99 protein-coding genes and 1 riboswitch (1 of these 100 cut by a window edge) are annotated in these 115,343 nt (G+C 36.3%); of the genes, 41 read left to right on the top strand and 58 right to left on the bottom strand.

Annotated features, from left to right (window positions below; genetic code table 11):
* Positions 1-221: 221 nt before the first annotated feature.
* The gene (gene secD, locus LKL37_RS02765) at positions 222-3,131 is read right to left on the bottom strand and encodes a protein translocase subunit SecD (protein WP_431609076.1); all 2,910 of its coding nucleotides are present in this window, start codon (positions 3,129-3,131) and stop codon (positions 222-224) included.
* A gap of 217 nt (positions 3,132-3,348) precedes the next feature.
* Between secD and LKL37_RS02760 the strand changes: the two genes are divergently transcribed.
* Positions 3,349-4,716: a PQQ-dependent sugar dehydrogenase gene (locus tag LKL37_RS02760; protein ID WP_431609075.1), complete on the top strand. Its 1,368-nt coding sequence runs from the start codon at positions 3,349-3,351 to the stop codon at positions 4,714-4,716.
* A 147-nt stretch (positions 4,717-4,863) separates the two neighbouring features.
* Here the strand turns inward: LKL37_RS02760 and hemN are convergent, their stop codons facing one another.
* From hemN to LKL37_RS02745, 3 genes are all read right to left on the bottom strand, one after another.
* Positions 4,864-6,222, bottom strand: coding sequence for an oxygen-independent coproporphyrinogen III oxidase (hemN, locus tag LKL37_RS02755; RefSeq protein WP_431609074.1), 1,359 nt, complete (start codon positions 6,220-6,222; stop codon positions 4,864-4,866).
* A 178-nt stretch (positions 6,223-6,400) separates the two neighbouring features.
* Positions 6,401-7,414 (bottom strand): WD40/YVTN/BNR-like repeat-containing protein, encoded by a 1,014-nt coding sequence (locus LKL37_RS02750; RefSeq protein ID WP_431609073.1) that lies wholly within the window; start codon positions 7,412-7,414, stop codon positions 6,401-6,403.
* Between the two features lie 48 nt (positions 7,415-7,462).
* Positions 7,463-8,980, bottom strand: coding sequence for an amino acid permease (locus tag LKL37_RS02745; RefSeq protein ID WP_121487369.1), 1,518 nt, complete (start codon positions 8,978-8,980; stop codon positions 7,463-7,465).
* A gap of 163 nt (positions 8,981-9,143) precedes the next feature.
* Between LKL37_RS02745 and pnuC the strand changes: the two genes are divergently transcribed.
* The 5 genes from pnuC to LKL37_RS02720 all read left to right on the top strand — a co-directional run bounded on the left by pnuC (position 9,144) and on the right by LKL37_RS02720 (position 15,151).
* Positions 9,144-9,815, top strand: a complete 672-nt coding sequence (gene pnuC, locus LKL37_RS02740) for a nicotinamide riboside transporter PnuC (protein WP_431609072.1) — start codon at positions 9,144-9,146, stop codon at positions 9,813-9,815.
* Positions 9,816-9,819: 4 nt separating this feature from the next.
* Entirely contained in the window at positions 9,820-10,494 is a 675-nt protein-coding gene (locus LKL37_RS02735) for a hypothetical protein (RefSeq protein WP_431609071.1), read from the top strand.
* An 89-nt stretch (positions 10,495-10,583) separates the two neighbouring features.
* Positions 10,584-11,351: a diaminopimelate epimerase gene (gene dapF, locus LKL37_RS02730; protein ID WP_431609070.1), complete on the top strand. Its 768-nt coding sequence runs from the start codon at positions 10,584-10,586 to the stop codon at positions 11,349-11,351.
* A gap of 32 nt (positions 11,352-11,383) precedes the next feature.
* A complete protein-coding gene (gene mltG, locus LKL37_RS02725; protein WP_431609069.1) occupies positions 11,384-12,409 on the top strand; it encodes an endolytic transglycosylase MltG in 1,026 nt (341 codons plus the stop codon).
* A 132-nt stretch (positions 12,410-12,541) separates the two neighbouring features.
* Positions 12,542-15,151: a TonB-dependent receptor domain-containing protein gene (locus tag LKL37_RS02720; protein WP_431609068.1), complete on the top strand. Its 2,610-nt coding sequence runs from the start codon at positions 12,542-12,544 to the stop codon at positions 15,149-15,151.
* Positions 15,152-15,202: 51 nt separating this feature from the next.
* On the opposite strand, the gene LKL37_RS02715 is transcribed toward LKL37_RS02720, so the two are convergent.
* From LKL37_RS02715 to LKL37_RS02700, 4 genes are all read right to left on the bottom strand, one after another.
* Complete coding sequence (locus tag LKL37_RS02715) at positions 15,203-15,655, bottom strand: adenylyltransferase/cytidyltransferase family protein (RefSeq protein ID WP_431609067.1); 453 nt, start codon at positions 15,653-15,655, stop codon at positions 15,203-15,205.
* Positions 15,656-15,801: 146 nt separating this feature from the next.
* Positions 15,802-16,824 carry a UDP-glucose 4-epimerase GalE gene (gene galE / locus LKL37_RS02710; protein ID WP_431609066.1) on the bottom strand — a complete coding sequence of 341 codons (1,023 nt, stop codon included), beginning with the start codon at positions 16,822-16,824 and terminating at the stop codon, positions 15,802-15,804.
* A gap of 29 nt (positions 16,825-16,853) precedes the next feature.
* Positions 16,854-17,312, bottom strand: coding sequence for a hypothetical protein (locus LKL37_RS02705; RefSeq protein WP_431609065.1), 459 nt, complete (start codon positions 17,310-17,312; stop codon positions 16,854-16,856).
* Between the two features lie 8 nt (positions 17,313-17,320).
* Positions 17,321-18,445: a DegT/DnrJ/EryC1/StrS family aminotransferase gene (locus LKL37_RS02700; protein ID WP_431609064.1), complete on the bottom strand. Its 1,125-nt coding sequence runs from the start codon at positions 18,443-18,445 to the stop codon at positions 17,321-17,323.
* A gap of 88 nt (positions 18,446-18,533) precedes the next feature.
* Between LKL37_RS02700 and LKL37_RS02695 the strand changes: the two genes are divergently transcribed.
* On the top strand, positions 18,534-20,135 hold the full coding sequence (locus LKL37_RS02695; RefSeq protein ID WP_431609063.1) for a S8/S53 family peptidase: 1,602 nt from the start codon (positions 18,534-18,536) through the stop codon (positions 20,133-20,135).
* A gap of 211 nt (positions 20,136-20,346) precedes the next feature.
* Here LKL37_RS02695 and LKL37_RS02690 read toward each other — a convergent pair whose 3' ends face one another.
* The gene (locus LKL37_RS02690; protein ID WP_431609062.1) at positions 20,347-22,881 is read right to left on the bottom strand and encodes a phosphoenolpyruvate carboxylase; all 2,535 of its coding nucleotides are present in this window, start codon (positions 22,879-22,881) and stop codon (positions 20,347-20,349) included.
* A gap of 473 nt (positions 22,882-23,354) precedes the next feature.
* On the opposite strand from LKL37_RS02690, the gene LKL37_RS02685 reads away from it, so the two are divergent.
* From LKL37_RS02685 to LKL37_RS02675, 3 genes are read left to right on the top strand one after another with little or no spacing between them, the layout of a single operon-like run.
* The gene (locus tag LKL37_RS02685) at positions 23,355-24,020 is read left to right on the top strand and encodes a hypothetical protein (RefSeq protein WP_431609061.1); all 666 of its coding nucleotides are present in this window, start codon (positions 23,355-23,357) and stop codon (positions 24,018-24,020) included.
* Between the two features lie 54 nt (positions 24,021-24,074).
* Positions 24,075-24,479 carry a hypothetical protein gene (locus LKL37_RS02680; RefSeq protein WP_431609060.1) on the top strand — a complete coding sequence of 135 codons (405 nt, stop codon included), beginning with the start codon at positions 24,075-24,077 and terminating at the stop codon, positions 24,477-24,479.
* Between the two features lie 37 nt (positions 24,480-24,516).
* Positions 24,517-25,122: a hypothetical protein gene (locus LKL37_RS02675; RefSeq protein WP_431609059.1), complete on the top strand. Its 606-nt coding sequence runs from the start codon at positions 24,517-24,519 to the stop codon at positions 25,120-25,122.
* Positions 25,123-25,318: 196 nt separating this feature from the next.
* Here LKL37_RS02675 and lpdA read toward each other — a convergent pair whose 3' ends face one another.
* Positions 25,319-26,719: a dihydrolipoyl dehydrogenase gene (gene lpdA, locus LKL37_RS02670; RefSeq protein WP_431609058.1), complete on the bottom strand. Its 1,401-nt coding sequence runs from the start codon at positions 26,717-26,719 to the stop codon at positions 25,319-25,321.
* A 99-nt stretch (positions 26,720-26,818) separates the two neighbouring features.
* On the opposite strand from lpdA, the gene LKL37_RS02665 reads away from it, so the two are divergent.
* The 4 genes from LKL37_RS02665 (at position 26,819) to LKL37_RS02650 (ending at position 29,926) form a co-directional block, all read left to right on the top strand.
* Complete coding sequence (locus LKL37_RS02665) at positions 26,819-27,226, top strand: winged helix-turn-helix transcriptional regulator (protein WP_431609056.1); 408 nt, start codon at positions 26,819-26,821, stop codon at positions 27,224-27,226.
* Positions 27,227-27,385: 159 nt separating this feature from the next.
* Positions 27,386-28,549, top strand: a complete 1,164-nt coding sequence (locus tag LKL37_RS02660; RefSeq protein WP_431609055.1) for an iron-containing alcohol dehydrogenase — start codon at positions 27,386-27,388, stop codon at positions 28,547-28,549.
* 192 nt (positions 28,550-28,741) lie between these two features.
* Positions 28,742-29,203, top strand: coding sequence for a lipocalin family protein (locus tag LKL37_RS02655; RefSeq protein ID WP_431609053.1), 462 nt, complete (start codon positions 28,742-28,744; stop codon positions 29,201-29,203).
* Between the two features lie 66 nt (positions 29,204-29,269).
* Complete coding sequence (locus LKL37_RS02650) at positions 29,270-29,926, top strand: GDSL-type esterase/lipase family protein (protein ID WP_431609052.1); 657 nt, start codon at positions 29,270-29,272, stop codon at positions 29,924-29,926.
* 51 nt (positions 29,927-29,977) lie between these two features.
* Here the strand turns inward: LKL37_RS02650 and LKL37_RS02645 are convergent, their stop codons facing one another.
* The 3 genes from LKL37_RS02645 to LKL37_RS02635 form a co-directional block, all read right to left on the bottom strand.
* On the bottom strand, positions 29,978-31,330 hold the full coding sequence (locus LKL37_RS02645; RefSeq protein WP_431609051.1) for a DEAD/DEAH box helicase: 1,353 nt from the start codon (positions 31,328-31,330) through the stop codon (positions 29,978-29,980).
* A gap of 120 nt (positions 31,331-31,450) precedes the next feature.
* Complete coding sequence (locus tag LKL37_RS02640; RefSeq protein ID WP_431609050.1) at positions 31,451-31,960, bottom strand: hypothetical protein; 510 nt, start codon at positions 31,958-31,960, stop codon at positions 31,451-31,453.
* 93 nt (positions 31,961-32,053) lie between these two features.
* Complete coding sequence (locus LKL37_RS02635; protein WP_431609049.1) at positions 32,054-33,700, bottom strand: ABC1 kinase family protein; 1,647 nt, start codon at positions 33,698-33,700, stop codon at positions 32,054-32,056.
* A gap of 211 nt (positions 33,701-33,911) precedes the next feature.
* On the opposite strand from LKL37_RS02635, the gene LKL37_RS02630 reads away from it, so the two are divergent.
* Positions 33,912-34,076 carry a hypothetical protein gene (locus tag LKL37_RS02630; protein WP_165790479.1) on the top strand — a complete coding sequence of 55 codons (165 nt, stop codon included), beginning with the start codon at positions 33,912-33,914 and terminating at the stop codon, positions 34,074-34,076.
* Positions 34,077-34,133: 57 nt separating this feature from the next.
* On the opposite strand, the gene LKL37_RS02625 is transcribed toward LKL37_RS02630, so the two are convergent.
* Positions 34,134-35,642, bottom strand: a complete 1,509-nt coding sequence (locus tag LKL37_RS02625; RefSeq protein WP_105701573.1) for a carbon-nitrogen hydrolase family protein — start codon at positions 35,640-35,642, stop codon at positions 34,134-34,136.
* Positions 35,643-35,726: 84 nt separating this feature from the next.
* Here LKL37_RS02625 and LKL37_RS02620 point away from each other — a divergent pair, with 84 nt between their 5' ends.
* Positions 35,727-35,969 carry a hypothetical protein gene (locus tag LKL37_RS02620; RefSeq protein WP_431609048.1) on the top strand — a complete coding sequence of 81 codons (243 nt, stop codon included), beginning with the start codon at positions 35,727-35,729 and terminating at the stop codon, positions 35,967-35,969.
* A 22-nt stretch (positions 35,970-35,991) separates the two neighbouring features.
* On the opposite strand, the gene guaA is transcribed toward LKL37_RS02620, so the two are convergent.
* The 11 genes from guaA to LKL37_RS02565 form a co-directional block, all read right to left on the bottom strand.
* On the bottom strand, positions 35,992-37,521 hold the full coding sequence (guaA, locus tag LKL37_RS02615; protein ID WP_431609047.1) for a glutamine-hydrolyzing GMP synthase: 1,530 nt from the start codon (positions 37,519-37,521) through the stop codon (positions 35,992-35,994).
* A gap of 167 nt (positions 37,522-37,688) precedes the next feature.
* Positions 37,689-38,927, bottom strand: a complete 1,239-nt coding sequence (gene purD / locus LKL37_RS02610; RefSeq protein WP_431609045.1) for a phosphoribosylamine--glycine ligase — start codon at positions 38,925-38,927, stop codon at positions 37,689-37,691.
* A 90-nt stretch (positions 38,928-39,017) separates the two neighbouring features.
* A complete protein-coding gene (purH, locus tag LKL37_RS02605; RefSeq protein ID WP_431609043.1) occupies positions 39,018-40,535 on the bottom strand; it encodes a bifunctional phosphoribosylaminoimidazolecarboxamide formyltransferase/IMP cyclohydrolase in 1,518 nt (505 codons plus the stop codon).
* Between the two features lie 119 nt (positions 40,536-40,654).
* Positions 40,655-41,221 (bottom strand): phosphoribosylglycinamide formyltransferase, encoded by a 567-nt coding sequence (purN, locus tag LKL37_RS02600; RefSeq protein WP_431609041.1) that lies wholly within the window; start codon positions 41,219-41,221, stop codon positions 40,655-40,657.
* 142 nt (positions 41,222-41,363) lie between these two features.
* Complete coding sequence (purM, locus tag LKL37_RS02595; RefSeq protein ID WP_105701567.1) at positions 41,364-42,356, bottom strand: phosphoribosylformylglycinamidine cyclo-ligase; 993 nt, start codon at positions 42,354-42,356, stop codon at positions 41,364-41,366.
* Positions 42,357-42,638: 282 nt separating this feature from the next.
* Positions 42,639-43,190 carry an NADPH-dependent FMN reductase gene (locus LKL37_RS02590; RefSeq protein ID WP_431609039.1) on the bottom strand — a complete coding sequence of 184 codons (552 nt, stop codon included), beginning with the start codon at positions 43,188-43,190 and terminating at the stop codon, positions 42,639-42,641.
* A gap of 37 nt (positions 43,191-43,227) precedes the next feature.
* Positions 43,228-43,956 carry a pirin family protein gene (locus LKL37_RS02585; RefSeq protein WP_105701565.1) on the bottom strand — a complete coding sequence of 243 codons (729 nt, stop codon included), beginning with the start codon at positions 43,954-43,956 and terminating at the stop codon, positions 43,228-43,230.
* Positions 43,957-44,242: 286 nt separating this feature from the next.
* Positions 44,243-45,778 (bottom strand): GMC oxidoreductase, encoded by a 1,536-nt coding sequence (locus tag LKL37_RS02580; protein ID WP_431609037.1) that lies wholly within the window; start codon positions 45,776-45,778, stop codon positions 44,243-44,245.
* A 303-nt stretch (positions 45,779-46,081) separates the two neighbouring features.
* On the bottom strand, positions 46,082-47,500 hold the full coding sequence (locus LKL37_RS02575; RefSeq protein ID WP_431609035.1) for an MFS transporter: 1,419 nt from the start codon (positions 47,498-47,500) through the stop codon (positions 46,082-46,084).
* Positions 47,491-48,018, bottom strand: coding sequence for a nuclear transport factor 2 family protein (locus LKL37_RS02570; RefSeq protein ID WP_431609034.1), 528 nt, complete (start codon positions 48,016-48,018; stop codon positions 47,491-47,493). Before LKL37_RS02570 ends, LKL37_RS02575 begins: the two co-directional genes overlap by 10 nt.
* A gap of 9 nt (positions 48,019-48,027) precedes the next feature.
* Positions 48,028-49,887, bottom strand: a complete 1,860-nt coding sequence (locus LKL37_RS02565) for a glycoside hydrolase family 13 protein (RefSeq protein ID WP_431609033.1) — start codon at positions 49,885-49,887, stop codon at positions 48,028-48,030.
* Positions 49,888-50,093: 206 nt separating this feature from the next.
* Between LKL37_RS02565 and LKL37_RS02560 the strand changes: the two genes are divergently transcribed.
* Positions 50,094-51,086 carry a sterol desaturase family protein gene (locus tag LKL37_RS02560; RefSeq protein ID WP_431609032.1) on the top strand — a complete coding sequence of 331 codons (993 nt, stop codon included), beginning with the start codon at positions 50,094-50,096 and terminating at the stop codon, positions 51,084-51,086.
* A 68-nt stretch (positions 51,087-51,154) separates the two neighbouring features.
* Here the strand turns inward: LKL37_RS02560 and LKL37_RS02555 are convergent, their stop codons facing one another.
* The 4 genes from LKL37_RS02555 to LKL37_RS02540 all read right to left on the bottom strand — a co-directional run bounded on the left by LKL37_RS02555 (position 51,155) and on the right by LKL37_RS02540 (position 58,897).
* The gene (locus tag LKL37_RS02555; protein WP_431609031.1) at positions 51,155-53,311 is read right to left on the bottom strand and encodes a glycoside hydrolase family 97 protein; all 2,157 of its coding nucleotides are present in this window, start codon (positions 53,309-53,311) and stop codon (positions 51,155-51,157) included.
* Positions 53,312-53,388: 77 nt separating this feature from the next.
* Positions 53,389-54,507, bottom strand: coding sequence for a SusE domain-containing protein (locus tag LKL37_RS02550; protein WP_431609029.1), 1,119 nt, complete (start codon positions 54,505-54,507; stop codon positions 53,389-53,391).
* A 17-nt stretch (positions 54,508-54,524) separates the two neighbouring features.
* Positions 54,525-56,126 carry a RagB/SusD family nutrient uptake outer membrane protein gene (locus tag LKL37_RS02545; protein WP_431609028.1) on the bottom strand — a complete coding sequence of 534 codons (1,602 nt, stop codon included), beginning with the start codon at positions 56,124-56,126 and terminating at the stop codon, positions 54,525-54,527.
* Positions 56,127-56,137: 11 nt separating this feature from the next.
* Positions 56,138-58,897 (bottom strand): SusC/RagA family TonB-linked outer membrane protein, encoded by a 2,760-nt coding sequence (locus tag LKL37_RS02540; protein ID WP_431609027.1) that lies wholly within the window; start codon positions 58,895-58,897, stop codon positions 56,138-56,140.
* 335 nt (positions 58,898-59,232) lie between these two features.
* Between LKL37_RS02540 and metG the strand changes: the two genes are divergently transcribed.
* Both metG and LKL37_RS02530 read left to right on the top strand, forming a co-directional pair.
* A complete protein-coding gene (gene metG, locus LKL37_RS02535; protein WP_431609025.1) occupies positions 59,233-61,272 on the top strand; it encodes a methionine--tRNA ligase in 2,040 nt (679 codons plus the stop codon).
* Positions 61,273-61,335: 63 nt separating this feature from the next.
* Positions 61,336-62,001, top strand: a complete 666-nt coding sequence (locus tag LKL37_RS02530; RefSeq protein ID WP_431609023.1) for a hypothetical protein — start codon at positions 61,336-61,338, stop codon at positions 61,999-62,001.
* Positions 62,002-62,205: 204 nt separating this feature from the next.
* Here the strand turns inward: LKL37_RS02530 and LKL37_RS02525 are convergent, their stop codons facing one another.
* From LKL37_RS02525 to LKL37_RS02495, 7 genes are all read right to left on the bottom strand, one after another.
* Positions 62,206-62,910, bottom strand: coding sequence for a class I SAM-dependent methyltransferase (locus LKL37_RS02525; RefSeq protein ID WP_431609022.1), 705 nt, complete (start codon positions 62,908-62,910; stop codon positions 62,206-62,208).
* A 243-nt stretch (positions 62,911-63,153) separates the two neighbouring features.
* A complete protein-coding gene (locus LKL37_RS02520) occupies positions 63,154-63,885 on the bottom strand; it encodes a siderophore-interacting protein (protein ID WP_431609020.1) in 732 nt (243 codons plus the stop codon).
* Positions 63,886-63,991: 106 nt separating this feature from the next.
* Positions 63,992-66,202: a TonB-dependent receptor gene (locus tag LKL37_RS02515; protein ID WP_431609018.1), complete on the bottom strand. Its 2,211-nt coding sequence runs from the start codon at positions 66,200-66,202 to the stop codon at positions 63,992-63,994.
* Positions 66,203-66,552: 350 nt separating this feature from the next.
* Positions 66,553-68,145, bottom strand: coding sequence for an MFS transporter (locus LKL37_RS02510; protein ID WP_431609016.1), 1,593 nt, complete (start codon positions 68,143-68,145; stop codon positions 66,553-66,555).
* A gap of 108 nt (positions 68,146-68,253) precedes the next feature.
* Entirely contained in the window at positions 68,254-69,369 is a 1,116-nt protein-coding gene (locus LKL37_RS02505; protein WP_431609015.1) for an HlyD family secretion protein, read from the bottom strand.
* Positions 69,370-69,393: 24 nt separating this feature from the next.
* Positions 69,394-70,704: a TolC family protein gene (locus tag LKL37_RS02500; protein WP_431609013.1), complete on the bottom strand. Its 1,311-nt coding sequence runs from the start codon at positions 70,702-70,704 to the stop codon at positions 69,394-69,396.
* 89 nt (positions 70,705-70,793) lie between these two features.
* A complete protein-coding gene (locus LKL37_RS02495) occupies positions 70,794-71,639 on the bottom strand; it encodes a helix-turn-helix domain-containing protein (protein WP_431609011.1) in 846 nt (281 codons plus the stop codon).
* A 74-nt stretch (positions 71,640-71,713) separates the two neighbouring features.
* On the opposite strand from LKL37_RS02495, the gene LKL37_RS02490 reads away from it, so the two are divergent.
* Positions 71,714-72,187 carry a DUF962 domain-containing protein gene (locus tag LKL37_RS02490; protein WP_431609009.1) on the top strand — a complete coding sequence of 158 codons (474 nt, stop codon included), beginning with the start codon at positions 71,714-71,716 and terminating at the stop codon, positions 72,185-72,187.
* Here the strand turns inward: LKL37_RS02490 and LKL37_RS02485 are convergent.
* Positions 72,184-73,251 (bottom strand): DUF2891 domain-containing protein, encoded by a 1,068-nt coding sequence (locus LKL37_RS02485; protein ID WP_431609008.1) that lies wholly within the window; start codon positions 73,249-73,251, stop codon positions 72,184-72,186. The two genes, LKL37_RS02490 and LKL37_RS02485, sit on opposite strands and share 4 nt — an antisense overlap.
* A 167-nt stretch (positions 73,252-73,418) precedes the next feature.
* Here LKL37_RS02485 and LKL37_RS02480 point away from each other — a divergent pair, with 167 nt between their 5' ends.
* On the top strand, positions 73,419-74,312 hold the full coding sequence (locus tag LKL37_RS02480; RefSeq protein WP_431609007.1) for a DUF4349 domain-containing protein: 894 nt from the start codon (positions 73,419-73,421) through the stop codon (positions 74,310-74,312).
* 136 nt (positions 74,313-74,448) lie between these two features.
* On the opposite strand, the gene LKL37_RS02475 is transcribed toward LKL37_RS02480, so the two are convergent.
* From LKL37_RS02475 to dnaA, 4 genes are all read right to left on the bottom strand, one after another.
* A complete protein-coding gene (locus LKL37_RS02475; RefSeq protein ID WP_431609006.1) occupies positions 74,449-76,251 on the bottom strand; it encodes a lytic polysaccharide monooxygenase in 1,803 nt (600 codons plus the stop codon).
* Between the two features lie 485 nt (positions 76,252-76,736).
* Complete coding sequence (locus tag LKL37_RS02470) at positions 76,737-77,435, bottom strand: SAM-dependent methyltransferase (protein WP_431609004.1); 699 nt, start codon at positions 77,433-77,435, stop codon at positions 76,737-76,739.
* Between the two features lie 64 nt (positions 77,436-77,499).
* The gene (locus LKL37_RS02465; RefSeq protein WP_431609002.1) at positions 77,500-77,949 is read right to left on the bottom strand and encodes a low molecular weight protein-tyrosine-phosphatase; all 450 of its coding nucleotides are present in this window, start codon (positions 77,947-77,949) and stop codon (positions 77,500-77,502) included.
* Between the two features lie 102 nt (positions 77,950-78,051).
* Positions 78,052-79,506 (bottom strand): chromosomal replication initiator protein DnaA, encoded by a 1,455-nt coding sequence (dnaA, locus tag LKL37_RS02460; RefSeq protein WP_089695534.1) that lies wholly within the window; start codon positions 79,504-79,506, stop codon positions 78,052-78,054.
* 136 nt (positions 79,507-79,642) lie between these two features.
* Here dnaA and LKL37_RS02455 point away from each other — a divergent pair, with 136 nt between their 5' ends.
* From LKL37_RS02455 to LKL37_RS02435, 5 genes are all read left to right on the top strand, one after another.
* Complete coding sequence (locus LKL37_RS02455) at positions 79,643-80,053, top strand: acyl-CoA thioesterase (RefSeq protein WP_431609001.1); 411 nt, start codon at positions 79,643-79,645, stop codon at positions 80,051-80,053.
* A gap of 274 nt (positions 80,054-80,327) precedes the next feature.
* A complete protein-coding gene (gene pheA / locus LKL37_RS02450) occupies positions 80,328-81,176 on the top strand; it encodes a prephenate dehydratase (RefSeq protein WP_431609000.1) in 849 nt (282 codons plus the stop codon).
* A gap of 363 nt (positions 81,177-81,539) precedes the next feature.
* Positions 81,540-82,250, top strand: a complete 711-nt coding sequence (locus tag LKL37_RS02445; protein WP_431608999.1) for a hypothetical protein — start codon at positions 81,540-81,542, stop codon at positions 82,248-82,250.
* Positions 82,251-82,361: 111 nt separating this feature from the next.
* Positions 82,362-84,593 (top strand): DUF2339 domain-containing protein, encoded by a 2,232-nt coding sequence (locus LKL37_RS02440; protein WP_431608998.1) that lies wholly within the window; start codon positions 82,362-82,364, stop codon positions 84,591-84,593.
* A gap of 116 nt (positions 84,594-84,709) precedes the next feature.
* Positions 84,710-85,147 (top strand): hypothetical protein, encoded by a 438-nt coding sequence (locus tag LKL37_RS02435; protein ID WP_431608997.1) that lies wholly within the window; start codon positions 84,710-84,712, stop codon positions 85,145-85,147.
* Positions 85,148-85,199: 52 nt separating this feature from the next.
* Here the strand turns inward: LKL37_RS02435 and LKL37_RS02430 are convergent, their stop codons facing one another.
* On the bottom strand, positions 85,200-86,477 hold the full coding sequence (locus tag LKL37_RS02430) for a replication-associated recombination protein A (RefSeq protein ID WP_431608995.1): 1,278 nt from the start codon (positions 86,475-86,477) through the stop codon (positions 85,200-85,202).
* Positions 86,478-86,578: 101 nt separating this feature from the next.
* Between LKL37_RS02430 and yidD the strand changes: the two genes are divergently transcribed.
* A complete protein-coding gene (gene yidD, locus LKL37_RS02425) occupies positions 86,579-86,830 on the top strand; it encodes a membrane protein insertion efficiency factor YidD (RefSeq protein WP_047423501.1) in 252 nt (83 codons plus the stop codon).
* A 449-nt stretch (positions 86,831-87,279) separates the two neighbouring features.
* Complete coding sequence (gene lgt, locus LKL37_RS02420) at positions 87,280-88,146, top strand: prolipoprotein diacylglyceryl transferase (RefSeq protein ID WP_431610428.1); 867 nt, start codon at positions 87,280-87,282, stop codon at positions 88,144-88,146.
* A gap of 119 nt (positions 88,147-88,265) precedes the next feature.
* Here the strand turns inward: lgt and LKL37_RS02415 are convergent, their stop codons facing one another.
* Positions 88,266-89,783, bottom strand: a complete 1,518-nt coding sequence (locus LKL37_RS02415) for an NAD(P)H-hydrate dehydratase (RefSeq protein WP_431608993.1) — start codon at positions 89,781-89,783, stop codon at positions 88,266-88,268.
* Positions 89,784-90,029: 246 nt separating this feature from the next.
* Between LKL37_RS02415 and mscL the strand changes: the two genes are divergently transcribed.
* Positions 90,030-90,407, top strand: coding sequence for a large conductance mechanosensitive channel protein MscL (gene mscL / locus LKL37_RS02410; protein ID WP_431608992.1), 378 nt, complete (start codon positions 90,030-90,032; stop codon positions 90,405-90,407).
* Between the two features lie 68 nt (positions 90,408-90,475).
* Here mscL and LKL37_RS02405 read toward each other — a convergent pair whose 3' ends face one another.
* Both LKL37_RS02405 and LKL37_RS02400 read right to left on the bottom strand, forming a co-directional pair.
* Positions 90,476-91,435 (bottom strand): D-2-hydroxyacid dehydrogenase, encoded by a 960-nt coding sequence (locus LKL37_RS02405; RefSeq protein WP_431608991.1) that lies wholly within the window; start codon positions 91,433-91,435, stop codon positions 90,476-90,478.
* Positions 91,436-91,520: 85 nt separating this feature from the next.
* Positions 91,521-91,931, bottom strand: coding sequence for an LNS2 domain-containing protein (locus tag LKL37_RS02400; RefSeq protein WP_089695560.1), 411 nt, complete (start codon positions 91,929-91,931; stop codon positions 91,521-91,523).
* Between the two features lie 328 nt (positions 91,932-92,259).
* On the opposite strand from LKL37_RS02400, the gene idi reads away from it, so the two are divergent.
* From idi to gcvT, 3 genes are read left to right on the top strand one after another with little or no spacing between them, the layout of a single operon-like run.
* A complete protein-coding gene (idi, locus tag LKL37_RS02395; RefSeq protein WP_431608990.1) occupies positions 92,260-92,769 on the top strand; it encodes an isopentenyl-diphosphate Delta-isomerase in 510 nt (169 codons plus the stop codon).
* Positions 92,769-93,242: a hypothetical protein gene (locus tag LKL37_RS02390; protein WP_431608989.1), complete on the top strand. Its 474-nt coding sequence runs from the start codon at positions 92,769-92,771 to the stop codon at positions 93,240-93,242. The genes idi and LKL37_RS02390 overlap by 1 nt, the downstream gene beginning before the upstream one ends.
* 9 nt (positions 93,243-93,251) lie before the next feature.
* Positions 93,252-94,328, top strand: coding sequence for a glycine cleavage system aminomethyltransferase GcvT (gene gcvT, locus LKL37_RS02385; RefSeq protein ID WP_431608988.1), 1,077 nt, complete (start codon positions 93,252-93,254; stop codon positions 94,326-94,328).
* A gap of 56 nt (positions 94,329-94,384) precedes the next feature.
* Here the strand turns inward: gcvT and LKL37_RS02380 are convergent, their stop codons facing one another.
* Positions 94,385-94,573 (bottom strand): hypothetical protein, encoded by a 189-nt coding sequence (locus LKL37_RS02380; RefSeq protein WP_431608987.1) that lies wholly within the window; start codon positions 94,571-94,573, stop codon positions 94,385-94,387.
* Positions 94,574-94,726: 153 nt separating this feature from the next.
* The gene (locus LKL37_RS02375) at positions 94,727-95,080 is read right to left on the bottom strand and encodes an arsenate reductase family protein (RefSeq protein WP_431608986.1); all 354 of its coding nucleotides are present in this window, start codon (positions 95,078-95,080) and stop codon (positions 94,727-94,729) included.
* Between the two features lie 121 nt (positions 95,081-95,201).
* Here LKL37_RS02375 and LKL37_RS02370 point away from each other — a divergent pair, with 121 nt between their 5' ends.
* The 5 genes from LKL37_RS02370 to LKL37_RS02350 all read left to right on the top strand — a co-directional run bounded on the left by LKL37_RS02370 (position 95,202) and on the right by LKL37_RS02350 (position 100,196).
* Entirely contained in the window at positions 95,202-95,669 is a 468-nt protein-coding gene (locus LKL37_RS02370; protein WP_105701524.1) for an acyl-CoA thioesterase, read from the top strand.
* A gap of 78 nt (positions 95,670-95,747) precedes the next feature.
* On the top strand, positions 95,748-96,584 hold the full coding sequence (locus LKL37_RS02365; protein WP_431608985.1) for a GLPGLI family protein: 837 nt from the start codon (positions 95,748-95,750) through the stop codon (positions 96,582-96,584).
* A gap of 113 nt (positions 96,585-96,697) precedes the next feature.
* Positions 96,698-96,765: riboswitch (Fluoride riboswitch) on the top strand.
* A 31-nt stretch (positions 96,766-96,796) separates the two neighbouring features.
* Complete coding sequence (locus LKL37_RS02360; protein WP_431608984.1) at positions 96,797-98,104, top strand: voltage-gated chloride channel family protein; 1,308 nt, start codon at positions 96,797-96,799, stop codon at positions 98,102-98,104.
* Between the two features lie 130 nt (positions 98,105-98,234).
* Complete coding sequence (locus LKL37_RS02355; protein WP_431608983.1) at positions 98,235-99,110, top strand: LysR family transcriptional regulator; 876 nt, start codon at positions 98,235-98,237, stop codon at positions 99,108-99,110.
* A 150-nt stretch (positions 99,111-99,260) separates the two neighbouring features.
* A complete protein-coding gene (locus tag LKL37_RS02350; RefSeq protein WP_431608981.1) occupies positions 99,261-100,196 on the top strand; it encodes a YeiH family protein in 936 nt (311 codons plus the stop codon).
* Positions 100,197-100,275: 79 nt separating this feature from the next.
* Here the strand turns inward: LKL37_RS02350 and LKL37_RS02345 are convergent, their stop codons facing one another.
* The 8 genes from LKL37_RS02345 to LKL37_RS02310 form a co-directional block, all read right to left on the bottom strand.
* Entirely contained in the window at positions 100,276-100,449 is a 174-nt protein-coding gene (locus LKL37_RS02345; RefSeq protein ID WP_431608980.1) for a hypothetical protein, read from the bottom strand.
* 177 nt (positions 100,450-100,626) lie between these two features.
* Positions 100,627-101,868 (bottom strand): MFS transporter, encoded by a 1,242-nt coding sequence (locus LKL37_RS02340; RefSeq protein WP_431608978.1) that lies wholly within the window; start codon positions 101,866-101,868, stop codon positions 100,627-100,629.
* Positions 101,869-101,941: 73 nt separating this feature from the next.
* Entirely contained in the window at positions 101,942-103,507 is a 1,566-nt protein-coding gene (gene rny, locus LKL37_RS02335; RefSeq protein WP_431608977.1) for a ribonuclease Y, read from the bottom strand.
* A gap of 237 nt (positions 103,508-103,744) precedes the next feature.
* Positions 103,745-104,032 (bottom strand): cell division protein ZapA, encoded by a 288-nt coding sequence (locus LKL37_RS02330; RefSeq protein ID WP_034695967.1) that lies wholly within the window; start codon positions 104,030-104,032, stop codon positions 103,745-103,747.
* Entirely contained in the window at positions 104,032-104,334 is a 303-nt protein-coding gene (locus LKL37_RS02325) for a hypothetical protein (RefSeq protein ID WP_047376863.1), read from the bottom strand. Before LKL37_RS02325 ends, LKL37_RS02330 begins: the two co-directional genes overlap by 1 nt.
* Positions 104,335-104,473: 139 nt before the next feature.
* Positions 104,474-105,256, bottom strand: coding sequence for a porin family protein (locus LKL37_RS02320; RefSeq protein WP_089695600.1), 783 nt, complete (start codon positions 105,254-105,256; stop codon positions 104,474-104,476).
* Between the two features lie 3 nt (positions 105,257-105,259).
* Positions 105,260-105,991 carry a bifunctional demethylmenaquinone methyltransferase/2-methoxy-6-polyprenyl-1,4-benzoquinol methylase UbiE gene (ubiE, locus tag LKL37_RS02315; protein WP_431608975.1) on the bottom strand — a complete coding sequence of 244 codons (732 nt, stop codon included), beginning with the start codon at positions 105,989-105,991 and terminating at the stop codon, positions 105,260-105,262.
* Between the two features lie 3 nt (positions 105,992-105,994).
* Positions 105,995-106,564 (bottom strand): hypothetical protein, encoded by a 570-nt coding sequence (locus LKL37_RS02310; RefSeq protein ID WP_105701516.1) that lies wholly within the window; start codon positions 106,562-106,564, stop codon positions 105,995-105,997.
* A gap of 101 nt (positions 106,565-106,665) precedes the next feature.
* Between LKL37_RS02310 and LKL37_RS02305 the strand changes: the two genes are divergently transcribed.
* Together LKL37_RS02305 and LKL37_RS02300 are read left to right on the top strand one after the other, a co-directional pair.
* Positions 106,666-107,733, top strand: a complete 1,068-nt coding sequence (locus LKL37_RS02305; protein WP_431608974.1) for a 3-oxoacyl-ACP synthase III family protein — start codon at positions 106,666-106,668, stop codon at positions 107,731-107,733.
* Positions 107,734-107,801: 68 nt separating this feature from the next.
* Positions 107,802-109,007 carry a metallophosphoesterase gene (locus LKL37_RS02300; RefSeq protein WP_431608973.1) on the top strand — a complete coding sequence of 402 codons (1,206 nt, stop codon included), beginning with the start codon at positions 107,802-107,804 and terminating at the stop codon, positions 109,005-109,007.
* A 185-nt stretch (positions 109,008-109,192) separates the two neighbouring features.
* Here LKL37_RS02300 and LKL37_RS02295 read toward each other — a convergent pair whose 3' ends face one another.
* Positions 109,193-109,945, bottom strand: coding sequence for a polysaccharide deacetylase (locus LKL37_RS02295; protein ID WP_431608972.1), 753 nt, complete (start codon positions 109,943-109,945; stop codon positions 109,193-109,195).
* 84 nt (positions 109,946-110,029) lie between these two features.
* Positions 110,030-110,995, bottom strand: a complete 966-nt coding sequence (locus LKL37_RS02290) for an NAD-dependent epimerase/dehydratase family protein (protein WP_105701664.1) — start codon at positions 110,993-110,995, stop codon at positions 110,030-110,032.
* 202 nt (positions 110,996-111,197) lie between these two features.
* Here LKL37_RS02290 and ggt point away from each other — a divergent pair, with 202 nt between their 5' ends.
* Positions 111,198-112,886, top strand: coding sequence for a gamma-glutamyltransferase (ggt, locus tag LKL37_RS02285; RefSeq protein ID WP_431608971.1), 1,689 nt, complete (start codon positions 111,198-111,200; stop codon positions 112,884-112,886).
* Between the two features lie 188 nt (positions 112,887-113,074).
* Positions 113,075-114,355, top strand: coding sequence for a dicarboxylate/amino acid:cation symporter (locus tag LKL37_RS02280; RefSeq protein WP_431608970.1), 1,281 nt, complete (start codon positions 113,075-113,077; stop codon positions 114,353-114,355).
* Positions 114,356-114,460: 105 nt separating this feature from the next.
* Here the strand turns inward: LKL37_RS02280 and LKL37_RS02275 are convergent, their stop codons facing one another.
* Positions 114,461-115,343 carry the 3' portion of a diacylglycerol/lipid kinase family protein gene (locus tag LKL37_RS02275; protein ID WP_431608969.1) on the bottom strand. Its footprint extends 8 nt past the window's final position, so the window shows 883 of its 891 coding nt (coding positions 9-891); its start codon lies off the right edge, out of view; the stop codon is at positions 114,461-114,463.

The following is a 115,343-nucleotide window of genomic DNA, read 5'->3' as shown; positions in this document are numbered from 1 at the left end:
CATAAACACCTTACTAACAGCGTATTACAAATAAAAAATCAACCAAATCCATCGAAGTTATTAAACATAATTCTATCATCTTACTATTTTCAAAACTAACTTTAACCAAAAACAGAATTATACAAAACATACGAATTAATCAAAATAAGCAAAAGCATATAAGGAGATAAAAAAAGACCGTTTCTTTCGAAACGGTCTTTACTAATTTATTGTAGTATGTATTACTTTGAAGCAAGTTCTTCTTTAGCAGAAGTGGATTTTCCATGTACCTCTTCTTCTTTCCCTGTTTTAAGGAAGTCATAAGCAATTGCAGACGCAATAAAGATGGATGAATAAGTACCGAATCCAATACCGATTAACATCGCAAACATGAATCCTCTTAAGTTATCACCTCCGAAAATGAAGATCGCAAGGATAACCAAAATCGTAGTGAATGAGGTGTTGAATGTTCTACCCAATGTACTTGAAATAGAGTCATCAAACAGGCCTGCTAATGTTAAAGATTTTTTCTCTCTCAGGTATTCTCTAATTCTGTCGAAGATAATTACCGTATCGTTGATTGAGTATCCTAATACTGTAAGGATCGCAGCGATAAAATCCTGGTTGATCTCCATGTTGAACGGCATATACTTGTGAAGCAATGAATATGCTCCTAAAATAATTACCGCATCGTGGAATAGAGCAGCAACCGCTCCAAGAGAGAACTGCCATTTTCTAAATCTTACCAAGATATAAACAAAGATCATTGCTAATGCAGCTAATACCGCATAGATACCGTGAGTCTGGATATCATCAGCTACAGAAGGTCCTACTTTCTCAGAAGAAATGATTCCAGCGTGGTCTTTATCAGCAGATTTGAAATCTTTCAATGTAGTTCCTGCCGGTAAGTTGGTTTTTAAACCTTCAAATAATTTTTGTTCGATAATCTGGTCAGCCTTTAAAGATTCATCTTCGATAAGATAATCTGTAGAAATCTTTAATTGTCTGTTGTTTCCGAAAGTTTTAGCTTCAACAGAAGAGTTTTTACCGTCTTCAGTTTTGAATAATGCTACTAATTTTTCTTCAACATCTTCAGCTTTTACATCTTTATCAAATCTTACCACATAGTTTCTACCACCGGTAAAGTCGATACCGTATTTGAAACCGTGAGTTGCAATTGAAATAACACAAATAACTGTAAGAACAGCAGAAACTATATATGCATATTTTCTCTTTCCAATGAAATCGATCCATGTATTTCTGAATAGGTTCTTCGTAGCCGGAGTCCAAACAGAAAGACCTTTTCCTTTATTCAACCTTGAGAAAATCATTACTCTGGAAAGCAATACTGAGGTAAATAATGTCATTAAAATACCGATCATCAACGTCAATGCAAAACCTTTAATAGGTCCTGTTCCGAAGAAGAACAATACAACTGCCGTTAGGAAAGTCGTAGTGTGACCGTCAATAATCGCATTCAATGCATGTTTGAAACCATCTTTGTAAGCTTCAAGAATACTTTTCCCAGCGAATAATTCTTCTTTAGTTCTTTCATAAATGATAACGTTCGTATCGACCGCCACTGCCATCGTAAGAACGATACCCGCGATACCTGGAAGCGTAAGCGTAAAGTCTCCCGAATCCATGATACCGAAAATATAGAATAAGTTGATCACCATTGCAATTACTGCATATACACCAGCTCCACCATAGTAGAAAATGATATAAACAATAATAATAGCGAATGCAATAATGAACGACATTAAACCAGAGTCAATAGCCTCCTGTCCTAAAGATGGACCTACAACCGTAGCCTGAACTACTTTTGCACCTGCAGGCAATTTACCAGCACCTAACACGTCTACCAATTCTTTAGCTTCCTCCTGAGAGAAGTTACCAGAGATCTGAGTTCTACCGTTAGGGATAGCATTTACAACGTTCGGAGCCGTGTATACTCTGTTATCAAGAGTTACAGCAACTGGTTTTCCAACGTTTTTCTCCGTTAATGTTTTCCATTCTTTAGCTCCCTTAGAGTCCATCTGCATGTCTACCACTACTCTGCTTAGTTCATCATAGCTGATATTTGCAGTTTCTACAGCACCGTCTACCGGAGCTTTTTGGTTGATGTTACCTCTGATGGCGTACAATACTAAACTTTCAGCATCTGTAGCTTCAGGTTTGTAACCCCACATGAACTGTGTATATTTAATGTTGGATGGACGTAAAGACTGACCTACTTTGCTGTTCAAAATCTTGTTTACAACTGCAGTATCAGATAATTTTACGTTGGCAACACCATTCGTTCTTAATTTGTCAAGTTGTAAAAGGTTCATGAAGTTCACATTCTTTGCTACTCCCATAGAATCTCCTTTCGCAGCAACCATAGTTGTCAAAGTTTGGAAATAAGGTGCAATTTCAGGAACCTGCTGTACTTCCCAGAACTGAAGTTTTGCAGAAGTCTGAAGCATTTTCTTCACTTTATCGATGTCCTTCATACCAGGCATTTCCACAGAAATTCTAGCTGTACCAGGTACTCTCTGAACGTTTGGCTGGATAGCTCCAAGCTTGTCAATTCTCGTTCTGATCACCTCGAAAGCTGTTCCTACAGACGCATCAATTTTTCTTTTAACAATGCTTTTTACCTGCTCATCAGGTGTATTGTACTTCACCTCAGTAAGTGTTGTATTTCCGAAAATTTCCGGATCTGCCAACTTAAGGTTTGTTCCTTTGGCTTTGTTAACTACATCGAACTGTTCAAAGAAATTGTCGATGTAAGGTCTTGTAGAATTCTTCTGTGCTTCATCAGTTTTGTTTAAAGCCTCGATAAGAACTGGGTTTGTAGAATAATTGGTTAAATCATTCACAAGATCTCTTTGGTTGATCTCCAAAAGAACGTTGATCCCTCCTTTCAGGTCAAGACCAAGTTTCATTTCCTTGTCTTTGGCTTTAGTGTAATAAAGTTTTGTGAATCCTAAATTCAAAGTATCCTTAGAAAGTCTTGCGATTTCTTTTTGATACTTCTCCGGATTGTCTCCTGCAATAGCAGTCGCCTGCTTTTCAATTTTGCTGGCGTACCATGTTGGTAATAGCTCGTTTAAGCAAATCAACCCTAGTACAATAGCGACAATTGTAATAAGTCCTTTTCCTTGCATTTTGTTATAACTACGTTAAATTAAGTCGGCAAATATAATGATTTTCTTGTATTTTATGAATTTTTAACAACAGAAATGGTTTATTTTCAGATATATTGGTATTCTGATTTCTATTTAAGATTTAACAATTTTTTCATGCTATCATAGTGAAGTCTTCAAAATATGATTGGTATAAAATTTTCATTCAATCATTCAACACACTAACTCTCACAATATTATGAAAAAACTACTTTTTAGCATCAGTATTTTTTCTTCCTTAATTGTTAATTCTCAAAGCATTAATTTGGAAGAATTTGTGACAGGACTTACCAGTCCGGTAGAGATTACGAACGCCAATGACAGCCGGCTTTTTGTTGTTCAGCAGAACGGTATCATTAAAATTATTCAACCCAACGGGACAATTAACGCAACAAATTTTCTAACCATCACTTCAAAAATTATTTTTGGCGGCGAAAGAGGTCTTTTGGGACTTGCATTTCATCCACAATACTCTACTAATGGGTATTTTTTTGTGTATTATAACAATCCTGCAGGAAATATTATCGTTGCCAGATACAGCGTAAGCTCAACAGATCCCAATGTGGCCGATCCTAATTCCGAAAAAATCCTGTTGAACATTCCCAAACCCTTCGACAATCACAACGGAGGAAGTATTCATTTCGCCCCTGACGGAAAACTCTGGATCATCACCGGAGACGGAGGAAGTGGTGGAGACCCCAATAATAATGCACAAAACAAAAATTCTTTGCTTGGAAAAATGCTGAGAATAGATGTTGATGCCACTGGCCCTTACAATATCCCCCCTGATAATCCTTTTGCAGGAGCTGGTGTAGACGGATTAGATGAAATCTGGGCTTATGGCCTCAGAAATGGCTGGAAATTTTCTTTTGACCTGACCACGGGAAATGCTATGATTGCTGATGTAGGACAAGGAGCTATTGAAGAAATCAACAAAATACCTATTACACAAGCTGGTATAAACTACGGCTGGCGCTGTTATGAAGGAAACAACGCTTATAATACCACAGGGTGTGCAGCACAGTCTACGATGACGTTTCCTATTGCCGTATATGATCATTCCGGAGGCAAATGTTCTATCACAGGCGGTTATGTATACAGAGGAACTCAATATCCGTCGCTTCAGGGAAAATACTTCTTCGCAGATTACTGTTCTGCCCAAATTGGAGTTTTGGATAGCAATAATGCTATCACCTGGATGCCTCCCTCTTCCGGAAACAACTTTTCTACTTTTGGAGAAGATTATCAAAAAGGATTGTATGTAGCAGCCGTCACCAGCGGAAAGATTTTTAAAATATCAACAGGTACTTTAGGCACTCAGGAAAATGCTTTAGGCAGTATCAAGGTTTATCCTAATCCTGCTTCAAAAGAGATTTTCATTGATGGTATTAAAGATAAAAAAGCAACTTTGGAAATCATCAGTGCGGAAGGAATAAAAGTATTGGAAACCGATCAGATCATTAATGGCAAAAGCATTAATATTTCAGGAATTCCTGCCGGGGTTTATTTTATCAATCTAAAATCCGGAGTATTGAAATCTTATAGCCAGAAATTAATTATTAAATAAAATTATTCTTTAACACAGCATGCTTCGTGAACTAGGTTCGTAAACTTTCAGTGTATGCTCAGCATAAACGATGACTTCATACAAGCTGTGGGCGTAAACAAAATACTTTAAATAAAAAAAGCGGTTCAGAACTGAACCGCTTTTGTGTTATATTGTCATTGAGAAAATTCTCGTTTCCGGTTTATTTCTCATCATTCTCAGATCGAAAACCATTGCTACGTTTCGTGTAAACGCTCTTCCTTCTTCTGTAATTTTAATTTCGGTTCCATTGATTTTAACTAAGCCGTCATTTTCCATTTCTTTCAGCATTTCCAATGCATTTTCAAGTTCAGGGAAAGAGTTGTTGACATCAAAGGTGGTTTCAAGCTGACACATCAGGTTCAGAATATGTCTTCTTACAATAAGATCTTCTTTATTCAGAACATGTCCTTTTACCACAGGAATTTCTCCTTCTTCAACCATTTTCTGATATTCTTCTACCGTTTTTACATTCTGAGCAAAAGCATACCACGAATCTGAAATCGCAGACATTCCAAGGCCAACCATCAGCTGGGTATTACTTGAAGTATAGCCCATAAAGTTTCTGTGAAGTTTTTTATGAATCAGAGACTGATACAAATCATCATGTTCAAGAGAGAAATGATCCATCCCTACTTCAATATACCCCAAATCCTGAAGCAGTCTTTTACCGTCTTCATACAAACGGCGTTTTTCTTCTCCACTCGGAAGATCATTTTCATCGAAACCTCTCTGCCCAACACCTTTTACCCATGGAACGTGTGCATAAGAGTAGAATGCCAGTCTGTCCGGCTTCAGCTCCATAGTTTTTCTGATCGTGTGCTCCATTGCATCCCAATTCTGGTGAGGCAATCCGAAAACAAGATCATGGCTGATTCCTCTGTAACCAATTTCCTTAGCCCATTCTGTAACGTTTTTTACGTTTTCAAAAGGCTGGATTCTGTTGATGGCTTTCTGAACTTTTGGATCATAATCCTGAACTCCAAAGCTTACTCTTCTGAAACCGAGGTCGTATAAAGTCTGAAGATGCTCTTTCGTAGTATTATTTGGGTGCCCTTCAAAAGAAAATTCCGGGTGTTCTGCAATCTCTACAGTTGAAAAAATACCTTCTAATAATGTTCTTAAGTTCTCAGGAGAGAAAAATGTAGGAGTACCCCCTCCAAGGTGTAATTCTTTTAGTTTAGGTTTTTCGTTGAAAAGATCTAGATAAAGTTTCCACTCTTTTAAAACACTTTCCAGATAAGGTATTTCCACACTGTGCTGTTTGGTAATACGCTTATGGCATGCACAGAATGTACACAGTGCCTCACAGAAAGGTAAATGGATATAAATAGAAATCCCCTCCTCTGCATTGCTCTCATGAAAAGATCTGATCACAGTTTCCTTCCATCTTTCCGGTGAAAATGTTGATTCATCCCAATACGGAACGGTAGGATAAGAAGTGTAACGCGGTCCGGGAATATTGTACTTATCTATTAAAGAGTTCATCTTGAAAATTAAAATTTTATAAGGGTATGAAATTTAACATAACCAAAATTTCACCTTACAAAATTAACCATTAGTTATGAATTTTAACCTATGAATTATATTAGGTTCTATTTTATAATGAGTCTAAATACGTATGATCAGGCTTTTGACAAATAGTGATAAATTCTATATCTTATATTTAAAATTTTAATTTCATGACAGCAATTCTGTTATTTCCTGCAAGAACCACACTGTTACCATCAATCCACTGGCAAACAAAGAAGCCTTTTTCATCGGAAATTTTCTTCCATGTTTTCCCAAAATCTGAAGAATAGCTGATGTGCTTGTCCCCTACCGCAATAATCTCTTTTCCTTTTGATCCCGGTTTGATTTTCACACAGGTTGTATATCCCGTATTCTGTCCGGAAGCCTGAATCTGCCAGGTTTCACCACCATCATTTGTAGTTGCAATATTATTGACATTAGCATCCTGCTTTGTATAATCTCCTCCTACAGCAATCCCGAAGCGGTCTTCAAAAAAATCTATCGAATACATTCCTTGTGAAGATTCGCCCTGTATAATGGGGGTATTGAAAATTTCAATTCTTTCCTCTTTCAGATTCATTCTTAAGATTCTTGAAGCTTTTCCTCCGGTCGCAATCCACAAATACTTTTTTGTTGATGAAATATTGGTATTACTGGCAGCAAAGGCAGCTTCACCATCATTTAATGATACATTATTTTTAAACATGCTCCATTTCCCATTTTTGTAGACAGCCAGCTTCAGAAGATGATCTTTGTCAGAATCACAAAAGGTATAAGCAAGTTTATCATTTACAAAATGTAAAGCATCATAAAAAGCAGTTTTTGCAGTATCTTTAAATACTATCTGTGTTTTCAGATCTTTTTTATCAATCTTGAAAAAACGTGCTGGACTTTCAATATTGATAGCATAAAAAGAAGTTTTGTCCTGAGCTAATGTTCTAAACTGAAGTTTGTCTTCGGATAGCCTGATCTGTTTCTGGTTTTTATAGTCTTTAAGATCTACAAACCCAAATTTGGAATCTGTGCCACTGTACCAGACTCTATAATCATACAGTTCAATGGCTCTGATACTGATCTTATCGTTAAGAATTGTTTCAATGCTTTCTACCTGTTGAGAAAATGCTGTAAGTCCTAGGGACACCAATAAAATGGAGAAAATCTTTTTCATATACATATTGTAAGACAAAAAAAACCGCCGAAGCGGTTTATATTATTATTAATCTTGGTTCTGGTATTTTTCAGGATTATTAAGTTTACTATTTGATTTTCCATAAAGGAAATAGACTAAACCACCTAAGAATAACCATACAGCTGAAAGCTCCAATGCATGAGCACTTAAGTTAAATATCAAATAAATATTGATAAATACCCCCAGTGCTACCACTATTTTGTAAGCAGGAACTTTGAAAGGTCTGATCAAATTAGGTTCTTTTTTTCTCATTACCCAAACGGCAATACAAACCAGTGTAAATGCAAACAGGGTTCCGAAACTTGTCATATCTGCTAATGTTGAAATTGGAGTAAATGCAGCAATTAATGCAACCACAATTCCTAATAAAATGATTCCTTTGTAAGGTGTTTTTGTTTTTGGATGAAGATCACCGAAGAATTTAGGAATCAATCCGTCTTTTGCCATTCCGATGAAGATTCTTGACTGTCCCATCATCATTACCATTACTACGGAAATTAATCCTACAGTAGCAGCAATTGTTACTATATTACTAGCCCAATGTTTTCCTGCAATTTCAAAAGCATACGCTACAGGGGCTTTAATGGCATCAGGATATTTACCTTCCGGATTAAAATCTGTATAATGCATCATCCCTGTTAATACAAGAGATACACAAATATATAAAGCGGTACAAACCAATAATGAAGCAATAATTGCGAAAGGCACATCTTTTTTAGGATTAATAGCTTCTCCAGCCTGTGTAGAAACAGCATCAAAACCAATATAGGCAAAGAAAATAGCTGCTGCTCCGGAAATAATTCCTTTAATACCGTAAGCTGAGACCATATCTCCCTCAGAATTTTTAATCTGAACCTGATCCGGAATAAAAGGTTTCCAGTTTTTAACGCCGTCTACAGCATTATATAGATCAGTATTAGAGAAAATGATATATACTCCTGCAATAATTACAAAGATAACGGCAGAAGTTTTCATCAAAACGATCAGGTTATTAGCTCCTGCTGCTTCTTTCGTTCCTTTTACCAATAGCGCGGTAATCAAAAGAACAAGAATAAATGCAGGCAGGTTCATTGAAAAACCGTCCCCTGTATAACTTGCCGGATCTGATGTAAGATAAGCAGGTAAATGAATATTAAAAATTTTCAAAAATTTGTTAAAATATCCGGACCAGCTCACGGAGACCGCCATACTTGCCATTGCATACTCGAGGATGAGACACCAACCCATGGCCCATGCAAAAATTTCTCCTACTGTTCCGTATGCATAAGCATAAGCAGACCCTTCCACAGGAATAATGGATGCAAACTCAGCATAGCATAGCGCAGCAAAAACACAAGCGATCCCTGCTATGATAAAAGAAATTGCAAGCGCTGGTCCTGCATGATAATAGGCTCCCGTTCCGGTAAGAACGAAGATTCCACCACCAATGATAGCACCTACTCCAATTGCTGTTAAACTCCATTTTCCCAGGACTTTCTTCAGCTCACTTTTCTTCATATCTGCCTCATAGGCACTTAGTGGCTTCTTAACCCAAATTTTCGACATATAATTTTTATTTTAAGAATTTACGAAAGTATAAAAAATTTAGATACTTTCACTTTAATCGTTAAACTTTCATCATTTATTTTACATTAAAACTTTTAAAACCTAGACAACACATTATATAATCCATTTTAAAAAGTCCATATTTTTGCTTATTTTTGATTGCATGAATTTATATGATCTTTTTGTAAAACCCTATGAAAGCTATGATTCTTTACAAATTACGTTGGAAGCATCAGGTGCAATTTTCGGAATACTGAGCGTATTTTTTTCCATAAAGAAAAATATATGGGTCTACCCTACCGGTATTATTTCAACGCTGATCTATGTATATCTTCTTTTCAATGCCGGGCTGCTGGGAGACTGTATGATTAACGTCTATTATACTGTCATGAGTATTTATGGCTGGATTTTATGGGCAAGAAATTCTGAAGATCATGTTCATGTAGAAGTTACATGGGCTACCCGAAAAGAATGGATACATGCAAGTATTCTTTTTGTGCTGAGTTTGGCATTTGTAACTTTTATTTATTATTACAAACCCTATATTGATAATAAGTTCTCTATGGAAGGAACCAGTTTAGGATTATATCATCTGGACTGGGCAAATTGGATGGATGTTTTTACTACTTCAATATTTTTAGCAGGAATGTGGTTTATGGCCAAACAGCGCATTGAGAGCTGGATTTTCTGGATTATTGGTGATCTTATTTGCATACCAATGATGATTTTTAAGGGACTTGGAATCACTTCGGTTCAATATTTGGTATTTACTATAATGGCTATCTTAGGATACGTCAATTGGAAAAAAAGTTTTAAAGAAAAAAAAGTACAATAAAGTCATGAAAAATTTATTTAAAATAGCAGTCAGTATTTTTGCTATTACCAGTTTAACGTCTTGTTTAGCATATACCGATGGATACGGAAGCAATAGCGGAGGTTATGGCTACGGAGATCCTTACTATAATAATGGATATTACTATGCTCCTTCAGGATATTACGGAAGCGGAGGATATTATGGTAATGACGGCTATTATTACAGAAATAACGTTAATTACTACTATGATAGTGGCGTGCCTTATTATTACGACACTTACAACAATTCCAGAAGAAAAGTATATGTAGAAAGGAGATCAACCAGTTCTTCAAGACCTCAGAACGGATTCCAGAATACACGTACCACTACGAATAATGGTTCATACAATAACAATGGAGGATTCAATAACAGAAACTCCAATAGTAACAGTGGATTCAGAAACCAAAACAGCGGTTATCAGAACAACCAGGGGAATCAGAACAGTGGTGGATTCAGAAACCAAAACAATGGTTATCAGAATACTCAGGGAAGCCAGGGTACCCAAAACAACGGCGGATTCAGAAATCAAAGCAGCGGCGGATTCAGGAATACTGAAAGCAGCCGATCAGAATCTTCCGGCGGCGGATTCAGAAACAGTTCAAGTGGCAGCCAAAGCACTAGTTCAAGCAGACAACAGAGCAGCGGAGGCGGCTTTAGATAAAACGATTATAAATAACAAAACGAACAGCTAACACTGTTCGTTTTTCATTTTAAATATATTAATTTTGCTTCTTCATTTAACAAAAAAATATGGAATTTTATAAATATCAGGGAACAGGGAATGATTTTGTAATGGTAGACAATCGCGATCTGCAGTTTAATAAAGATAAAAACAGTATTGAAAAACTATGTGACAGACGTTTTGGGATAGGAGCTGATGGCCTTATTCTATTGGAAAACGATCCGAGCTATGATTTCAAGATGGTTTACTACAATTCTGACGGCGGAGAAAGTACCATGTGCGGAAACGGAGGAAGATGTCTTGTAGCTTTTGCTTTTTTCCTTGACATTTTTGAAGACAGATGCAAATTCATTGCAACAGACGGAGAACATGAAGCTGAAATCCATAATGGAATCATTAAATTAAAAATGATCAATGTGGACACTGTTTCCCATGACGGAAATGACTTTGTTCTGAACACCGGATCTCCTCACTATGTAAAGTACGTAGATAATTTGAAAGATTATCACGTGTATGACGAAGGATACGGAGTCAGAAATTCAGAAACATATAAAGAAAAAGGAATCAATGTGAACTTTGTAGAAAAAATTTCTGATGATGAAATTTTTGTAAGAACCTATGAACGAGGCGTTGAGGACGAAACTTACAGCTGTGGAACAGGAGTTACAGCTTCTGCTTTAACTTTTCTTCAAAAACATAATCTAACCTCTGTAAAAGTTAAAACTTTAGGCGGAAACCTTAAGGTGTATGCTGAAAAAAGCGGTGATGCATTTCAGAATATTTGGCTGGAAGGTCCTGCAAAGCAAGTTTTTAGAGGTAAAACAGATCTTCTTTAAAAACAAAAAACTTTTAATCAACATTTATAAGAATGAAAAAAGCTATTCTCATTATCATTCTGCTGATTTTTGTAGTCGCAGGATTTTTTGGTTTTAGATTTTATAATAAATATTTAGGAAATAACGTAGAAAAGGATGGTTATGTTTTGATTCCTCATAGAGCAGGTTTTAAACAGATCATGGATTCTATTGCTCCTTATATTAAAGACAAAGAATCTTTTGAAGCGGTGGCTAAAGAGAAAGGTCTTGAGACCAATTTTAAGGCAGGACGTTATCACATCGAAAGCGGAACAGGAAACAAAAATCTTGTCAATATGATTAAAGCTGGTAATCAGACAGCAAATTCATACAGAATCGGAGATTTTGGAGATATGTATCAGATGATCGGTAAGGTTGCCAAAAAAACGGAAATTGATTCTTTACATTTTGTAAATGATCTGGATGCAGTTGCACAGGAGAAAGGCTATAAAAATGTTGAAGATTTAAAAAAATATTTTTTCATTGATACTTATAAGTTCTTCTGGACAGTAAGCCCGAGAGAATTTTTCTCAAAGTTTGAAAATCAGTATAATGATTTCTGGACGAGTGAAAGAAAAAGTAAAGAACAGCAGTCCGGTCTTACAAGAGATCAGATTTATGCACTGGCTTCTATTGTTTATAAAGAATCCGGAGGAAAAAAAGATGAAATGAAAACGATTGCAGGATTGTATTTAAACCGTTACAGAAAAGGAATGAAACTTCAGTCTGACCCTACGGTAATCTATGCAATCAATAAACAAACTAATTTTAAAGAATCTATAAAAAGGGTATTATATAAGCATTTGTCTACACCATCACCTTATAACACTTACGCCAATGCAGGTATTCCTCCGGGACCTATTTGTGTAGTGGATAAGAACTCAATAGATGCTGTTTTAAATGCTGAAAACAACAATTTTATATTTATGTGTGCTGATCCCGCAAGGTTTGGATACCATAAGTTTACAGCAAGCGCTGAAGAACATGCAGTGAATGCAAAGGCTTATCAGGACTGGCTCAACTCCAAGAATATAAAATAAGCTTAGAAAGCACCTGAAACTTATACAGTTAGAAAAACAATAAACGACCATAATATTTTGACAATCAGATTGATATGGATATTCAAAATATTAAGGGTTATTCTTTCACGATTTTATACAAAAAAATAACCTATGAAGAATAAGACAGAAATTGTCAATATTTTCACAAGAAAAACTTTAGGACTTACGCTAGTACTTTCAGCGGCGGCACTGGCTTTTGCACAGGAAAAAGCAGGAGTTTCCGGGACTATTGTCAACAAAAAAAACCAACCGGTTCCTTATGCTTCTGTAACCTTCAGCAATAAAACCAACAAAACATTAAGTGATGCTGTATTGACTGATGAAAAGGGACAGTACAAGCTACAGCTGATGCCGGGAAATTATGATATTACAGTAGAAGCAATTGATTACAAAAAAAGCGTAGTCAGTAAAAATATTGCAGCTGCAGGTAATATCGGGGCCTTATCTATTGAAGCAGAGTCTACCTCTACAGTTGGCGGCAAGACAAATGAAATACAAGGAGTTGTCATCACTGCTGCTGCAACCAAACCCTATAAAGTAGAACTTGATAAGAAAACATATGATCCTTCACAGGATATCGTGAGCAAAGGAGGAAGTCTTCAGGATGTTTTAACCAATGTTCCTTCAGTTTCTGTAGATACAGACGGAACGGTTTCTATGAGAGGAAGTACCAATGTAAAGTTTCTGATCAACGGAAAGCCTTCTGCCCTTCTTGGAATAGATGATGGTGCCAATGCATTGCAGAGTATTCCTGCCGATCAGATCGAAAGAATTGAGGTAATTACCAATCCTTCTTCCAAATTTGAAGCAAGCGGAACTTCCGGTATTTTGAATATTATTCTTAAAAAAAGTAAGAAAGTTGGCTTTAATGGTAGTGTGGTAGGATCTCTTGGATACTTCCCAAGAACTTCACTTAACACCAATCTGAGCTGGAGAAAGAACAACTGGACCTGGTTTGTGAATGGCGGTGGCGGCTACACAGAAAACAAAACCAAAAATAATTCGGAAACTACTTATCACAATATTATTTTTCCGGAAATACTTGCTAATAAACAGCCTAATGATGTTCTTGAGCATCAGCTGCAAAACTCCACCAATAAGACGTATAACAAAAACTATAATGTAAGTGCGGGTTTTGTGTATGATCTATCTGATAAAACTTCAATCAATCTAACAGGATTGGTAAGAACTTTTGAAGGAGACGGAGATGAGCTTCTGGAGACTTATGAGAGTTTTCACAGATTCTTCAAAGATCCAGCAAATCCGAGCGGAACAGCCGGAACATGGCAATTATTAAATCCTTATGGACAAAGGGATTCTAAATCTGTATTTAACAACCTTGCATTTCAAGGAGATTTAGGAATAGATCACAAATTTGATGATAATGGTCAGAATTTATCTGTTTCATTAAGTTTGCAGAGAAACAGAAGCAATAACAATGCGAATATTCTTGAAACTAACGATCTTCTTCCGGATGTACAAGATATAACAAGAAGACATTCTGTAAGCAAAACGATTATCGGGAAAGCAGACTATGAATTACCATTAGGAGAAAAATCTAAACTTGAAGCAGGATATAGATTGGATGTTAATGATAATACTTATGATAACTTCGTAAGCAGTACTTCCAATAACCCTTATATCCCGAACTATAATAATAACACGGATTACAGAGAAATATTCAATGCTTTTTATTTACAGTTTAAGAGTAAAATTGGAGAAAAATTTGCCTATCAGGTAGGATTGAGAGATGAGCTTTCAAATGTTAAGATCAATTACATCAATCAAAACCCTAATGATCCGGCACTTAATAAAACTAAAAACTACAATAATTTATTTCCAAGTGTATTCTTAAGCTATGATATATCTAAGAACAACCAGATTTTAGTTAATTATTCCCGTAGAATAGACAGACCGAGATCTTTCTTTATGGTTCCTTTCCCAAATTACAGCAACAGCCAGAATATTTTTGAAGGAAATATAGATTTGAACCCATCCTATGTAGATTCATTTGAAGTAGGATATAATATTACAAGAAAAAAGTTCACGGTTAACCCTACTTTGTACTACAGACATGCAACTGATGATACTAAAATGCTGGTATACAGACCTGATGAAAGTCTTGGAGTATTCTATACGAAGCCTGTTAATTTAGGAAGTGATGACCGTTATGGATTGGATCTGAACTTTACTTATGATCCATTTGCATGGTTAAAAATCATGGGTAGCCTTGATATGTTCGGATATAAAACAACAGGAATTCAGTATTATGATGCAATAGACCGTGATAAGCAGAAGCAGACCCGTTTCATGGATTTTACAGGAAGTGGTTTCTCTACCAGAGCACGTCTTAATACAACATTCAAGCTAGATAAAACGCTAAGCGTACAACTTCAGGGATTCTATAGAGGAGCTCAGAAATCTGCCAATCAAAATACTCAGGATATGTATGCGCTAAACCTTGGTGCATCCAAGACTATCTGGAAAGGAGATGGAACAATTTCTTTCAATATTCAGGATATCTTTAATACAAGAAGTAGAGAAGTATTCAGTTTCAATGAAGATTATACACGAAGAAACTATATGCAGTGGCAGCCAAGACAGTTTTCTATATCGTTGACTTATAGATTCAAGCAAGGAGAAAAAGTAGATCAACCTAAAAAGAAAAAGGATATCAATTCCAATGCAGCAGGTGATGACCAGCAAGGTGGTCCAATGTAATACAATAAAAATCCCGAAAATTACTTTTCGGGATTTTATTTTTTATGATTGTTATTTTACAGGTTCTGGTTTTGAATCTTTTTCTTTTTCAGCTTCGTAGATTCTTCTTCTCAGGTCGCTGGTGGAAAACCTATGATCTCTTTTGTTATAAAAGAGCTCAATTCCTTTTTCTTCACAATATTTTTTACCTGTAAAATCTCTGTCCATATAATCATCCCCGATAATTCTTACATCAATCACAAATGATTTTAAAATGTCCAACAGATCTTCTTCTGTATAATAAGGAACGATCTCATCAACAGCGTTCACTGCTTTCAGTTGAATATATCTTTCAACAATAGTCTGGCTTGGCTTATTTTTGTTGGGACGATCGTGAGACGGGTCGATCTGAAGTCCTACGATTAAATAGTCACATACCGTTTTAGCTTCTTCAAGCATTTTGATGTGCCCTGCATGCAATAAGTCAAATGAGGAAAATGTAATACCTATTCTTTGTGTCTTCATATTAATTGTAATTTAAAGCTTCGCTGACAATACACTTGTTTTTGAGGGTAAAAAGCAAGATGTTCAGTGAAAATGTTTTGTAATTTTTTATAATTATTTAAAAATTTTTCTTTCATAAGGTAAGGAAAATTTCACAATCACTAAAATTATGAATTCCTTGTATTTAGATACTGCTGCCATTCCCAAACGGTTCTTAAAGACTCCTCAAGAGACGTTTCAGATTTCCAATTGAGCTCTTTCTCCGCTTTTTCAGGGTTGGCATAAGCAATCGTAATATCTCCATCTCTTCTGGCAGAGATCTGATACGGCACTTCTACATTATTAGCTTTTTCAAATGCTTTTACCACTTCCAATACCGACGAACCTTTTCCTGTTCCCAAATTGTAAATATCTATCACTGCCTCAGATGAAGAATCTCCTATCAGTTTCTTTAATGCTGCAACATGGGCCTTTGCCAGGTCAACAATATAGATATAATCACGAACAGCTGTTCCGTCCACCGTTGGATAATCGTCTCCCCAAATGTTCAGTTTCTCTCGTATTCCTGCAGCAGTCTGCATTACATAAGGCACCAGATTATCAGGAACCCCGATGGGTAACTCACCCAATTTTGCAGATGGATGGGCACCGATTGGATTAAAATATCTTAATACCGAAATTTTACGGTGATAAGCTTTTGCAAAATCAATCAGAACCTGCTCACCCATTTGTTTTGTCTTTCCATAAACGCTTTCAGGCATTTTCAATGGTGCATTTTCATCTATCGGCATTACATCAGCTTGCCCGTACACGGTACATGATGAGCTGAAAATAAAGTTGGAGATTCCTCTTGCTTTAAACTCCTGAAGAATATTAATCAACGAAAACAAATTATTCTCATAATAATCTACAGGTTTCAGCTGACTCTCTCCTACTGCTTTTGAAGCTGCAAAATTGATACAGCCATCAATCTGATGGGCATCAAAAACCTGAGTAAGAAGTTCTTTTCTCCTCAAATCAAAAGGATAAAAAGCAGGTTTCTTACCCGTAATTTCCTCAATATTCTTTAAGATAAATCTTTCTGAATTGGACAAATCATCTACAATAACAACTTCGAAGCCATTATTGATAAGTTCTACAACAGTATGAGAACCAATATATCCAAGCCCTCCGGTAACAAGTATTGTCATTCTTTCTATTTTAATTCGTTGTGTTTTTCTTAATCTTTGTGTTTTCCTATACTTTCTATTTCATTTATTTCTATGTCTTCTTTTTCATTAATCTTATTAAGATAAAAGATATAAAAAATGATAAAACCAATAACTCCTGTATTAAAAGTAATTACAAAGTTATAATATGAGTTATTAACATAAGTTTTAATCAGGGTATATTCGGCATAACAAACCAAAATAAAGATCATTACAGCAAAAAAATTGAGAATAACCTTTGTATGTTTTATTTTGAAATAAATAATTAATCCTGAAATTAAATTTATAACAATATAAAAAGAGTATTTTGCAATGTTTTCAAAAATACTCTCTTTATAATATGTTGAGTAAGATGAGGAATTGTAAGAATTCAATGTATTTATTATATATATTGAATAGAGTCCTACTATAAAAAGGTGAAATCCTAAAAAGAATTTATATTTTCTCCCTTTTAAAAAAAATTCCTTCATACTTATTTTTACCCCATAAACTCAAGCACTGCATCCGTAATATACTTCAGCTGCTCTTCGTCTAATTCTGTATGCATTGGCAAAGAAATTACCTGATCCAAAAGCTTATCGGTATTTACAAAGTCTGCAGCATTACTTTCCTGAAAGTAAGCTTTTTGCTTTCTCAATGCTACCGGATAATAAATCATTGCAGGGATTTCTTTCTCTGTTAAAAACTTCTGAAGTTCGTTACGTTTTCCATTCAGAATTCTTAAAGTATACTGGTGGAATACATGGGTAGAGTTCTCAGCTCTTTTTGGAGTCAGGATATTCGGGTTTCCTTCAAACGCTTCATCATAAAAGTCTGCTGCTCTTCCTCTTGCTTCGTTGTAAGAATCAAGATGAGGAAGTTTTTTTCTCAAAACGGCAGCCTGGATGCTGTCCAAACGGGAGTTTACCCCAACCTCATCATGGTAATATCTTTCATACATTCCGTGGTTTACAATTCCTCTTAAACGGTGTGCTAATTCATCATTATTGGTAAAGATAGCCCCTCCATCTCCGTAACATCCAAGGTTTTTGGAAGGGAAGAAAGATGTTGTTCCTACCGTAGACATTGTTCCTGCCTGCTTTACTGTTCCGTCAGAAAATGTATACTCTGAACCGATTGCCTGAGCATTATCTTCAATAACATATAAATTGTGCTCTTCAGCAATTTTCAAAATCTCTTCCATATTGGCACACTGTCCGAAAATATGTACCGGAATAATTGCTTTTGTTCTTGGTGTAATTGCCTTTTTAATCTGTTCCGTAGAAATAGTGAATGTATCGTAATCCACATCTACCAATACAGATTTTAGTTTAAGCAGGTGAATTACTTCCACTGTTGCTGCAAAAGTAAAATCAGCTGTAATAATTTCGTCTCCTTCTTTCAGATCTAAAGCCATCAGGGCAATCTGTAATGCATCTGTACCGTTGGCACATGGAATCACATGTTTTACTTCTAAATAAGACTCCAATTCATTCTGGAAAGACTTTACTTCAGGACCGTTAATAAATGCCGCAGAATCCATTACATTCAAAACCGCATTGTCTACATCATTCTTTATTTTGTAATACTGACTTTGCAAGTCAACCATCTGAATTTTTTTCATATAATAAATATTTCTGTAAAAATAAGGAATTTAATATCCGATCAAAAATTTTATTGATTTTGTTTTTATCTTTATACAAAATAATCTTATGAAAAAATTTTTACTCTTTTGTTTCCTAACGGGTTACCTTAATGTATCTGCCCAAACAGAACTGGTTTTTGTTTACTTTACAGATAAGCCTAATAAGGCTTCATTTTATGCAAATCCGCCGTCAGAACTCAGCCAAAAATCGCTCAACAGACGTACCACGCTGGGAATTCCGCTTAATGATCAGGATGCTCCTATTGAACAGGCTTATCTCCAGAATCTTCAAAATTTAGGATTTACCGTTACAGATTATTCAAAATGGTTGAACGGAGCAGCGGTAAATGCCACTCCGGCTCAAAAAACGTTGCTGCAGACACAGCCTTTTGTTTTATCCATAGAAAGTTTTGCAAGAAACAGTTCAACTACTGTAAAAATGACACCCGGAAAATGGAAAGACAACGCTAGTATCAATAAAACATTTACTACCTTTAACTATGGTTCCGGTGCAGGACAGATTGATCAGGTTAACATACGTCCCCTTCATCTTGCGGGTTATACCGGAACAGGAATTTCCATAGCAGTAATTGACGCTGGATTTCCAACAGTGAATACAGGAACTGCTTTTTCAAGATTATGGACGGGCAATCATATCAAAGCGTCCTATGATTTTGTTACCAAAAACGCAGATATTTACAATACGGCTCTGAGTACTCACGGTACTGTTGTCTTAGGAGCTATCGGCGGTTATCTGGAAGATACTTTTGTGGGAGCTGCTCCTGATGCCGATTTCTATCTTTACCGGAGTGAGAATGCAGCTGTAGAAGTTCCTGAAGAAGAACTGTACTGGATTGAAGCGGCCGAGGAAGCAGACAGAAAAGGGGTGGAAATCATTACCTCATCATTGGGGTATAACGTTTTTGATGACAGTCGTTACAATTATACTTACGCTGATATGAACGGAAATACTTCTTTCATTGCCCGCGGAGCAGGTATCGCTGCTGAAAAAGGTATTTTTGTTCTTGCCGCTGCCGGTAACTCAGGACAGCAGCCATGGCATTATCTTATGACTCCATCTGATAATGCTAAAGTATTTTCTATCGGATCCGTAGATTCTTCCGGAAATGCATCCGGATTTTCTTCTTTCGGGCCCAACTCACTTGGGGTGGTAAAGCCAGACGGAAGTACCCAGGGAACCGGCACAACAACTGTTTATGATAATGCAACCGTTATCGTAAACGGAACTTCTATTTCTACTCCTATTGCTGCAGGAGGTGTAGCATGTCTTATTCAGGCATTTCCAACGATGAACAGAGAACAGATGAGAACAAGGCTAAGACAAACCGCTTCACTTTACCCTGCCCATTCGGATCAGATAGGCTATGGAATTCTTAATTTCGGAAGTTTATATAATCTCGTTCTGAATACTTCTGAAATTGTAAAAAAAGAAAAATTTTCTATATTCCCAAATCCTGCTAAAAACATCCTGAATGTAGCATCGGAACAGGAAGTTCAATCCTTAGAAATCTATGATAATCTGGGAAGATTAATCAGAAAAAGCAACAACCAAAAATCTATAAAAGTAGAAGATTTTGCAAAAGGGACCTATTATCTGAAAATTCAGACGAAGGATAAAGTTTTGTATGAAAAATTCTTAAAAGAATAATTTTTTATTTCCCTCAGATTGTGCAGATTGATTACAACATAAACATCTGTGCAATCTGTGGGAGATATATTACTATTTTTGGTTGTATTACAACATAAAAACAAATTTGAGCTAAAGCTCCTTGAACGGTTTATAATAAAAAAAACGAGCTAAAGCCCGTTTCTATTGTTGATTATCATTTCGTTATAGTCATTCTTATTTTAAAAATAGCTTATGCCGAGTTTCTGCTCGCATTGATATTCCCGAATAAAGAACGGGTCACCAGCTTTTCATACGCTTCTTTGTTTCCTTCTCCTTTCTGAATTTTCATCAATGCATACTGTTGTATACTCAACAATGGAAGCACAATTTTCTCACGGATCTTCACAGATTTTCTGGATAGCGGATCTTCTTCCTGAAGCATTTTAAATCCTGTCAGTTCCAGCATAATATCTCTTGAAAGTTCATATTCATCGAAAAGAACATTCCAGAATGCTCCGAACTTCGGATTGCTTTTAATGTAATAGGTCAAAGGGAAATAAGACTTGTTCATACTCATCATCGAGTTCAGAACTAAAGTTTTAAAGAAATCTGAACCTTTATACAGTTCTCTTACTTCTTCAAATCTTCCCTGCTCTTTCATCTTTTGCATAGCATATCCAAAACCAAAGAAACCTGGTACATTCTGCTTCAGCTGTGACCAAGATCCCACAAATGGAATCGCTCTAAGGTCTTCAAATTTCAGTTCATTCCCATTTCCTCTTTTTGAAGGACGGCTTCCGATATTGGTTTTCCCATAATATTCAAGTGTACTCATTTCCTGAAGATAAGGAACAAACATGGGGTGCGCTTTTAAATCTGAATATTTTTGGTAGCTGATATCTGCCAATTCAATAATCAGAGCTCGCTCTTTTTCGGTAAGTTCTTTTTTGGCATTTTTGAATACATCATTTTCAACTCCGGCTGTCAGAAGCTGTTCAAAGTTGTATTTCGCCTGTTCTTTATTTCCAAAAATACTGGTAATTGTCTGTCCCTGGATTGTTAGTTCTATCTTATTATTGGCAATTGTTTTCCCCTGAGAAGCATAGAAGTCATGGGTTTTACCTCCTCCTCTGGCTGGCGGTCCTCCTCTACCGTCGAAGAATACGACTTTAATATTATTCTGCTCGGAAAGTTGAGTGAGTACTTCTTTTGCTTTATAAATTTCCCAGTTGGCTTTTAAATATCCTCCATCTTTAGTTCCATCAGAGAATCCAAGCATAATGGTCTGCTGATTTCCTCTTTTTTCAAGGTGCTTTTTATAGACAGGATTGTGATAAAGCTCATTCATTACATTCTCTGCATTGGCAAGACCTTCCATGGTTTCAAAAAGCGGAACAATATCCATGTTGATATCTTCTTCTTTATAACCGCAGACTTTAAAGAACGCATATACATTCATAACATCTTTTACTGCGTCGGAATTCGAAATAATATATCTGTTCATTCCTCTCAGCCCGTTCAGATTCTGAATATCTGTAATCTGTGAAACCGTTAACAAAGTATCTTTTACAATATCTTCAAAATCATCGGCATTTATTTTCTCTGAAACCTCAATTAGTTTGTTGAATTTCTGATCATAATCAGCATCACCATTTCCATACACCTTTGCATATACCTCATCAATAACTTTCTGATGAATTCTACTGTCCTGACGAATATCCAGGGTTGCAAAATGAGTTCCAAAGATCATCACACGATCTCTGAAATTGACCAAAAGATCCAGAAATAAAGAGTTATGTTCGTTGATTAATATTTTTTCCGCTTCAGCTGCTTTCTTTAAAATATCCTCCGCTTTAATACTTTTCCCATCAAAAATTGCAGCATACAGCTCTTCACTTAATTCCGTTAACACTTCAGAAACACCTCTGAAACTCAATCTTCTTCTGATGAATTTCAAATGACTGTAATAGGATTTCAGAATAGCTGAACGAAGTTCCTCCGCTACTCTTTTTGTTACCTCTGCTGTTACAAAAGGATTTCCATCTCTGTCACCGCCTGGCCAGAAGCCAAGCTGGATAATATCTTCATGAAGGTGAAAATGCCCGTTCCCGAAAGTCTTTTTGATCTTCGTAAACAGTTCACCAATGGTATCATAATAGACATACCTCAGATAAGAAATAATACTCAACGCTTCATCTATAGGAGTAGGTTTTTCTTTATTGACAAAAGGAGTCTTTCCCAACTGCTGCAGAAGCATATCAATCTGCGTTACCGAATCCCCGGTAATAGCCCCTCTCAAATCCTGAATAATTCTCTGTACAGAACTTGGATAAAACTGAGTGGGGTGAGCCGTAAATACAACCTTTACGCTAAAATCTTTTAGCTTTTCGCGGACTTTTTCAATCTTATGATCCTGAAAAGAACGTTCAAAGAGATTCGTTACTGTACCATTATCACTTTCAGAATGGAGGTTGGGAAATGCAGCATCTTCAATACTGTCAAATAAAACTACCTGTCTTTCTATATACTGAATGATCTTGAAAAGCAGTTCCAATTTCTGCTCTTCGTTCTGGAGATAGGTATGGTTTTTAAAAAATTCTTCGACGATATCTTCAGGTGTTTTTCCTGATTCATAACCGGTTCTGCTTTCTTCATAAAGAAACGGAAGCAGCATTCCGATATTCGTCATTTTATCATAAGGCAGGCTCATAAATAATGAATTGTAGATCTGGAACTTATTTTCCACAATCTGCCTGAATTTTTCTGCGCGTTGGTCATGTATCATACTAACAAATGTAAGAGATTTTAAAATGAGTTGGATTGACAAATGACAAAAATTGAGGTAGAAATGCAAAAAAAATAATATTAATTTTATAAATACTTTTGCAGAATAAACACATAAGTTAACGATGAACCATTTTTGGAAAAGATTCAATTTAATGATTCTTTTTTAAATTTTAATTTCTTTATTAGGAACATTTTACAACCACATTTCATTTGGTTGGGGTTTGGGAGATCTAATAGGATATGCTATTTTATACTTAACAACAATAATCCACTTAATCTTCACTTTAATTTTTAGAAAAAAAGTGACTCATTTCATACCATTCTCTCTTTGATATTTTTAATTCAAACTATTATCATTGGTTTGAAAGATACTATTTGGCGAAATTCTGAATATCATTGGAACGGAATTTTTTTTATGAATCTCCTGTAAATTAAGTTTAAAATGTATCTTCGCCAAAAATTTAACAAAAGATGAAATTCGGAATTATTTTTTATGCTATTTTAGGAATCTTAGCTTTATTCATAGGTATTTATTTACTTCAGTATTTTATTCTTCTTTCTATTATTTTTTTCATTGGTGCATTTATCAATGTAGTTTTTATTCATAAAGAATATTCTCTTCATAAAAATGATAAAATTGAATATACTGATAATTCAGTTCCTGATGAAATTATAGTCAAGTATTCGCAATCGGGGAGAATTATCGCTATTGCTACTTATAGCATATTTGTAATTCTGGGGCTATTTTTTCTTTTGGGACTTAAGTTCAAATTCAATGGAACCGCAATATTTGTTTTATTAATACTCCTTGGATCTACTGGTTATTTTATTTTTAAAATAATTTCAGAAGTCAAAAAATTGTCACAAATTATCATCTCCATCAATGGAAAAGGAATTCGAATAAAAAATAATTCGAGGTATTTGTGGAATGAAATTCAACTTGAAAAGATTATTGTAAAACGTTTAGTAAGCCGTGAATCTAAACATGATTACAAACCTGAAGTAAATTATTTATACTTTTTTCACAACAACGAAAAAATAGAAATCAACATTGATGATTTTAATATTACAGATTATCAGCTTGCACAGGTTTTGAAAATATTTAGAGTCCGTTTTAATAATTCAGTTTTACTATAATTTTGATTACAAAACATTAATAACTAATTTTACTCTTCACACCATCCATAATCCATGAAAAAAACATCCCTATTCCTCCTAGCAACGCTTCTGTTCATTTCTTGTGAAAAAGATTGCTACAATGCACCATTACCCATTATTTTTGAGTTTGTAAATTCCAACAATGAAAATCTTATTACCAACGGGACATTAACTACCTATTCAATTCAGGATGAAAATAATGTTGGTGTACAATTATCCAAAACATCCGATAACAGAGTTCTTTTAGAAAACGTAGGTGCCTATAATGGAACAAAAAAGTATAAATTCTTTTCTAATATTAAAGATCTGGATTTTTCCATACAATCATCAGAATTTAAAGGAGCTTGTGATGGCTATCAAATCAATAAATTAACATTTACAGGCATAGGGATTGATGTAACTGATGAAAAAGGGTATTATAAAATTGTATTGCAATAATTCTCTTTCTTAAATTTGCACTGGAAACACATTCTCTATGAAAGTAATCATCGCATTTTCCCTTATTCTTTCCAATCTGCTTTACTGCCAGATCAAAGTTCCTGATGATTATAAAAAAATCCCTGATATCCTCGATACTGTCGATTATCTCTATCCTTTCATTGTGCCTAATAAAGAGTATGCTTACTGGCGTGTTCTCAGTAATGATTCAGATTATGAAAAAGCAGTGATCTACGAAAGTCAGGCTCCTGAATTTATGACGATCAATGAACCTGTTCCTGAAAAGGGGTTTTTCCAGAAATGTATTGGTAACAACTGCTTTTCATACATTCTGGCTTGTAAAAACGAAAGATCTGTCTATTTTTCCAATGAACAGCAATTAAGAGATTTTATTGGAACTGTTGATAATCTTCCAGAGGCTATTCTGCTGGCAAAAACTTATGGATATTCTGTTGACACAAGCAACCGCTTTACGGGAGCGTATAAAATTGAAGACCGTCATATTTCCATGTATTTGATGCAGTCTAAGGGCTGTCCGGCTGTGAAAGGGTCTTTTTTCATTAAAATCAACAGAAAAACCGGAAAACTGGAAGCGAAAAGTAATGGTATTTATTCGAAGGATGAAAACTGTTCATCTTTGTAAATGATCCTTGAAAAATACTACAATTGAAAATCTTATATTTTAAACCATTAAGTTTTTTTAAGGTGAAAAGATTAGTTAAGGGAAATAGCTGAGGCTATTTTTTAGCGATGCACTTCATACTTCCATTAAATATGCATCTTAACTACCTTTATTATGTTCATTAAACTTAATGGTTTAATTTTTAATAAATTAGTTTTTAAATATTAATTGCTCCCTGTCCGGATGCAATCAGATAAGCTTCTTTCAAGGTTTCAGAATAGGTGGGATGAGCATAAGAAATACGGAACATATCTTCCGCGGTCACCTCATATTCCTGAGCAATAACCCCTTGAGCAATCAAATCAGCTGCTCTGGCACCAATGATGTGAACACCCAGAACTTCCCCATATTTCGGATCTACCAATACTTTGGCAAACCCATCCATATCCATTGAAGCTCGGGCTCTTGCGCTGGCAGAAAACGGGAATTTTCCTACATTATATGCAATATTATTTTGTTTCAGAGATTCTTCCGTATACCCTACTGATGCTACTTCCGGCCACGTATACACCACTGAAGGAATACGGTTATAATGAATATGACGTTTTTGTCCATTAATAGTTTCTACCACAAAAACGCCCTCTTCTTCAGCTTTGTGAGCCAGCATTGCTCCACCAATAACATCTCCGATTGCATAGATATTGGATGCTGAAGTCTGATTGTTTTCATTCACTTTAATAAAACCTCTCTCATCAACCTGTACATCTGTATTTTCAAGACCGAGACCTTTTACGTAAGGACTTCTTCCTACCGCAACCAAAATATAATCAGCTTCCAGTTCTTCTTCTTTTCCGTTTTTATCTTTAAAGAAAACTTTAGCTGCAGAGTCTTCATTCTTGGTTTTATAAACAGCCTGATTAAGACGGATATCAATCCCCTCTTTTTTAAGAATTTTCTGAAGGTTTTTTCCTAGTTCATGATCCATATTCGCAATCAGGTGATCGGCATATTCCAATATGCTTACCTTCGTTCCCATACGATTGAAAATAGAAGCCATTTCCACCCCTATCACTCCACCGCCGATAATCACCATAGATTCCGGTTTTTCCTGCAAAGACAATGCTTCTGTGGAAGTAATAATTCTTTTTTTATCAATCTCCACTCCCGGAATAGTTGATGGTTTTGAGCCTGTTGCAATGATATAATGTTGAGCAGCAATCTCTTTCATCTCAGATTCGTTGACAATTCTTATCGTAGAATTATTGACAAAGCTTGCTGTTCCTTTTAACTTTGTAATGTTATTTTTATTCATTAAAAAATCCAGACCTCCGGTATTTTTTGAAACCACATCTGCTTTTCTCCTGTACATTTGGGGAAAATCCAGTTCTACAGTATCCAGCTTAATCCCATGTTCCTTGAATTTATGCTGTGCTTCTGCATAATGGTGGGTACTGTCTAATAAAGCTTTAGTCGGAATGCAGCCCACATTGGTACATGTCCCTCCCAATGTATCATACTTTTCTATAATCACTGTTTTATACCCCAGCTGAGCACTTCTTATGGCAGCCACATATCCTCCGGGTCCTGAGCCAATTACGGCAATATCATAATGATCCATTTGATTTATTAATTTTTTATGATTAAATTTACTTGCAAAATAAAAGCAAAATTAAAACAAACGCTTTCAATTTGCAAGTATTATTTTAAAATTAACAAAATGAGCAAAAAAAGATCAGACTGCCCGATCAGCTGTTCACTGGAAATGTGGGGTGACAAATGGTCTCTGCTAATCATAAGAGATCTTATGCTGAAAAAGGAATGTACGTATGGTGAATTCCTCAAGGCAGATGAAAAAATAGCGACCAACATTCTGGCTGCAAGGCTTCAAAACCTTTTGGACAATAGAATCATTGATAAAAAAGACCATCCGGACAGTAAGCTGAAAATTCTTTATTTTCTTACTCAGAAAGGGATTGATCTTATTCCTGTTATTGTAGAAATCAATCTTTGGGGAGATCGATATCTGACTATTCCTGATGACCGGAAAAAACTGTTGGAAGAAATTAAAAAGGACAAGGAAGATTTTATACAAAGAGCCAAGGCGTATCTTTCCTCTGAGGTGTAATCTATTTGAGACAGAAATCCTTTGAGGAATATTGCCCATTGTTTCAGAACAGCTCGCAGCAATAGTTTTCATAAAATTGAATAATAGCAATTTTAAAATTTCATTAACTCACTTTTCCTTTTTCATTCCGTAAATTTGACTTAAAATAAATTTAGAACAATGCTTAATTTCGAGTTTAAAAACCCAACAAAAATACTTTTCGGGAAAGGCGAAATCGCTAAAATTTCCAACGAAATTCCTAAAGACGCAAAAATATTAATGATTTACGGTGGCGGAAGCATCAAAAATAATGGTGTCTACGACCAGGTAAAAGAGGCTTTGAAAGATCATGAAGTATATGAATTTGGAGGAGTTCCAGCCAATCCTGAATACGAAATTTTAATCAATGCCTTAAGCTTTATTAAAGAAAAAAATATTACTTATCTTCTTGCTGTAGGTGGAGGATCTGTGATTGACGGAACAAAATTCCTTTCCGCAGCAGCCAATTATGATGGTGAACCGTGGGAGATTCTGAGAAAATCGGTAAGAACATTTGAAGGACAGGGAATGCCTTTCGGAAGTATTTTAACACTGCCCGCAACCGGTTCGGAAATGAACTCAGGTTATGTAATCTCAAGAAGAGAAACCAATGAAAAGTTGTCTTCGGGAGGACCAGGACTTTTCCCGCAGTTTTCTGTACTGGATCCGGAAGTGATCAGATCTATTCCAAAAAATCAAATCGTGAACGGAATTACAGATGCCTATACCCATGTTTTGGAACAATATATGACGGCTCCTTCTTCTGCTGACCTGCAGGAAAGAATTGCAGAAAGCATTCTGATCAGTCTTCAGGAAACCGCCCCTAAAGTATTGGCTGATGATTTCAACTATGATGCTGCCGGAAACTTTATGTGGTGCTGTACAATGGCTCTGAACGGATTGATCCAGAAAGGGGTGATTACAGACTGGGCAGTACACGCTATGGGTCACGAACTGACAGCCTATTTTGGTATTGACCATGCAAGAACGCTTGCGATTATCGCTCCTTCTCATTACCGTTACAATTTCGAAGATAAAAAAGGAAAACTGGCTCAGTATGCTGAGAGAGTTTGGGGCATCAAAGATGGAACAGTAGAAGAAAAAGCAGAACTGGGAATCAAAAAAATGGAAGAGTTCTTCCATAGCCTTCATATCAAAACCAGACTTTCCGAATATACAGAAGATTTTAACGGAACTGCTGAAAGGGTAGAAAAAGCCTTTACAGACAGAAACTGGCTAGGTCTTGGAGAGTATAAAAAACTGTCTCCACAGGATGCTTATAAGATTGTAGAAATGAGTTATTAATGATTTCAGAAGCTCGAGATATGAGGTTTGAAGGGTAAGTTTCAAACTCAAAATATACAGCCCGAAACCCACATCCCGCATTGTAAGTCTTATAAAATTATTTAATTTACAAACATTCGTTTAAAAATTCGTTATTTCATTATAGATATTTCAAATTTATTTATATTTTAGCATATTCTTAAATTTGTGAAAATGAAAAAACAGCTACTTTTATTTGCCTTTTCTGCCCTGGCGCTTACTTCTTGCAAAGATGACAATCTTGAAGCTTATGATATGGACATCATGAAGGGAGATTGGAAGGAAGTTAAAAGGGAAGTAATTTCCGGAAAAGATAATAAAACAGTGCTTTATACTGAAACTTTAACAGGATGTGCAACCAAAAATACTCTTTTCTTAAGAACAGATTATTATGTAAGCTACACTGCGTATACGGGAACAGGTGCCGACTGTACTCCAGCCCCGAAAACTGAAGGAAGATATACTTACGATGCTGATTCAAAAGTGATAGGAATTAAACTTGGTGACGAAGCTTCTGTAAGCTATAGAGTTGATGTTTTAACAAACAAAGATTTTAAACTGGCTCAGCAATCAGGAAACTTTGATATGAATGGAGATAAAATTCCTGATATCACTTACGTTACCTACAAAAGATAAATCATAAACTCCCGCTAATCGGGAGTTTTTTTATTACTTTTATAGCTAAATTTAAAACTGAATATAATGAAGAAGATTCTAACAGCATTTCTATTGCTGTGTTTTACTATTGTATTTTCTCAGGAAAATAAACCAATGTTCTGGCAGGACATCCAGGAGTTCAAAAAACAAGACCAGCAAAATCCGCCGCAAAAGGATGCTATTCTATTTCTGGGAAGTTCATCATTCACCAAATGGACTGATATAGCAGATTACTTTCCAGGCAGAACAATCATCAACAGAGGATTCGGGGGATCAAGGCTTACAGACCTTAATGATTTTGCGAATGATCTTTTAGCTCCTTATCAGCCTAAACAGATTATTATTTACTGTGGTGAAAATGATTTTGCAGATAATCACCAGCTTAAAGCAAAAGTGGTTGTTGACCGATATAAAGCCTTCTACAAAAAAATACGTGAGAGATTTCCTGATATTGAAGTAGATTATATCTCGATCAAATACTCGCCGAGCAGAGAAGTAATCTGGCCTCAAATGAAAATAGCCAACAAAAAGATTGAAGCTTTTATGAAAAAAGAACCTAACGCAGAATTTATTGATGTTACTAAAGCAATGGAAGATGCTAACGGAAATGTAAGAAAAGATATTTTTGTAGAAGATATGCTTCATTTTAAGCCGGAAGGATATAAAATCTGGACAAAGGTGATTACTCCTTATCTGAAATAAAAATTAACTCCTCGTACCATAAAAAAACTCCCGGATCGGGAGTTTTTTATTTTATTTCTTTTTTTTCGATTTTGATATTGCTTTCTGCTGAGCTCTGTTGGCTCCAAACTTCTTAGGTGCTTTTCTTTTGGAAGGTCCCCCCCAGTTTTCTTTTGTATTTTTAGCCTTCTTCTCGTGGAATGCGCCTCCTCCATCATTCAGTTTTACCTGTGCTGGATTTTTCATCACAATCTGATCTTCTTCAGCTGCGATCTTTTTAGGATTGATCTTAACTTCTTCCGGGAATTCGTTAAACTTCAAGTCTTTATCCATCAATAGCTCAATATCAAGGATCAAAGGTTCTTCTTTTTTAGTAACAAAAGTAATAGCCTTTCCTTCTTTGTCTGCTCTACCCGTTCTACCGATTCTGTGGATATACTGCTCCGGAATATCAGGCGTTTCAAAGTTGATAACGTGTGTAATATTTGAAATATCAAGACCTCTTGCCATTACATCCGTTGTAATCAAACCTCTGATCTCTTCATTCTCAAAGCTTTTCATAGCCTTCAATCTGTAGTTTTGAGATTTGTTGGAGTGAATCACATCAAACTGCTCAGGGAAAAGCTCATCAATTTTATTGAAAAGCAGGTCTGCGTGTTTTTTATTATTATTAAAAATCAACACTTTAGACATATCTGCATTATTTTTCAGCAAATGTTCCAATAAATTGATTTTTGTATTGAAGTTTTCTACTTTGTAACCCGTCTGTTCAATTTTTTCAAGTGGTGTACCTGATTTTGCCAATGAAATTTCTATTGGACTTGCAAAATACACATCCAGCATTTCATCCACCGCTTCTGTCATGGTTGCTGAGAAAAGAATATTCTGTCTCTTCTCTTTCATCATTTCAAAAATATGGGTAAGCTGTGGTCTGAAACCTAAGTTAAGCATCTCATCAAATTCGTCAATGATCAGTTTCTGAACTTCTTTCAGAGAAATGGCGTTGTCTATGGAAAGGTCCATTACTCTTCCGGGTGTTCCTACCAAAATATCACAACCATCATTGAATAATAGTTTTTGAGTATTGATATTTTTTCCACCATATATTCCGATTACTCTTGCAGTAATATTTTCTGTCAGTTTCTCAAGGATTTCAGTTACCTGCACCACCAATTCTCTTGTAGGAACAAGCACCAAAACAGTTGGATTTCCTGTCTTGCTGTATTTCCATGTTTTCAAAACGGGCAAAAGGTAAGCTAATGTTTTCCCAGTTCCTGTCTGTGCAATTCCCATTACATCTCTCCCCGAAAGAATAGGTTTTATGCTCTTCTCCTGGATAGGTGTAGGTTCAAATAATTCCAAATCCGCTAAAACATCAAGAATTTTAACCGGAAGGTCAAAATCTGCAAAAGTGAGTTTTTCCATTTTGCAAAGATAGGTATTTAATTAGAAGTTAAAAATTAGAGGTAGCAGATATTAGGCAGCAGGTTGCAGGAACTAGTTACCAGGAGATGATTCCCAGCAACAAAAACAACCAGCAACTATTTACTTTACTTTTACACTATTGACTTTAATTTTAATATCATCATCTTCCCATTTGCTGGAAGTAACAATAACATACCCTTTCTTTTTCGGGTCTTTTTTAATCGGGAACTTATCTTCTTCCCACTGATTACAATGAGTGGAAATAGGAAGTAATAATGGTTTCCAGCCTGTTTTACTCAATGTATATGCATAGAACGGATGCCAGCAGCTCGTACACCAGTTAGGATAAAAACCAATCTCATCTTTTCCATCTCCATTCAGATCTCCCAAATTATACACACTCCCCTGATTGGCTGGTGAAATCGTTATAGGTTTTATATTTTTATCACTGAAATAAATAGTTGTTTCGCACTTTCCTTCGCATTCGTCACCACAATCACTAACTTTGGTGTAGGCATATTCTTTGGTTCCGTTTCCATCAAAATCGCCCTGAATTTTCTCTTCATTTCCTTGCTGGGCAGTACAGTATGAGCTCAATAAAGTGATTGCTGTTATAATAAATGTTTTCATTGTGGAGTTATAAGTTATGGGGTAAGGGATTCGAGATATAGGTTACGAGATGCGGTTTTTTGGGATGAATAATTAGTTTTTCTAAAATGATATTTATTTTCTGGTAACTCTCAGTAAGAGTATTATGACTAAAAGGATTGAAAAAATAAAACCTAAGACCGCTACCAAAGACAACTCTCCGATTCTCGGACCGGATTCTGAAGTAAACACAATAGCTGTTGCGATGATATTCGCACCTAAAATCATGGCAAGAATCAGATTAACCACGCTGGATTTAATCAGCTGGTTGGTTTTTTCTATATTTTTGATCTCACTGGAGACGGTAAACTTGTTTTCATCCAGTTTTTGAAGAACAGAACGAAGTTCTTTCGGGATTTCATCCACATTATCTGTGAAATTCATCATCCTGTCCATTCCGGTTTTTAAAAGATTTTTAGGACTGATTTTCTTCGTAAAAATTTTCTTTGTGTAAGGGTGAAGACTTTTCACAATGTCCAGATCCGGATTAATATTTCGTCCAACGCCTTCTATCAGACTTATTCCTTTGAATAAAAGATAGAAATAATCCGGCATATAAAGCCTGTTGTCTTTCAAAATATCCTTCATCTTGTTGATGATCACCTGTACATTGATATCCTGTAATGATGAGCTGTGAACGAAATTCAGAATATCATCCACATCATTTTCAAATCTTCTTTCATCCGGAATTTCATAGCTTACTGCCATTTTCTTGAGATAACGGACAATTTTATGTGAATTTTTGGCTACAAAACTAACAATAAGATTTTCAAGAATTTCTTTATCATTAGGTTGAATTTTTCCTACCGCACCAAAATCAATGAAAACTATTTTACCATCTTTTTTCACTAAGATATTTCCGGCGTGGGGATCAGCATGGAAGAATCCGTAGTCTAAAATCTGTGATACAAACAACCTTAATCCTGTTTCAGAAACTTTTACAGGATCAATACCATTGGCCAATAGAAGTGATTTATCTGTAACCTTTATTCCATCAATAAATTCCATACAAAGAATATTGTTGTTGGAAAATTCTTCGTAGACTTTCGGGACGTATGTTTCTTTATTATTTTTAAAATTAAGACGGAACTGCAGAATATTATTTCTTTCATTCGTCAAAGAAACCTCTTCCAGCAATGATTTTTCAAAAGTGGAAATGGCCTGTTTCATATTAAGCTTTTCTCCTATTTCTGAATAAGCAGAAATCAGTTTTTCAATATCTTTGATGAGCAGTAAATCGTCTTCAATTACAGACTGTACATCGGGCTTTCTCAATTTTAAAATCACAGGACTGCCATCTTTCAAAACAGCTTTATATACCTGAGCAATAGAAGCTGTAGCCAAAGGTTCTTTCTGAATTTCAAGAAAATAATCTTTCACCGAAATATTGAATTCACTCTCCAGCGCTTCTTCTACATCCATATCTACTGTTTCCACTTTATCCTGAAGTTTCTGCAGCTCCTGAATCAGTTCCGGGGGCAAAAGGTCTTCTCTGTTACTGAATGATTGACCAAGCTTCACAAAAGTTGGTCCCAACTCTTCCAGCGCCAGCCTTATTCTTTCGTAAACGGTCCCTTTTGAAATGATCTCGTCCGAACTGGAAGCTTCTTCCTGCTTATTCCCTCCGTTCATCCTTGCCAGCATATCTTTAAATCCATATTTACTCAATACGGAAATCAGTTTTGCAGATCTTTTCAGTTTTCTTTGTTGCTTATCAAACATAATATATCAATAGTAGGTGCAATTTACTCCAAAAATTGTTCCTTTATGAAAAGAATAATTACAATACCACCAACACATAAAATTAAAAACAATAACACATAATCAGCATTTTAAAGAATTAAATTCACCATAACAACAAAAAAACCATCATATATTGTAAAAATTAATATATTTACAGCGTACAAATAAAACAAACCAAAAGTATTAGAACATGAAAAATTTACGTAACAACAAACTTTCAAGAGAGCAATTAAAAGGGATTGCAGGAAGCGGAATCATTATCGGAAACTGCTCCAACCAATGCTGTCCTACAGACGGAAGACCAAGATGTCCAAGACTGATCTGCCCTGCTGTAGTATGTCCTGAGTACATGTAATTCACTCAAAGAAATTTTAGGTAAAATAAAAACAGAATGCTTTCGCATTCTGTTTTGTTATTTAAGATAGGTTTCGTACAGATCTTTTCGGCGGTCTTTCATCACCTGAACAGATCCATTGTGATGGAGATCTTTTAGCAGATTCAGGTCTACGTCTACAATCAGCGTCATTTCTGTATTGGGCGTAGCTTCTCCTTTCACGGCATTGGATGGGAAGGCAAAATCTGAAGGGGTAAATACGGCAGCCTGACCAAACTGGATGTCCATATTATTGACCTTCGGAAGATTTCCTACACAGCCGGCAATGGCAACATAACATTCATTTTCTATAGCTCTTGCGGCAGCACAGTGGCGTACTCTCATGTAGGCATTCTGGGTATCTGTCAGATAAGGAACAAACAAGATTTTCATCCCCTGATCAGCCAGAATCCTTGGTAATTCCGGAAATTCTACGTCATAGCAGATCACGAGACCTATTTTACCACAGTCGGTATCAAAAACTTTGATTTCATTTCCGCCTTTCATTCCATAATACCTCTTCTCGTTCGGGGTAATATGAATTTTTCGGTATTCGTCCACCCGCCCGTCGCGGTGCAAAAGATAGCTTACATTATATAAATCATTATTATCATTATCAAAAACAGGCATGCTTCCGGAAATAATATTCACATTATAACTGATCGCCAGCTCTGAAATTTTCTTTTTGATTTCTTCAGTAAGTTTTGCCAGTTCTATCATACTGTCCCTTTCGGAAAGATTGTTGAAAGGAGCAAGCAAAGGGGTATTAAAGAGTTCAGGGAAAAGAACAAAATCGGATTTATAATCTCCCATTACATTCACGAAAAACTCCACCTGCTCATAAAAAGCATCTATATCTTTGAAGTGCCTCATCTGCCACTGCACCAGTCCAAGGCGGATAATACTATCCTGCATCGTATTTGGCTTTCTGCTGTAGTAGATGTTGTTCCATTGCAAAAGAACGGCATTTTCTCTCGATGCCTCATCTTCAGGAAGATATTTTTTCAGGATTCTTATCGGAAGAAAATTATTGGAAAGCTGGAAAGACAATACCGGATCATAAATCTCTTTATCTCTTACTTTCCGGATATATTCTCTTGGAGAAAACTCATGGCTGTATTTATGATAATTCGGGATTCTGCCACCAAGAACAATAGATTTAAGATTTAACAATTCACAAAGTTCTTTTCTTGCATCATATAACCTTCTTCCTAAGCGCAATTCACGAAACTCCGGATCTACAAAAACTTCGATTCCGTACAGAACATTTCCCGTAGAAGTATGGGTATTGAATGTATAATTTCCCGTAATATCACTATAGGTATGGTCATCCCCAAACTCATCGTAATTCACAATGATAGAAAGTGCTACAGCAGCCAGTTTTCCGTCTACTGTAATACAAATCTGGCCATTAGGGAACATTTTTGTAAGCTTATCAATACTTTTTTTGGACCAAATGGATTCCGACATCTGTGGGTAGGCCCTTTTCATCGTTTCCGCCAGCTCATTATAATCCTGAAGGGTCAGGTTTCTTGTTTCTATTTGCATTTGATGTAATTTTACTTAAATTTAGTGAAAATTTGTTTTAATAGGCTATTACTAAGCAAAACATTAACCAAAAGTCAATTCGAAATGGCAATAATTTTTCTGAATCAAAGCGAATGCCCTATTTGCAAAAAAACTTTAGAGAAAGGACAGGATATTGTTTTATTTCCGCCATTTACATCAGATAAGAATCATAAATTTTATTTATTTAATGATGAGGGTGTTCACCGTTCTTGTTTACAGAAAACAAAAATCGGAATCGAAGCATTGCAATTTTTAGAAACTAAATTTCCCATACAAAAAAATCCCACCCAAAACGGGCAGGATTAATATTTTAAATTCAAGTCAAAAATTATTCCCACTCAATGGTTGCAGGTGGTTTGCTTGAAATATCGTAAGCTACTCTGTTGATTCCTCTTACTTCGTTGATAATTCTGCTTGAAACAGTATCCAAGAACTCGTAAGGAAGTCTGCTCCACGTTGCTGTCATAAAGTCGATTGTGTTTGCAGAACGAACTACAGCGGTGTATTCATACGTTCTTTCGTCTCCCATTACTCCTACAGATTTCACCGGAAGAAGAACAACGAATGCCTGAGATACTTTTTCGTAAAGATCATTTTTGTATAATTCTTCGATGAAGATATCATCAGCTTCCTGAAGGATTCTTACTTTCTCAGCATCTACAGCTCCCAATACTCTGATTCCAAGTCCCGGACCTGGGAAAGGGTGTCTGTATACCATATGGTGAGGAATCCCTAATTCTTCTCCTACTCTTCTTACTTCGTCTTTGAAAAGCTCTCTTAATGGCTCTAATAATTCGAATTCCATATCTTCAGGAAGTCCTCCAACATTGTGGTGAGACTTGATTACTGCAGATGGTCCGTTGACAGACTGGCTTTCAATAACGTCAGGGTAAATAGTACCTTGTGCAAGGAATTTAGCGCCTTCAATTTTGTGAGATTCTTCATCAAAAACATGGATAAACTCATTACCGATGATTTTTCTCTTCGCTTCAGGATCGTCTATTCCGGCTAATTTTGTAAGGAATCTATCCTGAGCATCCACCATTTTAATGTTCATATGGAAATGTTCTCCATACTGATCCATTACTTTCTTGCCTTCATCTTTTCTCAATAATCCTGTATCAACGAATATACAAGTCAACTGATCACCGATTGCTTTGTGAATCAAAACAGCTGCTACAGAAGAGTCTACCCCTCCAGAAAGACCAAGGATTACTTTGTTGTCTCCTACTTTTTCACGGATTTCTTCAACTGTTTTTTCAATATAATTGGTCAATTTCCAGTTTTTCTCTGAGTTACAGATTCCGAAAACGAAATTTTCAAGCATTTTTCCTCCTTCTTCTGTATGAGAAACTTCCGGGTGGAACTGAACGCAGTAGATTTTACTTTCTTCATTAGAGATAGAAGCAATTACTCCTGATTTTGCGTTTAATTCAAAACCTGCAGGTAATTCTCCTACTTCGTCAAAGTGGCTCATCCAAACTACAGAGTTCTGAGTAACCCCTTTCAGTAAAGAGCTTTCTTTAACGATCTCTAGGTTTGCTTTACCGTATTCTCCTTTTTCTCCTTTGTTTACTTTACCTCCTAAAAGGTGAGCAGTCATCTGCATTCCGTAGCAGATTCCCAACACAGGAACTCCCTGTTCGTATAAAGCTTTTTCAACCAGGTGGGCATTTTCTGCATTTACAGAGCTTGGTCCACCGGAAAGGATGATTCCTTTTGGCTGTTTTGCTAAAATATCTTGTAATGGTGTATTGTAAGGCAAGATCTCAGAATATACGCCCATCTCACGGATTCTTCTTCCGATAAGCTGGTTGTACTGGGATCCGAAATCTAAAATAATAATACCGTTGTTCATTGTTGATAATTGATAAATGATGATTAAATTAAAAGCTTTAAGCTATAGGCTATAAGCTTTCTATACCGCAATAAGCATACTGTCTGTAGCATAAAGCTTATTGCTTACTTAACTGTTTTACAAAAAAAGACTTGGAATTGCTCCAAATCTTTTTTCGTGATTTTTTATTAAAACTTTCCGATGTCGTCTCTGTAGAAGCCGTAATCGAAATGTACATGACTTGCGTCTTCGTAAACCTTTTTGCGGGCATCTTCGAAAGTAGCACCGGTAGCCACAATGTTCAGAACTCTACCACCGTTGGAAACTACCTTGTCTCCTTTGCTGATTGCTCCTGCATATAAAAGTTTACTATGTTTCAGTTTATCTTCTCCTGTAATTTCGAAACCTGTTTCTATGTTTCTTGGATAACCTCCTGAACACATTACAAGACAAATTGCTTTTTCGTCCTTAAATTTAAGTTCAATGTCTTTTCCTTCCATACAGTCCTGGATCACATCCAAAAGGTTGTTTTCCATCAGCGCCATCAATACCTGCGTTTCAGGATCTCCGAATCTCATGTTGTATTCAAGAAGGTAAGCTCCGTTTTTCGTAACCATCAATCCGAAGAAAATGATTCCTTTAAATCCGAAACCTTCTGCTTTAAGCCCTGTAATAGTAGGTTCTAAGATATTTTTTTCGAAATCTGCATAGTGCTCCTGAGTAAATTCCGGGCTTGGTGCTATAGAACCCATACCTCCTGTATTAGGTCCTGTATCTCCGTTTCCAGCTTTTTTATAGTCTTTTGCTGCTACACATGGAAATAATTTATCTCCGTTAGAGAAAGCAATGATAGATGCTTCAAAACCTTGTAAATATTCTTCAATAACTAAACGAATACCAGCATCTCCATAGATTCTTCTGATCATGAAATCATGGATCGTAGCTTCAGCTTCTTCCAGAGTATCACAGATTACCACACCTTTTCCTCCAGCTAAACCACTTGCTTTAACTACTAAAGGATACTGCTGTGTCTTCACATACTCTATAGCTTCGTTATATGAATCAAATACCACAGCTTTAGCTGTTTTGATATCATAGGTCTGCATAAATTTCTTAGAGAAAGCTTTACTACCTTCAAGGCTCGCTACTTTCTGAGTAGGACCGAAAACTTTAAGATCGTGTTTTTTAAATTCGTCCTTGATACCCGCTACAAGAGGAGCTTCCGGACCTACGATCGTAAGATCAATCTTTTCTTTAATAGCGAAATCTCTAAGTTCTTTGATTTCCGATAAATGAACATTTTTCCCTATTACATCGGTAGTAGCATTCCCGTTGGCAAAAAACATTTTAGAAATTCTTGAGTCATTCTGAAGCTTTGCCGCTAAAGCAGATTCTCTACCGCCTTCACCTATGATTAATATTCTCATACTTTATATTATTATCTAGTCTTATTTTACAAATATATAATTTTGAATGCTAAAAATACAATCCCTAATTATTTTTTAATTCTATTTTAATTAGTGGAAAAAGTGTCTAACACCTGTAAACATCATTGGAATACCGTGTTCGTTTGCAGCTTCTACACTATCCTGATCTTTTACACTTCCACCTGGCTGAATAATCGCTTTGATACCTTCCTGAGCGCAGAAATCTACCACGTCACGGAAAGGGAAAAACGCATCTGAAGCCAATACCAACTCTCCGGAGAATTTTTCTTTTGCTCTTTCGATAGCCTGCTGAGTCGCCCAGATTCTGTTTACCTGTCCGCCACCGATACCGAATGCCTGAATTCCGTTAGAAACTACGATTGCATTAGACTTCACATATTTTACTACTCTCTGAGAGAAAAGTAATGCTTTTTTCTGTTCTTCTGTAGGCTGTACTTCAGTTACCACTTTGATATCGTCTGAGAAGTGAAGGTCATTATCCTGAACAAGGATACCGCCGTCTACTTTCACCCAAGTTTGTTTGTCTGAAACCGGGTTTACGATTTTGATGATTCTCAGGTTTTTCTTTTTTCTTAAAATTTCAAGGGCTTCTTCATCAAACTCAGGAGCCATTACAATCTCAAGGAAAGTTTTATTCAGCTCTTCAGCTGTTGCTGCGTCTATTTTATAGTTCATTGCAACAATTCCGCCAAAGATAGAAACCGGATCACATTCGAATGTTTTCTGGTACGTTTCCAAAGCTGAAGTTCCGATCGCAACACCACAAGGGGTAGAGTGTTTTACGGCACAACAAGCCATTTCTTCTTTGAACTCAGTAACTACTTTCCAGCAAAGGTCCATATCACGAAGATTGTTGAAAGAAAGTTCTTTCCCTCCAAGCTGCTCAAAATCTTTCATTGCTCCATTCTCGAAAGTAGAAACATAGTAAGCTGCTGTCTGGTGAGGATTTTCTCCGTATCTTAAGTCAGCCACTTTTTTGTAAGAAGCATTAAGATAAGTAGGATATTCTTCATCTAAAAGCATTCTTGAAATAGCTGCATCATACGCAGAGGTAAGGTTGAATACTTTTCCTGCAAGCTTTTTACGGGTTTCGATGTAAGTATCGCCGTTTTGTTCCATTTCAATTTTCACTGCTGCATAGTCTTCTACATCAGTGATTACTGTTACAGAATCAAAGTTTTTAGCTGCAGAACGAAGCATTGAAGGACCTCCGATATCGATAAACTCTACTTTTTCATGTAAAGAAATGTCTTTGTTTACATTCTCAAAGAAAGGGTAAAGATTTACGATCACCATGTCAATCAGATCAATTCCGTGCTCCTGAACGGTTTTCATATGCTCTTCGTTGTTACGAACAGCCAGCAATCCACCGTGAACTTTCGGGTGTAAAGTTTTCACTCTTCCGTCCAGCATTTCAGGGAAATTGGTTACCTCATCAATCTGAATAGGATTTAAACCAGCGTCTTTCAAATGTTTGAACGTTCCTCCTGTAGAGATCAACTCATAATTCTGAGCTTCCAAAAACTGCGCGAATTCTATTAATCCACTTTTGTCAGAAACACTGATTAAAACTCTCTTTTTACTCATTTTACTTTCGATTTTTTACTTTTTACAGCTATTTCAAACTGTGTCCGGGTCTTTCACCTCCGAACTTACTTTTATTTTACTTAGATTTTTCTATTTTTCCTGTCAAAAAATTTTTGACATTATTTATTTCCAAGGACCTTATTGATCGCTATCGGAAATATTTCATATTCAATCTGGTGAACTTTCTGAGCCAGGGTTTCAGGAGTATCATCGGCGGTTACTTCAAAAGATTTCTGAAGAATAGCTTCCCCCTCATCAATGCCTGGTGTCACAAAATGTACAGTCGCCCCACTCTCTACTTCTTTGGCTTCAATAACTGCATTATGAACGTTCATTCCCCACATTCCTTTTCCTCCGAATTTCGGAAGCAAAGCAGGATGAATATTGATTATTTTACCATTCCAGTTTTCACAGAATTCAGATTTTAAGATGGATAAAAATCCTGCCAATACAATCAGATCTGTATTTTCTGGGATTACTTTAGCCAATTCACTGCTGAAATTCTTTCCTCTTGGAATCAGTATACTTTCTATATTGTGATTCTTTGCTCTTTCCAGTCCGAAACATTCTCTGTCGGCCACAACTAAAGTTACTTTTGCATTCTGGATTTCCCCAGCTTCAATAGTATCAATGATTCTCTGCAGATTGGTTCCTGAACCGGATACGAGTACAACGATGTTCTTCATATTTTTTTGGCAGCCTTGTCAAGGTTTAGAACTTTGAAAAGACTTTCTTTAATTAGCCCCGATTGCAGCGGCATCCTTTTTTGAAATGGCTTTGTAAAAAAGCATGGGCAAAAAAGATATAGCGGAAAGCGGGATTAAGCTTCTAAAATTTTAAATTAATTTTCTCTGCTCCTTCAGTGATTTCTCCGATTTCGTAAGCATCATCCAGAAGATTTAATACTTTTTCGGCATGTTCAGCATCTACAACGATTACCATACCTACACCCATATTGAATGTTCCATACATTTCTTCACGGGCTACTTCACCTCTCTTTTCAAGCTCAAGCATTACGCTAGGAATTCTGATTTTTGACTCGTCAATAGAAGCACAAAGTCCTTCAGGAATAATTCTTGGAACGTTTTCGTAAAGACCACCTCCTGTGATGTGGGCAATTCCGCTTACTTTTACTTCTTCCAATACTTTGTGAATATCTTTGTAGTATAGTCTTGTAGGAACTAAAAGGGTTTCATATAAAGGTTTTCCTTCAAATTCTTCTTCGAAGTTCGGGAATACTTTTCTTACTAAAGAGAATCCGTTTGAGTGGAATCCTGAGCTTGGCAATGCAATAATTTTGTTACCTGCTTTGATGGTAGAACCGTCAATAATCTGATCTTTTTCTACGATTCCTACACAGAATCCTGCAACATCATAATCTCCCGGCTGGTACATTCCCGGCATTTCAGCAGTTTCTCCACCAATTAATGCACAGTTGTTATCCTTACAAGCGGCAACCATTCCTAAAACGATTTCTGCAGCGATTTCTGAATCAAGCTTTCCGCAAGCCAGATAATCAAGGAAGAATAAAGGTTTTGCTCCGTGGCAAAGAATATCATTGGCACACATTGCGAAACAATCTACTCCGATAGAATCATATTTTTTGGTATCTAAAGCTACTTTAAGCTTTGTTCCTACTCCATCTGTTCCTGATACAAGAACCGGATTTTTGTATCCACCGATTTCATAAAAAGCTCCAAAACTCCCCAAGTGGTTCAGTACATTGGAATTGTGGGTTTCACCGACCGCTTTTTTGATCTTGTCAACCGTTTTGTATCCTTCTTCTTTGTCTACTCCTGCTGATTTGTAAGTGTTGCTCATGTCTGCTTAGATTTTTAGATATCGGATTTCAGATTTCATACTATTTATGATCTAGTAACTGCTTCTGGAGTCTTCTTATCTTTTAATATTTCAATTACTTTTATACTTGATTTTAGAAAACAAAAAAGCCGACAATCTTTTCAGATTATCGGCCGTTATTTTATCTCAGAATTTCAGAGCCCACAATTTTCCCTTTATGAGAAAAACATTGTTTATAGGAGGTCTGAATTTTCATCTCTTTTCTTTTTGCAAAAATAGTAATTTTAAATGAATATTCAAATTCTATTTTTCAAGGATGGTTTCAATAGCCGCAATCTTCTTGATTTTTTCTTTTAACTCGTTGATTTTCCCTTCATTAGATATTTTTTGAGTTGCTTTATCAAAATTATCGTTAAAGAAAGGAAGTGAAAAAGTTTCCACCACATTTCCTCCATGGAAAGGAAAACGCTTTGATGCAGCTTCCAAAACGCCTGCCCCACCTCTACCTCCCGGAGACGTAGACATCAATAACATAGGCACTTCATTCCAAACAGTTCTGTCTTTGATTCTCGACACCCAGTCGAACACATTTTTAAATGCTGTAGAATACGTTCCGTTGTGTTCTGCCAAAGCTACCAACAATACATTAGCACCATCAATTTTAGAGGCAAAATCGTGAGCTTCCTGAGGAACACCACCTGCTAATTCTCTTTCATGTTTATAGATTGGCATTTCGAAAGGATTCAGATCCACTACTTCTACTTCTGCATTTTCAAATAATGTTGATGCGTAAGCAACCAACTGCTTGTTCATTGAAACTTCTGAGTTGCTTCCTGCTATTGCTAAGATTTTCATATGTGAGGTTTATTTTTAAGATTACAAATTTAGTTTTTTATTTAAGATAAGACGGCAGTTCCATTGGGACTTCCATTAATAACACTTCGGTGTCTTCTACAGCTTCGATATTAAAGCTCTGAGTATCCCAGATTCCCAATCCGTCTCTTTCATTCAGGACACGGTCTCCTATTTTTGCACTTCCTTTTAATACGAATGCATAGACTCCGTTTCCTTTTTTGTTGAGCATATAATTTTTACCATTTCCTTTTGTAAAATTGGCTAAGTTGAACCATGCATCCTGATGAATCCAAACTCCGTCATCATTTTTATTGGGTGATAAGATCTGCTGAAATCCGTTAATTTTTTCACCTTCTTTAATACTTTTCTGGTCATATCTTGGTTCCACATTCTGCTCTTTTGGAAAAACCCAGATCTGAAGAAATTTTACTTCCTCATCTTTGTTTTTATTGTATTCGCTGTGCATTACCCCAGTTCCGGCACTCATCACCTGTATTTCTCCTTTTTTGATAACCGCTGTAGTTCCCATTGAGTCTTTGTGTTCCAAATCGCCTTCCAAAGGGATTGAAATAATTTCCATATCCCTGTGCGGATGTGTTCCGAAGCCCATTCCCTGAGAAACGGTGTCATCGTTCAATACTCTTAAAACACCAAAATTTGTTCTGTCTCTGTTTTGATAATTAGCAAAACTGAATGTATGGTAAGAATTTAACCATCCGTGGTTGGCATGGCCTCTTGAATCTGCTTTATGATATACTGTTTTCATTTCTGTGATTATTTATAGTACAAATGTACGGGATGTGGATGCTTTAAAAGTTGATGTAGGTTAAGAAAGGAAGTTGGGAGATTAAGACCACTGAGAGATTGGATTACGCAAAGAAATATTTAAATTATCATCTATTTTAAGGCGCAAGGATTTTATCTTCGATAAAATTTTATAATGGATATTCTTCACTATTGATTATATGAATAAGCATAAACATTTTGTGTTATCTGTGAAATCTGTGGGAGACAATACTAATTATAGACTTAAGTTTTAGCTAAGACCGCTTCTATTGAATTTTAAAAAGAGTATTTTTAAGATGCTCTCCTACTCTCAATGCCATTGCGACGATAGTTAGTGCGGGATTTACAGCCCCACTGGAAACAAAAAAACCACCATCTACAATATAAAGGTTTTCAAGATCATGCGCTTTACAATAAGTATCTACTACTGAGTTTGCCGGATCAAGTCCCATTTTTGTTGTTCCATTTTGATGAGCCGGAGAAGCAATATCCATTCCTTTACTGAAATAATATCCTTTAAACAGGAAGCTTTCGAACTTTCCGGATGCTTTTAAAGCTTTAATTAATTCTGATTTAAGAAATTCATGTCCTTTTTGATTATTATCCGTATAGCTGAGTTTAATCTGTCCATTTTCTACTGTTACTCTGTTTTCAGGATCCGGCAGATCTTCTGAAGTCAGCCAGAAATCAACAGCATGTCTGGCCATTAGCTCAAAAGTGAATCCCGGTGCAGCAACCGGACTATCTGCCTTAATCTGATGTTCATCTGATTTTCCCAGCATCTGTATGTGTCCTAAAGGAAACTCATATTGAGTGGTTGCATGGTAAAAATCATTAATTCCAAATGTCTTTCCAAATTTGGTAGGATTGGGTTCTGTGTAGAGTGCAATCAATGCAGTATTCTGATGAAACATATAATTTCTTCCCACCTGATCTGAAGTATTGGCAAGCCCGTTAGGAAATTGTTCACTCTTACTTTCCAGCAAAATAGCCGCTGAATTGACCGCTCCTGCAGAAAGAATCACAATATCGGAAGTGAATGTTTTAGTCTCACCATTTTGCTCTATAATCACCTCTGTAACTTTTTGTCCTGAACTATCGGTATTGAGTTGTATTACTTTTGAATTGATCATCAACTCAACATTGGGATATTCAAGTGCTTTTGATAACGCGCAAAGATGGGCATCTCCTTTTCTTTCGGAAGCATCGGGAAAACCATCAAAGCGATCAAGCGTATAAGGAGCGTTTGCTGTTGTATGAGGAGTAAAGTTTACCCCGACAGGCAATTCAAAAGGATGTAAGCCATAATTTGTCAGTTCATCGAAAATCTCCTGAATCCTGGGTTCATGTGGTAATGGTGGATTAGGGTAAGGTTCCTCATCAAAGGGTTCCGTAGGATCTGAGCCTCTTTTACCATGTACATGAAACAGTTTTTCAGCTTCCAGATAATACTCTTTCAAATCTTCATATTGAATAGGCCATGCTGGTGATAGCCCTCCATAATGCTTTATTTCCTTAAAATCTTCTTCTCTTAACCGGAACAAAGCAGCTCCATAGAATTTGGTATTCCCTCCTACATTATAATGCATTCCGGGTCTAAAGCTCTCTCCATTTTTATCCAGCCAAAGATCTGTAGTTGTATATCTGTTTTTCTCAAACACTTCCTCAGAGTTCCAATTTTCTTTTTCTACCGGAACATATCCTCCTCTTTCTAAGATCAATATTTTTTTTCCGCTGTCGGCCAGTTTATAGGCCATCGTTGAGCCTCCTGCTCCAGTTCCAATAATGATAATATCGTACATTGTTTACTATTTGGTGTATCTAATTTAGAGATTAAAAAAGCAGAATAAGCTTAAAAAAATATTAAATCTCAATTGATTATATAAATAATTGATCAAAGGCAAAATGACAAAGGGGGTAAAATGTCACCTCTACAAGGATTTTGAAAATGCAAACCGTGAACCTAAAATTTACGGGATAAACGTTTTGGCTGAAGCCAATTGATAAATGCTTAAAGAAAAAGCGGGCTAAAGCCCGCTCCTATTGAATTGTTATTATACTAGTTTCAATTAAGTTTTAAAATATATTCACTTCTCTAGTTTCTATTAAAAATGCACTTGTTTGATCTCTTCTTCAATTTCCTTAGGCGTTTCATCTTCTGATTTAACAAAAATCATGGTTACTACAGCGCCTATCAGCATGCAGACACCACCTACCACCACATAATCCATGGCCTGTTTCCCGAAAATACCACTCACAATGGGCCCTCCGAATAAACCATTAATGATCTGCGGAATCACAATAAAGAAGTTGAATATTCCCATATAAACTCCCATTTTCCGTTGTGGAATCACCTCAATAAGCATAGCATAAGGCATTGCCAGAATACTAGCCCAGGCAAAACCTAATCCAATCATTGAGATCCATAGATTATTGACGTCTTTAATGAAATACATTGAAACGAGTCCAACACCTCCACTTAATAGAGCTAAAGCATGAGTCTGTTTTTTTCCAATCAGCTTAGCTATTGGAGTCAGTAAAAAAGCAAACGGGATTGCCCATAGATTATACATTCCGAAAAGCTTTCCAGTTAAGTCTCCGGCATCATTAAATGCTTTGGAATGGGTATCTTCCGGAGAAAGCCCAAAATGATGAGTCGCCAATGCACTGGTAGTAAATACCCACATCGTAAATAATGCAAACCATGAGAAAAACTGAACAATTCCCAGCTTTTTCATCTGTGCAGGAATCGCCGCAAAGTCTTTGAAAATATCTGAAAATTTTGATTCGTGTTTTTCACCTTCTTTTCTATCTTCAAAATCTGCAAATTCCTGTGGAGAATACTCTCTGGTTGTCATGATCGTATATAAAATTGATACGATAAGCAATCCTGCTCCAATGTAAAAAGAGTAAATCACATTATCTGCAACAAATCCTTCCGGGGCTTCGTTTGAAATTCCCATTTTCGTTAACCAATTTGGAAGATAAGAGCCTAATACAGCTCCAATTCCAATCAGAATTGTCTGTACTGAAAATCCTATTGTCCCTTGATGTTTTGGGAGCATATCTCCTACCAAAGCTCTGAAGGGTTCCATTGCAATATTCACAGAAGCATCCATCATAGCCAGGAATATTACGGCTAACAAAAGGGCATTGGCAGCGAACATTTGGGTAACGGTGGCAGCATTCGGAAGGAGTACCAATCCGATAGCGCACAAAACAGCCCCAATTAAAAAGTAAGGTTTTCTTCTTCCCAGCGGGCTCCATGTATTATCACCCATGTGTCCGATGATAGGCTGAACAATCAAACCTGTAATGGGAGCAACCAGCCAGAACCAGGATAATTCGTGCACATCAGCTCCTAAATTCCCAAGAATACGGCTTGCATTTCCATTCTGTAATCCGAATGCCATCTGGATTCCCAAAAATCCCATACTCATATTGATAATCTGCAGCATGGATAGGTTTGGTTTTATTTTTCTGCCAGACGCACCGCTTTCATATCTTCCGTTCATTACCGCCATTCTGTTTTCAGTTTTTGAATTAATGCATCCTCAATTGGCGCTTTTTCTGGAACCACTTTATCTACGACCTCATTAGGAACCGTCATAGAAAGAACGTATTGTTTTACCTTCCAGCTTCCGTTGATTTTTTCTACCACGCCAGAACCTCTGCAAATTTTCATTTGAGTATCTAATAATTCGTCAAACCATGCCAGTTTTCCGTCTTTACTAAAGTAAATATTTCTTTTAATTGCCTTAAAATTCCAGGTCTTTTTCTTGTCAAAATAAGGTTTTGCCCATACCATGAATTCTTTTTTATTCCAGATTTCGGTAGCATCTGTTCCAATGAAGGTAGATTCATCCGCAAAGAAGTTAAAATAAGCATTATAATCCGCTTTTGCAGCTGCTATGTTGAACTCATCAAGCATCGTACTAATTTCTGATTTTTCCTTCTCAAATGCATTTTTCGATTGTGCAGTGAGTAAAGAAAATCCCAGTACAAATAGGATTAGCGTATAAACTGTCGTTAGTTTTTTCATGTATAATAATTATTTTTCGAGTTCAATAATCAACGGAGTTTTTGCAGGAATATTCATATTGTTTTGTAATGGAATTTCTTTTCCTGAAATAATCTCTTTTCCTTTTGTAAATCCATTAAGAGATTCTGCAAAACGTTTCAGGTCTAACGGCTTATCTTTTTCATTATTATTGATCACCACCATCACACTTTCTTTTTCATTATATCTGAAATAAACAAAAACACCGTCCTGAGGAACGAAATTTTTAGTTTTCCCACTATGGATAACATCTTTTCCTTTTCTCCAGTTCAGTAATTTTTGAGTAAACTGGAAAAATTCTTTCTGTTCCGGGGTTTGAGCGGATGAAAGGAAAGCATTTTGTTTGTCAGATTTCCAGCCTCCCGGAAAATCTCTGCGGATATCTGCATCACCTCCGGCATTTTTATCTCCACGCATTCCTATTTCTGATCCGTAATAGATCTGTGGAGTTCCTCTCACCGTTGAAATCAGGGCGAGTGCCATTTTATAAGCATTGGGATTGGCGTTAAAAATCTCATTCCATCTTTCGGTATCATGATTTTCGAAGAAAACTAAAAGATTTTTAAGATCCGGATACAGGAAATCACTGGTAAAAGAATCGTAAATACGGATCATTCCTTTATCCCAGCTTTCTTTTTCTTTAAGGGCTTTAGGCATATTTTCAAACAGCATAAAATCCATCACCGATGGTAAATTTGAGTTGTAACCTGCTATTTCTCCAACTTTGGAATCTTTCTGCCATGCTGCAATTTGTGCGGCTGTATAAAGCCATGTTTCGCCTACGATATTGAATTTTGGATATTCATCAGTAATCGCTTTAGCCCATTTCGCCATGGCTTCTTTATCATTGTAAGGGTAAGTATCTACACGAATACCTCCCAGCCCTGCATATTCAATCCACCAGATTGCATTTTGGGTAAGATATTTTAAAACCAATGGATTTTTTTGGTTAATATCAGGCATGGTGGTATCAAACCAACCATCCAGTGCATATTTTTTATCAATATCCGAAGCATTGATATCAAACTGTGTTGTGGTTTTATAATTGGATCGTTTAAATCCATTCTCTCCTTCATCAAACCAATGGATCCAGTCTTTTGATGGAAGATCTTTGATCATCCAGTGTGAAGAACCCCAGTGATTGGTCACATAATCCATCACCAGCTTCATATTTCTTTTGTTCAGATCATGGGATAAGGTTTTGTATTCTTCATTGGTTCCGTAGCGGGCATCTATTTTATACAAATCGGTTTGAGCATAGCCGTGATAAGAATATACTTTTTCGTTGTCTTCATTCACAGGGGTCAGCCAGACGGCTGTTGCTCCAAGATTCTGAATATAATCCAGATTATTGATGATTCCACGAAGATCTCCTCCATGTCTTCCATTAGGCAGGCTGCGGTCTACTTTTTCCGTAAGTTCCGGCCTTGAATCATTCTTCTCGTCACCATTAGCAAAGCGGTCCGGCATAATCAGGTACATCACATCTTTTGAAGTAAAAGATTCCCGATTGGCAGAACCGGATTCTCTCTGCTTTAGTTCGTAGGTATAAGCACCTATATTTTTTTTACCTTTTTTGATATTGATGGTAAACTTCGGAACGTTTATTTCATTGTTATTGACCGTAATAAAAACATAATTCGGATTATCCACTTTCCTGATGTCTTTGATCTGAATTCCATCCGAAAGCATAATCTCGTTATGGGCAATGTCTTTTCCATAAACAAGAATCTGAAGTTCTGGGTTTTTCATTCCCTTCCACCAAAAAGCAGGTTCTACTCTTTCCAATGTTTTTTGGGAAAAAGCGACAGAAGCTATTGAAAGGGCTAATGTGGCATATATTGTCTTCATATTAGTGTTCAATTTAGCATTAAATTTTCATATATACATTCAAAAATATGTTGTAAAGCATCTTTTTTTATCGCTATTAATGTAAAGTTTCAAAATTTAACTTCCCATTATAAATATATATCGAAAAAATTTAAACTTTTCATAAAAAATTCATCCTGAAAGTTGATTTTTCATTCTTTTTATTTCTAGTTTTACAAAAAAAAGAAATGTTTGATTTCAGTAATATGTTCAAAACTGAAGGACCGGATGTTGTTTACAGCTGGACCATTCCTGTATTTGCTGTGATTATTTTTATAGAAATGGCTTACAGCCACTTTAATAAAGAGAAAATTTATGAGACAAAAGATGTAGCTACCAATGTTCTTTTTGCTTTGCCTAACTATGGGTTAGACATCATTATGAAAGGTTTCTCATTGTTTGTTATGATGTTTTTTTACCACCATCGTCTCTTCGACTGGCAAGAGGGAGTCTGGTATTGGATCGCTGTATTTCTTGCTCAGGATTTTGCTTATTATGTTCATCATTATGTAGATCATCATTCACGGGTTTTCTGGGCTGTACACATTACCCATCACAATTCTGATTATTTCAACATCAGCACAGGATTCAGAAGTCCTGTATTTCAACCCTTGTACAGATATTTATTTTTCTCTCCGTTAGCGTTTATGGGGTTTCATCCATGGCATATTCTGGTAGCCTACTCTGCCATACAGATTTATGGTACTTTTGTACACACGCAGTCTATTAAAAGTATGGGATTTCTAGAGTATATTCTGGTAACTCCTTCTCATCACAGAGTACACCATGCATGTAATATCAAGTATCTGGATCGCAATATGGGAATGGGACTGATTATCTGGGATAAAATTTTCGGAACTTTTGAAAAAGAAGACCCTGAAGTACCTGTTAAATATGGAGTTTATCCAAAAATAAAGTCAAAAGATCCTGCTACCATGCTTTTCTATGAATGGAGAAGAATAGGAAAGGATATCAGACAACCGGGATTATCTTTTAAAAACCGTATAAAGTATCTTTTTTATTCACCGGGATGGAGGCATGACGGTACAGGGAAAACGGTAAAGCAGTATCAGAAGGAATATAAGGAAAAGATAAAAAATAAAACAATATCTCGGAAGGAAAAAACAGCAAATACCGAATACCAATACTCATCATTAAACCAGCCAACAGGAGATAAATAATCTTTCTGTAAAAAAATACCCCGGACATCAGAATTTGATGAACCGGGGCACCTTAGTGTCTCTTCAAATTATTTTACAGGTTTGATTGAAATTGCGAAACCGCCACTTCTTGCCATTTTAAAATTAATTTTTGACTTGCTTGTAATCTCTTTCTTATAGATATTATAGCTTTGAGGATTATCAATATAATCAGCATCTTTTCCATCTTCATAGATTGTTGCTTCATATTTCTTTCCTTTGTCTAAGAAAGAGAAATCTACAGTATATTCACGCTTGTTTTCATCGGTAATACCTCCTACAAACCAGTTTTCAGTACCTTTTGCTTTTCTTGCTGTAACTACATAATCTCCCGGTTCTGCAGATAAGATTTTTGTATCATCCCAATCTGCTGCCACATCCTTGATAAACTGGAATGCGTCCATATGTTTTTTGTAGTTCTCAGGAAGGTCTGCTGCCATCTGAAGCGGCATATACATTGTTACATAAAGAGCCAGCTGCTTTACCAAAGTTGTTTTTACAGAACGGTTATCTCCAGGGAAATAATAGTCTAATTTTGTTTGGAAAATTCCTGGAGTATAGTCCATAGAACCTCCCATCCATCTTGTAAACGGAAGAACGGTCTGGTGATCTGGTTTATTTCCTCCGAATGCTTCATATTCTGTTCCACGGGCTGCTTCTGCAGAAATATAGTTCGGGTAGGTACGGCTTTCTCCTGTAGGACGTACAGATTCGTGAGAATTGACCATAATTTTATAGTCATTTGCTTTTTCTGCAATTCTATAATAGTGATTAATCATCCATTGAGAATAATGATGCTCTCCTCTAGGAATAATATCTCCTACATATCCTGTTTTCACAGCATCATAACCGTATTTATTCATGGTCTGGAAAGCTTTATCAGCCCATCTTTCATAGTTCGTGGCAGAGCCAGAAGTTTCATGGTGCATGATCAGCTTAATTCCTTTTGAATGGGCATATTCATTCAACATTTTGATATCAAAATCCGGATAAGGAGTAATGAAATCGAAAACAAATTCTTTAGAATGCCCGAACCAGTCCTCCCAACCGATATTCCAACCTTCGATTAATAATCCCTTAAATCCGTTTTCTGCAGCGAAGTCAATATATTCTTTAACTTTTGTATTGTTGGCTGCGTGTTTTCCGTTGGGAGTTAATTTGGCAAAATCAGTTTTACCTAAATGAACATTCTCAGCTGTAGAATAGGCCCATTGTGACTTTCCGATGATCATTTCCCACCAAACACCCATGTATTTTGTAGGGTGAATGTAAGATGTATCGGTGTATTTTGTAGGCTCATTAAGGTTGAATATCATTTTAGAATCCATCACCTGTTCTGCTTTTGGCGCTACAATAATAGTTCTCCAAGGCGTTACTGATGGTGTCTGAATATATCCTTTTGCTCCCTGTCTGTCTGCAGTTAAATGCGTTTTGAACTTATAATTCTGTGCATCAACTTCAAGATGTGAAGCGGGATAATCTAATACCGCTGCTTCTGCAACGTTGATATACAAAGGTTCTTTTCCTTCTTTTTTAAGCATTAAAGGAGACTGAACTGCATTTTTCACCAATGACTGTGAAGCGTTGGCATCATATGCTTTATCCCATTTTGCCGGAATTTCAGAAACTTTTGTTTCCTGATACTGATATTCCTGAGAGTCATAATCTGCAACGATCCACCATGCCTTCATGTCGGTAGGAAAATCAATTTCAGAATCTTCTTCTCTGATTACGAAATAATTAAGATTTTTTTGTTGTGGAAACTCATATCTGAATCCCAGACCATCGTTAAACAATCTGAATTTCAATACAATACTCCTGTCTGTTGAAGCCTGGTTCAGGGTAACTGCCAGCTCATTGTAGTTATTGATATAGTTTTTCTTTTCTCCTAAAACCGGTTGCCAGGTTTCATTTTTGGAATCTCTTTTTTCATCTGTCTTTGCAAAACCGTTGTTCAGATCGTATTTTGCATCTTCTGGTTTGGCTATTTCAGAAGCGAACTTTATGGCTGTGTCTTTAAATAATCTCAATCCCAATTTAGAATCCTCAACTACTACTGCACCATTGTATTTCAGATTATAGTAAGGTACTCCTTCTTTCAGCTGAAAATTCATTTCAAACTTCCCATCCGGAGATTTTAAAGATTGGGCTTTCACACCTGTAAACATCATTGAGAGCAAAAGTGCTCCAACTGTAATTTTCTTCATAATGACTATTTAATTAACTTAAAAATAGATAAAGTGCTGCAATAAAGCAGCACTTTGCCTTTATAAATTTAATATTCTTACAATTTTGTAATCGTTAGCTTATAATATGCTGAATTGTGTAAATCCAGTTCAATTTTATAATTACCTGCTTGTGAAACTTTATAGGCAGGATCTCCTGTTACTGTGTTCTCTGAACTTAAATAAGACTGAACGGCAGTTCCGGAAACCAAGGTCTGATCTGCATCTTTTGGCTGGAATTTCATTGCCCAATCATCATTGGCTCTGAATTTAAATACTCCTGTACTGGACAAAGCAATAGAGTTAATTACAAAAGTTCTGGTTGCAGGATTATATACAAAATCAGTATCTGATCCCCATCCCGTAGGAGTAGCGTCACCAATCACCCCAAAGTTTGCAATAACTGAAGAATAGGTATTGGCAGCCCAGTTTACTTTAATATAGTATGTTCCTGAAGCTGGAGCTTTTATATTGTCTCCATCTGCTTTCAGTTTTCCAGAATTGCTTCCGTCATCTCCTTTATTTCCTGGCCAGTCCTGATTGATCGCAAATTTATATTTCCCATCTTCAGCACCAGCAACAGTATTGATCCAGATAAATCCTCTGTACTCATCATTCTTTCCAGGAGAAAACAAATTAGGTGAGTTGGCTGGAGTCCAGTTTGCATACCCTGCAGCACCTGCATAGCTTCCCGGTACATTGATCTTAGGATATACCAAATCCGGGTTTGGAGTATATGGAGTTACTTTAACAGCTACTACATTAGAATAGAAAGCTGCTGATCCTACAGAGGTCTTCAATCTTACCTCAATATCATTCACAACATCCGGTGTAGCCCCAATACTGAACATAGCAGCGTTCATAGCAGCATTAGTAACAGCACCAGAAGTCATATCGTTGGAAAAGTCAACGGTAGCACTTTTTTTAAAGTTATCTCCTTTGATTCCGAATTCAATTTTCTGATTAGGAACTACAGCAATATTAAATGTTGGTTTTGTCCAGGTAAAAGTGATTACAGCAGTATTTGCATTAAGCTCACTAAGAACAATTGCACTTTTATCAGCAGATAACTTACCTGCAGATGTTTCATTAATAACAGCCTGGTCCTCGTCTTTTTCACAGGAAAAAACTAAAAGTCCGGTAAAAACCAGGGCTAATATTTTGAATAAATTTTTCATTTTAATAGTGTTTTTAATTAATAGCCAGGATTCTGAACCAGATTAGGATTAGCAACAATATCTTTAGCAGGGATTGGGAAGAGGTTTCTATAGCTTTCTACAGCTTTACCATCTTTCACATTTCCTTTCCATGGCCATAGATAATCTCCTGTCGTAAATTTGTTGAAACGGATAAGATCACTTCTTCTGGTCATTTCCCAGGATAATTCTCTTGCTCTTTCATCTAAAATAAAGTTGAGATTAATAGAAGCTACATTTCCACTTGTATTTCCATAAGCACGTTCTCTCAACTGATTAATGTAACCGATGGCCGTAGCCTGATTTCCACCAGTTCCTCCTCTAAGTACTGCCTCCGCATACATCAAATAGATATCTGCTAAACGGTATAATGGGATATCTGCCTCAACCCAGTTAGTATGAGCTCCAACAGATCCATTGCTTTTAACATTTTTAAATTTGACAAAAGCATAACCATCTGTGAATGAACCTAAATCATTAATTTCTAAATTCTGTCCCGAAGTAAAGAATCTTCCTCTTTTGTCACTTCCATTGGCAGGAAATAAACCTACAAATGCTTTTGTAGTTCTTAAACCACTCCATCCTCCATTTACTCCAAAGTCAGCAGCTTTCATATCTCCACCTATTGCAGCATGTACCAAGAAGGTAGTTCCACCATTGGTTTGTGTATTAATTCCGTCAAAATTTACGCTTAAAATCTGCTCCGGATTATTGATATTATTATCCGCAAGGAATAAATCGTCATATTTTGGTTTTAAAGAATAACCTGCTGCAATTACTTTATTACAGTATGTGATACAGTCTGTATTTCTTTGAGTTCCTGTATAGACTTCAGCATTTAAATATAATTTTGCTAATAATGACCATACAGCAGCTTTATCTGCTCTTCCGTACTCATTGGTTTTAGGATCTTTTAATTCTCCTGCAACAGCAAGTAATTCAGACTCGATGTAATTAAATAATGCTTTTCTTTCTATCCTTTGTGGTGGATTGATAGAACCAGGTAAGTATGATTCATCTACAAAAGGAACATTTCCAAACATATCTATCGCATGATAATACGACTGTGCTCTCAGGAAACGAGCTTCTGCTCTCATTAATTTTGCCTGAGTAAGATTGTCCCCGGTAATATTATTGGAAGCTAATTTTTCATCTGTCACATTTCTCAGAAATTCATTACAAAAAGCAATTTCTGTATATACTCTATAGTACATAGCAGCAATAAATTCATTGGATGCATCCCAAGTCATTTTGTGAAGGGTGTGAAGGTTACCATCGTTCCATCCAATGACCGCTTCATCAGTTGTCACCACGTTCAGATTGTACATTAATCTGGTATACTGGGAAAAACCACCATTAATACCGTTAATATCACTATCCGGCTGATCTCCGTCTCCACTGATCTGACCACCCATGGCAAGCCCTCCGTAAAGTTTCGCCAAAACATTTTTATAATTGCCAAAATCTTTATAAATACTGGCTGAAGTAACATCTGTGATAGGTTCTCTTTCAAGATCTTTTACACAAGAAGTTGCTGTCAATAAAAATACTGCTGAAAGAGGCAATACTATATTTTTAAGTTTAATTCTATTTAGTTTCATTGCATTTTTATTTAAAATTGGAAGTTAAAACCTAAAGAATAAATCCTAGGCATTTGATAGTAACCGTTATCAATACCACCAAAAACTTCAGGATCTACTCCTGAATATTTAGTGATCACAAAAACATTCTGCGCCATCGCATATATTTTCAGATTACTTCCTTTCGAGAAAACTTCTCCGAAATTGTATCCTACATTGATATTATCCAGTCTCAGGAATGAAGCATTTTCAACATAGATATCAGATTTGTACTGTGGTACTGCGAATCTATATTCTGGTGCTGTTGCAAACACATTTTGAAGGTATTCATTGGTTGATGCAGATTGTAGAGAACTGTTAGATGCGGCATTATTATACACATAATTTCCTAATACTGCTCTTGCACTCAATGCAAAATCCCAGTTTTTATGAGATACTTTAGTAGAGAAACCTAAAATTGCATCTGGGGTAGTAGACTTATAATAATACATATCTTTTGTATTGATTATACCATCTCCGTTTCTGTCTACAAAAGCACCATCAACAGGCTTACCGTTAGTATCATACACTTGTTGGTATACCCAGAATGAATTAGGTGCATATCCTACTGCATGAGCCTGAATTCTGTTTCCGGAACCTCCTTCAATACCTCCTACTTCCATGTTAAATGATTCATCAGCTCTGTCTTTAAGCTTAGTAATAACCGGTTTATAATGAGTGGCATTAAAACTTACTTCCCAGGTTGTATTTTGATTCTTAACCGGAATTACAGTTATACTTCCTTCAATCCCTTCATTTTTCATATCTCCAACATTCTGCCAGCTTGCGTTACTTAAACCTCCCGCAGCTTCATCAGCATAAACAAGAAGATCTTTCGTATCTTTTCTGAAGACATCTATGGATCCTGAAATTCTGTTTTTATTAAACCCAAAATCTAATCCTAAGTTCTTAGTAGTTGTTGTTTCCCAAGTAAGATTTGGGTTATAGTTAGCAGGTCTGTACATAAAGTAGAATTCGTTTCCGAACTGATATCCAGCTCCTTGATAACTAGGATTGTAAGCAGCGAAAGCCGGGTAGTTATTAGGTTTGTTACCGTTAAGTGCAGGTAATTCCTGTTGACCTGTTTTACCCCATCCCGCTCTCAGTTTTAATGTACTGATTGATGATATATTTTTGATAAAATTTTCTTCATTAAGCTTCCAGGCTAAAGAAACTCCCGGGAAAACACCCCATACATTATCTCTGGTTCCGTTGAAGAATCTTGAAGAACCATCTTTACGAACTGACCCTGAAATAACATATTTATTAGCTATCGTAAAAATAGCTCTTCCATAGAAAGAAATTAATGTATTTCGGGTTTCAAAGTTCAGATCCTGAGAGTTAATATTTGTCCCTCTATAAGTTACAGCTCCCGGAATTAAGATATTAAAATCCTGATAAGAATAACCAGCTGTAATATCTACACCCGTATCAATTGCGCTGATATTTTTCACATAATTAAAGTAGGTCTCCAAAAGCTTATTTTTCTTTTCCATAGAATAGAAATTTGAGCTTCCTTTATCTTCAAAACCAGCTCTTAGATTGCCATCTTTAAATTTGTGACCATCACTTTTTGTATAATCATATCCGGCATTTACGTTAAAATGAAGATCCGGAAGAAAGTGAAATTTATAATCTAACTGAATATTCCCCAATCCTCTGGTTACTGAAGATACATCCCTGATACCATTAATAAGTCCGACTGGGTTTTTATTACCATTTACATTATATCCTGTTGCAGATCCCGGATCCAGCCATTCATAATAACCTCCATAATTGGAATTTCCCGAGTAAACAGGTTGGGTAGGATCAAAATAAGTAGCTGCCTTGATTACTTCACCATCCACAAATCTATTGTCTGTAAATGTACCCTTTAAATTCACGTTTACAGATAAATGGTTATCAAAGAATTTGGGGTTTAAGTTCAAACCTACGGAAGTTCTTCTGAATGAGTTTGATCTTACAATACCATTTTGTTCATTATATCCTAATGATAAACGGTATGGAAGGCCTTTTATCCCTCCTGATAATGCTACATTATTATCTGTGCCCCATGCTGCCTGATAAATTTGATCCTGCCAGTCGGTATTGGCATTTCCAAGCTTGGATTTGTAATTAGCAGATGCATATGGATTTCCATTAACAAAATCTCTGAATTCCTGAGCATTTAAAACATCTACTTTCCCCATTTTAGTAGAAACCGAAGCAACTGTTGAGAAATTTAATTTAAATTTTCCCGCTGTTCCTTTCTTAGTTGTAACGAGAATAACACCATTAGAAGCTCTGTTACCATAGATAGCAGTAGCAGAAGCATCTTTCAGGATATCAAATGTTTCAATATCATTAGGGTTAATTAAGGACAAAGGGTCAGAAACACCATTCATTCCCACAAAATCCTGAGGCACTCCGTCGATTACGATCAATGGCGAGTTTTCTCCACTTAAAGAAGATGTCCCCCTGATCCTGATCTTTGTACCCGATCCAGGTGCCCCACTGTTATTGGTAATTTGTACCCCTGGTGTTTTACCCTGGATCAGCTGACCTGCTGAAGTAGCTCCCCCATTAAAGTCTTTTGCTGTAACCGAAGTTATAGAACCGGTAAGATCAGATTTTTTCTGTTTTCCATATCCGATCAACACCACTTCGTCAATTTTCTTCTCTTGAGGAAGGGAATCCTTTTTCTGCGCATGTATTACTGTACTAGCCAATAAAAAAGCAGGCGCAATTTTCAAAACGGTTGTAAAGTTCTTCACAATCATATTTTTTATAGTTTCGTTTTTTTTCAGTCATTTTTGGCCTCGAGCCAGACTCGCAATTTATAAAAAAATTGGAATTATCATAAATTTAATATAATTTTATCTAAAATTATGTATATTACGAAACAGGTTTTAGTTAGTTTTTTATAGTCCAATATTTTACAGCATCTTATGCTTTGCATAACATTTGTTTCAATTTAACAATTTGTTAAACGTTTGTTTAACTTAATTTCATATTCAACCTTTCAAAATTGCTTTATTCCTCATAATAATACCACCAATAGCGGTATTCAGCAGATATTCCTTATCTTTGCATTTAAACTTTACTATAAATGTCAAACAGAAAGATGATTACGGCAGCTTTGCCTTATGCAAACGGGCCGGTTCATATAGGACATTTGGCAGGTGTTTATATTCCTGCGGATGTTTACGCAAGATTTCAGAGAAGATTAGGAAAAGATGTAGCGTTTATCTGTGGTTCAGATGAGCATGGGATTCCTATTACCATAAGAGCTAAAAAAGAAGGAGTAACTCCTCAGGATATCGTTGACAAATATCACGAGATCATTAAAAAATCTTTTTCAGACCTGGGAATTTCATTTGATGAATATTCAAGAACAACGTCTAAAAACCATTATGAAACCAGTCAGGATTTCTTCAAGGTTTTATACGAAAAAGGAAAATTCACAGAAGAAATTTCTGAGCAGTATTTTGATGAGCAGGCAGGAGAATTCCTTGCTGACCGTTATATTGTAGGAACATGTCCTAATTGTGGTAACGAAAATGCTTATGGAGATCAGTGCGAGAAATGCGGTTCTACCCTTTCTCCTTCTGAGCTGATCAATCCGAAATCAATGCTTAGTGGAAATGTTCCTATCCTTAAAGAAACAAAAAACTGGTATCTTCCATTAAATGAATATGAAGACTTTTTAAATGAATGGATCATTGAAGGTCATAAAGATGACTGGAAGCCTAACGTATACGGACAGGTTAAATCTTGGTTAAATGACGGCCTTAAGCCTCGTGCGATGACCAGAGACCTTAACTGGGGAGTTCCGGTTCCTCTTCCAAATGCTGAAGGGAAAGTATTATATGTATGGTTTGATGCTCCGATCGGTTATATTTCTTTCACCAAAGAATGGGCCGAGAAAAATGGAAAAGACTGGAAAGATTATTGGCAGAGTGAAGACAGTGATCTGGTACATTTTATCGGAAAGGATAATATTGTATTCCACTGTATTATTTTCCCTTCGATGATGAAAGCGCACGGAGATTATATTATGCCGGCTAACGTTCCTGCTTTTGAATTCCTGAACCTTGAGAACGATAAGATCTCAACATCAAGAAACTGGGCAGTCTGGGCTCATGAATATGTAGAAGATTTCCCTGGACAGCAGGATGTTTTAAGATATGCTCTTCTTTCATCTGCACCGGAGACAAAAGATAACAACTTTACTTGGAAAGATTTCCAGACTAAGAATAATTCTGAATTAGCTAATATTTTTGGTAACTTCATTAATCGTGTTGCAGTATTAATTAACAAAAACTTTGAAGGAAAAATTCCTGAAGGAGATGTAAATGCACCAGAATTAGAAGAAATCAGCAAAAGAGCTGTAGAAATCAGAAACTCTCTTGAAAATTATGAATTCAGAAATGCATTAACAGCATTTATGAATCTTGCAAGATTTGGAAATCAATACTTGCAGAATGAAGAGCCTTGGAAAACGGTTAAAAATGACATTGAGAAAACCAAAAACACATTATTTATTGGAGCTCAAATTTCAGTTGCACTAGCAAATTTAGCTGAACCATTTTTACCTTTTACAGCACAAAAATTATATGAAATTTTTAATGTAGAACAAAAAACATGGTCTGAAGTTGAGAATTCAAAAGTATTAATTGAAGCTGGTCATTCAATAATGGCTAATGCTCCAATTTTATTCTCTCAAATTTCGGATGACGTAATCGAAGCTCAGATCCAAAAGCTGGAAAACACAAAACAAAACAATAAAAAAACAAACCCTAACGCAAACCCTATGAAAGAAGAGATCACATTTGATGACTTTACTAAAATAGACCTTAGAACAGCAACTATTTTAGAAGCTGAAAAAGTAGAAAAAGCAGATAAATTATTAAAACTTACTGTAGATACAGGAGTAGATGTAAGAACTGTTGTTTCCGGTATTGCAGAAAGTTTCTCTCCTGAAGAATTAATCGGAAAGCAGGTCATGATCCTTCTGAACCTTGCTCCAAGAAAGATCAGAGGAATTGAGTCTCAGGGAATGTTATTATTAACAACAAAACCAGACGGAAAATTATCTTTCGTAACACCGGACGACAGCAATGTTGAAAACGGTATTGAGATCGGATAATTAACCTCAATATAAGATAACAGGCTGTTTCACTAGAAGCAGCCTTTCTTTTATTTATAGAGTATGGTCAATAAAAATGTTTTAAGAAAACTCTCTAATTATGAATTGGAGGCTTATTTAAAGGAAGGCAACCGTTTTGTTCCGGAGGCTGTTCAGGCAGCTTTTGAAGTTTTGGAAGAAAGAGGACGTGTTTTCAGCGAACAGGAAAAAACAGCTGTTCAGCAATTGATTCAGCATAAAAAACAAGCTGAGGAAGCCAAACATGCAGAAGAAGTAGAAACCTGGAAAGACCATATCACAGAAGATCCGGGAGCGATCAAGCTTTATTCACGAATGACTATTGTTGTCAGCACCGTTTTTTTTACTCCGATTCCGGGGTCTATTTTGCTTTTTCTTAATTTAATCAAACTAAAAAAATACCTTGCGAGCTTCTTTGCGCTGGCATTTGGTTTTCTTTTTTTTATGTTTCAAAAATACGTTCTGATGTCCCATTTTGATTTCAATACCTCTTCCCGATACAGCCCTGAAATTGGGGTTATTGCAGCAGGAGCTCTGGGTTTACTTGTCATCAGCGTTTTAGCCACTCCAAAAAAACTTCCTTACCGTGCAGAATCTTATATTCTCCCTGTAGTTTTATGTGCCGGAACCGCTGTTCTGATGTATTTTTATTTCCAGGAATGGTTTTCTTACTATCCGTTTGCAAGAGCCATCCATCTATTCAGACCATAATAAGGAGCTGATTCCCGCTATCCACTTTTACTCCTCGCACCCAGCTGTCACCCTGAGCGTAGTCGAAGGGCCTCTTCTTTGCTGTGGGGTAACCGTTTCTATCGGGGCTAGGAAGAGGTACAAAAAAGTCATCCCGGTTTACAGAATGACACTATATGAATTCATGAGATTGCTTCGCTTTCAGCTCGCAATGACTTGTTATAATTATTTCTTAGTCAGTTTGGCTAAGTAAGAATCTTCATCTTTAAAAACTCTTTCTATTTTGAATCCGTTGTTTTGAGCCGCATTTTTCAGCGTATTGAAATCAAGATACAGCCAGGTAATCGGTTCTTCAGATTCCCCTTTATAATGAACTACATATTCCAGTTCTCCGTAATATCCGCCAGCAGGAATGTAAACTCCACCATCTTTATCACGGTCAAACATATAAAGAATATCTGTACTGTCAATTAAAACCTGTCCGCCATCATTCAGTAAAGTATGCAGTTTTTGAAGATAGGGATCTATTTTAGCAAGGCTTTCAAAAACTCCGGTACCGTTCATCAGTAATAAAATGGTATCGAAAGTTTCTCCTGAGAAATCAAGCATATTTTCACAAACTGCTTTTTTAATACCTCTAAGCTTGCAAACCTCAATAGATTTTGGTGAAATATCCAATACAGTCACCTCAAGATTTTTTTCATTTTGAAGATATAAAGAATGAGAACCTGCTCCCGCTCCGATGTCCAGAACTTTACCTTCAGATAGCAGCAGAGCTTTCTGCTCTATATCATTCATTTCTTCAAAATCTCTGAATAAATAATCTACCGGAAGTTCATCCAGCTCAGAAATTGACGTTTCAGTCTGCAGATCTTCCGGATTGTCATTGTGGTAATAATCCCAGATCGCTCTGCCCATTAAATCTTTCATAGTACAAAGATAATAGTTCGGAGTTCAATGTTCAAAGTTTTTGGTTGAATGTTTCGGTTGCATGGTGCGGGTTTCGGGGTACGAGGTGCAGTGTACTTACAACCTTAAACCTCGAACTTTAAACCCTTAAATATCTGCAAACTGGCATCTTTCAACTACTGCCTACTCCATCGAATCCTTCTCCTTATGTCTGTCCGCCTGTGATTCATTTTCTGCTACGCCTGCTTTCCAGTAAGAATAAGCTTATAATTCCTGGGAGGTCCAGTTTTTTTCTTTTCTCAGATAAGTACGGATTTCTTTCACGCTTGAAAATTCACATGCTACGTAACCAAATTTGGTAACCTCAGGAATCTCAATACTTTTTACAGCATTTGAAATTTCACTGCTGATCTGAGGCTCCGTATTGTGTAACCATTTAAAATCAATTCGGGCTTTCGTTTCAAGCAGTTGCTCATCTTCTTTTCCATGAACTTCAATAATGCATATTCCTTTTGCTGTTTCAGGAAGCGTTTCCAAAATAGCACTGATCACCGGAATGGCCGTAGCATCTCCCACCAACAGATACCAATCTGCAGCAGGATACAACTCCCTACCTTCCAAACGCATCATCACTCCTAGTTTTGAGCCTGCTTCAGCTTCTCTCACCCATTTGGAGGCGGGGCCTCCGTCTCCATGATCTACAAAGTCGATGATTAATTCATTCTTCTCCAGATCAATTCCTCTGTGGGTATAAGTTCTGATGGATGGAGCAACTTCTTTTGGTGGATACACCCATTGATGGTTTTCGTCCAGTTTGGGGAAATGAATCTCATTCAGTCCAGCCGGAGGAACGGCAATTTTATTATTATCTCCCACCATGGTATTTTTGAATACCTGAACTTCCGGTGAATATAAATACACCCTGATAAAATGGTCAGTAATGTATTCTTTTCTGGTTACTTCGGCAACGATCTGCCCTGTTGAAATTTTTGCCATAACTGATTTTTTTTTTAAGTTAAAATCCGGTTTCCGATTAATTCAGAAACCGGATTTGAAATACAATATATTTTCAGATCAAGGCATTGTTACCTTCATCGTATTTTTAAAATTCAAAAGTGTAAGAAAGGTTGAATGTTCTTCCTCTTCCTTTATAATTGAACAATTCCGGAAGTCCGTAAGTAGAATACAATACCTGAGAACGCTTGCTCCATATGGTCTGATAATCTGTATTGAATAGATTCTGGATTCCTAAATTGAATTTTCCAAAATGGAATCGGTATCCTATCATCAAATCTGAAGTATTGTAGCCTTCCACCACATTATTAAGTTCGTCTTTCTGTTTGAAATTCTGTAAAGACTGAAATCTGAAAGACCAGCTTTTAATGTTATATCCGATATACGTCACCAGTTTTGAAGGAGAAGCATTGTAAATTTCCTGTTTCTGCCATTCTCCTTTGTTATCTACCTCAGATTTGATCAAAAGACCGGTCGCCCCGAAATAAACGCCATTGTTTAAGGAATAAGAAACCTCAGCTTCAATTCCCATGTTTCTTAATTTCAAATCATTCACAAGGATCTGGAATGTCTTTTTGTCTACAGCAAAGGTTTTGTCTGAATTACTTAAAAATCCGGCAATCTGAGCTCTTAAACCTCCTCTGTTGATACGGTAACCTACCTCAAACTGATTCGTTTTGATAGCCTGAAGGGGCTGTTCTTTTACGTTGATACTGGATACTACATCCCAATTTGTACCCACCAGTTTATATTGTCCGATTCCGTAAAATTTTGCAGGATCTGCTAAGCTTGCTCCTTGGGAAAAAGTTCCCCAAACCTGATGCTGCTCATTGAATTTGTACAACAATCCTGCATTGGCTAAAGTCACATTATAAGAACTTTCACCTCCGGGAATTGCAGATGCTGAGCTTCCATATCCCATGGCAATCTGTGTTTGCTGTTCCGAACCGACAAAGTCATCCATTTTCACATTGATATGCTGGTAACGGATCCCTGCATTCAATTGAAGTTTTGGAAAAATATTATATTTTGCCTGAACATATCCTGCATAGCTCTGTGAATGATTGGTTGGATATCTTCCCAGGCTGTATTTGGTTTCATTCACTAAACCTCCGCTGGACATTGTCTTTGCAATATCATAGACAGATTGTGTCCCTTCAAATTTTTCAAAATCAAAATCTGCTCCATAGGTAATATTCAGCCCTCGCCATGATTTCGATAATAAAGCTTTAATCCCTGAATAGTAAGTATCCTGCTGTGAAGAGGACATATAAGGTATTTTTCCTGACTGCAAAGTAACATTTCCCGGGAATGGATAGAATCCTAATTTTTCACCACGGGTAGCCAATTGTACATATAAATCCTGTCCACCCAAAATCCCGTTTCCGTTATACGCTACGGTTGCCATATAACGTTCTGTTCCTACATTTTTATCAGATGAAAAACCATCTCTCATTTCCAATAACGACGCATTTTTTGTCGTGAATGCACTCAGGTTTTGACCTAAAAATAAACTTCTGTCTCCGTTAAATTTAGAATTGTAATACTGAACAGAGGCTGTTATTTTATGTTTATTGTTAAACTGATACCCACCTGTAGCCAATATGTCAATGGACTGGTTATACTGAAGGTCAGTCTGTGTAATGTCTGTAAAAAGCTGTTTCTGATCTGCTCCATACACCCCGCCATTTTGCTGGTAAGCTACTCCCAGTCTTCCGAAGAACTTATCTCCTTTAGTGGCAATAGACTGGGCTGCACGGAAATCATGGTCATCTTTTCCCATAAATCCGGTACGTACTCCCAATTCTGTTTCTCCGCTGATTCCTTTTTTGGAAGGTGTTTTGGTAATGATATTGATAATTCCGCCGGTAGCGTTACCTCCATAAATCGAGCTTGCTCCTGAAAGCACTTCAATTCTTTCGATATTAAATGGATCAATGGCGTCCAGCTGACGGCTTATGGCACGGATACTGTTCAGGGAAACACCATCGATCATTACAAGTGCTGAACGTCCTCTCATATTCTGTCCGTAATTGGTTCTTCCCTGTGGACCAATATCCATAGACGGAATCAGAATCGATAACATTTCTTTAATAGGAACTCCACTTTTGGCCTGTTCCTGAATCTTTTCTTTCTGTACGACCCAAACCGTTCCCGGAACTTCGGAGATTTTTGTGGGTTTTCTTGAGGCTACGATTACCACATCTTCAATACCTTTAGAGGCAATAGAATCTTTAGCTGTCTGGGAAAATAATGCTCCCGAAACTAAAAGACCTATGAATGCATACTGCTTTTTCATTCTTTCTTCTCAAAGTTTTATAATCTCACAAAGATAATTCTTATTTAGAAAGAATAAAAATAACAGAATATGAGATTTTCCCTTATTTTATGATAGTAAACATCTTTTTACAGAAAAGTTTTCAAAATCTGGATATATATTAAAACCATTAAGAAGAATTTAAGGAGTAAAGTATAGTTAAGATAAATCATTCTGATTTTTAAGCTTAAAACGAAGCTCATCTTAATACTCTAAAAACCTTAATACAATCTTAATGTTTCAAAAAGTTTAAAATTTGACATTTTCTTAAAAAGCGTAAAATCCCAGCCCAACGAAGGACCAGGATTTTACTAGTAAAAACAAGGTATTTTTTATACTGCAGGCCCTGCCGCATCTTTTATTTCTTCTAACAATTTTCTTCTTTCACGAAGTCTTCTTCTTGCGATAACGGATTTACCTCCCAACACTCTTATAAACCTGAAATACTGGAAACGCTTTGCTCCGAAATGATGGGTCGCAACATAAATCAGCACTCCAAATCCGACTAAAATAATATACCCAAATATCTTTTTGGTGGCTATGATGATCGCATTGAGCTGAATGGCTTTCATATTGGCTGCTACATTCTGAGGAGTAACCGTCATTCCGTCCATATAAACGGCAAGATCACCAATTGCTGTAACCTGAAAACGGTACTGAAACCATGAATAGAGTGTTGAAAAAATTCCTACGGCAAGAAAAGTTCTCCAAACCAACACAAGCCCGATGGCTGCCAGCATTTCATCCATTTCAAGCTTATCCAGTGTATAAAACCATACGGAGATAAACAGTGAACACATTCCGTAACCTTTTAAAAACATAGGCAGATACCAGTTGTCATAACTGAATTCCAATACCATAGAAAAGTACATAATAATGGCATATCCAATCATTGCAGAAAACCCGGAAAAAATATACATTTTCAAAGGCTTTTCTTTTTTGAACCAGAAAATGGCAATGACTCCGGCCAGGATAATTCCGGGAATCATTAGTAGACTCAGTCTCGTATTAGTCACCTGATCATAACCCAAAACTCCCACTGCAAAAGTATTCTGAATAGAAGCTGTTCCTAAAAACATTCCCAGCCAGAAAAGCATAAACAAACCGTGCCGCACATTATTCTTTTTAAAAATTTTGAATGAAAGGTAAGGTCGCTTCAAAGTTAGCTGACGGATAGAAAGCAATGCAAAGCTCACAAAAGCAGCAATACTTCCATACAAAATATTCTTCGAATTGAACCAGTCCTGCTGTCTTCCAAATGAATACACATACGCCGAAAACATAAAAGTTGAAATGAAAAGTAAAATACTTAGCCAATCAATATAATGCAGGGGAACTTTTAAAGCAAAATATTTATTATGCATAAAAATCCAGTGTATCAATGCAAGTGTAAAACATAAAACCGCTGTAAACACATAAAACTGCTGCCAGTTGTAGATAAGAGCAAATTCAGCGGCATAATAAGTAGCCACCTGATTCATTACCAAAACGAATGTATAGAATGCTCCGTAAAACATACCCCGGTTTCCGATCATCACCATCAATGGCAGGAACAGTTCTATGGTGACCATCATTTTCATAAAACCTATCACTAAAGAGGTAAATATGAAGATCATGGGCTGTAAAGTAGTTCCGTTTACATAACTGAGCAATCCTAAAAGTACCAGAAGCAAAACCATCTTATCCCTTACTTTGAATCTCATTTTGATTCTGAGAACAACAGGCATACAGGCTCCCATCCCAATAGTAGTGGCGTAGTTAGCCCACATAAAATATTCTGTCATCGCACCGGTACCGCTTACCAGAGAACTGATATTTCCAGTATACACCCCACCGATTGGCATTACCACAGCAAGCAGTAATACGATCAGCAGCAGCTGTACGGGCTTGGGTACCCAATCGCTATATAATCCTTTGTTGTACATGATAAATTTAGAAGTTAGAGATTAGAAACTAGAAATTAGTGACTGGAAGTTTTCAGCTTAACCTCTGTATTTCCAATCTTTTAATCTTTCAATGATTAAATCTTTTAATTACTGACCGATATTCACATTCATATTCATTCCCGCACTCAGCTTATTCAGATCTTCTTTCTTGTTGGAAGCTGTAAATTCTATTCTTACAGGAATTCTCTGCTGTACTTTAATGAAGTTTCCGGTAGAGTTATCGGTAGGTACACTTGAATATCTTGATCCGGTAGCTGCAGAAACCGCTGTTACAACTCCTTCAAACTTTTTACCTCCTAAAGCATCAGCTGTCATAGCAATTTTTTCTCCCACTTTAATATTTGGCATCTGGCTTTCCAGAAAGTTGGCAGTTACCCATTTCTGACCATTCAGAACGATAGTTGCAACCTGTTGTCCCGGCTGGATCAACTGACCTTCAGAAATAGTTCTTCTCCCCATTACTCCATCGTAAGGCGCTGTAATAACAGTATACGAAAGATTGATTCTGGCCATATCCAAGGCAGATTTCGTTCTTTTAATTTCAGCATCATTAATTCCCAATCTGCTTTTCACTTCCGTAGTAGAAAGGTTGGCGGATTGTTTTTGGTTGACCAGAGTTTCATAAGCAGCCTTTTGCGCATCATATTCTGTCTTCACCTGATCATATTGCTGTCTTGTAACCGCTTCGGCTGATAAAAGGTTTTTATATCGGTTTAAATTCTGCTCAGCATTCCATAATCTGGCTTTTGCTCCTGCAATATTAGACTGCATTACGTTGATATTGTTGGAAACAGTATTCACAGAAGAACTTGTTGCTGTTTTCTGAGCCATTGCATTCTGATAAGCTGCTTCTGCCTGTCCCAGTTGTGTAAGAATTTCACGTTCATCAAGGATGACCAAAGTGTCTCCTTTTTTAACATTTTGGTGTTCAATGAACTTAATTTCTTTGATATAAGCAGAAACTCTTGTATTGATAGGGTTAATAAATTCCTCTACCTGTGCTGCTTCTGTATACGTTTTGCTTCCGATATGGAAATATTCACGGATTAACCAGAATAATCCGAAACCGATCACCAGAAAAACAATGATGTTGGAAATGATGGCTCTGATTTTATTGGTTTTATTTTTCTTTTTCTTGTTTTCTGCAGCAGATGCTGCAGGAGTTGGTGTCGTATTTTGAGTAGTTTGTTCCTTGTTTTCCATTGTGTTGATTGTCAGTTTTAAAAATTAAAGTGTTCCTGTAGATTTCAAAAGGTTGTAATACTGATACAAAACATTGATTTCAGCATTGGCATAATCAAGTTCCGACTGTAGTTTCTGGTTCTGGGCATCAATCATTTCTGCCTGCACAGCCAGTTGGTTCAGGTATTTGGCTTCCGTAATCTTGTAGTTTTCTTCTGCCAGCCTTTTGGAATCATTCAGAATATCAGCCTGCTGAATCGCTTCCTGATATTTTGTATAAGCAGCATTCACTCCCATATCCACATTCTGCTGTACGAGTGTCTTGGTATCATTCGCCTGATTCTTTTGCAGCTCACCCAATTTCACTTTTTCTTTCGTTTTATAAAGAGTATCTATATTATAACTCAAAGAAACCCCGGTCTGCCAGCCTCCTGAGTACATATCCAAGACAGGATTTTTGGTCGTGATTGGTCTTTGCAGTGTATATCCGCCAAATCCGGCCAAAGTAGGTGCATTATCCGTTTTGATAATCTCAATATTCTTATCTGCCACCGCAATATTTTTTTGAGCTGACTTCAGTAATGGATTACTTTCATGGGCAAGATCAGTATAATACTCCATGCCTATTCCGGATTCTTTATTCTCCAAACTTTCTGTAGGAACAATCTCCGTATCAGAAGATAAACCTAAAGCAATATTAAGGTTATAATTAAGGATTTTCTTATTGTTGGCAAGGGTAAGAATTCCCTGATCCAGGTTTTTGATGGCCAATTCTCCACGAATCACTTCATTTCGGGTTACCATTCCCTGCTGGTAGAATTTCTGAATGTTTTTAAGACGTTCCTGAGCCAGTTTTTTGTTATTCTGAAATACTTCTTCCTGATTGATAATTTTATAGACATCCAGATAATTGGAAATCACTAAAAATTTCACATCCTGCTTATTTTTCTCTAAATCCAGTTCGGAAAGCTGTTCACGAAGTCCCGCCATTTCAATAGATTTATTCACCAATCCTCCTTTGAAGATCAACTGTGTTGCCTGTACCGCGTACGAACTTCCGTAATGCGGCATCGGAACATTGGTAGAGTTTGAAAAGTCTTTATCGATAGCTACTGCGTCCCCTAAATAGAACTGGCTTGTAGAAGCCGTGATCGTAGGAAGTTTCTGAAGCTTAACAACATTAGTATTTTGTTTTGCAATACCAATGTTCTGTGCGGAAACCTTGAGCTGCTGGTGATTTTGAACAGCGAGTTCCGCCACCTCACCTGCGGTCATCTGTTTAATCTGTTGGGAAAAAAACAGCGCAGGAAAAGCTGCTATCAGTATAGATAGTGCTGTTTTTATTTTCTTTGTCATTTTACCTTGTTTTACAGATGCAAAGTTAGGTCAACAACAAAATCAATCAAATGTTTGATTTTTGGAAAAAGATGTTCAAATGTAAGATTTTAGCTTTCGAACTGATGCCTATACTGTGTAGGACTTACCTCCAGATGCTTCTTAAAAAAGTGAGAAAACGAGTATTGATCACTGAATCCGAGAATAGAGGAAACCTCTGAAACCGGTTTATTGGAAGAGTTTAATAGTACTTTTGCTTCATTGATCACAATTAAAGCAATAATCTGACTTGCAGACTTGCCTGTGATGGTCTTTACAACAGAAGAAAGATGTCTGGTTGTAATTGACTGCCGTTCGGCATAAAACTCAACAGTTCTTTCTGTAAGATGATGTTCTGCAATATCAGTAAGAAACACAAACACGATTTCTTCCTGTCGGGACATCTGATTCATAGAGCTGTTGTCTTCCTTGGAAATAATGCCCGCCATCTGATAGCAGAAAACAGAGAAAAGATGCTCCACCATTTCTTTCTTATAGAGCATTTCAGTCTCAGAATCCAGAATATATTTCAGGAAATTAACACTTTTCCAGACCACTTCCATTTCGTCCTCAGGAAAAGGAACTCCTTTATTCATCTGCTGTCTGAAATAACGATATGTAATCAGACGGTTAAATTTCAATGATAAAGCCGAAATAAATTCTCTTTTATAAGAAACCATTCTGGATTGAAAATCATCTGTTACAGATACTACTTCATAAATGGTTTGCGGATCTGTTACCATAAACATATTAGCAGAAACTTCCAGATCACTGAAGTGCTGACGAAGTTTTATGGTACCTGATTTAATAAAGATAAAAGCAGGATTATCAGGACGGAAAGGTTTATCGACAGCTATTCTCTCGAAAATATTACGTTCCGTAAAAATATCAACTCCGAATTTTTCTAGGGCAGACATAAGACAAATGTAAGCAATCTTACCAGTGATTACAAAATTTTATTATTTTAGCATTAATCCAATTTTCCTTCAGCATGAGAAAGGTTGATCTATTATTTGCCGAATACAGTAAAAGCCATAGAAACGCGACCAACAAGTTCATTCACTGGATTTGTGTGCCTTTAATTTTCTGGACAATTCTTGGTTTTACCTCCCTGATTCCCTCTCCTCATTTCTGTGCCTCCTATTTCGGATGTGCCAGTATCATAAGCCTTATTGTGATTATTCTGATTACTCTGTTCTATATAAGACTGTCTTTTTTAATCGCTATTGTGATGATTCTAGTAATGCTGGTCATGGAGCATTTCATCTATCTGACCAATATTGGTGTTGGAAGACAGTCATGGATAGTGTACCTTTCTGTATTCATCATCACATGGATTTTCCAGTTTATAGGGCATAAAATTGAAGGAAAAAAGCCTACTTTCCTTAAAGATCTGCAGTTTCTTCTCATTGGACCGATCTGGCTTTTAGGCTTTATTCTGAAAAAAGCAGGAATCAAATATTAATCTTCTAAAGCATATACTGCAAAGCTTGCCAGCCAGTGATCTCCGCCATAATTTCCCTGGAAAAGCAGTGGCAATCCATTATTTAGAAATACATCTGCTGTTTTTCTGAAGTCTTTTTTCAGTGGATGATTGGCAGGAAGTGCATTGGAAATTCCTTTCATACACCATGCTTTAGAAAAAGACAATCCTACAAGGTGAACGGTCTGATAATCGCTCAGATCACTTACTACAGGGATTTTTTCAACATTTCCCAGACTTCTTTTTTCATAGAAGGTATTCAGCCACTGTACAAATTCTTTTTGAGGAAGCACTCTGCGCATCAGATCTGCAATTTCCAGACTTGGCGAAAAGAAATCCGACCCATCCGGCTCCAGATAAGCAGGAGTTTTCTGATCTTTTAAGAAAAAGTATTTAGCCTTTTCCATCAGCTGGTTTTCAAATTCTTTATCCTTATTAGCTCTTGCCCAATCTATAGCAAAAGCCATAGCAAATGCAGTATTAGGGTGAACTCCGGTTCTGTTGGGGTACGTTTGTTTTGGAAGATAGGTTTCCCAGGATTTCAGGATCTGATCCGTAAGCGGTTTCAGATTTTGGTGCCATATTTTAGCTTTTGGATGATCCCAATTGGTCAATTCTTCATCCAGCTTTAAGATCCATGCCCAGCCGTAGGTTCTTTCAAAAGTTCCTGTCAGCTGATATTTTGTAAAATAATCTGCTTCTGTCTGTAGTTTTTCTTTTTGAAATGATTCATCCAGAATTTTTTCAATCTCTTTAGCGTTTGACAGATTAGGTTTTGTTTTCAAAAGTCTTGTCAGCATCCAATGTCCATGAACAGAGCTATGCCAGTCGAAACATCCATAAAAACTAGGGTGGAGATCTTTGGGAGTCAAAGGAACTTCCCCGGCATTATTAATGATATGAGCTGTTTTATTTGGATATTCCTGATTGATACAGTGAAGAGGTTTGTCGGACAGTTTCATGGCCATCTCGTCTGTAAGTTTCGGAATTTCCTGTGCATACATCAGAAATGGAGAAAACACAAATGCTAAAAGACTTTTTTTCATGAATTAAAAATAAAAATAATTTATCAGTCTCAGCAATTTTCAGAGCGGTTTTAGAGCTATTTATTGATTTTATATTAACATTCTTTCGTTTTAAATCTTCATTCATTTTACAAATGATCATTTTTGAGCACACTTTTTGATCATCACCATAAAAAACTAATTAACCCATGAAAAAAATTATTTTCCTATTATCAGGTCTTATCCTGATCAATTGCAGCAAATCAGGTGGTGAAAAACAAGAAGTGAAAGCCGACCTGATGGAAGTTATAACCGAAGACAAAACACCTTCTTCTGCAGCGGCACCTTTACCTCCACCAGCTTTTGTTTCTGAAAAACTGGCTACTGATGAGAACGGAACCAACAAAGATGTTTACACCCCAAAGAAAACTGATACAATCTCCAAAAAAATCATTAAAAACGGTGATATGAAGATTCAGGTGGGTGATATTAAAAAGACACAAAATCAGGTCAATGAGATCATCAAAAAAAACAATGCTTATATCCAGAAAGAAGAGTTTCAAAATACAGATATGGATGATAATCTTACTCTGATTATCCGGGTGCCTCATAAAAACTTTGATGTACTGATCAATTCGTTTTCAAATGGTGTAGGAACTGTTTTGTCTAAAAATATTTCATCCAATGATGTAACGGAGGAATATACCGATATCGCCATAAAGCTAGCCAACAAAAAGATATATCTTGAAAAATACCGTGATATGCTTAAAAGTGCTGCTACCACGAAAGATATGCTTGAAATTCAGGAAAATATCAGAGAGCTTGAAGATGAGATAGATGTGGCTGAAGGCAGACTTCGTTTTATTGATGACCGCGTGAATTACAGTACTCTGAACTTAAACTTATACAAAGAGAAAGTAAGAAGCTCAACCACTTCAAAAATTGGTTTTGGAAGCCGTTTTATGGATTCTCTGACGGAAGGCTGGAACAGTTTTGTAAGTCTTCTTCTGGGAATGGTATCTCTATGGCCATTCTTTTTGCTGATTCCTGTTATTATTGTTCTTTGGAGAAAATGGAAATCAAAGAAGAAAGATCAGAATTAATTTATTAAAAAATCCGGGCATCTTCGATGCCCGGATTTCTACTGCATTATCAACAATTTATCCTGTTTCCAGTACTTGTTTAAAATCAATAACAATGCTATAGTCTTGTTAACAGCTGTTAAATATTATTGAAAATTTACTTTCTGATGGTTTTAGTAATACTGCTTCCATCTTTATAAAGGATTTTCACAAAATAGATTCCAGACTGAAGTCGACTGATATTCATACTGTTCTGTCCCGGATTCATGAAAGTCATAATCTGAAGTCCGTGAGGAGTAATCAAATCTACTCTACTTATTTTGTCATAAATGCTTTCAGGTGCAAAGTTGATCAAATGTTCAGATACAATCACTGAAAGATCATTTTCTTTACTGGCAAAAACTGATGCTTTACAAGCCTGCCCTTCATTACAGTCACTTACCACTTTCCACACAGCATTACTTCCCGGTGCCTCTCCCGGATTCGCGTACCATTTGTTTTCCCATATTTTGCAAGAATAGAAAACCTTTGTTCCTGCTGTTGGATAAGTTTTTGTTGGGCTATACTCCTGCGCGCCGCAGTAAGTAACCGGACCACTTGATGCACAACCAGGCGCTTCTGTGCATGTACTTACTTCTTCCCATACCATATTGGTTCCCGGTGTTTCTCCCGGATTCGCATACCACTTATTTTTCCAGATTTTACAAGAGTAGAAAACTTTTACTCCGGCAGTAGGATATGCATTGGCAGCATTATACTGCTCTGCTCCGCAATAGGATTGTCCATTTCCTGGTGTAACTTTTTTAGTTCTGACTTTTAATTCATTACTGGCATCAGAAAGCTGATCGTTCATTGCAACAGATTTAACAGTGTAACGATATTCTGTGTCCTGCGCTAATCCTGTTCGTAAAAAGCTTGTTTGAACAGTTTCTCCTACCTTGATTCCATTTTCAAAGATTTGATAATTTTTGATTCCCTGTGAGTGGGTAGAAGCCATCCACATGAGTGACACAGAGTTTTCAGTAACTGCCATTGAATGAAGGTTGGATGGTGCTGTAGGTTTCTCAATTGTGCCTTCACTGTTTGTTTTTACATTGAGTGGCATGCTTTTTCCTGAAGTGAGCCCCGAAGCGCCTTTTGCCTGTATTTCATAGGTATAAACTGTATTGGCCGTTAAACCGCTGTCTTCAAATGCAGCTCCACTTACCTGCTGAATATTTTGCCCATTGCGGAAAATAGTATAGGATACAGCATCTGATTGTGGAGTCCAGCTTATTTTAGCAGTAGAACTTGTTACACCTACCTGTGTCAATCCTGTAGGAGTGGCAGGTGCTGAGACTCCTGTTCCGGAGGTTACGTTAACATCAATCACATTATAAAATGCATTGGTGGTATCTGCTACATCCCAGACCGCTAAAATTATATGATAACCTGTACGGTTGGCAGGAACTGTAATCTGATGAGAAACATTATCCTGCGGTGGCGTACCATTATGCGCGACTGTACCAATAAGTTCAAGATCCTGACGGGTAAGAGGTTTATTGGGATCCCAGCCCTGCTTTGTCATATAATAATGCCATTTTGCAGTGGCGTGATAGGCCAGATATTTCCAGATAAAGGCATTCACACCGGTGGTGATATTGGTTTTCTTCCATCGGCTGGCATTTTGGATATCCAGCGTAGTATCTCCGCCTATACTTCCATTAGCAGAGGCAATCTTTCCATCTGCCGGACCCGATGCAGGAAATCCTTTAGGAGCTTCCAGAGATCCGGGTTCATTAATGATTGATCCATAGATGCTAAATGCTGCAGAATAGCCAAGAGTAGCTTTATCCAGACTTCCCTGATATCCTCGTGAGGCCGGGCTCATTACATATCCGTGTGCAGATAGATGAATTAAAGAAGGTACCAGTATGGCCAACATCAGCAATACCGGAAAAAAAAATTTACGTGTCATCATAATTAAATATTTGGTGTTGATATTATTGGATCAATGTTGTGTAAAAATGAATTTTTAACCTATTATATTCTAAATAAATAAAGAAATGTAAAGGAATTCACCTTAAATATGTCAAAAAGCAATTTAAATTATAAAATATTTAATAAAAATAAAATTAAACAAAACAAATTAGCCAATATTTAAATTTAAAATACAAAATAGTTATTCATAACATATTATCATTAACACATAATCATAATATTTAAAAATATAAAAGTATGAAAAATTAAATAAATTAATCACTTATTATTGAAATAAATTTAACTTGAGTTAAGATTAAACCGCTGAAAGAAAGGAAATGAAGCTGAAAATAAAGATTAGTTCAATGATTTCTAGGAAATTACCAGAAAATATTTTTAAATAAAAAAAGCTGAAAGAATTGATCATTCTTTCAGCTGCAAATTTTAAAGACCCTTAAAATTATATTTAATCAAAAGGAATAAAGCTTATTTCCCAAGTACAAATACTGCAGGAATTTTATGAAGTTCCGGCTTTTGTTTCTGCCAGTCTTTTATTGTTTTTGTTCTGATAAATTCATGTTCCGGATCATTGATATTGGCAGCAATACAAAGTTTTGTATTAGGTGATAAAAACTTACACAGGTCTTCAAAAAGTTGGTTATTCCTGTAAGGAGTTTCCATGAAAATCTGCGAATATCCGGTTTTTTGAACAAGGCTTTCAAGATTCATTATGTGTTTCTTTTTTTCTCCTTTATCAATAGGAAGATAGCCATGGAAGGTAAATTCCTGCCCATTAAACCCGCTGGAAATCAAGGCGAGGATAATGGATGAAGGCCCTGAAATTGGGATTACCCTGATATTTTTTTCATGGCACCATTTCACCATCAGATTTCCGGGATCTGCAATACATGGTAATCCAGCTTCAGACAGCAAGCCGAAATCCTGCCCTTTCAGCATCAGCTCCTGAGCTTCTTTGATATCTGCATTTTCCGTGTATTTATCCAACAAGAATAACTTCAGATCAGCCTGCTTTTTTTCAGGAGCAAAAAATTTAACAACTTTTCTTGCCGTTTTTTCATTTTCTACGAAGAAATAATCCGTTTGCATGATGTAATCCTTCAAAACAGGTGAAAAGTGGTTGATAGAAGTGTTTTCTGATAAGTAAGCAGGGAGTAAAAAAAGCATTGTATTATTTTTTAGTTCTTTCGTTAAGTGATGGTTTGGGAAATATTTTGCATTTTCATGCTTATTATTTTGATAGTTGGTTTTTGATAGCATCACAACCTTTATCCAAAAGCTGAAAAACTTTTTCAAAATCAGCCATATCCCCCCAATAGGGATCCGGAACCTCAACATTTTTATAATCTCCCAGTTCTTCTAAAAACAAGGATACTTTCTGGCGTTCTTCTTCATTTTTAGCTTTAGAAATAACATCTTCGCACACCCTGATATCCATACAGTAAATCCTATCAAAGGTTTCAAAGTCTTTTCTGGTTATAGGCCTTGATCGTTGACGGGATATATCGATATGATGATTAGCAGCTGTTTTAATAGCTCTTTTATCAGGATGTTCACCTTCGTGCATTGAAATGGTTCCGGCTGAATCTACCATATAATGTTCCGTCAGTTTTGCTTTCATGATTCCTTCTGCCAATGGGCTTCTGCATATATTCCCCAGACAAACCATTAATATTTTCATATTCTGTTTATTTAAAAAAGAGTGTTTTGTCACGACAAAACTAAATAAAAAATGAAGAATACAACTATCCTTCATTTTAATTTATTTTCAGTTCAGAACTGTTTATTGTTTGATTCTTTCTGTAAGGTCTTTTACGTACTTCTTGATTTCTTTATCAATTTTCGAAACATCTTTGATGGTATCACAAGCATACATTACTGTAGAGTGATCTTTTCCTCCCATTTCCTCTCCAATTTTAGTAAATGTAGAATTGGTAAATTCTTTGGAAAAATACATTGCAAGCTGTCTTGGTAATGCAATCTCTCTTTTTCTTGTTTTTGAAAGCAACTGCTCTTTTTTGATTCCAAAATAATCACAAACCACTTCCTGAATATAAGGAATATTGATTACTTTTTTCTGGTTAGCCGCAATTCTGTTGATGGTTTCCTTTAATAGCTCAAGACTCAGGTCTCTCTTATATACTGTAGAGTAAGCAATCACAGAGTTAATAACCCCGATAAGTTCTCTTACATTGGTTTTCGTTTCCACCGCAAGGAAATCAAGCATATCTCCCGGAAGAACGATCCCATCCCTACTTAGCTTATCTTCAATGATTTGTCTTCTTGTAGATAAATCCGGAGATTTAATTTCTGCAGAAAGTCCCCATTTGAAACGGGAAACAATTCTGTCCTGAATATCCATAATATCTGCTGGCGCTTTATCTGAAGTAAGGATAATCTGTTTTCCGTTCTGATGCAGGTGATCAAAAATATGGAAGAAACTGTCCTGTGTAGCAGATTTTCCGGATAGGAACTGAATATCATCAATAATCAGTACATCTACCATTTGATAGAAATTCGCAAATTCTGTCTGCTTATGAGCTTTTGCGGCAGAGATAAACTGCTGGATAAACTTTTCGGAAGACAGATAAAGAACTACTTTATCAGGAAACTGATTTTTTACTTCAAGACCAACAGCCTGTCCCAGGTGGGTTTTTCCAACTCCGTATCCTCCATATAAGAATAACGGGTTGAAAGCTGTTGCTCCGGGTCTTTTTGCAATGGATCTGGCTACAGTCGCTGCAAATTTATTACTTTCTCCTTCTACATAACTATCAAAAGAATAGTCTGGTTTCAGGTTAGAATCTATATTTACTTTTCTAATTCCAGGAACTACAAAAGGGTTCACAATATTAGCAGAGAATCCTTGTGGCATTGTTTCCTGTGTTTTTGGAGTTGGAACACTTTGTCCCTTAATGTTCATGGTAACAGGTTTTTCTTCACCTTTTGGTCTGTTTTCCATCACAGAATACCATAATTTCACTCCTTTTCCAATATTTTTCTTTAGGGCAGCAGAAAGTAAGGACAAGTAATTGTCCTCTATATATTCCTTGTAAAAATCGCTCGGTACGATCAACGTAAGGTTGTTTGCCACTAAAGAAAGCGGCTGCACCTTATCGAATAACATATCGAAAGATTTTTCAAGTTTTTTCAGGTCAGAATTGTCTTCAGCTGCGTTCAGGTTATCCCGCATGAACTGAAGGCATTTCTGCCATATCATCATTAAATTGTCATCCATTTTTTCTGCCCCGATTATTCTTTGTTTGTACTGTGTTTAGAAGGAAGACAAAGGTCTAATTTTTTCTTTTCAAAAAAAAATATTGCAGGTATTGATTATTTAAAAATATATTTGTATGTATAATTTAAGACCTAAAATGATACACACAACACACTCAATACGAGTACGTTACGCGGAAACAGACCCAATGAAATATGTATACTATGGTAACTATGCAACGTACTTCGAAGTTGGGAGAGTGGAGCTCTTCAGAAGCATAGGAATTTCATACGATGAAATTGAAAACCAAGGAATTTGGCTCCCTGTTTCAGACTATAAAATCAAATATATCCGCCCGGCTCTGTATGATCAAAAATTAGAAATCCATACTTATGTTAAAAAAATTCCGGGTGTAAGAATTGAATTTGAGTATGAAATTTACAATGAAGAGCATACTAAAATAACAGAAGCTTCCACTACTCTATTCTTTTTGGACGCGAAAACCAACAAAGTTATCAAATGTCCGGATTTTCTGATGGAAATGATTGAGAAGAATTGGAAGGAATAGTTTGCAGGTGTAGATGGCAGGGATTAGGGGTAAGTTTGAGAGTTTTAGAGCGGGAGAGTTTGAGGATTCGAGAGTTTAAGGTTATAGGTTTAATGTTGTGGGTAACCAGAAACAAAAAAACAACCAATAACTAATAAACCACAACAAAAAGCCAGCAACCAGCAACCAGAAACAAAATAAACCCACAACAAAACATCCCTGAAATATCCACTCTGTTTATGAATTAATTCGCACCTTTGTACCTTTATTTTAATCATCCCTTATATATTATATTATGAAGATTGCATTTTTGGGACCTCACGCCAGTTTTACTCAGCTTGCCACTGCGCAGCTTTTCCCTGATGACGAAATATTACCACAAGCCAGTATTCTGGATTGTTTTAATGCTGTTGAAAGCGGAGAAGCAGTAAAGGCTGTAGTACCTTTGGAAAACTCTATTGAAGGAACCGTTTCTATGACGCTGGATTATTTATATAAAACTCCGTCTATCAAAATTGAAGCAGAAGCAGTAATGCCTATTGCACACCACCTGATGATTCACCCGGCAAATTCTGTTGAGAATATTGAAAGAATATATTCGCATCCGCAGGCACTGGCACAGAGCTTTCATTTTCTGGATAGTCATTATAAAGAGATTCCAAAACAAGACTTCTCTTCTACTGCCGCTGCTGCAAAATTTGTTTCAGAAAATCCGGATACTACCATTGCTGCAGTAGCCAATCAGTTTGCTGCTAATTTATATGGATTGAAGATCATCAACCGTAACATTCAGGATTTTGAACAAAACCACACCCGTTTTATCATCATTTCTAAACAACAGAACAAGTACCAAAATGATAAATTGGAAACCTTAGGAGAAAAATCAGGAATGCTGATCACTCTTCCGGAAGATCATCCCGGTGGACTGCATCAGGTTTTATCTGTTTTTGCGTGGAGAAAAATGAACCTCAGCAAAATTGAATCCAGAACATTAAAGACCGGACTGGGTAATTATTTCTTCTTTATCAATGTAGAAGGACCATGGGAAGATATCTTACATGGAAACGCCCTTAAAGAGCTCGAATCTATCCAAGCTAATATTGATTTTCTAGGAAATTATAAAGAATTCCTTCTGGAAAGCTAAGGAAAGTCAACAAAAATGATAAAAAAACACCGCCATAAATGCGGTGTTTTTTGTTTTTATACCTATCAAAACCCCCAAAGACACAAAATTTCATAATAAATTATTTAGTTCATAAAAGATTCATTCTAAACTAAAAATAACCCACACAACAGGGAAAATTAATTTTCTTAAAACACTTATAAACAGACGATTAGTTTTAAAATAAATATAATAACTCGTAATTAAATTATGAACTAATATATATTAAAATATAAACATATGTTTGAATATATTACATCATATTAATATTAAAATTGAAAATCACACAATATTGAATATAATTTTTATTGTATATTTGCTAAGCAACTAATTAAAATCTTGATCATGAAAACTAAACTTTACAGCTTAATGTTAGCGTGTACAGCCCTACCATTATTTTCGCAAGTTGGTATCAATACAGCTTCTCCAACTGCAACCCTTGATGTTAACGGAACATTGAAAGTTAGAGACACCCCTGCAGCCACAGCACTACCCGGATATCAGGTTTTAGCAGTTAACCAGGGAACTACTCAGGTATTCTCAATGGATCCAGCACTATTAACAGCTGCTTCAGCAACTAATACTACGGTGTATAATGCAAAAAAAACGACAGGTATCAATATCCTGAATTTAGGAGTTTTACCATCAGATTTCCAACCAGTAAACTTTGTACAAGCTGACAGAACAATAGGAACTGCTACTTTATTTACAAATGCTGATGGTTCTTATAATATTCCATCTGCCGGTGTATATGCCGTTGGGTTTTCATTCAGATACGGAACCGGACTACAGGCATCATTATTGTCAGGTGCTCCAGGTATCGCAATAGCAAGAACCAGATCTGCAGTAACAACTCTGATAGATACACGCCCATTCAGCGGTATCAACCTTGCATTAGCAATAAATATTACATTTTCCGACTCCAGCATCAACTCCTTATATTCTTTTCAGGCGGGTGATAAAATCTCTTTCGGGCTTGTTGACACAGGGAATATCAGTATAGGATTATTAGGCTCAAGTGTTACTTCCTTCTACATTTACAAAGTATCAAACTAGTAAAACATATTGTTAGTTATCTATACCGTTAACCCATCGCTTATACTGTGATGGGTTAATTTTTTAAATAGCTTTTCAAACATTTCTTTATATTTGATAAAAACTAATGAAATGAATGAATTTGTTGCTGTCATCATCCTTATCATAATCTTCATTATTTTCAACAATCTGAATACTAAAATCAGAAAACTTGAAAAGGAAATCACTGATCTTAATTATAAAATAAATAAGACCCAGGCTCCATCTGAAGTGATCCATAAAAAAACTTCCACAGAAGAAACTATTGTTGCACAGCAAATACAACCTCATCAGATCTATCATGAAGATGTAAAACAGGGTGAAGGAGCCAAAGAAATACCAACACCAGAGCAAAAAGACTGGCTCACTCCTGTTTTTGATTTTTTAAAACAGAATGCACTGACCATTATTGGTATTTTTACCCTTGTTCTCGGAATCGGGTATTTTGTAAAATATGCTATTGATAAAAACTGGATCGGAGAAACAGCAAGGGCGGCTATTGGTTTTTGTACGGGAGCAGGAATTATCATTACCGGGCATTTTCTCAGAAAAAATTATACTGCATTTGCTTCTATCATAACGGGAGGCGGAATTGCCGTTTTGTATTTTACTGCCACCATAGCTTTCCGGGAATATCATCTTTTTACACAGAATACCGCATTTTTTATCACTGTCCTTATCACAGCAGCCTCTATCATCCTATCCTATTATTATAAAAGTGAAGTCTTAATTATTTTTTCATTAATAGGCGGCTTCGCTGCTCCATTGATGATCAGTACAGGACAAAGCAATTATCCCTTCCTTTTTATTTATCTTACTCTTTTAAATATAGGAATGCTGACTGCTTCTTTTCTTCAACACTGGAAAAGTGTGGGATGGACCGCTTATATTTTTACAACAGCCTATCTTTTTTACTGGACAAGTGAGAGTACTGAACTTTTAAGCATTACTTTTTACCTTATCAGCTATGTGATTTTCTACATTTTTGCTCTGCATGAATATTTCAGGAAAAACATACTTTCAACATCTGATATTTTAATACTTGCTTTAGCCAATTTCTCGAGCATTCTTGGACTGCTTTATATTTTTGATACACTGAATTATGAACCACCGATCATCTTCCCTCTTATTTTTGCAGCTGTAAATTCCATTCTGCTCTTTAGAGAATATGGGAAAAAAAACTTCGGCATTCCTTATTCTGTATTTGCGGGACTGGTTACAAGCCTTATCACAACGGCTATAGCAATTCAATTCAAAACCCACCTCATCACCAGTATTTGGGCAATAGAAACAACGCTGCTTCTTTTCATCTGGAAAAAAACCGGGCATAATATTTTCAGGATTTTCTTTTATATTCTTTTTCCAATGGTCATGATCGCTCAGACTGTAACCTGGACAGAATATTTTGGAAACAGCGACTTTAATATTGTATTCAATCCACCGTTTATCACAAGCTCTTTTACTATTACTTCTATTATTGCTAATTTATATTTATTAAGAAATACGAAACAGGAATCAAACGAAAAATCCAAAAACTTTTTTGAAGATCTCATTACGGTAGTAAGTTATGGTATTATTTATATTACTTTTCTTCTTGAGATCATTTACCACATTTCAGATATGCCATGGGAAGCGATTACTGGTGTAGGATTATTATTTACCATTTATTATATTTTCTTCTTATTACTTTTAAGAAAAACATTAAATATCAGCAGTAACATCCAAACGGCTCTTATCTATCTGCTTTTTATTCTGGCAACCCTTAATTTATCGGCTTCTGTTTCATCAATTGTCCCAGCTATTTTAACAAAGAGATTACATGTAAGTTTTTATTTACTGCATTTGCTTCAGTGGATTCCTTTTATATATGTATGTTTCAGGATTGTTCCTTCATCGGAGTTTCATAAACGCCAGATTTCTTACTGGATCATGTCTTTGGCAATTATCATTTGCATAAGCTGCGAACTTCATCATTCCAATGTTTTGATGGTTTCAAATGACATTCCTCATTCCTATGAAGCAAGTGAACATTTCAATATTCTTTATCTTCCTATTATATGGACTATTCTTGCCAGTATTTTTATTTATACCGGCTTGAAAAAGGATATTCAGGAATACAACAAGATTGGCTTTGCTTTGATAGGCCTTATGGTGTTAAAACTTTACGCTTACGATGTATGGCAAATGGATAATATTTCAAGAATCAGTGCCTTCATTGCGCTTGGAATCATCTTATTATTAAGCTCTTTTGCGTTCCAGCGTCTGAAAAACATCATCAGAAATATGGTTGACAAAAAAGACAAAACAAAAGAAAGCACAGACTGACAATCAGGTTAAAAGTTTTTATTTCTAAATAAAATGTAAAACAATTCAAGATTTTATTCACATTTTATAAAAAATAACTATATTTATCACGTTTTTAACAGTTACATATTCTGATTATGAAAAAATTACTCTATTCTTTTTTAATACTGTCTTCTGCTACTTTATTTGCACAGCAAAAAAATCCTGCTGTGAAGTTTGCAGTTGCTGACAACGCTATTGGAACAGTAGATCTATTCAATGCGAGAAAGAGCGTATTGCAGGTTTCGAAAGTATACAATTCTCCGGCAAGTCTTCCCCAAAGTTTAAAAAAATACAGTTCTGTTTTTATAAAAGGGGTGACTGAATATAAATTCAAAAACGGAGAAAACGTATTTGACAGAATGACGCTATCCAATATGAATGCTCAATATAATCTCCCGGCAGATAACCCTGTATATATCGAAGGATATGAATTTACGGATACAAGCACTCTGATTTATCCTGAAATAAAGAAAAGAGCAGAAACAAAAGATTACAACGGTAAGAAAACATTGTTTATTTATACTACCGAATAATTTAATTTGAATCATATAAAAAAGGATGCTGAAAAACAGCATCCTTTTTATTCTAATATTTATTGTTCCACTTTTTCTTAAGCTCTTCGTAAATCTTCTTTTCTGTGGAGTTATTACCGGGCTCGTACAGTTTTACACTTCTGATTTCCTCAGGAAGAAAGTCCTGCTCTACAAAGTTCCCTTCATAAGAATGGGCATACTTATATTCTTTTCCGTAGTCCAGATCTTTCATCAGTTTTGTAGGAGCATTTCTTAAATGAAGCGGCACCGGCAGATTTCCCGTTTGCTTCACCAAAGCCAAAGCTTCATTGATCGCCATATAAGCAGAATTACTTTTAGGTGAAACCGCAAGATATACCGCTGTTTCACTTAATATAATCCTCGCTTCAGGATTTCCGATTACATTAATTGCCTGAAAACAATTGTTAGCAACCACTAAAGCATTTGGATTCGCCAGACCTACGTCTTCAGCAGCCAGAATAAGCATCCTCCTTGCAATAAATTTGATATCTTCTCCTCCGGCAATCATTCTCGCCAGCCAATACACCGCTCCGTTAGGATCACCGCCACGCATTGATTTGATAAAAGCCGAGATAATATCATAATGCTGTTCTCCGTTTTTATCATAAAGAGCCATTGTCTCCTGAAGAACTTCAAGTACATCAGAATTAATGATTTCTGTTGTTCCGGAATTTTTATATTGATTTAAAACCAATTCCACAGAATTGATCAATTTCCTGGCATCACCACCGGAATATTGAATGAAAGCTTCTTTTTCAAGAATTTTAAAATTGGTTTCTTCATCTTTATTAAATCTTTCGGAAGCAATATCAATTAATTCCTCCAGTTTTTCATAGCTCAAAGCTTTTAAAATATAAACCTGACTTCTTGAAAGCAAGGCTGAAACCACTTCAAAACTTGGATTTTCCGTAGTAGCTCCTATTAAAACAATCCAGCCTTTTTCTACAGCGTGCAGCAGTGAATCCTGCTGAGATTTGTTGAACCGGTGAATCTCATCAATAAATAAAATGGGTGACTTTCCTGAAAACAGATTCTGTTTCTTAGCATCATCAATAACATCCCTTACATCTTTCACTCCTGAAGAAACGGCAGAAAGTTTATAGAACTTCCTTCCCGACTGCTCTGAAATAATTTCCGCTAATGTCGTTTTCCCCGTTCCCGGAGGCCCCCAAAGAATGAGAGAATTGAGGCTGTTATTTTCGATCATTTTTCTGATCGTTCCTTTGTCGCCGGTAAGATGTTCCTGGCCCAACACATCATTCAGGGTTTTGGGTCTTAGTTTTTCAGCTAATGGAATATTTTGATTCAAAGTAATTCTATTTTTAAGATCAATGTTCCGGATTTTTGATCACCGAAACTTATAACAAATTTAAACTAATTTTCATTTTTTTAGCCTATTTTTGCATTGTTTTGAAACTTACATTCAATAAAATCATTACATTTCCGCTGGTAATTTTGATAAAATTCTACCAATGGTTTATCTCGCCCTTACTTCCCAAAAACTGCCGTTATGAACCTACCTGTTCCCATTACATGATTGAATCACTTCGCGTTCATGGGATTTTTAAAGGTTTCTGGCTGGGATTTAAAAGAATTTTAAGATGTCACCCCTGGGGAGGAAGCGGTTATGATCCCGTTCCACCCAAACATAAATGTCAATAATCAAACTATTAAATCAATAGAAAATGAATACTATTTTTTTCAGAATTTATCTTGTGCTGTTTGCGTTCACAACGCAGCTTTTTTTTGCACAGGAATACCCTGGAGGTTTATCTGACGGAACTTTAGATGTCAACGGAAATAATGTTCCGGTAAAAATCTATTCTACTACAGAAATGGGAGACCTGACAGCTTTTCCAGACAGAGAATCAAATAAGAGCTATTCTTTTGTTGTGATCCTTAACGGATCCAGCCTTGAACCAGCTTATTATAATTATGCAGCTTCGGCGTTAGGAAGGTTCAAGGATTCTAAGTATCAGTTTTTTGATAAAAATTTTAAACTGATAGATGCTTCTGCTACTCCTGAGAATGTTACCTCCTTCAAATATGCGGTAAAATTGGCAAAACCTATCACAGATTCTGACAAAGTAGAACTTAAAACTTCCTTTAAAATATGGGATCCTTCAAAAGGGATTCATATCGGATCTTTTACCCTTCATTTCTACAGTTTAATGTTTGTATTTGCATTTGGTTTCGGATATGTTTTAATGACCAGAATCTTTAAAATTGATAATATCAACCAGAGATATCTTGAACCTCTTTTCACATGGACATTGATTGGGACTATTCTGGGAGCAAGATTAGGGCATGTTATTTTCTATCAGCCGGAATTATTCAAAGAGGATTTCTGGAGCGTATTTTTACCCATCAGTACAAAAAATGGCTTCAAATTCACAGGGTTTTCAGGATTGGCCAGCCATGGTGCTACCATCGCTTTGATCTTTACCACGCTTTATTATTCATTTAAAATCATCAAGAAAAATCCTTTCTGGGTATATGACAGATTAGGAATTGTAGTAGCTTTAGGAGGAGCATTTGTAAGAATGGGAAACTTTTTCAACTCTGAAATCGTTGGTAAACCAGCTGATCCCAACTCTCCGTTTGCCTTGCTTTTCCCACAACAAAGCAGTGAATATGGTCTTACTGTACCTCGTTATCCAAGCCAGCTGTTTGAAGCTGTAGGATATATTCTGCTATTCATTTTATTATGGATTCTCTATAGAAAAACGGATAAAAAATACCAGCAGGGTTGGTTATTCGGGTTGTTCTTTATTATTCTTTGGGCGATCAGATTCTTTGTTGAGTTCCTGAAAGAGCCACAGGGAGATGAGTTCATCCAGATAGGTGGTTTGAACACAGGTCAGGTTCTTTCTATTCCTTTTATGATTGCAGGAGTTATTATCATGATTGTTTCTAAGAAATTCAAGATCACTCCAGAGGAAAATGAGAAACCGGAATATATTGAAAAAGCTAAGTAAACAACTGGAAATTGAAAAACTCCGGTTTTAAGATAAAAAAGGCAAGTTTGTGATAATACAAACTTGCCTTTTAATTATATAAGTTCTCTCAGGCTTCTCAGCCTTTTTAAGTTTTCTTGTTACAAACTTCTCTCTGCTTTCCTGTTCAGTTCTTCAAAAACACGCCCGAATTCATCAATAACATTCGTGGGAAGCATAGATTCTTTTGAATGTTTTTCTGAAGTAAAATCAGCCGCTCTTCCATGAAGCCATACGCCTAAAATACAGGTTTGTTCCTGAGAATATCCCTGCGCCAGAAGTGAGGTCAGAATTCCGGTGAGAATATCGCCGCTTCCTCCTTTCGCCAGTCCTGCATTTCCGGTTATATTATAGAATACTTTTCCTTGTGGAGTAATAACTTGTGTATGATGATCTTTAAGCACCATATAAATATCCAGTTCTTTGGCTTTTTTCCTTGCCAGCTCAAGCCTGTTAAAAGAATTTTCTGTACTCCCGAAAAGCCTTTCAAATTCTTTCGGATGAGGAGTAATGATAGATTCTTTGGGTATCAATTTAAGATTCTTTGGATCTTTTGAAATGATATTCAATGCATCAGCATCCAGAATCAATGGTTTTGTATAGTTTTTAAGAAAATCCAGGAGGCTTTTTTCGGTTTCCGGATGCGTTCCCAGCCCAGGCCCGATACCACAGGTAAAGTCATTATCAATCTCAAAATTTGTGATCAACTCCTCTCCTCCTTTTATAAACATGGCTTCCGGACATGAGGTCTGTAGTATTTCGTATCCACATTCAGGTGCCAGTGTAAAAGTCAGACCAGCTCCTGTTTTTAGGGCAGATTTTGTAGCCAGAACTGCAGCCCCTATCTTTCCATAACTCCCTCCTATGATGACAGCCTTACCAAAAGTGCCTTTATGAGAAAATTCATTTCTGGGTATGAATATAGATTCTATCAAATCTCCGTCAATAACAAAGTATTTCGTATCAGCTGTATCAGTATAGACATTACTTAAATCAATATCCAGCACTTCTACTTTTCCGGTATATTTTCCGGTTTCAGGATGAAGAAAAGTTCTTTTCCAACATTGGAAAGTTAATGTGTAATCTGTCTTCAGAACGACAGTATTCTGATCAAATATTTCATCTGCAGACAATCCCGAAGGAACATCAATGGATATTTTACTATTCTTTTTAGTATTCAATTGCTCAACGAGCATTTTGTATTCTCCTTCCAGTGGTCTGGATAGCCCCGTTCCAAAAAGAGCATCAATAATGATTGTTTTATCATCAAAATTGTACTGTTCAATCTGATCAAATTTCCTCACCGATATTCCTGACATATCCCGGAGTCTTTTCAGATTTACCGAGGCATCTTCCGAAAATTTTCGTTTGGGATCACTCACAAACACATCTACATCAAACCCTTTCAGATAAAGTATTCTTGCCACCGCCAAACCATCACCTCCATTGTTTCCGTTACCACAAAAGACTGCCAGTTTTTTATGATTTTTACAGTGTTCTGAAATCCAGTGTGCCACTGCCATTGAAGCTCTTTCCATTAACTGGATAGAAGAAATTGGCTCGTGAGAAATCGTAAACTGATCCCAGCTGCGTATCTGTTCTGTGGTAAAAATTTTCATAGGTAAATCAAACTTTTAAGCAAATTACAAAAGATTTTTCATTATGATGACACGTCAATAATAAAAATAAAGAGACTTCATTAATGAGATAAAGTATCTGTAAAAAGCTAAAATATTCATTAAAACAAATTCTATAAATTCCTCATAAAATTCAATATTTTGGGAATAAAAAACCATAAAAAGTAGTGTTTTTTACATTTTTAAATTATATTTTTGTGTATATACTAATTAAAAAAAATATAAATTATGGGATTTGTTAAAGAATTTAAAGAGTTTGCCTTTAAAGGAAATGTTCTCGACCTGGCTGTCGGTGTGATCATTGGTGCAGCATTTGGTAAAATTGTTTCGTCATTGGTGGAAGATGTAATCACTCCTTTGATCCTCAACCCTGCATTGAAAGCAGCCGGTGCAGAAAACATTGCCAAACTTACATGGAATGGTGTTGCCTATGGAAACTTCATTTCAGCTGTAATTAGTTTCCTTTGTATCGCTATGGTTCTTTTCTGGATCATTAAATTTGCCAATAAAGTCAACAAAAAAGAAGCTCCAGCTCCTGCAGGACCTACAGACGATCAAAAATTACTGGCTGAGATCAGAGATTTATTAAAAAGTAAGAATATATAATCTGATAACAGTTTAAAAATAAAAAGCACCTCCGCGGAGGTGCTTTTGTTATATTATATCATTTCAAATTATTGAATCTGTAAGATACTTGAAATCTGCTCTGCCAGAGAAAGCCCGATTCTGTCCTGAGCTTCAAGAGTAGAGGCTCCTGTGTGAGGGGTAAGAGAGATCTTAGAATGATTAAGAATTTCCTTAGATGGAGTTGGTTCATTAATGAAAACATCTAATCCGGCAAATCTTACTTTACCAGAATCCAAAGCCTGGATTAAAGCAGCTTCATCAATTACTCCTCCTCTGGAACAGTTGACAATAGCTACTCCTTCTTTCATCATTTCAAATTCATTCTGACCTATCATATAACCGTCTTTCTGAGCAGGAACGTGTAACGTAATGAAGTCTGAATGTTTCAGCACTTCCTGCAACGGCTCGGTTTCGATATCAACATTAATAAACTGGTTGTTGTAAAACTTCACTTTAATGCTTGCTTTTCCTACATTATTATCAGCTGCTACTACTCTCATTCCAAGTCCTAAAGCAATTCTTGCTACTTCCTGACCGATTCTTCCCATTCCTACAATACCAATGGTCTTTCCTCTCAATTCAATACCAGCAGCATACGCTTTTTTAAGACCTCCAAATTCAGTATCTCCTACCAAAGGCATTTTTCTGTTGGAATCCTGAAGAAATCTTGCTCCGGAAAATAAATGAGCAAAAACAAGTTCAGCCACAGATTCCGAAGAAGCTGAAGGTGTATTGATCACATGAATCCCTTTTTCTCTTGCATAGTCTACATCAATATTATCCATACCTACACCACCTCTACCAATAATGTCGATGGATGGGCAGCCGTCAATAATATCTTTTCTTACCTGCGTAGCACTTCTCACCAATAGGGTGCGGATTTTGTGCTCATTAATATAATCTACCAAAAACTCCTGCGGAACTTTTGTAGTAATCACTTCAAAGCCTTTTTCTGTCAATGCATCTATTCCGGATTGATCCAGGCCGTCATTTGCTAAAACTTTCATAAATATCAAGTATGTTAAAAAATGAAAGATTTAAAAATTAAAAGAGCTGGTTCACATTTAATTTTTAAATCTTTGAATTATATTTTTATTCGCCGTCTTCTTTGAATACTTCAATGGTCACTTGTTTTTCTACCAAATCCGTAAATCTTCCTTTATATCTTGTAGCTCTTACCAGGTGGTTGTCTATCCAGTGGTAATTTCCTCCTCTCGGTTTTCCGCAAAGCACGCTGTGGTATTTGAAACCATGCTTATCCAGCCAGTCGATAGTGATTTGTTTTAGATTTTCGGTTCTTGAAGTAAAAAAGCAAATCTGATGTCCTTCGTCATACCATTTATTAATGGTTTCCAGTGCATCAGGATATGGTTCGCAGGTAACCATTCTTTCCGGTTCTTCGTTGGGAACGTCATCAGTAATGGTTCCGTCGATATCTATTAAGTAATTTTTTATTCCATCCTTTAGAATAGGACTAATGTGTTCAATGTATTCTAATTCCATTACTAAATATTAAAAAACAAAGTTAGCGTTTTTACAGGTACCAGACCTATCAATCTTTATTAATGTTAATATTTTACTATAAAAACTATTATTTAAAGAATAATATTAATATTTTATTAATCATTTCATCACATCTGGTTAAAATTTTTCGTTTTGTTTTTTATCTTTAAACAAATAAATCTGACAATATAAACAAAGTCAACTAACAAAATTGCAAATTTGCTTTGAAGCCTTCGCTATTTCCTCCATCTCATTAACGGTATTATAAAAAGCATGATGTTTATCTAAAAATTTCCAAAATACATTTATTACTCTTACATTTGTAGGAATGGAAGAATTTGTCGTTTTAGTAAATACTGAAGATGGAGTTTTAGGACTGATGGAAAAACAACAGGCTCACATCAATGGCTTGTTACACCGTGCTTTTTCTGTATTTCTGTTCAACAGTAAAGGAGAAATGCTTCTTCAGAAAAGGGCTTCAGGAAAATACCATTCTCCCAATCAATGGACCAATGCAGTATGCTCGCACCCGAGACAAGGGGAAACTTATAAAGAAGGAGCGGTACGCAGACTGAAGGAAGAGTTGGGAATTGAAGCAGAACTTTCAGAAAAATTCAATTTTATTTACAAGGCAGATGTAGGCGGTGGTCTTTGGGAACACGAGCTGGATCATGTATTTGTAGGAAATCATGAAGCAGATTTCAATTTGAATAAAGATGAAGTGGAAGAAGTACGATTCATTACTCCGCAAGATCTGGATAAAGAAATCGCTGAACATCCTGAAAACTTTACGGAATGGTTCAAAATCATCCTGGAAGAATATAAACACCATTTTTAATGATGAAAAAAGTATTGTTTTTTTCTGCTCTTATAACAGGAGGTCTGTTTTTTGCCCAAAAAGCAAAAGTATACGAAAACCCCAACTACTCCATTAATGTTCCCGAAGGCTGGAAGTCTACCAATGACAGTGAGATTGTGAATATCTTTCCTACCAGTGAAATTGGGGCCATTACCATTTCCGAATACCACGGACTGGACCTTCCGAAAGAACAAATGAAAAAATTTGTTCTGGATCTTAATAAATCTACTGATCCGGAAAATAAAGTAAAAGAAAGCAGAAGCAAAAAGGGATATACAGAATATTTTTACGAATATTTTGATGAAAAAGGGAAATTGTTTTGGATTACCAAAGCATTCCAAAAAGATAAAGATCTATATCTGATTACCATCAACTGCGGTCAGAAATTCTGGAACGGAAATTATATGACACAATTCAATGAGACTTTCAACAGTTTTAAAATAAAGAAATAAAAATTAAATATGAAGAAAACAGCCTTGTACGACAAACATGTTTCTTTGGGAGCGAAGATCGTACCTTTCGCAGGTTTTGAAATGCCTGTTCAATATTCAGGGGTTACAGAAGAACATTTTGCAGTAAGAGAAAAAGCAGGTTTATTTGATGTTTCCCACATGGGACAGTTTTTCATCGAAGGACCAGGTTCAAAAGATCTTTTACAGTTTGTCACTACGAATAATGTAGATGCCCTTGAAAACGGAAAAGCTCAGTATTCTTGTCTTCCTAACGAAAATGGAGGAATTGTAGATGACCTTATCGTTTACAAAATGGAAGATGATAAATATTTTGTAGTAGTAAATGCTTCTAACATTGACAAAGACTGGAATCATATTTCAAAATACAATACTTTCGGGGCTAAAATGACCAACGCTTCTGACGAAATGTCATTATTGGCAATTCAAGGACCAAAAGCTACTGAAATCCTTCAAAAACTTACGGAAGTAAACCTTTCAGAAATTCCTTATTACCATTTCACTGTAGGAAGTGTTGCCGGAGAAAATAATGTGATCATTTCAAATACAGGATACACAGGAAGCGGAGGTTTTGAGATTTATTTCAACAACGAAAGTGCTGAAAAACTTTGGGATGCTGTAATGGAAGCTGGTAAAGATGAAGAAATTATTCCTTGTGGATTGGCTGCCAGAGATACTTTAAGACTAGAAAAAGGATTCTGCCTTTACGGAAATGATATCGATGATACTACTTCTCCTATTGAAGCTGGTTTAGGATGGATTACTAAATTTGATAAAGACTTCGTTTCTAAAGACGTTTTCGCAAAACAGAAAGAAGAAGGAGTTACAAGAAAATTAGTTGGTTTCGAATTGACTGATAAAGGAGTTCCAAGACACGATTATCCTGTAGTAGATGCTGAAGGAAATGTGATTGGAAAAGTAACTTCCGGAACACAGTCTCCAATGAAGAAAGTAGGTTTAGGTCTTGCGTATGTAGACAAACCTCATTTCAAATTAGGATCTGAAATCTTTATTCAGGTAAGAAATAAAAATATTCCGGCAAAAGTGGTGAAAGCTCCTTTTGTATAATTGGAAAAAATAGTAAAAAAGAGAAGAGGCTGTGATTTTCACAGCCTCTTTTTTGTTTAAAGACAGATACAGCATATTTTTCTATCAGGAGAGCAGACATCGCCTACTCCGGGTGTATTGGAAATCACTCCGCCTGCACCCCCACATAATCTATTACAATTAACCGGAAGAATAGTACCTCCACCATTAATTTTTTTTAAAGCTGATCTGTTAAGATTCTTTGTTTTTAAAAAGTTTGTTTTCATATTATTAATTTTGATGATTATAAATATAGTTATAAATCACAATAAAAATACTACGAATCAACAACTTACAACATATAATAAAATAAAACATCCGGCTCAATAATGAAAAAACACTATTAAGCCGGATATATAGATTATTTACAATCTTATTACTTAATTTACACCAAAGAACATCTGTAGTTCTTCAACATTTTTCTTATCATTTCCTACGAAAATCTCCTTATCTGTAATAAATACAGGTCTTTTCAGGAAAGTATAATGATCCAGCAGTAATTCTTTAAAATCTTTCTCTGTCAAAGATTTCACATCCAACCCCCTCAATTTAATCTGAGTAGATTTTTTACTGAATAACGCTTCATAAGATTTTGTTTTTTTATGCATTTCTGCCAGCTCTTCTTTCGTAATCGGCTCTTTTTTGATTTCTCGAAGTTCCCAGTCTGTAAGATCAAATTGGGCTAAAATTTTTCTGCACGTATCACAGGTGTTGAGATAAAATACTTTCTTCATTACTGTTTCTAAATCTGTTATTGGTTAAAATTCCCTTTCATTGAAAGTTTCGTCTTTCAAAAGTAGGATTTAATCTAAAACTTTGGAAATTATTAAATAACTTTATTCAAATTTTATAAAGATGCAGAACAAGCCTATTACTTTTCAGTTTATTTCGGAGCCTTCAGATGTTAATTACGGAGGAAATGTACATGGAGGAAGTGTGATGAAATGGATTGACCAGGCCGGTTATGCTTGCGCAACAACCTGGAGTGGCAATTATTCTGTCACAGTGTATGTGGGTGGAATTCGTTTTTATGATCCCATTAAAATCGGGGAAGTGGTAAAAGTAGATGCTCAGGTGATCTTTACCGGAACATCCAGCATGCATATCGCCATTAATGTCTTTTCGAGAAACCTGAAACAGCCAAACTTTGAGAAAAAAACCCACTGTATTATTGTTTTTGTTGCGGTAGACGAAAATGGTAAAAAACTTCCTGTACCGAAATGGATCCCGGAAACAGAGGAAGAAAAGCAGCAGGAAATTTACGCTAAGCGCCTAATGGAACTGAGAACGCAGATTGAGGATGAGATGAAGCCGTTTTTGTAAGAGCGGGTTTCGAGATTACGAGGTTCAAGGTTTAAAGTTTTGAGTAACCATTAACAAAAAAATGACTAATCACCTTATATGAAAAGTATTCTTACTTTAATGGCTTTGCTTATGATGGCGTTATGCCAGGCTCAGACGCATCGGTTTATTTATGAACTGCAGTATAAGATGGATTCTACAGAGACCACTTATGAAAAATTGAATATGATACTGGATATTACCCCGAAAGAGGTAAAATTTTACGGAAGAAACCTGATCACAACAGATTCTTTAAATAAAAAATTCGGGATGAATACCAGCCATGCCGATATGTCCGGGCAAGTGGTGAAAAGAAAAATCAATTCTTTTGATAATGAAAACTTTATCAATGTTAAAAACGGATATTATTCTTTTAAAACGACAGATAAAATAAACTGGATTATTTCCAATGAAACCAAAAAAGTAGAAAATTATACGTTACAAAAGGCTACTACCCGATTTGGAGGAAGAAATTGGACAGCCTGGTTCTGTAAAGATATTCCTTTTAATGAAGGTCCGTTTAAACTCCGCGGGCTACCCGGTTTAATCTTTGAACTGTCTGATACAAAGAAAAATTTCATTTATCATCTTATCAAAAGTCAGGAACTCACACAAATCTATCCTACCAATGATTTTCTTGAATCTAATTTCGGAAATAAAGCCGTTCCCATCAATGAAAAGCAGAAGTATAAACTGATCATGGAATTTTACAACGATCCTTTTGCTTTTGAAAGAAACAATTTCAACAAATCCAACAATGATCTTAAAATTAATATCAATGGAAAAGAAATTCATAATGTGGATGAGCTGAATACTCAAACTAAAAGCATGCAGGAAGTCATAAGAAAATACAACAATCCGCTTGAGATTGATAAGGCTATTCATTATAAAGAATAAAATTTGAACACAAAAGCCACAAATATCTTCACAAATAGCACAAAACAAATTAAAGTTCCGTATAAGATTCTTTATTTATTTTTTTGAAAACAGATTCTTCTTCTTATATTTGTTCTATCAAAGGAAATGGTGTTCTTCCTTACCCAACCGCTTTACAAAAGCTGATGACGCCTGATTAAAAGATTATTAACAAATAACTAATCAGGATTATTATGTCAAAAAGCCAAAGAACACTAGCTAAAAAAGCAGTTTTTCATACTCATTTTTTCTTCAGAAAGTTTCCGGCTCTGCCCTATATTCTAAAATGGCTGTGCATTAGTATCATTATTGGGGCTTTAGTAGGAACAGCTTCTGCAGGATTTCTTCAATCGTTGGAATGGGCAACAAATTTCAGGGAAAATCATCTCTGGCTGATTGCAATGCTTCCCGCAGCAGGATTTCTTATAGGACTTCTCTATTATTACTTTGGGAAAGACGTGGAAGCAGGAAACAACCTGTTGATTGATACGATTCATGATCCGAAGGGAATCATTCCGTTTAAGATGGCTCCTTTTGTTTATATCGGAACGATGGCAACCCATTTCTTTGGTGGTTCTGCAGGCCGTGAAGGAACAGCTCTTCAAATGGCAGGTGCTATCTCCGATCAGCTTACCAGACCTTTTAAGCTTGACAGAAATGAAAGGAAAATATTGATTATTGCTGCTATTGCCGCCGGATTTGGTTCTGTTTTCGGAACTCCGTTGGCTGGAGCTGTTTTTGGTCTTGAGGTTTTTCTGATTGGAAGAATTCGTTATAATGCCATCTTTCCTGCATTTGCTTCTGCAATTCTGGCTGACTGGGCTGCCAACCTCTGGAATGTAAAACATATCCATTATCATATTGATTTCATTCCTAAACTTGAGTTTCTACCGATTATCTACAGCATTCTTGCAGGAATAGCTTTCGGAATCTGCACTGCTGCTTTCAGTAAAATCATTCACTGGATGGGATCTGTTTTCAAATCGAAAATCAAATATCCCCCGCTTCGTCCTGTTGTGGGAGGAATCATTATTGCAGTGGCTGTTTTTGCGATGGGCACGACCCGTTACATCGGATTAGGTGTTCCTGTGATCGTAGAATCTTTTGAAAAACAGCTTCCATTGTATGATTTTGCTTTAAAAATGATCTTTACCATTGTTACCCTTTCGGCAGGATTCAAAGGGGGCGAAGTCACTCCTTTGTTCTTTATCGGAGCTACTTTAGGCAGTGCTTTATCTCTTTTTATTCCGTTACCTTTCGGATTATTGGCAGGAATGGGATTTGTAGCAGTATTTGCAGGAGCCACCAATACTCCTTTAGCCTGTATGCTTATGGGAATTGAATTATTCGGGGCAGAATGTGGGGTATATGTCGCTATTGCCTGTGTTGTATCCTATCTCCTTTCCGGTCACAACAGTATTTATACCAAACAGAAAATCGGGGAAGCTAAGAACAGGAGGTATGAAAATCAACAAGACAGATCTATTTCCGATTTTTTATAAGAGGTTACGGGGTACGAGGTGCAAGTTATTTTAGTTGCTGGTTACCCATAACGTTAAACTCTGAACTTTAAACTCTCAAACTCACCTACTCCTCTTCGCCATTTCCAACTATAATTCGTAATTTTACCCCATGTTCGATTACAGATTAAAAGTTTTCCATACGGTAGCTACCCGACTCAGCTTCACTAAAGCTTCAGAGGAACTTCACATTTCCCAGCCCGCTGTTACCAAGCACATCAAAGAGATTGAAACCCAGGTAGGAGCCAAGTTATTTGACCGTAAAGGAACTTCTATCCAACTGACTCAGAGCGGAAAAATTCTGTTTGAACATGCTGAGAAGATCAGAAATATCTACCGTGACATGGAATTTGAGATCAGCCAGATCAATCAGCAGCATAAGGGAAAACTGATTATCGGGGCAAGTACAACTGTTGCACAATACATTTTACCTGAAATTTTAGCCAAATTCAATTCTTATTATAAAGACATTAAGATTGAACTTCTTACGGGAAATACGGAAACCATTTCAACCCTTTTAAAAGAAGAAAAGATTGATCTGGGCATTATTGAAGGAGAATCGCAGTCTTCTTATTTTGAATATAAAACTTTTAAGCCGGATGAAATTGTTCTGGCAGCCAAATCAGACCATCCTCTTGCTCATAAAACATTAAATCTAAAAGATCTTTATCAATTGGATCTGATTTTCAGAGAACAAGGTTCCGGGACGCTGGAGTTTATTCAAAACAGGCTTAAAGAAAAGGAAATCAGTATCCATGATCTGACTACCGTTATGCAGCTGGGAAGCAGCGAAAGTATTAAAAATTACCTTCTCCACTCAGAATGTATGGCATTTCTTTCTATCAGCACCATTCTGAATGAACTTAAAAACAATATATTAACCGTTATTGATATTAAAAACTTCAGTATTGAAAGAGATTTCCATTTTATTCTGCCAAAAGGCGACCAATCTGAACTGATTAAGCTTTTTCTGAGATTTGCAGAATGAAAAGCAATAAGCAATAAGCAATAAGCAATAAGCAATAAGCAATAAGCAATAAGCAAATATATAACTTTTAGTTATCCGATATAACAAAATACGATTTACTTTGTTATACTATTTTCCGGAATTTTGATGCAGATTTTAAAAGTTCGCATTATGAAAGATTTCATTCAAAATGAAATGACACGGAAAGTTTTTTTTATTGTATTGGCAGTTTTCTGCCTTACACCTCTTATTTCTTCACCCATAGCCCTGACTCTAGGATTTGTTTTAGCTGTTTTTATAGGAAATCCTTTCGAAAAGCATGTTCATCACTATATTCATCTGTTGCTGCAAATTTCAATTGTTGGTCTCGGATTCGGGCTGAAACTGGATGAAGCCCTTCACGCCGGAAAAACAGGGTTAATGTTGACGGTTGTAAGTATTGTTACAGTAATGGTCTTGGGGTATTTTCTGGGAAAAGTCTTTAAGCTGGAAAGACCTTTATCTTATCTTCTGTCTGCCGGAACGGCTATTTGTGGTGGGAGCGCTATTGCAGCAGTATCTCCTATTATTAAACCAAGTACGAAACAAATTTCTCTTGCATTGGCAATTGTTTTTACGCTAAATTCTATTGCTTTATTTATCTATCCCGCCATAGGACATCTCTTGAATATGTCTCAGGAGCAGTTTGGTCTTTGGTGTGCGGTAGGAATTCATGATACAAGTTCTGTTGTTGGTGCTGCCGGTAAATACGGAGATGAAGCGTTGAAAATAGCAACTACGGTGAAATTAGCCCGCGCTTTATGGATCATTCCTGTTTCATTAATTACCATGTTTATTTTTAAAAGTAAAGATTCTAAAATAAAGATTCCGTGGTTTATCGGTTATTTTATTGTTGCGATTCTATTGAACACTTATTTCCCTATTCTTGAGAGTTTCAGTACTTCAATCACTGTTTTGGCAAAATCCGGACTGAATCTGACTTTATTCTTCATCGGTTCTACCCTTTCTATTCAGACGTTGAAATCAATTGGGTTAAAACCTTTGGTTATGGCAATTCTTTTATGGGTCACCATAAGTGTTGGCAGTCTTCTTTACATTATTCATTAAAATGAGCAGAACCCTTTTGAAATCAAAAGGGTTCTGCATATTAAATGTGGAAATGTTTATTTCTAATTGAAATAATTTCTTAAACCTCTCCGCAAGTATAAACCTGCAGACAGCCCATATATATGGAGCAATAATCAGGTCCTGTCACAGCACCTGAGCAGCTGCACCCGCAAAGAGATAAATCCGGCTTACCGCTTACTCCTCCTGTAATATTTTTCAAGTCTTGTTTTCTCAGTTTTTTAGCGTTTTTCATAATGTTCATGTGGTTTAGTTTGATTAAACAATATAGTTTTAGTTACCTTCCAAAGTTAAACAAATATTAAATACTCGCAACAAAAACAATTAAAAAAATTAATAATTTGTTGATTACAACTTAATTATTATATTCAAAATAAGGAATACCAGTATATTATTTATTAAACAATTTAAATTACTCTGTAAATTCAAGATCTCTGTCATGCGTTTCCGAAATAGTAAGCGAGGAATAAAATGCAAGCCCGAATACCACCACTCCTACTATGGCCGCACTTTCTACTACAGGGAAATGACCTTTAAGAGAATCAAAAGCAAAAATCATCACCGGCACAAGCCCTCTTACCATGTTGGGAACGGTAGTTGTTGCTGTATTTCTGATATTTGTTCCGAACTGTTCTGCAGCCAGCGTCACAAACATAGCCCAATATCCTGTTCCGAAACCAAGCCATACGCAAAACAGATAATATTTTGTTTCCGTATTGGTATTACCGAACAGCATAATTGATACTCCAATCAGGGTAAAGACCAGCATATAAAAGATCGCCATTTTCCGTGATTTTAAGGCATGGGAAATAAAACCGCTCAGTAAATCACCAACAGAAATCCCTACATACGCCCACATAATTGCTTTTCCGGGGGTAATCTCTTTGATTCCAAATTCAGGAGCAAACTGATTGGCCAAAACAGCCAGAATCCCAATGCAGTACCATGTAGGCAAACCTACTGCAATGCATTTTAAATATCTAATCAATCTGTCTTTATTGGTGAAAAAGGATAGAAAATTTCCCTTGGAGACATTTTTGTGCACAATATTCTTATAAATTCCGGATTCGGATACGCTTATTCTCAACAGCAAGAGTAAGATTCCCATTATTCCACCGATGATGTAAGAGATATTCCAACCTCCAGCGAGTTCTACGGTAAGCTGAGCCACTACAGCACCCATTAATCCAAAACCAGCAACCACTGAGGTTCCAATTGCCCTCAAACTCTTCGGCAGGCTTTCAGAAACCAGCGTAATTCCCGCTCCAAGCTCTCCGGCAAGCCCAATACCAGCAACAAACCTTAGCCCGGCATATTGGTACATTAAATGCTCTTTTGGAAAATAAGAAAGAAAACCACAGGCAATATTGGCTAAGGAATATACCAGAATAGAACCAAAAAGTACGGAAAGTCTTCCTTTTTTATCTCCAAAAATACCCCAGAAAACACCTCCGATAAGAAGACCTACCATCTGACAGTTCAGAATAAAGGTTCCATCTGCATCAGGATTAAGCCCCAATACCTTTAAACTGGGTATTCTAACAATTCCAAATAAAAGGAGGTCATAAATATCTACAAAATAGCCTAAGGCTGAAATAATAACGGGAATAGAAAAAATGTACTTCAGTTTTGAAGACAGGGACAGTTCTTGCATTTTTAAGTTTTGATAAAAATAAAAAACCTTTCAATTTCTTGAAAGGTTTTTATCAAATATCTTTTTCTGATTATTATCTGGCAATATTCACAGCTCTCGTTTCTCTGATTACTGTTACTTTTACCTGTCCCGGATAGGTCAGTTCATTCTGAATTTTCTCAGAGATATCGTAAGAAAGCTGAGAAGCTACTTCATCATTTACTTTTCCGCTCTCTACCATTACTCTCAGTTCTCTACCTGCCTGGATAGCATAAGCACTTGATACTCCATCAAAGCTTAATGCTGCAGATTCAAGATCTTTTAATCTCTGGATATAAGATTCCAATACCTGTCTTCTTGCTCCCGGTCTTGCTCCTGAGATAGCATCGGCTACCTGGATGATCGGAGATAATAATGACTTCATTTCAATTTCGTCGTGGTGAGCTCCAATGGCATTTACCACTTCAGGGTTTTCACCGTATTTCTCAGCCCATTGCATTCCTAAAAGGGCGTGCGGCAGTTCTGATTCCTGTTCAGGCACTTTACCGATATCGTGTAAAAGACCTGCTCTTTTTGCTAATTTTACGTTTAATCCTAACTCAGCAGCCATCGTTGCAGCAATGTTTGCTACTTCTCTTGAGTGCTGTAGTAAGTTTTGTCCGTAAGAAGAACGGTATTTCATTCTACCTACGATTTTGATCAGTTCAGGGTGTAATCCGTGGATTCCTAAATCAATGATCGTTCTCTTACCTACTTCAATGATTTCCTCTTCGATCTGTTTTCTTGTTTTTTCAACAACTTCTTCAATTCTTGCCGGGTGAATTCTACCGTCTGTTACCAATCTGTGAAGTGATAATCTTGCGATCTCTCTTCTCACCGGATCGAAACATGAAAGAAGAATAGCTTCCGGAGTATCGTCAACAATAATTTCTACTCCTGTTACCGCTTCTAAAGCACGGATATTTCTACCTTCTCTACCGATAATTCTACCTTTTACTTCGTCAGATTCAATATTGAAAACTGATACTGAGTTTTCGATAGCCTGCTCGGTTCCGATTCTCTGAATCGTTTGGATAACGATTTTTCTCGCTTCGTTTTTGGCATTCATCTGAGCTTCTTCCATGATGCTCTGAACGTGTGCCTGTGCTCTTGTTTTTGCTTCTGCTCTCATGGTTTCTACCAATTCTGCTTTAGCTTCGTCAGCTGTATAATTAGAGATTTTTTCAAGTATTTCTACTTTCTTAGCGTTAGCTGTATCTAATTCCTGCTGTTTTCTTTCAAGGATTTCGGTCTTCTTAGCGTAATCTGCAATCTGCTTGTCCAGATCTTTTTCCAATTTTCCGGTCTTGCTAAGTTCATCATTAAGCTTATGCTCTTTGTCTTTCGTTCTCTTTTCAACTTCCTGCATTTTCCTTTCACGGGACTGAATATCTGCGTCATGCTGGGATTTCAGCTCCAGGAATTTTTCTTTTGCCTGAAGATTCTTTTCTTTCTTTATCGATTCAGCTTGTACATTAGCTTTTTCTATAAGGTTTTCGGCGTTTTTATTAGCATCATCTATGATGAATTTTGCCTTAGTATTCAGAGAGCTTCTGGAGAAAAATGCTCCCACTAAAGCCCCGATTACTAAACAAACAACACCGACTATAACTTCTATCATAATTTATATTGAGTTTTAATTGTATTCATATCCTTTGTTAAATAAAAAAAAGCCCACAATAATCCAGAGATTGAGAGTAAACTCCTAATCAACACGATTTGAACTGATTTCCACTGTCTGTAATCCGGAAGTCCGGCACGCCATTCGATGGACATTTGTTCGGTAATTGTTTAGCGTTGAGTTTACCTTTAATGTGTTAGAATTATTGTAGGCAGTAATTTTTCAGGAAAAAAAAATCTATTTCCCGATTTCATTCAACGACTGATTAATCTGCGTTAACCTTTCGTTGGTAGAATTAATATTTTTTTCGTAGTTCAGAGAAACTACTTCTGCATTGGTTCCCAGTTTCAGGGCACACATTGCCAAAGCATCCTGTTTATCTCTTACATCGAAGTTCTGTTCAAAATCTTTAATCATATTCTCGATCTGCTTCCCTACTTTACGCAAAGTTTCTTCCTCTGCTGCCGGTACGTTCAGCGGATATACTCTTCCTGCAATGTTGACGGTTATTCTCCTTACCTCCATTATAATCCACTGTTTTGAAGCTGAGCAATACAGAAATCAATTTCTTTTACCAATCTGTTGATATGGTTTTTCATTAATCTATTGTGTTCAGGATTTCCTGATATTGCTGAATAAAGTTTTATATTTTTTTGTTCTTCTGCTAATACCTGATTCTTTCTTCTTTCCTCATCATACTTCTTCTTCAACTCTTCATGCTCAATATTTAATTCTTTTAAATTTTCCGTAAGATTTTTATAGTTCTTTTGCAGAGTCGAAATCTTTCTCTCTAATTCTGAAAAATTGTTTTCTAAATCTTGAAGCATTTCAGGTTTGTATATTCTAACTAAAAGCAAAAATAAAAAAATAATAACACTAACAAAAATAAAACACTCTATATTTTGATATAACAATAAAAAAGGAGGCGCTAATGCACCTCCTGTCTATTTTTCAATGAAATATTTTTTATTCAAATTTCAGAACAAACATTACAGCTCTTGTCTGTAGTGTAGAAATTGCAGAAGCCCAGTAAGGAGGTGTAGTAGCGTTATCCGCCACTTTCTCATTGTTCATGAAGAATGTTCCTCTGACGGCAGGAGTCAGTTTAAACTTGTTGAAATAGAACTGAATTCCCATTTCTGCAGACCATGCAAAATTGTGTGTTGTAGATCTGTAGATTCCCTGCATGTTATCATCTGTAGAAGTTGCATTAGACTGAAGGTTTACAACATAGTTTACCCCAGCTGCAACGTAAGGCCTTGAATTGTACCATCTTTGACCGTGAAGTTCCAAAAGTACCGGAATATCAATCAAAGTAGATTTAATTTCTCTTACTCTATCCTTTTCCTGTAAAGGGAACGGCATAAAAGGAGGATTCGTCAGAGACCCGCCTGCATAAATGTCATTGGATTGAGTATTAAAAGTCAACTGTCTTTGTGCAAACTGTAAACCTGGTTCTATTCTTACGTCAAGATAGTCATTCAGTCTCCATTTTGCAATAAGCCCGGCACCGAAACTATAACTTTCCTTGGATGTGACAAGGTTTTCATTATCATTCATCCCGTACTTCGGATGTAAAACAATGCGGTAATCCAGTCTGTTCCCGTTCAAATAAAACCCCCAACTGAATTTCTGTTCGTCGAAATCTTCCAACTTATCCATTCTGTTTCGGGTTCTGAATTGCGCGTTTGCGAAGACGGCAACATTTACTGAGGTTAAAACCAGTGCTTTTAATAGAAATTTATTCATAGGTTACTTTGTTGCTTTATAAATTGTGGCTATACCTAAACTTAATTTTTTATATTCAACTTTCTTAAATCCCGTATCTAAAAGAATTTGCTTCATCTTCTCCCCGAAAGGAAAAGCATTTACAGAATCCGGAAGGTATGTATACGCCCTATTATCCTTAGAAACCAATCTGCCAATGGCAGGCAATATATTTTTGAAATAAAACATATAAAATGGCCCCATGAAACCCTCAACCTTTGAAAACTCCAGTATATAAACACTTTTGTTATCTTTAACTACTCTTCTTAACTCTGCTAAACCTTTGGTAAGGTTTTCAAAATTCCTTACTCCAAATGCAACGGAAACAGCATCAAATCTATTGTCCTCGAAAGGTAAATTTTCTGCATCCCCTTTTTGCATGGAAATTTTGCCGTCTAATTTAAGTTTTTTTATTTTAATAACGCCAACATTCAGCATTTGTTGTGATAAATCTAATCCAACTACTTTAGAACCGGTTCCTTTTTCAATAGTAATTGCCAGATCTCCCGTTCCTGTAGCCACATCCAGCACTTCCTGCGGATTATCAATTTTCATCCATCTTACCAGTTTATTTCTCCACAAAACGTCAATTTTCATGGATAAAACATGGTTCAGAAGGTCATACTTCGGTGCAATATTGTCGAACATATCCTCTACCTGGCTCTTTTTAGTAGCCTCTGAATTGTAGGGAGTAACTTTGGTGATATCTTTTGTCAAAACTTAAAACTTGTAATATTCTTTATAATAATTTAGGTAATCCTGCTTTCTGAAGATTTTAGATCTTGATTCCACTTGCTGGATATTCTTGATCACTTTGTCATAATCTTCATCTACATTGTAGTAAAAATCTTCTGTGTAAAGCTTATTGAAGCGTTTCGCTCCTCCGTAATAATCCTTTCCGTCAATAACGGTCTTATCAAGTGCAGACAGTAATGAATCTTTCTTAAGATTATACCCGTAATACTGATCGTTTACATAGTAATCCTGGTGGGTAATATTAATCAGGCCACGAAGTTTATTCACTTCAAATGCTGAATCGTAAAGCATTTTTTTGTTCTGATCAAAAACCTGAATAGAGTTTTTCCCTTTATTCAAATCCACATGCACATACTGCCCCGCAGAAATAATTCCTTCAGATCCGTTATTGATCTTAAAATAATACGTATTCGGGGTAGGATTATCTACAACATAATAATTCTTCTTGGCTAAAAAAAGGAAGTAGATCCCAAAGGCAACGATAAACGCCACAGCTGCAATAAGTAAGCCTTTTAAGGACGAGTTGTTTTTCATAGATTGTAAAGTACAATTTTTGCAAATTTAATAATATTTTTAATTCTCCGTTATTAATATTAATTATTAACTTTGCATCTTTAAAAAAATCATATAAACGAATGCCGAATACGATCATTATTGGCTCTGGATCTTATATTCCGAACAGAGTTATTGGTAGAGATTATTTCATGAATTCCGAGTTCTATACTGAAGACGGAGTAAAGATTGAAAAGCCTGTGGAAGAGACCATTGCGAAATTTGTAGAAATTACAGAAATCGAAAACAGGAGATTCATTGAAGATGATCTTTCCAATTCACAAATCGGTTATGAAGCTGCAAAAATCGCCCTTGAGGATGCAAAAGTAGACGGCGAGGAATTAGATTATATTATCTATGCAAGCAATTTCGGGGAAGTTACCGAAAACGGATATGCAGATTTTATGCCGACAATGGCTGCTAGAGTAAAGAATAAACTGGGGATCAAAAACAGAAAATGCGTAACGTATGATATGGTTTTCGGATGTCCTGGATGGGTAGAAGCTATGATTTTGTCTGATAATTTAATTAAAGCTAAGGTTGCCAAAACCATTCTTGTCATCGGCGCTGAAACTTTAAGCAGAGTAACAGATCCATATGACAGAAACAGAATGATCTTTGCTGACGGTGCCGGAGCAGTAGTTGTAAAAGCAACAGACGAAGAGAATGTAGGAATTATTGCCCACAACACGATCTGTGATAACGGACCGGAATTAAACTACCTTGAAAATCAACCTTCCATCAATAAAGAAGCAGATCAAAAGCGCCTTTATGTAAGAATGTTAGGAAGAAAGATTTATGAATACGCTCTTAAAAATGTACCAGATGCTATCAAGGACACCATTACAGATGCAGGTCTTTCTATTGAAGATATAGATAAAATCTTAATTCACCAGGCTAACGCAAAAATGGATTACGCTATGATTGAGAGACTTCACAGGCTTTATGATGTGAAAGAATATGATCACGCGATCTCTCCTATGACTATTCAGGATCTTGGAAATACTTCTGTAGCAACCATTCCTACCATGTATGATTTAATAATTAAAGGAAAAATGGCAGGTCAATCGTTTAAAGAAAAAGGTAACGTTGTGATGACTTCGGTAGGTGCCGGAATGAATATCAATGCTATCGTTTACAGATTTCCTTAATAATATTTAATAAACAAAAAAATATAAAAGCACAGGGAAGTTATTCTTTGTGCTTTTTTGATCAGAACATGCAAAAGAATCTTTTAATCATCGCTGGAATCTTCCTTTTTTTGGAAGTGTATATTTATCAGGCCATCAGAACACTTACTGATAATTCCTGGATCAAAATCGGATATTGGGTAATTTCGTTAGCTGTATATGGATTTTTCGCCTATGAAGTCACTCATTACCAAAGGTCAGACCGAAGTATGGTAAGGGCTCAGATTATGATTTCATTATTTTTGATTTTTATCCTTCCAAAAATTTTCGTGGTTCTGTTTTTATTAATTGATGATATCTTCAGAGTCGGAGGCTACCTTATTGGCTTTGCAAAACCCTCGGAAAATTTCTTCCCGGAAAGAAGGAAATTCCTGAGTCTTGTAGGACTTGGCATGAGTGGTGTTCTTTCCGCTCTTTTTATTGACGGAATTACGTTTGGAAAATACAGACACAAAGTAAGACGGGTAAGAGTTAATTTCGCCAATCTTCCCAAAAGTTTTAAAGGTTACAAAATTATTCAGATTTCCGATGTCCACAGTGGAAGTTTCTCTGATCCGAGCAAGCTGCAGCATGCCATTGACCTGATCAACGAACAGAAGCCTGATTTGGTATTATTTACCGGAGATATGGTGAATAACGTTGCGGATGAGTTCAAACCCTTTATTCCTTTATTCTCAAAAATTCAGGCTAAAGACGGCAAATTTGCGGTATTAGGAAACCATGATTACGGAGATTACGTAACATGGGCATCACCTGATGCCAAAAAAGAAAACCTTGAAACATTGATCGGTTATGAAAAGCAGGCTGGTTTCGACATGTTGAGAAATGAGCATAGAGTAATTGAAAAAAACGGCGAGAAACTTTACATTTTAGGAGTTGAAAACTGGGGATTAAAACCCTTTCCTCAGTTCGGTAAAATAGATGATGCTTTAAATGGTGTACCAGAATCTGCCACCAAAATCTTAATGAGCCACGACCCTACCCATTTTGATTATGTGGTAAAAAAACACCCTTCCAACATTCATCTGACCCTTTCGGGACACACCCATGGGATGCAGTTTGGCTTAGATCTCAAAAATGTAAAATGGTCACCGGTACAATACCGCTATCCAAAATGGGCTGACTTATATGAAAGTGAAGGAAAATTACTGTACGTAAACAGAGGATTTGGTGTACTTGGATATCCGGGAAGAGTGGGTGTATTGCCGGAGATTACCCTTTTTGAGTTGAGCTAGAAGTGCGGGGTTCGGGTTGTTAGTTGCGAGTTTATTTTATTATGGGTTTGAGATATGAGTTGCTGGTAGTGAGTTTATTTTGTTTCGAGTTGCGGGTTGTTTTTGTTCCTGATTACCTACTACACTAAACCCTCAGACATTCCCACTCTCAAACTCCCTAAAACCTGCAACCTAATACCTATCACCTAAAAAATATAATCTTTCATACGGGAAGTAGCCATTTCCCTGTCATTGAGAAAAGTAAGGAGGGCATCTAATTTGTCCTCCATTTTTTTGCCCGAAAATAAGCTTCGGTAAAATGGGATATCAAAACGATATTTTTTAAAGTCTGTAAACTGCCATGTATTCAGATAGATCAACACAAATTCCTCATTCTGCAGAGTTTCCAGAACCATATTCTGATAATACTTCATCGGCAGAATCTGAAAAACAAAATCATTATAAGGAAGCTGGCTGTATGGAGAGATACTTTCCGGAACAACACTCAGCCCGTCCTCTTCTGTAATTTCCGTATCTCTTTTGAGCCTTTTGAAAGGAAAAAGTATATTGGCATTATCAATATTGGAAACGTAATTAAATTCCATCAGTTTCAAAATTTCCTGCGAAACTTTTACATCTTTCTGCCGAATTCCTCTGATTTGTTTTTCCAAAAGATCTTGAATATTCTTCTTGGCATTTTCAATTTCTTCAGGATTGGAATCTTTATTATAAAAAGCAATTTCATGCCCTTTGGATGAAATTGCTTTTATTAAATTCTGAAGTTTTCCGGTAAGAGAAACCTCTACAAAAAAACTTGATTTGATATCATGAATATCTAAAATTCTAAGAATTGCTCTGGTATTATCTTCTATAATTTTCAGTCTCTCATCAGCAGTAATCTGGACACCATTTTTTACTTCAGCTTCAATACACGTGATGTTAAAAGTTAATAATACCATTTAAATTAAAGTTTATATAAATTATATAAAATACTACAAATCAGATGTTAAATCAATAAATAATTAAAGTAATACTTTACATTATTAATCCTTTCCTAATTTTACCTTCAAATTCTTGATCATATCTTTTGTCATTTCAGAAATTCCGAAATCATAAGTCAGACCCCAGTCTTTTTTTGCTACCGAATCATCAATCGAAGCCGGCCATGAATCTGCAATTGCCTGTCTGAAATCCGGGTTATAATCAATCGTAAAATCTGGAATTTCTTTCTTGATTTCATCTGACAATTCTTTCGGAGTAAATGACATTCCACCCAAATTATAAGAAGAACGAACCGTTACACTTTCTTTAGGAGCTTCCATTAATTTCAGAGTTGCATTGATGGCATCATCCATATACAACATCGGCATTCCTGTATTCTCAGAAATGAAACTTGTATACTTTCCATCTTCAATAGCTTTATAGAAAATCTCAACTGCATAATCTGTAGTTCCACCGCCTGCTGGAGTTTTCCATGAGATCAATCCAGGATATCTGATACTTCTTACATCTACACCATATTTATCGAAATAGTATTCGCACCACTTCTCTCCTGCCATTTTTGAGATCCCGTAAACAGTTGTTGGGTTCAACACCACATCCTGTCCTACATCATGTTTTGGAATTCCTTTTCCAAATACAGCAATAGAACTTGGCCAGAAGATCTTTTTAAGAAGCCCTTCTTTCGCCATTTCACAAAAATGAAGCAGTGGTTCAAGATTTAGTTTCCAAGCAAAAATAGGCTGCTTTTCCGAAGTTCCGGATAAAAGCGAAGCAAGGTGATACACTGTGGTGATATCGTAATCTTTAATCACCTGTCTTACCAATTGGGTATTGGTAACATCCATTCTTTCATAGTGTCCGGCAGAAGTAATTCCTTCTTGCCATCTGTCTAATCCTGAAGCAACCACGTTTTCAGCTCCGTGGATTTCAACAAGTCTGTTCGTCAATTCGGTACCAATTTGTCCCAAGGCACCTGTAATCAGTATTCTTTCCGTATAGGATTCCATTTTCACATTTTTTTTAGGATTGTACAAAAGTAAAAAAAACATGTCAACCATAATAAAAAAGGTGTGTTTAAAATATTTCCTTGCTAAAAGGTATTGAAAGCCCATCAAAATTCTCATAAACAATAGAAATAATCAAATACAATCATCATCAGCTGACATTAACTTAAAATTCAATAATTTTGTTTCAAAGAAAAACAATCATATGAAGAAGATTTTAATTGCTTCGATGCTGTTGGCAGCTCAACTCAGCTGGGCTCAGTTCACAGATATCAATATTATTAAGGAAGTTCAGGTAAAAAATAAAGGTGTTGTAGTTTCTGCACATCCATTAGCCAGTGAAGCAGGAGCCAAAATCTTAAAAATGGGAGGAAATGCCTACGACGCAGTTACCGCAACACAATATGCTCTTGCTGTAGTATATCCTCAGGCAGGAAACATCGGAGGTGGCGGATTTTTGGTAGGCGTGAAAAGTAATGGTGAAAAATTCACACTGGACTATAGAGAAACGGCTCCCAAAAAGGCCTTCAGAGACATGTATATTGATAAAAAAGGAAAAGCAGATACGGATCTTTCTCAAAACGGAAGACTGGCAGTAGGAATTCCCGGAAGCGTAGCTGGTTTTTTTGCCACCCTGAAGTATTGTAAATTACCTATGGAAAAGATTATTCAACCTGCTATTGATCTTGCTGAAAAAGGATTTGCTATCACCGATAAGGAAGCAGATATGCTGAACAGCCAGCGAGAGAAATTCCAGAAACATAATAAATCTTCTATCCTTTTTGTAAAAGATGCTCCATGGAAAGCCGGAGATCTTTTGGTTCAAAAAGACTTAGCCGAAACGCTGAAACTTATCCAGAAATTAGGTGCTAAAGGTTTTTATGAAGGAAAAACCGCTGATCTTCTGGTTGCCGAAATGAAAAGAGGCAACGGAATCATCACGCTGGAAGATCTTAAAAATTACAAAGTTGCGGAAAGAAAAGCACTGGAATTTGATTATAAAGGAAGCAATGTCGTTACGATGCCTTTACCCTCAAGCGGCGGGGTTCTTCTTGCTCAAATGCTAAGAATGGCCAGTTTTGAAAATCTTGAAAAATACCAGCAAAACTCTACAAAAGCTGTTCAGATTATGACTGAAGCAGAAAGAAGGGCCTATGCAGACAGAGCAGAATATATGGGTGATCCGGATTTTATTCAGGACAAAACATCTTACCTGATCTCTGATGACTATCTGAAAGGAAGATGGAAAAGCTTCAGTTTTGACAAGGCTACTCCAAGTGCAGAAGTTGGTAAGATTATAGAACAGCCTAAAGAATCTATGCAGACTACTCATATTTCCGTATTGGATAAGGATGGAAACGCTGCTTCTGTAACCACAACTCTTAATGGTTATTACGGAAGTAAAGTTTTAGTTTCAGGAGCCGGATTCTTTTTAAATAATGAAATGGATGATTTCTCCATAAAACCGGGTGTACCGAACATGTTTGGAGCTGTAGGAGGAGAAGCCAATTCTATCCAGCCTAATAAGAGAATGCTTTCTTCCATGACTCCAACGATTATCCTTAAAAATGGAAAACCTTTTATGGTAGTAGGAACGCCCGGAGGAACTACAATCCCGACTTCCGTGTATCAATCTATTGTAAATGTGGTAGATTTTAAACTGAATGCCAATACCTCAGTCAATGCACCAAAGTTTCATCATCAGTGGCTGCCGGAAACCATTACCGTAGAAAACAATTTCCCAGAAAGTACTATTTCCGAGCTGAAAAGCAAGAATTATGTGATTGAAAAGACCAAATACATCGGCAAAACAGAAATGATTGTCCTTGATGAAAAAGGAAATATTCATGCTGTCGCAGATGGTCGTGGAGATGATTCTGTAGCGGTGGAATAATAACATTTAAGATTAATCAGAATTATATATAGCTCCGGGTTGATTTTTAAAGGTTTTATCCCTTTAAAAATCAACCCGGAGTTTTTGGCATATAAAGCCAGTGTAAAAGATTCTTTTCAATGACTTTTGTCATGTTTTTAGATAAATTTTCTTAATTTTCGCCCTTAAAAAAACAAAACGACTGTTCTTTGAAAACAAAAAAAATACACAATCAGCTTTATTTCCAGGTGATTATAGCCATTGTTGCCGGTATCCTTCTTGGAAAATTTTACCCTGAATTAGGAGAAAAAATGAAACCTTTGGGAGACGGATTCATCAAATTAGTAAAAATGATTATCGCTCCGGTAATTTTTATTACCCTTACTTTAGGAATCGCCCATATGACCGATCTGAAAAAAGTAGGCAGAATTGCCATCAAAGCAATGATCTATTTTTTCACCTTTTCAACCCTTGCTCTCATCATCGGATTAATAGTTGGGAATATCTTACAGCCGGGTCATGGTTTAAATATTGATCCTTCTACCCTTTCAGGTGATGTTTCACAATACCAGGCAAAAGCTCACGAATCAACACTTACGGGCTTCATTATGAACATCATTCCTGAAACTTTATTCAGTCCTTTGGTGGGTGAAAATATTCTTCAGGTTCTTTTGGTGGCTATTTTAATGGGAGTTGCTTTGGTTTTAACAAAAGAAAAAAGCCAGAAAGTCACGGATTTTCTACAGGATCTGTCTACTCCGGTGTTTAAAATTGTTCATATGCTTATGAAATTGGCCCCAATAGGAGCTTTCGGAGCAATGGCATTTACAATTGGGAAATATGGCCTCCATTCTGTACTGAACCTTATATTTCTGGTTGCTACATTTTATATTACGTCTATTCTTTTTGTTGTTTTGGTTTTGGGAGCGGTAGCATGGTATAACGGATTTAATATTTTTAAACTCCTTTTCTACCTTAAAGAAGAACTTCTTCTTGTTTTGGGTACAAGTTCTTCGGAATCTGCCCTGCCGGGAATCATGGAGAAACTTGAAAAAGCAGGCTGCTCAAGAGCCATTGTAGGTCTTGTAGTTCCTACCGGATATTCTTTCAATCTTGATGGTACTAATATTTATATGACACTTGCCTCTCTCTTTATTGCACAAGCATTAAACATTCATCTTCCGATTGAAAAACAACTAATGCTTCTTTTAGTAGCTATGTTAAGTTCAAAGGGGGCTGCTGGAGTTACAGGTGCCGGATTTGTAACACTGGCTGCAACATTAGCCGTAGTTCCTGAAATCCCGATTGCAGGAATGACTTTGATTCTTGGGATTGATAAATTCATGAGCGAATGCAGGGCTCTAACCAACGTAATCGGGAACTCTGTAGCAACCGTAGTAGTTGCCAACTGGGAAAAACAGCTTGATAAAGAACAGCTTCAATACTGTCTGGATCATCCGGCTGAAATGGAGAAAAAACTGGAAGTGTAGGTAGGGAGTTTGAGAATGGGAGTGTTTGAGGGTTTAGCGTTGTGGGTTATCAGAAACAAAAAACAACCCGCAACTCGCAACAAAATAAACTCGAACCCTTAAACCTTAAACCAAAATATTCAAACTCGCAGGCTGCACTTTAACATGGATTGGTGATTTTATCTTATTGAATTCACCATCCAGATGCCAGTTTTTGGTATTTACTTTAAATGATATTTCGGAAACCGGAAGATACGTCACATACTCATCATCTTTCAGTCTTTTGGTAAACATTCTGAAAGCAAACAGTGCGGAATAAGTCAATGGAAATTTTTTTACCAAAACCATATCCACCAATCCATCACTTTTATTTGCTTTTGGGGCAATATAGGCATTGTTCCCAAACTGGCGTGTATTCGCGATGTTCATCATCAGGTAACGCCCGTTGTACTGTTGATACTCTTCATCAACAAACTTCACTTTGATTGGCTTATAATTGAAGAATGTTTTCAGAGAAACTTTAATATAGTTTTTGAATCCACGGCTTGTTTTCTCAAATTCTTTGACCACTTTACCGTCAAATCCAGTCCCTGAAACATTGATTGAAAGCCTGTCGTTCACCGTGAATGTGTCAATCTTTCTGGAGTTTTTGACCTTTATTTTATCTAAAAGTTCATCCAGATTCTTACTGAATTGGGTTTCATTGGAAAATCCGTTTCCTGATCCTGCAGGAAAAATAGCCAGAATCTTATCTGTATTAATAAGGTTTTTTGCTACCGTGGAAATAGTTCCGTCTCCTCCTATGGCCACAAAAACATCCACTTCATCAAAGTGATCTTTAATAAAGTCATCGGTTCCCAGAATAGATTCTGAAACGTAATATAATGGATCTTCAACCTTACTTTTAAGCTCGTTCAAAAACGGCTGATAATTTTTTTTGGCTGAAAATGGATTGATAATAAATGCAACTTTTTTCATCAACGCAAAAATAGAAAATGCTTCCTGAACT

Origin of the sequence: Chryseobacterium sp. 'Rf worker isolate 10' (assembly GCF_050753305.1) — a bacterium.
In the GTDB taxonomy this organism is placed as follows: domain Bacteria; phylum Bacteroidota; class Bacteroidia; order Flavobacteriales; family Weeksellaceae; genus Chryseobacterium.
The sequence above is the reverse complement of the archived record's forward strand: the minus strand, read 5'-3'. Positions and strand labels throughout refer to the sequence as shown.

Coding starts and splice junctions, on each gene's coding strand:
- secD (WP_431609076.1), bottom strand. CDS start 3,131: ATGCAAGGAAAAGGACTTATTACAATTGTCGCTATTGTACTAGGGTTG.
- LKL37_RS02390 (WP_431608989.1), top strand. CDS start 92,769: ATGATGAAAAAAGTATTGTTTTTTTCTGCTCTTATAACAGGAGGTCTG.
- LKL37_RS02660 (WP_431609055.1), top strand. CDS start 27,386: ATGCTTAATTTCGAGTTTAAAAACCCAACAAAAATACTTTTCGGGAAA.
- LKL37_RS02735 (WP_431609071.1), top strand. CDS start 9,820: ATGAAAAATTTATTTAAAATAGCAGTCAGTATTTTTGCTATTACCAGT.
- purN (WP_431609041.1), bottom strand. CDS start 41,221: ATGAAGAACATCGTTGTACTCGTATCCGGTTCAGGAACCAATCTGCAG.
- gcvT (WP_431608988.1), top strand. CDS start 93,252: ATGAAGAAAACAGCCTTGTACGACAAACATGTTTCTTTGGGAGCGAAG.
- LKL37_RS02715 (WP_431609067.1), bottom strand. CDS start 15,655: ATGAAGACACAAAGAATAGGTATTACATTTTCCTCATTTGACTTATTG.
- LKL37_RS02575 (WP_431609035.1), bottom strand. CDS start 47,500: ATGGCGGTAATGAACGGAAGATATGAAAGCGGTGCGTCTGGCAGAAAA.
- LKL37_RS02295 (WP_431608972.1), bottom strand. CDS start 109,945: ATGGTATTATTAACTTTTAACATCACGTGTATTGAAGCTGAAGTAAAA.
- LKL37_RS02675 (WP_431609059.1), top strand. CDS start 24,517: ATGAAAGTAATCATCGCATTTTCCCTTATTCTTTCCAATCTGCTTTAC.
- LKL37_RS02480 (WP_431609007.1), top strand. CDS start 73,419: ATGAAAAAAATTATTTTCCTATTATCAGGTCTTATCCTGATCAATTGC.
- metG (WP_431609025.1), top strand. CDS start 59,233: ATGTCAAACAGAAAGATGATTACGGCAGCTTTGCCTTATGCAAACGGG.
- LKL37_RS02415 (WP_431608993.1), bottom strand. CDS start 89,783: ATGAAAATTTTTACCACAGAACAGATACGCAGCTGGGATCAGTTTACG.
- LKL37_RS02525 (WP_431609022.1), bottom strand. CDS start 62,910: ATGAAAGATTTAATGGGCAGAGCGATCTGGGATTATTACCACAATGAC.
- LKL37_RS02705 (WP_431609065.1), bottom strand. CDS start 17,312: ATGAAGGAATTTTTTTTAAAAGGGAGAAAATATAAATTCTTTTTAGGA.
- hemN (WP_431609074.1), bottom strand. CDS start 6,222: ATGAACTCTTTAATAGATAAGTACAATATTCCCGGACCGCGTTACACT.
- LKL37_RS02555 (WP_431609031.1), bottom strand. CDS start 53,311: ATGAAGAAAATTACAGTTGGAGCACTTTTGCTCTCAATGATGTTTACA.
- LKL37_RS02625 (WP_105701573.1), bottom strand. CDS start 35,642: ATGCAAATAGAAACAAGAAACCTGACCCTTCAGGATTATAATGAGCTG.
- LKL37_RS02380 (WP_431608987.1), bottom strand. CDS start 94,573: ATGAAAACAAACTTTTTAAAAACAAAGAATCTTAACAGATCAGCTTTA.
- LKL37_RS02375 (WP_431608986.1), bottom strand. CDS start 95,080: ATGAAGAAAGTATTTTATCTCAACACCTGTGATACGTGCAGAAAAATT.
- LKL37_RS02370 (WP_105701524.1), top strand. CDS start 95,202: ATGCAGAACAAGCCTATTACTTTTCAGTTTATTTCGGAGCCTTCAGAT.
- LKL37_RS02690 (WP_431609062.1), bottom strand. CDS start 22,881: ATGATACATGACCAACGCGCAGAAAAATTCAGGCAGATTGTGGAAAAT.
- LKL37_RS02680 (WP_431609060.1), top strand. CDS start 24,075: ATGAAAAAAACATCCCTATTCCTCCTAGCAACGCTTCTGTTCATTTCT.
- LKL37_RS02325 (WP_047376863.1), bottom strand. CDS start 104,334: ATGCTTCAAGATTTAGAAAACAATTTTTCAGAATTAGAGAGAAAGATT.
- LKL37_RS02305 (WP_431608974.1), top strand. CDS start 106,666: ATGCCGAATACGATCATTATTGGCTCTGGATCTTATATTCCGAACAGA.
- lpdA (WP_431609058.1), bottom strand. CDS start 26,719: ATGGATCATTATGATATTGCCGTAATTGGCTCAGGACCCGGAGGATAT.
- LKL37_RS02495 (WP_431609011.1), bottom strand. CDS start 71,639: ATGTCTGCCCTAGAAAAATTCGGAGTTGATATTTTTACGGAACGTAAT.
- LKL37_RS02630 (WP_165790479.1), top strand. CDS start 33,912: ATGAAAAATTTACGTAACAACAAACTTTCAAGAGAGCAATTAAAAGGG.
- ggt (WP_431608971.1), top strand. CDS start 111,198: ATGAAGAAGATTTTAATTGCTTCGATGCTGTTGGCAGCTCAACTCAGC.
- LKL37_RS02580 (WP_431609037.1), bottom strand. CDS start 45,778: ATGTACGATATTATCATTATTGGAACTGGAGCAGGAGGCTCAACGATG.
- LKL37_RS02645 (WP_431609051.1), bottom strand. CDS start 31,330: ATGGAAAAACTCACTTTTGCAGATTTTGACCTTCCGGTTAAAATTCTT.
- LKL37_RS02405 (WP_431608991.1), bottom strand. CDS start 91,435: ATGAAAGTTTTAGCAAATGACGGCCTGGATCAATCCGGAATAGATGCA.
- LKL37_RS02720 (WP_431609068.1), top strand. CDS start 12,542: ATGAAGAATAAGACAGAAATTGTCAATATTTTCACAAGAAAAACTTTA.
- LKL37_RS02455 (WP_431609001.1), top strand. CDS start 79,643: ATGATACACACAACACACTCAATACGAGTACGTTACGCGGAAACAGAC.
- LKL37_RS02570 (WP_431609034.1), bottom strand. CDS start 48,018: ATGAAAAAACTAACGACAGTTTATACGCTAATCCTATTTGTACTGGGA.
- LKL37_RS02345 (WP_431608980.1), bottom strand. CDS start 100,449: ATGAAAAACGCTAAAAAACTGAGAAAACAAGACTTGAAAAATATTACA.
- pnuC (WP_431609072.1), top strand. CDS start 9,144: ATGAATTTATATGATCTTTTTGTAAAACCCTATGAAAGCTATGATTCT.
- LKL37_RS02400 (WP_089695560.1), bottom strand. CDS start 91,931: ATGGAATTAGAATACATTGAACACATTAGTCCTATTCTAAAGGATGGA.
- LKL37_RS02445 (WP_431608999.1), top strand. CDS start 81,540: ATGAAAACTAAACTTTACAGCTTAATGTTAGCGTGTACAGCCCTACCA.
- LKL37_RS02300 (WP_431608973.1), top strand. CDS start 107,802: ATGCAAAAGAATCTTTTAATCATCGCTGGAATCTTCCTTTTTTTGGAA.
- LKL37_RS02340 (WP_431608978.1), bottom strand. CDS start 101,868: ATGCAAGAACTGTCCCTGTCTTCAAAACTGAAGTACATTTTTTCTATT.
- LKL37_RS02695 (WP_431609063.1), top strand. CDS start 18,534: ATGAAAAAATTTTTACTCTTTTGTTTCCTAACGGGTTACCTTAATGTA.
- LKL37_RS02685 (WP_431609061.1), top strand. CDS start 23,355: ATGAAATTCGGAATTATTTTTTATGCTATTTTAGGAATCTTAGCTTTA.
- LKL37_RS02745 (WP_121487369.1), bottom strand. CDS start 8,980: ATGTCGAAAATTTGGGTTAAGAAGCCACTAAGTGCCTATGAGGCAGAT.
- LKL37_RS02520 (WP_431609020.1), bottom strand. CDS start 63,885: ATGGCAAAAATTTCAACAGGGCAGATCGTTGCCGAAGTAACCAGAAAA.
- LKL37_RS02365 (WP_431608985.1), top strand. CDS start 95,748: ATGAAAAGTATTCTTACTTTAATGGCTTTGCTTATGATGGCGTTATGC.
- LKL37_RS02355 (WP_431608983.1), top strand. CDS start 98,235: ATGTTCGATTACAGATTAAAAGTTTTCCATACGGTAGCTACCCGACTC.
- mscL (WP_431608992.1), top strand. CDS start 90,030: ATGGGATTTGTTAAAGAATTTAAAGAGTTTGCCTTTAAAGGAAATGTT.
- LKL37_RS02565 (WP_431609033.1), bottom strand. CDS start 49,887: ATGAAGACAATATATGCCACATTAGCCCTTTCAATAGCTTCTGTCGCT.
- LKL37_RS02490 (WP_431609009.1), top strand. CDS start 71,714: ATGAGAAAGGTTGATCTATTATTTGCCGAATACAGTAAAAGCCATAGA.
- LKL37_RS02650 (WP_431609052.1), top strand. CDS start 29,270: ATGAAGAAGATTCTAACAGCATTTCTATTGCTGTGTTTTACTATTGTA.
- LKL37_RS02510 (WP_431609016.1), bottom strand. CDS start 68,145: ATGTACAACAAAGGATTATATAGCGATTGGGTACCCAAGCCCGTACAG.
- LKL37_RS02530 (WP_431609023.1), top strand. CDS start 61,336: ATGGTCAATAAAAATGTTTTAAGAAAACTCTCTAATTATGAATTGGAG.
- purM (WP_105701567.1), bottom strand. CDS start 42,356: ATGAGCAACACTTACAAATCAGCAGGAGTAGACAAAGAAGAAGGATAC.
- LKL37_RS02485 (WP_431609008.1), bottom strand. CDS start 73,251: ATGAAAAAAAGTCTTTTAGCATTTGTGTTTTCTCCATTTCTGATGTAT.
- LKL37_RS02350 (WP_431608981.1), top strand. CDS start 99,261: ATGAAAGATTTCATTCAAAATGAAATGACACGGAAAGTTTTTTTTATT.
- pheA (WP_431609000.1), top strand. CDS start 80,328: ATGAAGATTGCATTTTTGGGACCTCACGCCAGTTTTACTCAGCTTGCC.
- LKL37_RS02440 (WP_431608998.1), top strand. CDS start 82,362: ATGAATGAATTTGTTGCTGTCATCATCCTTATCATAATCTTCATTATT.
- LKL37_RS02655 (WP_431609053.1), top strand. CDS start 28,742: ATGAAAAAACAGCTACTTTTATTTGCCTTTTCTGCCCTGGCGCTTACT.
- LKL37_RS02465 (WP_431609002.1), bottom strand. CDS start 77,949: ATGAAAATATTAATGGTTTGTCTGGGGAATATATGCAGAAGCCCATTG.
- LKL37_RS02585 (WP_105701565.1), bottom strand. CDS start 43,956: ATGAAAACAGTATATCATAAAGCAGATTCAAGAGGCCATGCCAACCAC.
- LKL37_RS02475 (WP_431609006.1), bottom strand. CDS start 76,251: ATGATGACACGTAAATTTTTTTTTCCGGTATTGCTGATGTTGGCCATA.
- dnaA (WP_089695534.1), bottom strand. CDS start 79,506: ATGGATGACAATTTAATGATGATATGGCAGAAATGCCTTCAGTTCATG.
- LKL37_RS02515 (WP_431609018.1), bottom strand. CDS start 66,202: ATGAAAAAGCAGTATGCATTCATAGGTCTTTTAGTTTCGGGAGCATTA.
- LKL37_RS02700 (WP_431609064.1), bottom strand. CDS start 18,445: ATGAAAAAAATTCAGATGGTTGACTTGCAAAGTCAGTATTACAAAATA.
- guaA (WP_431609047.1), bottom strand. CDS start 37,521: ATGAACAACGGTATTATTATTTTAGATTTCGGATCCCAGTACAACCAG.
- purH (WP_431609043.1), bottom strand. CDS start 40,535: ATGAGTAAAAAGAGAGTTTTAATCAGTGTTTCTGACAAAAGTGGATTA.
- LKL37_RS02550 (WP_431609029.1), bottom strand. CDS start 54,507: ATGAAAAATTTATTCAAAATATTAGCCCTGGTTTTTACCGGACTTTTA.
- idi (WP_431608990.1), top strand. CDS start 92,260: ATGGAAGAATTTGTCGTTTTAGTAAATACTGAAGATGGAGTTTTAGGA.
- LKL37_RS02620 (WP_431609048.1), top strand. CDS start 35,727: ATGGCAATAATTTTTCTGAATCAAAGCGAATGCCCTATTTGCAAAAAA.
- rny (WP_431608977.1), bottom strand. CDS start 103,507: ATGATAGAAGTTATAGTCGGTGTTGTTTGTTTAGTAATCGGGGCTTTA.
- LKL37_RS02330 (WP_034695967.1), bottom strand. CDS start 104,032: ATGGAGGTAAGGAGAATAACCGTCAACATTGCAGGAAGAGTATATCCG.
- purD (WP_431609045.1), bottom strand. CDS start 38,927: ATGAGAATATTAATCATAGGTGAAGGCGGTAGAGAATCTGCTTTAGCG.
- dapF (WP_431609070.1), top strand. CDS start 10,584: ATGGAATTTTATAAATATCAGGGAACAGGGAATGATTTTGTAATGGTA.
- LKL37_RS02360 (WP_431608984.1), top strand. CDS start 96,797: ATGTCAAAAAGCCAAAGAACACTAGCTAAAAAAGCAGTTTTTCATACT.
- LKL37_RS02640 (WP_431609050.1), bottom strand. CDS start 31,960: ATGAAAACATTTATTATAACAGCAATCACTTTATTGAGCTCATACTGT.
- LKL37_RS02435 (WP_431608997.1), top strand. CDS start 84,710: ATGAAAAAATTACTCTATTCTTTTTTAATACTGTCTTCTGCTACTTTA.
- LKL37_RS02310 (WP_105701516.1), bottom strand. CDS start 106,564: ATGAAAAACAACTCGTCCTTAAAAGGCTTACTTATTGCAGCTGTGGCG.
- LKL37_RS02760 (WP_431609075.1), top strand. CDS start 3,349: ATGAAAAAACTACTTTTTAGCATCAGTATTTTTTCTTCCTTAATTGTT.
- LKL37_RS02470 (WP_431609004.1), bottom strand. CDS start 77,435: ATGCTTTTTTTACTCCCTGCTTACTTATCAGAAAACACTTCTATCAAC.
- LKL37_RS02750 (WP_431609073.1), bottom strand. CDS start 7,414: ATGAAAAAGATTTTCTCCATTTTATTGGTGTCCCTAGGACTTACAGCA.
- galE (WP_431609066.1), bottom strand. CDS start 16,824: ATGACAATACTTGTTACCGGAGGGCTTGGATATATTGGTTCTCATACT.
- LKL37_RS02290 (WP_105701664.1), bottom strand. CDS start 110,995: ATGGAATCCTATACGGAAAGAATACTGATTACAGGTGCCTTGGGACAA.
- LKL37_RS02665 (WP_431609056.1), top strand. CDS start 26,819: ATGAGCAAAAAAAGATCAGACTGCCCGATCAGCTGTTCACTGGAAATG.
- mltG (WP_431609069.1), top strand. CDS start 11,384: ATGAAAAAAGCTATTCTCATTATCATTCTGCTGATTTTTGTAGTCGCA.
- LKL37_RS02545 (WP_431609028.1), bottom strand. CDS start 56,126: ATGAAACTAAATAGAATTAAACTTAAAAATATAGTATTGCCTCTTTCA.
- LKL37_RS02320 (WP_089695600.1), bottom strand. CDS start 105,256: ATGAATAAATTTCTATTAAAAGCACTGGTTTTAACCTCAGTAAATGTT.
- LKL37_RS02500 (WP_431609013.1), bottom strand. CDS start 70,704: ATGACAAAGAAAATAAAAACAGCACTATCTATACTGATAGCAGCTTTT.
- LKL37_RS02505 (WP_431609015.1), bottom strand. CDS start 69,369: ATGGAAAACAAGGAACAAACTACTCAAAATACGACACCAACTCCTGCA.
- LKL37_RS02590 (WP_431609039.1), bottom strand. CDS start 43,190: ATGAAAATCTTAGCAATAGCAGGAAGCAACTCAGAAGTTTCAATGAAC.
- LKL37_RS02635 (WP_431609049.1), bottom strand. CDS start 33,700: ATGTTTGATAAGCAACAAAGAAAACTGAAAAGATCTGCAAAACTGATT.
- LKL37_RS02560 (WP_431609032.1), top strand. CDS start 50,094: ATGTTTGATTTCAGTAATATGTTCAAAACTGAAGGACCGGATGTTGTT.